At 63.7% G+C, this 115,343-nt stretch carries 94 protein-coding genes, 1 tRNA gene and 1 riboswitch (2 of these 96 running past the window's edge); of the genes, 52 read left to right on the forward strand and 43 right to left on the reverse strand.

Annotated features, from left to right (window positions below):
- From dnaN to BJN45_RS00335, 3 genes are all read left to right on the forward strand, one after another.
- On the forward strand, positions 1 to 785 hold the 3' portion of the coding sequence (dnaN, locus tag BJN45_RS00325; protein ID WP_076090966.1) for a DNA polymerase III subunit beta. 322 nt of this gene lie to the left of the window's left edge; 785 of the gene's 1,107 nt are visible here — the last part of the coding sequence; its start codon lies beyond the left edge, outside the window; its stop codon occupies positions 783 to 785.
- An 86-nt stretch (positions 786 to 871) separates the two neighbouring features.
- On the forward strand, positions 872 to 3,361 hold the full coding sequence (gyrB, locus tag BJN45_RS00330; RefSeq protein ID WP_076090968.1) for a DNA topoisomerase (ATP-hydrolyzing) subunit B: 2,490 nt from the start codon (positions 872 to 874) through the stop codon (positions 3,359 to 3,361).
- Between the two features lie 196 nt (positions 3,362 to 3,557).
- Positions 3,558 to 3,941, forward strand: coding sequence for a hypothetical protein (locus BJN45_RS00335; protein WP_076090970.1), 384 nt, complete (start codon positions 3,558 to 3,560; stop codon positions 3,939 to 3,941).
- Between the two features lie 268 nt (positions 3,942 to 4,209).
- On the opposite strand, the gene BJN45_RS00340 is transcribed toward BJN45_RS00335, so the two are convergent.
- A complete protein-coding gene (locus BJN45_RS00340) occupies positions 4,210 to 5,211 on the reverse strand; it encodes a type I asparaginase (RefSeq protein ID WP_076090972.1) in 1,002 nt (333 codons plus the stop codon).
- A gap of 101 nt (positions 5,212 to 5,312) precedes the next feature.
- Between BJN45_RS00340 and BJN45_RS00345 the strand changes: the two genes are divergently transcribed.
- Together BJN45_RS00345 and dtd are read left to right on the forward strand one after the other, a co-directional pair.
- A complete protein-coding gene (locus BJN45_RS00345) occupies positions 5,313 to 5,759 on the forward strand; it encodes an HIT family protein (protein WP_076092429.1) in 447 nt (148 codons plus the stop codon).
- Positions 5,760 to 5,767: 8 nt separating this feature from the next.
- A complete protein-coding gene (dtd, locus tag BJN45_RS00350) occupies positions 5,768 to 6,220 on the forward strand; it encodes a D-aminoacyl-tRNA deacylase (protein WP_076090974.1) in 453 nt (150 codons plus the stop codon).
- Positions 6,221 to 6,235: 15 nt separating this feature from the next.
- On the opposite strand, the gene BJN45_RS00355 is transcribed toward dtd, so the two are convergent.
- The 5 genes from BJN45_RS00355 to gshA form a co-directional block, all read right to left on the reverse strand.
- Positions 6,236 to 7,372: an HD-GYP domain-containing protein gene (locus BJN45_RS00355; protein WP_076090976.1), complete on the reverse strand. Its 1,137-nt coding sequence runs from the start codon at positions 7,370 to 7,372 to the stop codon at positions 6,236 to 6,238.
- Positions 7,369 to 11,691 carry a response regulator gene (locus tag BJN45_RS00360; RefSeq protein ID WP_076090978.1) on the reverse strand — a complete coding sequence of 1,441 codons (4,323 nt, stop codon included), beginning with the start codon at positions 11,689 to 11,691 and terminating at the stop codon, positions 7,369 to 7,371. The genes BJN45_RS00355 and BJN45_RS00360 overlap by 4 nt, the downstream gene beginning before the upstream one ends.
- A gap of 104 nt (positions 11,692 to 11,795) precedes the next feature.
- The gene (locus tag BJN45_RS00365) at positions 11,796 to 12,824 is read right to left on the reverse strand and encodes an FAD:protein FMN transferase (RefSeq protein ID WP_076090980.1); all 1,029 of its coding nucleotides are present in this window, start codon (positions 12,822 to 12,824) and stop codon (positions 11,796 to 11,798) included.
- Entirely contained in the window at positions 12,809 to 13,828 is a 1,020-nt protein-coding gene (gene gshB, locus BJN45_RS00370) for a glutathione synthase (protein ID WP_083650683.1), read from the reverse strand. Before gshB ends, BJN45_RS00365 begins: the two co-directional genes overlap by 16 nt.
- A 3-nt stretch (positions 13,829 to 13,831) precedes the next feature.
- Complete coding sequence (gshA, locus tag BJN45_RS00375; RefSeq protein ID WP_076090982.1) at positions 13,832 to 15,124, reverse strand: glutamate--cysteine ligase; 1,293 nt, start codon at positions 15,122 to 15,124, stop codon at positions 13,832 to 13,834.
- A 147-nt stretch (positions 15,125 to 15,271) separates the two neighbouring features.
- Between gshA and BJN45_RS00380 the strand changes: the two genes are divergently transcribed.
- Positions 15,272 to 16,894: an ABC-F family ATPase gene (locus tag BJN45_RS00380; protein WP_076090984.1), complete on the forward strand. Its 1,623-nt coding sequence runs from the start codon at positions 15,272 to 15,274 to the stop codon at positions 16,892 to 16,894.
- Here BJN45_RS00380 and BJN45_RS00385 read toward each other — a convergent pair.
- The 5 genes from BJN45_RS00385 to BJN45_RS00405 form a co-directional block, all read right to left on the reverse strand.
- Positions 16,867 to 19,317: a putative bifunctional diguanylate cyclase/phosphodiesterase gene (locus tag BJN45_RS00385; protein WP_076090986.1), complete on the reverse strand. Its 2,451-nt coding sequence runs from the start codon at positions 19,315 to 19,317 to the stop codon at positions 16,867 to 16,869. The two genes, BJN45_RS00380 and BJN45_RS00385, sit on opposite strands and share 28 nt — an antisense overlap.
- A gap of 324 nt (positions 19,318 to 19,641) precedes the next feature.
- A complete protein-coding gene (locus BJN45_RS00390) occupies positions 19,642 to 23,103 on the reverse strand; it encodes an ATP-binding protein (RefSeq protein WP_076090988.1) in 3,462 nt (1,153 codons plus the stop codon).
- On the reverse strand, positions 23,100 to 23,462 hold the full coding sequence (locus BJN45_RS00395; protein ID WP_076090990.1) for a hypothetical protein: 363 nt from the start codon (positions 23,460 to 23,462) through the stop codon (positions 23,100 to 23,102). Before BJN45_RS00395 ends, BJN45_RS00390 begins: the two co-directional genes overlap by 4 nt.
- Before the next feature lie 61 nt (positions 23,463 to 23,523).
- Positions 23,524 to 26,223 (reverse strand): cation-transporting P-type ATPase, encoded by a 2,700-nt coding sequence (locus BJN45_RS00400; protein ID WP_076090992.1) that lies wholly within the window; start codon positions 26,221 to 26,223, stop codon positions 23,524 to 23,526.
- Positions 26,224 to 26,242: 19 nt separating this feature from the next.
- Positions 26,243 to 26,713, reverse strand: a complete 471-nt coding sequence (locus BJN45_RS00405) for an SRPBCC family protein (protein WP_076090994.1) — start codon at positions 26,711 to 26,713, stop codon at positions 26,243 to 26,245.
- 23 nt (positions 26,714 to 26,736) lie between these two features.
- Between BJN45_RS00405 and BJN45_RS00410 the strand changes: the two genes are divergently transcribed.
- Positions 26,737 to 27,444, forward strand: coding sequence for a 16S rRNA pseudouridine(516) synthase (locus BJN45_RS00410; RefSeq protein ID WP_076090996.1), 708 nt, complete (start codon positions 26,737 to 26,739; stop codon positions 27,442 to 27,444).
- On the forward strand, positions 27,441 to 28,355 hold the full coding sequence (locus tag BJN45_RS00415) for a hydrogen peroxide-inducible genes activator (protein WP_076090998.1): 915 nt from the start codon (positions 27,441 to 27,443) through the stop codon (positions 28,353 to 28,355). Before BJN45_RS00410 ends, BJN45_RS00415 begins: the two co-directional genes overlap by 4 nt.
- Before the next feature lie 64 nt (positions 28,356 to 28,419).
- Here BJN45_RS00415 and BJN45_RS00420 read toward each other — a convergent pair whose 3' ends face one another.
- The 3 genes from BJN45_RS00420 to BJN45_RS00430 all read right to left on the reverse strand — a co-directional run bounded on the left by BJN45_RS00420 (position 28,420) and on the right by BJN45_RS00430 (position 33,110).
- On the reverse strand, positions 28,420 to 30,942 hold the full coding sequence (locus BJN45_RS00420) for a DNA topoisomerase III (RefSeq protein WP_076091000.1): 2,523 nt from the start codon (positions 30,940 to 30,942) through the stop codon (positions 28,420 to 28,422).
- A gap of 78 nt (positions 30,943 to 31,020) precedes the next feature.
- Positions 31,021 to 32,091, reverse strand: a complete 1,071-nt coding sequence (gene dprA, locus BJN45_RS00425; RefSeq protein ID WP_076091002.1) for a DNA-processing protein DprA — start codon at positions 32,089 to 32,091, stop codon at positions 31,021 to 31,023.
- Positions 32,088 to 33,110 carry a LysM peptidoglycan-binding domain-containing protein gene (locus BJN45_RS00430; protein ID WP_076091004.1) on the reverse strand — a complete coding sequence of 341 codons (1,023 nt, stop codon included), beginning with the start codon at positions 33,108 to 33,110 and terminating at the stop codon, positions 32,088 to 32,090. The genes dprA and BJN45_RS00430 overlap by 4 nt, the downstream gene beginning before the upstream one ends.
- A 142-nt stretch (positions 33,111 to 33,252) precedes the next feature.
- Between BJN45_RS00430 and def the strand changes: the two genes are divergently transcribed.
- Positions 33,253 to 33,756, forward strand: coding sequence for a peptide deformylase (gene def, locus BJN45_RS00435; protein ID WP_076091006.1), 504 nt, complete (start codon positions 33,253 to 33,255; stop codon positions 33,754 to 33,756).
- A complete protein-coding gene (gene fmt / locus BJN45_RS00440; RefSeq protein ID WP_076091008.1) occupies positions 33,753 to 34,676 on the forward strand; it encodes a methionyl-tRNA formyltransferase in 924 nt (307 codons plus the stop codon). Before def ends, fmt begins: the two co-directional genes overlap by 4 nt.
- Here the strand turns inward: fmt and BJN45_RS00445 are convergent.
- Complete coding sequence (locus tag BJN45_RS00445) at positions 34,660 to 35,574, reverse strand: S1/P1 nuclease (protein ID WP_083650685.1); 915 nt, start codon at positions 35,572 to 35,574, stop codon at positions 34,660 to 34,662. The two genes, fmt and BJN45_RS00445, sit on opposite strands and share 17 nt — an antisense overlap.
- A 34-nt stretch (positions 35,575 to 35,608) precedes the next feature.
- Between BJN45_RS00445 and rsmB the strand changes: the two genes are divergently transcribed.
- The 9 genes from rsmB (at position 35,609) to BJN45_RS00490 (ending at position 48,218) form a co-directional block, all read left to right on the forward strand.
- Positions 35,609 to 36,868, forward strand: a complete 1,260-nt coding sequence (rsmB, locus tag BJN45_RS00450; protein WP_076091012.1) for a 16S rRNA (cytosine(967)-C(5))-methyltransferase RsmB — start codon at positions 35,609 to 35,611, stop codon at positions 36,866 to 36,868.
- Positions 36,831 to 37,451 (forward strand): DUF4390 domain-containing protein, encoded by a 621-nt coding sequence (locus tag BJN45_RS00455; protein ID WP_088179024.1) that lies wholly within the window; start codon positions 36,831 to 36,833, stop codon positions 37,449 to 37,451. Before rsmB ends, BJN45_RS00455 begins: the two co-directional genes overlap by 38 nt.
- Complete coding sequence (locus BJN45_RS00460) at positions 37,448 to 39,604, forward strand: sensor histidine kinase (RefSeq protein ID WP_076091014.1); 2,157 nt, start codon at positions 37,448 to 37,450, stop codon at positions 39,602 to 39,604. The genes BJN45_RS00455 and BJN45_RS00460 overlap by 4 nt, the downstream gene beginning before the upstream one ends.
- Positions 39,582 to 40,847: a sigma-54-dependent transcriptional regulator gene (locus tag BJN45_RS00465; protein WP_076091016.1), complete on the forward strand. Its 1,266-nt coding sequence runs from the start codon at positions 39,582 to 39,584 to the stop codon at positions 40,845 to 40,847. Before BJN45_RS00460 ends, BJN45_RS00465 begins: the two co-directional genes overlap by 23 nt.
- A 20-nt stretch (positions 40,848 to 40,867) precedes the next feature.
- Entirely contained in the window at positions 40,868 to 42,301 is a 1,434-nt protein-coding gene (gene trkA / locus BJN45_RS00470; protein ID WP_076091018.1) for a Trk system potassium transporter TrkA, read from the forward strand.
- A 10-nt stretch (positions 42,302 to 42,311) separates the two neighbouring features.
- Positions 42,312 to 43,766, forward strand: coding sequence for a TrkH family potassium uptake protein (locus BJN45_RS00475; protein ID WP_076091020.1), 1,455 nt, complete (start codon positions 42,312 to 42,314; stop codon positions 43,764 to 43,766).
- Positions 43,767 to 43,822: 56 nt separating this feature from the next.
- A complete protein-coding gene (gene hemE / locus BJN45_RS00480) occupies positions 43,823 to 44,890 on the forward strand; it encodes a uroporphyrinogen decarboxylase (protein ID WP_076091022.1) in 1,068 nt (355 codons plus the stop codon).
- 301 nt (positions 44,891 to 45,191) lie between these two features.
- On the forward strand, positions 45,192 to 47,174 hold the full coding sequence (locus tag BJN45_RS00485) for a primosomal protein N' (RefSeq protein WP_076091024.1): 1,983 nt from the start codon (positions 45,192 to 45,194) through the stop codon (positions 47,172 to 47,174).
- Positions 47,175 to 47,225: 51 nt separating this feature from the next.
- The gene (locus BJN45_RS00490; protein WP_076091026.1) at positions 47,226 to 48,218 is read left to right on the forward strand and encodes a hypothetical protein; all 993 of its coding nucleotides are present in this window, start codon (positions 47,226 to 47,228) and stop codon (positions 48,216 to 48,218) included.
- On the opposite strand, the gene BJN45_RS00495 is transcribed toward BJN45_RS00490, so the two are convergent.
- The 4 genes from BJN45_RS00495 to BJN45_RS00510 are packed head-to-tail and all read right to left on the reverse strand — an operon-like array spanning position 48,162 to position 51,639.
- Positions 48,162 to 49,379 carry an MFS transporter gene (locus BJN45_RS00495; protein WP_076091028.1) on the reverse strand — a complete coding sequence of 406 codons (1,218 nt, stop codon included), beginning with the start codon at positions 49,377 to 49,379 and terminating at the stop codon, positions 48,162 to 48,164. The two genes, BJN45_RS00490 and BJN45_RS00495, sit on opposite strands and share 57 nt — an antisense overlap.
- Positions 49,376 to 50,077: an MOSC domain-containing protein gene (locus BJN45_RS00500; RefSeq protein ID WP_076091030.1), complete on the reverse strand. Its 702-nt coding sequence runs from the start codon at positions 50,075 to 50,077 to the stop codon at positions 49,376 to 49,378. The genes BJN45_RS00495 and BJN45_RS00500 overlap by 4 nt, the downstream gene beginning before the upstream one ends.
- Before the next feature lie 18 nt (positions 50,078 to 50,095).
- Positions 50,096 to 50,989, reverse strand: a complete 894-nt coding sequence (locus BJN45_RS00505; RefSeq protein ID WP_076091032.1) for an ROK family protein — start codon at positions 50,987 to 50,989, stop codon at positions 50,096 to 50,098.
- The gene (locus BJN45_RS00510; RefSeq protein ID WP_076091034.1) at positions 50,989 to 51,639 is read right to left on the reverse strand and encodes a hypothetical protein; all 651 of its coding nucleotides are present in this window, start codon (positions 51,637 to 51,639) and stop codon (positions 50,989 to 50,991) included. The genes BJN45_RS00505 and BJN45_RS00510 overlap by 1 nt, the downstream gene beginning before the upstream one ends.
- Before the next feature lie 329 nt (positions 51,640 to 51,968).
- Here BJN45_RS00510 and BJN45_RS00515 point away from each other — a divergent pair, with 329 nt between their 5' ends.
- From BJN45_RS00515 to BJN45_RS00560, 10 genes are all read left to right on the forward strand, one after another.
- Positions 51,969 to 52,868, forward strand: coding sequence for a glutamate/aspartate ABC transporter substrate-binding protein (locus BJN45_RS00515; protein WP_076091036.1), 900 nt, complete (start codon positions 51,969 to 51,971; stop codon positions 52,866 to 52,868).
- A gap of 92 nt (positions 52,869 to 52,960) precedes the next feature.
- Positions 52,961 to 54,025, forward strand: a complete 1,065-nt coding sequence (locus tag BJN45_RS00520; RefSeq protein ID WP_083650687.1) for an asparaginase — start codon at positions 52,961 to 52,963, stop codon at positions 54,023 to 54,025.
- Positions 54,026 to 54,098: 73 nt separating this feature from the next.
- Positions 54,099 to 54,836 (forward strand): amino acid ABC transporter permease, encoded by a 738-nt coding sequence (locus BJN45_RS00525; RefSeq protein ID WP_076091038.1) that lies wholly within the window; start codon positions 54,099 to 54,101, stop codon positions 54,834 to 54,836.
- A 1-nt stretch (position 54,837) separates the two neighbouring features.
- Positions 54,838 to 55,518 (forward strand): glutamate/aspartate ABC transporter permease GltK, encoded by a 681-nt coding sequence (gltK, locus tag BJN45_RS00530; protein ID WP_076091040.1) that lies wholly within the window; start codon positions 54,838 to 54,840, stop codon positions 55,516 to 55,518.
- 24 nt (positions 55,519 to 55,542) lie between these two features.
- On the forward strand, positions 55,543 to 56,271 hold the full coding sequence (locus BJN45_RS00535; protein ID WP_076091043.1) for an amino acid ABC transporter ATP-binding protein: 729 nt from the start codon (positions 55,543 to 55,545) through the stop codon (positions 56,269 to 56,271).
- A gap of 22 nt (positions 56,272 to 56,293) precedes the next feature.
- Positions 56,294 to 57,595, forward strand: a complete 1,302-nt coding sequence (locus BJN45_RS00540) for a Glu/Leu/Phe/Val family dehydrogenase (protein ID WP_076091045.1) — start codon at positions 56,294 to 56,296, stop codon at positions 57,593 to 57,595.
- A 56-nt stretch (positions 57,596 to 57,651) separates the two neighbouring features.
- Positions 57,652 to 59,295 carry a methyl-accepting chemotaxis protein gene (locus BJN45_RS00545; RefSeq protein WP_076091047.1) on the forward strand — a complete coding sequence of 548 codons (1,644 nt, stop codon included), beginning with the start codon at positions 57,652 to 57,654 and terminating at the stop codon, positions 59,293 to 59,295.
- Between the two features lie 46 nt (positions 59,296 to 59,341).
- Positions 59,342 to 61,258 carry a sensor histidine kinase gene (locus BJN45_RS00550; protein ID WP_083650688.1) on the forward strand — a complete coding sequence of 639 codons (1,917 nt, stop codon included), beginning with the start codon at positions 59,342 to 59,344 and terminating at the stop codon, positions 61,256 to 61,258.
- Entirely contained in the window at positions 61,255 to 62,574 is a 1,320-nt protein-coding gene (locus BJN45_RS00555; protein WP_076091049.1) for a sigma-54-dependent transcriptional regulator, read from the forward strand. The genes BJN45_RS00550 and BJN45_RS00555 overlap by 4 nt, the downstream gene beginning before the upstream one ends.
- A 35-nt stretch (positions 62,575 to 62,609) precedes the next feature.
- Entirely contained in the window at positions 62,610 to 62,945 is a 336-nt protein-coding gene (locus BJN45_RS00560; RefSeq protein WP_076091051.1) for a DUF1840 domain-containing protein, read from the forward strand.
- A 15-nt stretch (positions 62,946 to 62,960) separates the two neighbouring features.
- Here BJN45_RS00560 and BJN45_RS00565 read toward each other — a convergent pair whose 3' ends face one another.
- Positions 62,961 to 63,530 (reverse strand): hypothetical protein, encoded by a 570-nt coding sequence (locus tag BJN45_RS00565; RefSeq protein WP_076091053.1) that lies wholly within the window; start codon positions 63,528 to 63,530, stop codon positions 62,961 to 62,963.
- Positions 63,531 to 63,641: 111 nt separating this feature from the next.
- Here BJN45_RS00565 and BJN45_RS00570 point away from each other — a divergent pair, with 111 nt between their 5' ends.
- Positions 63,642 to 64,403 (forward strand): N-acetylmuramoyl-L-alanine amidase family protein, encoded by a 762-nt coding sequence (locus BJN45_RS00570; RefSeq protein WP_240494465.1) that lies wholly within the window; start codon positions 63,642 to 63,644, stop codon positions 64,401 to 64,403.
- Here BJN45_RS00570 and murB read toward each other — a convergent pair.
- From murB to BJN45_RS00615, 9 genes are all read right to left on the reverse strand, one after another.
- Positions 64,378 to 65,391: a UDP-N-acetylmuramate dehydrogenase gene (murB, locus tag BJN45_RS00575; RefSeq protein ID WP_076091055.1), complete on the reverse strand. Its 1,014-nt coding sequence runs from the start codon at positions 65,389 to 65,391 to the stop codon at positions 64,378 to 64,380. The genes BJN45_RS00570 and murB overlap by 26 nt on opposite strands.
- A gap of 42 nt (positions 65,392 to 65,433) precedes the next feature.
- Entirely contained in the window at positions 65,434 to 66,762 is a 1,329-nt protein-coding gene (locus BJN45_RS00580) for a sigma-54-dependent transcriptional regulator (protein WP_076091057.1), read from the reverse strand.
- A complete protein-coding gene (locus BJN45_RS00585; RefSeq protein WP_076091059.1) occupies positions 66,755 to 67,117 on the reverse strand; it encodes a 5-carboxymethyl-2-hydroxymuconate Delta-isomerase in 363 nt (120 codons plus the stop codon). The genes BJN45_RS00580 and BJN45_RS00585 overlap by 8 nt, the downstream gene beginning before the upstream one ends.
- Positions 67,098 to 68,921 (reverse strand): sensor histidine kinase, encoded by a 1,824-nt coding sequence (locus BJN45_RS00590; RefSeq protein ID WP_083650689.1) that lies wholly within the window; start codon positions 68,919 to 68,921, stop codon positions 67,098 to 67,100. Before BJN45_RS00590 ends, BJN45_RS00585 begins: the two co-directional genes overlap by 20 nt.
- Complete coding sequence (locus BJN45_RS00595) at positions 68,918 to 69,331, reverse strand: DUF1850 domain-containing protein (protein WP_076091063.1); 414 nt, start codon at positions 69,329 to 69,331, stop codon at positions 68,918 to 68,920. The genes BJN45_RS00590 and BJN45_RS00595 overlap by 4 nt, the downstream gene beginning before the upstream one ends.
- On the reverse strand, positions 69,328 to 71,397 hold the full coding sequence (locus tag BJN45_RS00600) for a TRAP transporter permease (protein ID WP_083650693.1): 2,070 nt from the start codon (positions 71,395 to 71,397) through the stop codon (positions 69,328 to 69,330). Before BJN45_RS00600 ends, BJN45_RS00595 begins: the two co-directional genes overlap by 4 nt.
- 6 nt (positions 71,398 to 71,403) lie before the next feature.
- Positions 71,404 to 72,348 carry a TAXI family TRAP transporter solute-binding subunit gene (locus BJN45_RS00605; protein WP_240494466.1) on the reverse strand — a complete coding sequence of 315 codons (945 nt, stop codon included), beginning with the start codon at positions 72,346 to 72,348 and terminating at the stop codon, positions 71,404 to 71,406.
- A 208-nt stretch (positions 72,349 to 72,556) separates the two neighbouring features.
- Positions 72,557 to 73,822: a lipase family alpha/beta hydrolase gene (locus tag BJN45_RS00610; RefSeq protein WP_076091065.1), complete on the reverse strand. Its 1,266-nt coding sequence runs from the start codon at positions 73,820 to 73,822 to the stop codon at positions 72,557 to 72,559.
- A gap of 30 nt (positions 73,823 to 73,852) precedes the next feature.
- On the reverse strand, positions 73,853 to 74,503 hold the full coding sequence (locus BJN45_RS00615) for an HAD family hydrolase (protein ID WP_076091067.1): 651 nt from the start codon (positions 74,501 to 74,503) through the stop codon (positions 73,853 to 73,855).
- 171 nt (positions 74,504 to 74,674) lie between these two features.
- On the opposite strand from BJN45_RS00615, the gene BJN45_RS00620 reads away from it, so the two are divergent.
- Positions 74,675 to 74,902: a hypothetical protein gene (locus BJN45_RS00620; protein ID WP_076091069.1), complete on the forward strand. Its 228-nt coding sequence runs from the start codon at positions 74,675 to 74,677 to the stop codon at positions 74,900 to 74,902.
- A 119-nt stretch (positions 74,903 to 75,021) separates the two neighbouring features.
- Here BJN45_RS00620 and metH read toward each other — a convergent pair whose 3' ends face one another.
- The 3 genes from metH to BJN45_RS00635 form a co-directional block, all read right to left on the reverse strand.
- Positions 75,022 to 78,681 (reverse strand): methionine synthase, encoded by a 3,660-nt coding sequence (gene metH, locus BJN45_RS00625; RefSeq protein WP_076092444.1) that lies wholly within the window; start codon positions 78,679 to 78,681, stop codon positions 75,022 to 75,024.
- Between the two features lie 80 nt (positions 78,682 to 78,761).
- Positions 78,762 to 78,836, reverse strand: a riboswitch (S-adenosyl-L-homocysteine riboswitch).
- A gap of 58 nt (positions 78,837 to 78,894) precedes the next feature.
- Positions 78,895 to 80,916, reverse strand: a complete 2,022-nt coding sequence (locus BJN45_RS00630) for a cache domain-containing protein (RefSeq protein ID WP_076092446.1) — start codon at positions 80,914 to 80,916, stop codon at positions 78,895 to 78,897.
- Entirely contained in the window at positions 80,913 to 82,280 is a 1,368-nt protein-coding gene (locus tag BJN45_RS00635) for a sigma-54-dependent transcriptional regulator (protein ID WP_076091071.1), read from the reverse strand. The genes BJN45_RS00630 and BJN45_RS00635 overlap by 4 nt, the downstream gene beginning before the upstream one ends.
- Before the next feature lie 65 nt (positions 82,281 to 82,345).
- Between BJN45_RS00635 and BJN45_RS00640 the strand changes: the two genes are divergently transcribed.
- From BJN45_RS00640 to BJN45_RS00700, 12 genes are all read left to right on the forward strand, one after another.
- A complete protein-coding gene (locus BJN45_RS00640; RefSeq protein ID WP_076091073.1) occupies positions 82,346 to 82,699 on the forward strand; it encodes a DsrE/DsrF/TusD sulfur relay family protein in 354 nt (117 codons plus the stop codon).
- Between the two features lie 52 nt (positions 82,700 to 82,751).
- A complete protein-coding gene (locus BJN45_RS00645; protein ID WP_076091075.1) occupies positions 82,752 to 84,098 on the forward strand; it encodes a DEAD/DEAH box helicase in 1,347 nt (448 codons plus the stop codon).
- A 180-nt stretch (positions 84,099 to 84,278) separates the two neighbouring features.
- Positions 84,279 to 87,344, forward strand: coding sequence for a formate dehydrogenase-N subunit alpha (gene fdnG / locus BJN45_RS00655; protein ID WP_139326262.1), 3,066 nt, complete (start codon positions 84,279 to 84,281; stop codon positions 87,342 to 87,344).
- Between the two features lie 12 nt (positions 87,345 to 87,356).
- A complete protein-coding gene (gene fdxH / locus BJN45_RS00660) occupies positions 87,357 to 88,253 on the forward strand; it encodes a formate dehydrogenase subunit beta (protein ID WP_076091081.1) in 897 nt (298 codons plus the stop codon).
- On the forward strand, positions 88,250 to 88,870 hold the full coding sequence (locus BJN45_RS00665) for a formate dehydrogenase subunit gamma (protein ID WP_076091083.1): 621 nt from the start codon (positions 88,250 to 88,252) through the stop codon (positions 88,868 to 88,870). The genes fdxH and BJN45_RS00665 overlap by 4 nt, the downstream gene beginning before the upstream one ends.
- Before the next feature lie 88 nt (positions 88,871 to 88,958).
- On the forward strand, positions 88,959 to 89,864 hold the full coding sequence (fdhE, locus tag BJN45_RS00670) for a formate dehydrogenase accessory protein FdhE (protein ID WP_076091085.1): 906 nt from the start codon (positions 88,959 to 88,961) through the stop codon (positions 89,862 to 89,864).
- Positions 89,865 to 89,908: 44 nt separating this feature from the next.
- Positions 89,909 to 91,318, forward strand: a complete 1,410-nt coding sequence (selA, locus tag BJN45_RS00675) for an L-seryl-tRNA(Sec) selenium transferase (protein WP_076091087.1) — start codon at positions 89,909 to 89,911, stop codon at positions 91,316 to 91,318.
- A gap of 132 nt (positions 91,319 to 91,450) precedes the next feature.
- Entirely contained in the window at positions 91,451 to 92,785 is a 1,335-nt protein-coding gene (locus tag BJN45_RS00680; protein ID WP_076091088.1) for an FAD-dependent oxidoreductase, read from the forward strand.
- Between the two features lie 95 nt (positions 92,786 to 92,880).
- Positions 92,881 to 93,432: a flavodoxin family protein gene (locus BJN45_RS00685; RefSeq protein WP_076092448.1), complete on the forward strand. Its 552-nt coding sequence runs from the start codon at positions 92,881 to 92,883 to the stop codon at positions 93,430 to 93,432.
- Positions 93,433 to 93,442: 10 nt separating this feature from the next.
- On the forward strand, positions 93,443 to 93,997 hold the full coding sequence (locus BJN45_RS00690; protein WP_076091090.1) for a dihydrofolate reductase family protein: 555 nt from the start codon (positions 93,443 to 93,445) through the stop codon (positions 93,995 to 93,997).
- A complete protein-coding gene (selB, locus tag BJN45_RS00695) occupies positions 93,994 to 95,871 on the forward strand; it encodes a selenocysteine-specific translation elongation factor (protein WP_076091092.1) in 1,878 nt (625 codons plus the stop codon). Before BJN45_RS00690 ends, selB begins: the two co-directional genes overlap by 4 nt.
- A 5-nt stretch (positions 95,872 to 95,876) precedes the next feature.
- Positions 95,877 to 95,972: transfer RNA gene (locus tag BJN45_RS00700), tRNA-Sec, on the forward strand.
- Here the strand turns inward: BJN45_RS00700 and BJN45_RS00705 are convergent.
- Entirely contained in the window at positions 95,930 to 98,383 is a 2,454-nt protein-coding gene (locus tag BJN45_RS00705; RefSeq protein ID WP_083650699.1) for a diguanylate cyclase, read from the reverse strand. The two genes, BJN45_RS00700 and BJN45_RS00705, sit on opposite strands and share 43 nt — an antisense overlap.
- A gap of 54 nt (positions 98,384 to 98,437) precedes the next feature.
- On the opposite strand from BJN45_RS00705, the gene BJN45_RS17915 reads away from it, so the two are divergent.
- From BJN45_RS17915 to mobA, 4 genes are all read left to right on the forward strand, one after another.
- Positions 98,438 to 99,244 carry a LuxR C-terminal-related transcriptional regulator gene (locus tag BJN45_RS17915; protein WP_076091096.1) on the forward strand — a complete coding sequence of 269 codons (807 nt, stop codon included), beginning with the start codon at positions 98,438 to 98,440 and terminating at the stop codon, positions 99,242 to 99,244.
- An 82-nt stretch (positions 99,245 to 99,326) separates the two neighbouring features.
- On the forward strand, positions 99,327 to 99,761 hold the full coding sequence (locus BJN45_RS00715; RefSeq protein WP_076091098.1) for a glycine cleavage system protein H: 435 nt from the start codon (positions 99,327 to 99,329) through the stop codon (positions 99,759 to 99,761).
- Positions 99,754 to 100,128: a DsrE family protein gene (locus BJN45_RS00720; RefSeq protein WP_076091100.1), complete on the forward strand. Its 375-nt coding sequence runs from the start codon at positions 99,754 to 99,756 to the stop codon at positions 100,126 to 100,128. Before BJN45_RS00715 ends, BJN45_RS00720 begins: the two co-directional genes overlap by 8 nt.
- Positions 100,128 to 100,718 carry a molybdenum cofactor guanylyltransferase MobA gene (gene mobA / locus BJN45_RS00725; RefSeq protein WP_076091102.1) on the forward strand — a complete coding sequence of 197 codons (591 nt, stop codon included), beginning with the start codon at positions 100,128 to 100,130 and terminating at the stop codon, positions 100,716 to 100,718. The genes BJN45_RS00720 and mobA overlap by 1 nt, the downstream gene beginning before the upstream one ends.
- Here mobA and BJN45_RS00730 read toward each other — a convergent pair.
- The gene (locus BJN45_RS00730; RefSeq protein ID WP_076091104.1) at positions 100,715 to 101,209 is read right to left on the reverse strand and encodes a hypothetical protein; all 495 of its coding nucleotides are present in this window, start codon (positions 101,207 to 101,209) and stop codon (positions 100,715 to 100,717) included. The two genes, mobA and BJN45_RS00730, sit on opposite strands and share 4 nt — an antisense overlap.
- Positions 101,210 to 101,300: 91 nt before the next feature.
- On the opposite strand from BJN45_RS00730, the gene BJN45_RS00735 reads away from it, so the two are divergent.
- Complete coding sequence (locus BJN45_RS00735) at positions 101,301 to 101,693, forward strand: rhodanese-like domain-containing protein (protein WP_076091106.1); 393 nt, start codon at positions 101,301 to 101,303, stop codon at positions 101,691 to 101,693.
- Here the strand turns inward: BJN45_RS00735 and BJN45_RS00740 are convergent.
- The 3 genes from BJN45_RS00740 to BJN45_RS00750 are packed head-to-tail and all read right to left on the reverse strand — an operon-like array spanning position 101,673 to position 104,613.
- On the reverse strand, positions 101,673 to 102,872 hold the full coding sequence (locus tag BJN45_RS00740) for a multidrug effflux MFS transporter (protein WP_076091108.1): 1,200 nt from the start codon (positions 102,870 to 102,872) through the stop codon (positions 101,673 to 101,675). The two genes, BJN45_RS00735 and BJN45_RS00740, sit on opposite strands and share 21 nt — an antisense overlap.
- A 4-nt stretch (positions 102,873 to 102,876) precedes the next feature.
- A complete protein-coding gene (locus BJN45_RS00745; protein ID WP_076091110.1) occupies positions 102,877 to 104,364 on the reverse strand; it encodes a YifB family Mg chelatase-like AAA ATPase in 1,488 nt (495 codons plus the stop codon).
- A gap of 6 nt (positions 104,365 to 104,370) precedes the next feature.
- Complete coding sequence (locus tag BJN45_RS00750) at positions 104,371 to 104,613, reverse strand: accessory factor UbiK family protein (protein WP_076091112.1); 243 nt, start codon at positions 104,611 to 104,613, stop codon at positions 104,371 to 104,373.
- A 246-nt stretch (positions 104,614 to 104,859) separates the two neighbouring features.
- Between BJN45_RS00750 and BJN45_RS00755 the strand changes: the two genes are divergently transcribed.
- From BJN45_RS00755 to BJN45_RS00765, 3 genes are all read left to right on the forward strand, one after another.
- The gene (locus tag BJN45_RS00755) at positions 104,860 to 105,705 is read left to right on the forward strand and encodes a TorF family putative porin (protein ID WP_076091114.1); all 846 of its coding nucleotides are present in this window, start codon (positions 104,860 to 104,862) and stop codon (positions 105,703 to 105,705) included.
- 81 nt (positions 105,706 to 105,786) lie between these two features.
- Complete coding sequence (glnK, locus tag BJN45_RS00760) at positions 105,787 to 106,125, forward strand: P-II family nitrogen regulator (RefSeq protein ID WP_076091116.1); 339 nt, start codon at positions 105,787 to 105,789, stop codon at positions 106,123 to 106,125.
- 11 nt (positions 106,126 to 106,136) lie between these two features.
- On the forward strand, positions 106,137 to 107,528 hold the full coding sequence (locus BJN45_RS00765; RefSeq protein WP_083650703.1) for an ammonium transporter: 1,392 nt from the start codon (positions 106,137 to 106,139) through the stop codon (positions 107,526 to 107,528).
- Positions 107,529 to 107,629: 101 nt separating this feature from the next.
- On the opposite strand, the gene BJN45_RS00770 is transcribed toward BJN45_RS00765, so the two are convergent.
- The 6 genes from BJN45_RS00770 to BJN45_RS00795 are packed head-to-tail and all read right to left on the reverse strand — an operon-like array spanning position 107,630 to position 114,542.
- The gene (locus tag BJN45_RS00770) at positions 107,630 to 108,172 is read right to left on the reverse strand and encodes a hydrolase (RefSeq protein WP_076091118.1); all 543 of its coding nucleotides are present in this window, start codon (positions 108,170 to 108,172) and stop codon (positions 107,630 to 107,632) included.
- Positions 108,172 to 109,035 carry a formyltetrahydrofolate deformylase gene (gene purU / locus BJN45_RS00775; protein WP_076091120.1) on the reverse strand — a complete coding sequence of 288 codons (864 nt, stop codon included), beginning with the start codon at positions 109,033 to 109,035 and terminating at the stop codon, positions 108,172 to 108,174. The genes BJN45_RS00770 and purU overlap by 1 nt, the downstream gene beginning before the upstream one ends.
- A gap of 5 nt (positions 109,036 to 109,040) precedes the next feature.
- Complete coding sequence (gene thrH, locus BJN45_RS00780; protein ID WP_076091122.1) at positions 109,041 to 109,652, reverse strand: bifunctional phosphoserine phosphatase/homoserine phosphotransferase ThrH; 612 nt, start codon at positions 109,650 to 109,652, stop codon at positions 109,041 to 109,043.
- 42 nt (positions 109,653 to 109,694) lie between these two features.
- The gene (locus BJN45_RS00785) at positions 109,695 to 111,713 is read right to left on the reverse strand and encodes a putative bifunctional diguanylate cyclase/phosphodiesterase (protein WP_076091124.1); all 2,019 of its coding nucleotides are present in this window, start codon (positions 111,711 to 111,713) and stop codon (positions 109,695 to 109,697) included.
- Complete coding sequence (locus BJN45_RS00790) at positions 111,710 to 112,576, reverse strand: phosphate/phosphite/phosphonate ABC transporter substrate-binding protein (protein WP_076091126.1); 867 nt, start codon at positions 112,574 to 112,576, stop codon at positions 111,710 to 111,712. Before BJN45_RS00790 ends, BJN45_RS00785 begins: the two co-directional genes overlap by 4 nt.
- Positions 112,577 to 112,628: 52 nt before the next feature.
- Entirely contained in the window at positions 112,629 to 114,542 is a 1,914-nt protein-coding gene (locus BJN45_RS00795) for an ATP-binding cassette domain-containing protein (protein ID WP_076091128.1), read from the reverse strand.
- 40 nt (positions 114,543 to 114,582) lie between these two features.
- On the opposite strand from BJN45_RS00795, the gene BJN45_RS00800 reads away from it, so the two are divergent.
- Positions 114,583 to 115,343 carry the 5' portion of an HD-GYP domain-containing protein gene (locus BJN45_RS00800; protein WP_076091130.1) on the forward strand. It continues 448 nt past the right edge of the window, so 761 of the gene's 1,209 nt are visible here — the first part of the coding sequence; its start codon is at positions 114,583 to 114,585; its stop codon lies beyond the right edge, outside the window.

The raw sequence follows: 115,343 nt of genomic DNA on the forward strand, positions 1-115,343 counted from the left end.
ATCTGCAGACCCTGCCGGCCGACGACTTTCCGCGGATGACGCTGAGCGAAGGCGACACCAAGCAGTTCTCGATCACCCAGCGTGACTTCCGCCAGCTGATCGCCAAGACCCAGTACGGCATGGCCGCACAGGACGTGCGCTACTACCTGAACGGCCTGCTGCTGCTGGTCGATGGCAAGGAACTGCGTGCCGTCGCCACCGACGGCCATCGCCTGGCCTATGCCAGCGTCGCCATCGAAACCGAACTGCCGCGCCAGGAAATGATCCTGCCGCGCAAGACCGTGCTCGAACTGAACCGCCTGCTGGTCGATAACGACGAGCCGCTGAACATCACGCTGGCCTCCAACCAGGTGCGTTTCGCCTTTGGTTCGATCGTGCTGGTGTCGAAGCTGATCGACGGCAAGTTCCCGGATTACGAACGTGTCATTCCGCCGACGCTGAAGAATCACATGACCGTCGGCCGCCAGATGCTGATGCAGGCCATGCAGCGCGCTGCCATTCTGACCAACGAGAAATTCCGCGGTGTCCGCGTCGTTCTCGGCGAAAACAGCCTGCGCCTGATCGCCGCCAATGCCGAACAGGAAGAAGCCCAGGAAGAAATCGAGGTACAGTACACGGGTGACGCCATCGATGTCGGCTTCAACGTGGGTTATCTGCTCGACGTGCTCAACAACGTGCACTCCGACGAAATCCAGTGGAGCTTCAACGACGCCAATTCAAGTGCACTGATCACCGTACCGGGCAACGACCGCTTCAAGTACGTCGTCATGCCGATGCGCATTTGATCAGCCCGCATTTCTCCGGCTGTTTCTGAAAAGCAGTAAAAGGCCCGTCCGCACGGATGGGCCCGTTTCACGTGGAACCAAGAACAATGAGTGAAGAGAACGTCCCGCAAGGCACTGTCGCACCGGCATACGGTGAAGCCAGCATCCAGATCCTCGAAGGCCTGGAGGCCGTGCGCAAGCGCCCGGGCATGTACATCGGCGACACCTCCGATGGTACCGGCCTGCATCACCTGGTCTTCGAAGTCGTCGACAACTCGATCGACGAAGCGCTGGCCGGGCATTGCAACGACATCATCGTCACCATTCACACCGACAACTCGATCTCCGTCATCGACAACGGCCGCGGCATCCCGACCGGCGTCAAGATGGACGACAAGCACGAGCCGAAGCGTTCCGCCGCCGAAATCGCGCTGACCGAACTGCACGCCGGCGGCAAGTTCAACCAGAACTCGTACAAGGTCTCCGGCGGTCTGCACGGCGTTGGCGTCTCCTGCGTCAATGCGCTGTCGAAGTTCCTGCGCCTGACCATCCGCCGCGATGGCAAGAAGCACTTCATGGAATTTTGCCGTGGCGTGCCGGTCGACCGCAGCATCGAGGTCCGCGACGGTTTTGAAGTCTCGCCGCTGAAAGTCCTTGGCGACACCGAAAAGCGCGGCACCGAAGTGCATTTCCTCGCCGACGACGAAATCTTCGGCCACGTCGAATTCCACTACGAAATCCTCGCCAAGCGCCTGCGCGAGCTGTCCTTCCTCAACAACGGCGTCAGCATCAAGCTGATCGACCAGCGTTCGGGCAAGGAAGAGCTGTTCGCCTTCGCCGGCGGCGTGCAGAGCTTTGTCGAATACATCAACCGCACCAAGTCGGTCCTGCATCCGAACATCTTCTACTCGGCCGGCGAAGCCAAGGTCGGGCAGGGCGCTGCCGATACCGGCATCACCATCGGCGTCGAAGTCGCCATGCAGTGGAACGATTCCTACCAGGAACAGGTGCTCTGCTTCACCAACAACATTCCGCAGTCCGACGGTGGCACTCACCTGACCGGCCTGCGTGCCGCGATGACCCGCGTCATCAACAAGTACATTGACGAAAACGAAATCGCCAAGAAGGCCAAGGTCGATATCGCCGGTGACGACATGCGCGAAGGCCTGGCCTGCGTGCTGTCGGTGAAGATGCCGGACCCGAAGTTCGCATCGCAGACCAAGATGAAGCTGGTTTCCAGCGAAGCCCGTGGCGCCGTTGAAGAAGTCGTCGCCCAGAAACTCGCCGATTTCCTGCTGGAACGCCCGGTCGACGCCAAAATGATCTGCGGCAAGATCGTCGAAGCCTCACGCGCCCGCGAAGCTGCCCGCCGTGCCCGCGAAATGACGCGGCGCAAGGGCGTGCTCGACGGTGTTGGCCTGCCCGGCAAACTCGCCGATTGCCAGGAAAAAGACCCGGCGTTGTGCGAAATCTACATCGTCGAGGGTGACTCCGCAGGCGGCTCCGCCAAGCAGGGCCGCGACCGCAAGTTCCAGGCGATCCTGCCGCTGCGCGGCAAGGTGCTCAACGTCGAAAAGGCCCGTTTCGACAAGCTGATCTCGTCCGAGCAGATCGTCACGCTGATCACCGCGCTTGGCACCGGCATCGGCAAGGACGACTTCAACGTCGAAAAGCTGCGCTACCACCGCATCATCATCATGACTGACGCGGACGTCGACGGCGCCCACATCCGTACGCTGCTGCTGACGCTGCTCTACCGCCAGATGCCCGAACTGATCGACCGCGGCTACGTCTACATCGCCCAGCCGCCGCTGTACAAGGTCAAGCACGGCAAGACCGAGCGCTACCTCAAGGACGACCAGGAATACCACCAGTTCCTGCTCAACATGGCGCTCGACGAAGCCGTGCTGACGCCGACCGCCGGCGCACCGATCACCGGCCCGGCGCTGGAAGGCCTGGCCCGCTCGTGGCTGGCCACCGAAGCGATCATCGAACGCCTGGCCCACCTGGTCAATCCGGAAGTCCTGCAGGCCATCGTCCGCCACAATATTGCGGTCGACCTGTCCAGCGAGGAAAAAACCCGCGCCAGCGCCGAACTTATCGCCGCCCACATCCCCGCCAGCACGCGCATGGTGCCCAAGTTCGACGACATCCAGGAACGCTGGATCCTGCGCGTCGAGCGTATGCACCATGGCAACCTCAAGGTCGGCCTGATCGACGAAGACCTGCTGCTCTCCGGCGACTTCATGCAACTCAAGCGCACCGCCGAAACCCTCGCCGACCTGTTCGGCAACGGCGGCGTCATGGCCCGCGGCGAAAAGAAGCAAGTCTCCGCCAACTTCGGCGAAGCCATGAAGTGGCTGCTCAACGAAGTCGAACGCGGCATCGCCAAGCAGCGCTACAAAGGCCTCGGCGAAATGAACCCGGAACAGCTGTGGGAAACCACCATGGACCCGAAAGTCCGCCGCCTGCTGCGCGTACAGATCGACGATGCGATTGCCGCCGATGAGATCTTCACGACGCTGATGGGTGAGCTGGTTGAACCGAGACGGGCGTTCATCGAGACGAATGCACTGAATGCAAGGATCGACATATAAAGGGGTTTTTTTCCGCTGATGATGTCCTGATTCCTGTTAACTGCTCAGATCAAGAAGGCCGCTCGAAAGAGCGGCCTTCTTGATTTCAGGGGCCATGTATCTGGTTTTTCCGAAAGGATATGCGCTGCTTTCCCTCTATCCTGAGCGGCAAAAAAATTGATCCATTTCCCCGTCGTCTAGAAAAGGAAAACCCAATATGAGAATGATCCTATGGTCCCTGTTTGCCCTGGCTATGCTTCTTTGGACGGGCACGGCGTTGATTGCTGTGCATTTTGTCGATTGGACGGTCCTGACTTTCGGCAACACGCTGCCGACCGGTCAGGAGCTTGGCGCAGTCGCCGAAGCCATTCCTTTGCCCGCCTGGTTGGCTGTTTGGGTTGATCCTGCCTGGGCGCAGATTTTCCAGGCCGGGTTCGGCGATTTTATCGAGATTGTTTCGCAAAGTACGCCTTTCCTTGCTTCCGCGATCAGCTGGCTCAGTCCGTTGATCTGGGCCATCTGGGGCCTGGGTGCGCTGGTGCTGCTGATCGTCGCAATACTGGGCCACTGGTTTCTTGGGACGCTGAAAAAACCAGCCTGACGAGGTATTCGCCGAGCAACAATCGATAGGTTTGTAAGTCGTTAGCGGGTGGTGCCCAGACGGGCGATTTCGTTCCCCAACCCAGCCATGGTTCAGGACAGTGTGGGCTGGCTGAAGCCTGTCAGTTCAATGTGCTGGCGCGCAGTCCTGGTCCCGCTGGCAAGCTGCATGCGAACGGCATCGGCGCAGGTGGGCATGGTTATGAATTGAATCGTGAATAGATAGTTGAATGGCTATCCTGTGCAATTGCTTCTTCAACGTGAAACCCTCAGCTCTTTTCTCCGCACCAGCTCTGCTGTAGCCCCTCGCGCACGCTGTCGGTGTCGTTTGCGCTTGCGAGCAGGAAATGCAGTTTGGCGAAGGCGGCTTCCAGCGTGATGTCGCCGGCGGAGATGACGCCGATACGGGCGAGAGCAGCGCCGGTGGCGTAGGTTTCCTGGCTGACGCCGCCGATCAGGCACTGGGTGGTGTTGAGCAGGGTGATGCCGCGGGCGGTGGCGCGTTCGAGGGCGGCGATCAGTTCGCGGTCGCCTTGCGGGGCGTTGCCGACGCCGTAGGTTTGCAGGATCAAGCCGCGGACGCGCGGGTTGGCGGTCAGCGCGTCGACGGTGGCGCCGGAAATGCCGGGATGGAGGGTGAGGATGGCGACGGCCTGATCGTTGAATTCGGGGATGACGAATTGTTTTTCGCCGGGGCTGACGATGCGTTCGCGGTGCAGCGTGATGGTGTTGCCGGTTTCTGCAAGCGGGGGGTAGTTGGGCGAGTCGAAGGCGTCGAAGCGGGTGGTGGCGAGTTTGCGGCTGCGGTTGCCGCGCAGCAGGCGCTGGCCGAAGTAGAGGCCGACTTCGCGGACGGGCTCGTTGGCAGCGAAGTGCAGGGCGCCTTCGACGTTGTCGAGGGCGTCGCTGTCGGTTTCGATGAGCGGGATCTGGGCGCCGGTAAAGATCACCGGCTTGTCCGTGCCGCGGAGCATGAAGGACAGCGCCGAGGCGCTCCAGGCCATGGTGTCGGTGCCGTGCAGGATGACGAAGCCGGTGTAGTCGTGCCAGTGCTCGAGCAGCGTGCTGGCGATCACCGGCCAGTGGCCGGGGCGCAGGTCGGCGCTGTCGATGGGTGGCAGTTCGACGATATCGTAGTTGGGCTGGCTGGTGCTGGCACGGGTTTCCAGTTGCTGGCGCAGGCGTTCCGGGAAACCGGGCATGGGCCGGTAGCCGTCGGCTGCGGCGGCCATGCCGATGGTGCCGCCGGTGTGCAGGATGAGCGTCTTCATGTGTTGGCGATGAGTTTTCCAGTAAGCCGCGAAGGTAGTCCGAATCAGCTGCCACCGCCAGTAGCTCGCATACAATGCGGCTTTTCGGTCAGGAGATTGCCATGCCCATGTTCGTTGATACGTCCCCGCCGGGACAGTGCATTTTCTGCAAGCTGGTCGCCGGCGAGATTCCCGCCTCGAAGGTGTTCGAGGATGAGGAGACGATTGCCTTCATGGATCTCGGTCAGTTGAACCCGGGGCATACGCTGATCGCCATCAAGCGCCACGCCGACAATCTGCTCGACCTGACGCCGGACGAGGCGGCGGCGGCGATGCGTACGGCGCACCGGGTGGCACATGCGGTGAAGAAGGCTTTCAACCCGCCGGGGCTGACGCTGTTGCAATGCAATGGCAAGGAGGGTGACCAGACGGTATTCCATTTCCACATGCACGTGGTGCCGCGCTGGGGTGATGACGGTATCGGCCTGTCGTGGCCGCGCAAGGACCCGACGCGCGAGTTGCTGGAACAGTACGCGGCGCAGTTGCGTGCGGCGATCGAGCCGGCCTGAGGCGAGCGATGCGTGTTGTCGTGCAGCGGGTAAAAGCGGCCGATGTTGCGGTCGACCGTGAAATTACCGGAAAAATCGGCCCCGGCCTGCTGGTGCTGGCCGGTTTCGAGGCGGATGACAGTGCCGCCGATCTCGACTGGATGGCCGGCAAACTTGTGCGTCTGCGCCTGTTTTCCGATGAAACCGGGGTGATGAACCGCAGTGTCCAGGAGATCGGCGGGGAGATTCTTGCGGTGTCGCAATTCACGCTCTATGCGTCGGTGAAGAAGGGTAACCGGCCGTCGTGGAGCCGGGCGGCGCGCGGCGATGTGTCCGGACCGCTGTTTGCGGATTTCGTCGACAGGTTGTCGGCGGCGCTGGGCAAACCGGTGCCGACGGGGGTGTTCGGCGCCGACATGCAGGTGTCGCTGGTCAATGACGGACCGGTGACGCTGGTGATCGATTCGCGCCAGCCGGAGTAGCCAGGTGCGAGCTGGCTAGTCGCCTTCCTTTTCGCTGGTGAGCACGCCGGGATAGCCGTCGGGATCGTGCCGGTGGTCGTAGATTTCCTTGATGTGGAATTCCAGGTCGGTCAGCGCACCGTTTTCGTCGGCGTAGATTTCCTTGATGCGCAGGATTTCCGGCAGGGCTTTCCTGAAGGCCTGCATCAGCACCGGGTCGAAATGGCTGCCGGTCTGGCTTTCCATCAGGCGCAGGGCTTCTTCAAGCGGGAAGGCGGCCTTGTAGGGACGGATCGAAACCAGTGCGTCAAAGACATCGGCGATGGCGACGATGCGGCCTTCCAGCGGGATGTCCTCACCCTTGAGGCCGCGCGGATAACCGCTGCCGTCCCATTTTTCGTGATGGCACAGGGCGATGATGCGGGCGGTTTCGAGCAGCTCGTTCTCGTGTTTGCCGATGATTTCGGCGCCCATGATCGGGTGCTGGTGCATGACCTTCCATTCCTCGGCGTCGAGCTTGCCCGGCTTGAGCAGGATGGAGTCGGGAATGCCGATCTTGCCGATGTCGTGCATTGGCGCGGTGTTGAAGATGATGCTGGCGGCTTCGTCGCCGAGACCGTGGGCTTCGGCGATCAGGCGGGCGTAGTGGCTCATGCGCAAGACGTGGTTGCCGGTTTCGTTGTCCTTGAATTCGGCGGCGCGGCCAAGCCGGCGGATGATCTGCTGGCGGGTCGTCATCAGCTCGCTGGTGCGCTGGCGGACCATGCGTTCGAGTTCGCGCGACTGGTCGTAGAGGGCGAGATGGGTACGCACCCGCGCCTTGACGATGGGCGGACTGATCGGTTTGGTGATGTAGTCGACCGCGCCGAGGGCGAGGCCGCGTTCCTCGTCCTCGATGCTGCTCATGGCGGTGACGAAGATCACCGGAATGCGCCGGCGGTCCGGGTTGGCCTTGAGCCGTCGGCAGATTTCCAGGCCGGACAGGCCGGGCATCATGATGTCGAGCAGGATCAGGTCGGGCGGTTCATCGGAATAGATGATCTTCAGCGCCTTCTCGCCCGAGGTGGCGACCCGGATGCGATAGTCGTTGCACAGCACTTCACTGAGGATGGTGATGTTTTCCGGGGTGTCATCGACGACCAGGATGCTTTGCTTGGGGAGCAGGGGACTCATGGCTGTTTCGCTCGGGAATTGGGTATGTCGCCGAGCCGCTTCAGTATCCCGGAAGCGGCTTCGAATTCGTAGTGACCGATCAACCGGGTCAGTTCTTCGACAAGCAGGGGATCGACATGCTGGCGCAGCGTGTCGGCGATGTTTTCGAATTCCCGGACGGCGGTTGCATCGTCATTATCCAGAAGTTGTTGCAGACGGGATAGCGCTTCCGGCAGGGCCTGCTGCTGCGCCAGTGTGGCTGCCGTCTTCGCTTGCGCGGTTGGCGCCTTCTTCGCGATGAGGGCAAAAACGCTGGTCAGGACGGTATCCAGCTGGGCGATCAGGGTGTCGATCTCGCGGATGGCGTCAGGCTGCTGCTTCAGGCATTTTTCCAGATCGGCCGAAAGGCTGGCGAGACGGCTGGCGCCGATGTTGCCGGCAAGCCCGCGCAGGGTATGGGCGAGCAGGATCATTTCGTCGAGTTCGCCATGCGCCTGGGCGTTGCGCAGGCGTGCGAGGAAATCGCCCTGATCCTCGGCAAAGCGGACAAGCAGCCGGTCGTGCAACTGCCGGTTGCCGCCGAGCCGGGCAATTGCGCTGGCGCTGTCGATGATCTCGCTGTCGTCGGCAGTTTTGTCGGTCGGGGGGGTGGCCGGGGCTTCGGCCGTATCTGCCGTCAGGCCGCCCAGCCAGATGGCCAGCGTTGATTGCAGGACGGCAACGTCGATCGGCTTGGCGATGTGTTCGTTCATGCCGGCGGCCAGGCAGCGCTCGCGGTCGGCGGCCAGCGCGTTGGCGGTCATCGCCACGATCGGCAGTTCGCGCCGGCCGAGGTCCTGGCGAATGCGCCGGGTGGCTTCGTAGCCATCCATGACCGGCATCTGGCAGTCCATCAGGACCAGGTCGAATTCTTCCCGTTCCACCCGGTCGACCGCAATCGCGCCGTTGGCCGCGGTTTGGACCTGCAAGCCGAAGGCAGCGAGCATTTCTTCCGCCAGTTCGCGATTGACTTCGTTGTCCTCGACCAGCAGCACCCGGTGGCCGGCCAGGCTGATGTTGCCGGGGACGGCCTTCGACGATTCGGGCAGGCCGGGGGCGCGGTGCAGGGCGAGCATGACGCTGTCGAACAGCGAGGATGGCGTTGCCGGCTTGCCGAGAATGGCGCTGACGGCGTGCGGGTGCAGGGCGTCGCGCAGTTCGTCGTGATCGTGCGCGGTGGTCATGATGATGGCCGGCTCGTCGCTGGCGAAGGGTTCGCGGCGGATCGATGCGAGCAGTTCGACGCCGTCCATGCCCGGCATCTTCCAGTCGAGCAGCAGCAGCTTGTAGGGATGGCCGGCCTGGCGGGCGGCGGCCAGTTCGACCAGGGCTTCGTGGCCGCTGGCCGCAACACGGCAGTCAATGCCGAGTGCCGCCAGCATGTGGGCGAAGACTTCGCGCGCGCCGGGGCTGTCGTCGATGACCAGGGTCCGCAGGTTTTCCGGAATGCCGAGACGGCGTGGCGTTTCCGGCTCGTTGCCGGGCAGGTCGAACGGCAGTTCGAAGGTGAAACGGCTGCCGACGCCGGGTTCGCTGCTGACCGAAATCCGGCCGCCGAGCAGGTCGACGATGCGCTTGCAGATCGACAGCCCGAGACCGGTGCCGCCGTACTTGCGGGTGGTCGAACTGTCGGCCTGGGTGAAGGCGTTGAACAGGCTGGCCTGTTGTTCGGCATTCATGCCGATGCCCGTATCACGGACTTCGAAGCGCAGCAGGACGCTGGTTTCCCGGCGTTCGAGCAGGTCGACCGTAACCGTGACCTCGCCCTTCTCGGTGAACTTGATGGCGTTGCCGACCAGGTTGAGCAGCACCTGGCCGAGCCGCAGCGGATCGCCGACGAGATGTTCGGGGACATCGTGGGCCGGGTCGAAAAGCAGTTCCAGGCCGCGTTCGCGGGCCTTGATCGTACTCAGGTCGCCGAGGTGCTGCAGCGTTGCATCGAGGCTGAACACGGTGCGCTCGAAGCGCATCATGCCGGCCTCGATCTTGGACAGGTCGAGGATGTCGTTGATGATGCCGAGCAAGCCCTTGGCCGCGGCATCGACCTTGTTCAGGTAATTGCGCTGCTTGGCATCGAGCCCGGTTTGCAGCGCCAGGTGGGTCATGCCGATGATCGCGTTCATCGGTGTGCGGATTTCGTGACTCATGTTGGCCAGGAAATCGGATTTGGCTGCCGCCGCCGATTCGGCTGCCGCGCGGGCCTTGTCGGCTTCGCGTTCGGCGTCCTTCTGCGGCGTGATGTCGACGATGACGCCGATCAGGCCGCCCGGCGTTCCGTCCGGCGACCGGAAGCCGCTGACGGCGTAAAGCGTGTCGCGCAGGCTGCCGTCGGCACGGCACATGGTGACGACGCGGCTGATCCGGCCGGATTCGGCGATGACCCGCTCGTCTTCGGCCTGGAAGGTACGGCGTTCTTCTTCCGGCAGATATTCGAGGTCCAGTACCCGCTTGCCGATGAACTGGCCGCGGTCGATGCCGAAAAATTCCTCGTAGGCCCGGTTGCAGCCAAGAAAGCGGGTGTGTTCGCCCTTGTAGAAAATGGGATTTGGGATGGTGTCGAGCAGCGCCCGCAGGAAGGCAAACTGGCGGATCAGCTCGACTTCGATCTCGCGCCGGTCGGAGATGTCGAGCACGGTTACCAGCAGGGAAGCGATCTCGCCGGCCTCGTCGCGCACGGCGGTTACCTGGACATCACCCCAGCGGCTGGCACCATACGCATCGATGAATTCGAATTCGCTGCGCAGCCCGTCTTTGTTGCCGTCGACGATCCCGCTCAGGGCCTGGTGCATGCGTTCTTCCTCGGCAGGGGAGAGACACAGGTTGCGGGTATTGCGCAAGCTTTGCAGCGGGCGGTCGACGAAGCTGGCGAATGCCCGGTTGAATTCGGCAGGGCGCTGGTCGGTGTCGAGGCTGACGATGCCGACCGCCGCATTGTCGAAGACGGCGCGGAAGAAGGCTTCACGTTGCTGCAGGTGTTCCTGGCTCTGGCGCAATGCGCTGGTGCGCATGGCAACGGTCATTTCAAGGTCGGCATTGATGTTCTGCAATGCCTGTCGGCCGTACTGCAGTTGCTGGCGCATGTTTTCCAGTGCATCGGCCAGCTGGCTGACTTCCCGCCAGGGCGCCTCGGTCAGTACCGGGCTGTCCAGTTCCTGGCGACCGATGCGTTCGCTTTCTGCGGTCAGTTCATTGAGCGGTTCGCCGAAGCGCTCGGCAATGCGGATGGCGACGACGATGCCGAGGCCGAGGGCGCTGATCAGGATGATCCCGAGGACCACCAGGTCGGCGCTGGAAACCGGTACGAAATCGCGTTGCGGGGCAACCACGCCGAGCCAGACGCCGGTACGGTCCTCGTCGAGACGGGAAAACAGGCTGAGCCAGCGACCATCTGGCCGCGCGAAGGCATGCAACTCGCCGTCCGGGTCCGGATCTTCGCGCCACAGACGGTGGGCCTGGGCCAGTTCGCCGAGACCGAGCTCGTCGGGCATCTTGAGCAGGGTCTGATTGATCGATCCGGCATCGGTAAAGCGGGCATCGCGCGGCGGGGCAATCAACCGGCCGTCGCCGAGCAGCAGGGCGGCCTGACCTTCGCTGCCCAGGGTCAGGCGGGTCGTGAATTCGGCGACTTCGCCGAGCCGGACATCGTGCGCGATGACATAGCGGGAACCGTCGGCATCCCGCCAGCGCATCGCTGCAGTCATCCCCGGTTCCTTGGTGGTGAAGAAAATGTAGGGTTGCGTCCAGTGCACCGCGGCATCCGATGAGAGCGCCATGGCGCCCTGAAACCAGGGGCGCTGGCGGGGATCGTAGTCGCTTTCGTGGATTTCCACTTTTTCGATCTGCCGTTGCGCGTTCCAGGTGATCCAGTAGCTTTGCCGGCCCCATTCGCCCGGGTTGCTGATGCGATTGATCCAGCCACCATCCTTGCCGAGCAGCAGGAACAGTTCGCGTCCGGACTCGTGGGCAAGGAGGATGGAGTTGATCTCGTCGTGATTGGCGAGGATGGGGAAGAAAAGTTCGTTGAAACGGCTGAGTTCGCGATGGTCGACGACGCCGCTGGCGCCCCAGCCATGACTGCTGCGCAGCGTGATCTCGACCGAATGGAGCAGGCGGTTGTAACGGGACTCGACCTGTTCGGATGCCAGGCGCAGCTGCGTTTCAGCCAGACGGTTGACCGTTGGCTGGCCGATCAGATGGATGAGGCCGATGGTGAAGGCGGCGAGCGCGAGCAGGATCAGCAAGCCGATCCGTAGCACCAGGCTGTTGGCGAATCCCGGTTTTCTGAACGAAATGCCGCGCAAGTCGCTTCTCCCCCTGGTTACTGCGCTCCGATGGCTGGCCTGCTGTCCTTGTTCCGGCAGCTTTAGCCAGCATAACCAAGCGCTGCCGGGCGATCAAGGAAAGATCACGGAACGACGCTGATTTCCGGTGGTTTGCCGATGTATTCGAGACGTTTGTTCAGGGCTTCGGTGACGAAGATGCGATTTTCGCGGTCGACGCGCAAAACGAGGCCGGTTTGCATCTTGCGGGCCAACTCGCGCCAGCCGTCCGGGCCGGCGATGAAGATCGGCTTGGAGGCCGCGTCCGACAGCGTGCCGGCTTTGGCGCTGGCCGGGATGAGCACGGTCACTGCCTGCGTGTGGTCGACCGGCCAGCCGGTGCGCGGGTCGATCAGGTGGGCGTAGCGCTTGCCGTCGAGTTCGAAGTAGCGCTGGTAATCGCCGGAGGTGCCGATGGCTTCACCGTCGTCGAGCATCACCGTGGCCAGCGGGCCGGGCTGGCGCGGGTGCTGGATGCCGACCCGCCACTTGCGTCCGTCCTTGCTGCCCAGGGCCATGACGTTGCCGCCGATGTTGATCAGCGCATTGTTGATGCCCTGCGCGCGCAGGATGGCGGCGGCGCGGTCGAGTGCGACGCCCTTCAGGTAGCCGCCGAAATCGAGCGCCAGCGATCGGTTCCTGCTGGTGACGGTGGTCCCGGCGATGACCAGGTCGGCGACCGAGGGTTTCTGCTTGAGCCAGTCGGCGATGGCCTGCGGGTCGGGCAGGCGGGCTTCGAATTCGTCGGCATGGAAGCCCCACAGCTTGATCAGTGCGCCGACGCCGGGATCGAACAGGTGATCGCCCTGCGCCGACAGGGCTTGCGCCTCGCGCATGAATTCGGCCAGCTCGGGCGTGACTTGCTGCGGTCGACCGGCGGCAATGGCCGAATTCACTTCGGTCAGTTCGGACGGCTGCCAGGCGTGATAGGCGCGGTGCATGCGGTCGAATTCGCGCAATACCGCGGCAATCGCCTGCCGGCCCTGTTCCGGCGCGTCGCTGACGACGATGACTTCGACCCGGGTGCCGAAAACGAAGGCCTGTTGTTCCTGCAGCGGCGCCTTGGTGCAGGCGGTGAGACAGACAGCGAGGAGGGCGATCAGGAAAGTCCGCATGCGTGCTCGATGGCGGTGATGAAGGCACCGGCCGCATCGAAGCCGCTTTGCTGGCGGATCTCGACCATGCAGGTCGGGCTGGTGACGTTGATTTCGGTGAGATGGCTGCCGATGACGTCGAGGCCGACCAGCATCAGGCCGCGCTTGAACAGCACCGGGCCGATGGCTTCGGCGATCTCGCGGTCGCGTGGCGACAGTTCCTGGGCGACGCCGGTGCCGCCGGCTGACAGGTTGCCGCGGGTTTCGCCGGCCTTGGGAATGCGTGCCAGGCAGAAGGGAACGACCTTGCCGCCGATGAGCAGGATGCGTTTGTCGCCCTGGCTGATTTCCGGCAGGTAGCGCTGCGCCATGATTGTCCGCTGACCTTCGTGGGTCAGCGTTTCGACGATGACGTTGCGGTTCGGGTCGTTGCGATGGACGCGGAAGATCTGGCTGCCGCCCATGCCGTCGAGCGGCTTGAGGATGACGTCGCGGGTTTCGTCGATGAAGTGGTGGATTTGCTGCAAGTCGCGGCTTATTACGGTCGACGGGGCAAAACGGGCAAATTCGGTGATCGCGATCTTTTCCGAATGTTCGCGCAGCGCGCGCGGTCGGTTGAAGACGCGCACTCCGTCGGCCTCGGCGCGTTCGAGCAGCCAGGTGGCGGTGAGGAATTCGAAATCGAAGGGCGGGTCCTTGCGCATGATGACGGCGTCGAAGGCTTTCAGCGGCGTCCATTCACGCCCGGTTTCGCGATACCAGTCGTGGTCGTCCGGGCGCAGGTGCAGGTGGACGGCCTCGGCGAAGGCGCCGCCCGGGTGACCGGTTTCGGTGGTCCGCCAGCCCAGGGTCCTGGCCTCGATGGCAAAGACGTCGTGACCGTGGTTTTCGGCGGCCCGCATCATCGCAATGGTGGAATCTTTCCAGGCCTTCAACCCGTCGACCGGATCGATGACGAAGGCCAGCTTCAGCGAGCGGGCGCTACCGCCGAGCAGGTGTTTCTCGAAATGAAGTTGCTGGGCCACCGGTCAGGCCTGGCCGTCGTCCGGCGCCGTCCGTTCCAGTTCGACGGCGGCTGCCAGGCAGGCCAGCCGGCCGACGACGCCGTAGGCGTAGAAGCGGTTGGGCGGCGAGTCGGGATTGCCGCAGCGGTAGTCGGGCAGGTTGCAGCCGGTTTCGAAGGCCAGCGGCTCGAAGTGCATGCCCGGCGCGTTCAGGTTCTCGTCCTTGCCCCGCCCGGTATGGACGCGGTAGAAACCGCCGGTGACGTAGCGGTCGATCATGTAGATGACCGGTTCGGCGACGGCGTCATTGACTGTCTCGAACGAATGCACGCCTTCCTGGATCAGCACCTCGGACACTTCCAGGCCTTCCTTGACGACGCTCATCTTGTTGCGTTGCTTGCGGTTGAGCGCGATCACCTCGTCCACGTTGCGCACCGTCATCACGCCCATGCCGTAGGTGCCGGCGTCGGCCTTGACGACGACGTAGGGGGTCTCGGTGATGCCGTATTCCTGGTACTTCTCGCGGACGATGTCGAGCACCGCTTCGACATTGGCGGCCAGGCATTCCTCGCCCTGGCGTTCGTGGAAATTGACCGCGCGGCAGACCGAGAAGGCCGGATTGATGCGCCACGGGTCGATGCCGATGGCCTTGGCGAAATCGTTGGCGACCTGGTCGTAGGCAGCGAAGTGGTTGGACTTGCGGCGTACCGCCCAGCCGGCGTGTAGTGGCGGCAGCACGAACTGCTCGTCGAGATTGCCGAGAATCTCCGGGATACCGGCCGACAGATCGTTGTTGAGCAGGATGGCGCAGGGTTCGAAACCGGCGACGCCGAGCCGGTTGCCATTGCGGACCAGGGGTTCGAGCAGCAGCTGCTGGCCGTTCGGCAGGTCGATCGGGGTCGGTCCGGCGAGATCGGGAATCAGCGAACCGATGCGCACTTCCAGCCCGGTCTGCTTGAGAATGGCGGCGATCTGCGCGACGTTCTGCAGGTAGAACTGGTTGCGCGTGTGGTTCTCGGGAATCAGCAGCAGGCTGCGCGCTTCCGGGCAGAATTTCTCGATCGCGCTCATTGCCGCCTGCACGCACAGCGGCAGGAAGGCCGGATTGAGGTTGTTGAAACCACCCGGATACAGGTTGGTATCGACAGGTGCCAGCTTGAAACCGGAATTGCGCAGATCGACCGACGAGTAGAAGGGCGGCGTGTGTTCCTGCCACTGGGCGCGCAGCCAGTGCTCGATCTGCGCGCTGCTTTCGAGGAAGCGGCGCTCCAGTTCGAGCAACGGGCCTTTCAGGGCCGTCGTGAGATGAGGGACCATGGTGCTGTCTCCTGGCGTTCTTAGCCGTTATTGTCGGTCGCGATGTTACACCGCGGTGCACAAAAATGGGGTCGGCTGCCGCGGTCGACCGCGCAAAAAGGGTAAAATCCGGCCCTCACTGAAATACTTGCCGGATCGGAAATCGTCGTGCTCGTCGCTGCCAACATCACCATGCAATTCGGGGCCAAGCCCCTGTTTGAAAACGTCAACGTCAAATTCGGCGAAGGCTATCGCTACGGCCTGATCGGTGCCAACGGCGCCGGCAAGTCGACCTTCATGAAGATCCTGTGCGGCGCGCTGGAGCCATCGGCCGGCAATGTCTCCAAGGATGTCCATGAGCGCATGGCCTACCTGAAGCAGGACCAGTTTGCCTACGAGGACATGCGCGTCCTTGACGTGGTGATGATGGGCCACGAGGAACTGTGGGGCGCGATCCAGGAGCGCGATGCGATCTACGCCAACCCGGAGGCGACCGAGGACGACTACATGCGCGCCGCCGAACTCGAAGGCAAGGTTGGCGAATACGACGGCTACACCGCCGAATCGCGCGCCGGCGAACTGCTGCTCGGCGTCGGCATCCCGACCAGCCAGCACAACGGTCCGATGCGCGAAGTGGCGCCGGGCTGGAAGCTGCGCGTGCTGCTCTGCCAGGCGCTGTTCGCCAACCCGGACATCCTGCTGCTCGACGAACCGACCAACAACCTCGACATCAACACCATCCGCTGGCTGGAAGACGTGCTCAACAACCGCGATTCGACGATGATCATCATCTCGCACGATCGCCACTTCCTGAACCAGGTGTGTACCCACATGGCCGACCTGGACTACGGCAAGATCACCACCTACGCCGGCAACTACGACGACTTCATGGAAGCCGCGCAGCAGGCTCGCGAACGCCAGTCGAACGCCAACGCCAAGGCCAAGGAGCGGATCGCCGAACTGCAGACCTTCGTCCGCCGCTTCTCGGCCAACGCTTCCAAGGCCAAGCAGGCGACTTCCCGGATGAAGCTGATCGACAAGCTGAAGCCGGAAGACGTCAAGCCGTCGTCGCGCCAGTACCCGTGGATTCGCTTCGATTACGACGAGAAGCAGAAGCTGCATCGCCAGGCGGTCGAGATCGAGAACCTGACCTTCGCCTACCCGGGCAGCGAACAGAAGATCTTCAACAACCTGACGCTGACCATCAATGCTGGCGAAAAGATTGCCATCATCGGTGAGAACGGCGTCGGCAAGACGACCCTGCTGAAGCTCCTGATGGGCGAGCTGCAACCCGGTTACGGCACGATCAAGTGGGCGGAAAAGGCGCAGCTCGGCTACTACGCGCAGGACCACTCGGCCGAATTCCAGAGCGACACCAACCTGACCGACTGGATTGCTCCGTTCGCCCGCGATTCCGCCGGCGAAGGCGGCGATGTCGAAACCCTGATGCGCGGCACGCTCGGTCGTCTGCTGTTTTCCGGCGACGACGTCCGGAAGGCGGTCAAGGTTCTCTCCGGCGGCGAGCAGGGCCGCATGCTGTTCGGCAAGCTGATGCTGTCAAGGCCGAACGTGTTGCTGATGGACGAACCGACCAACCACCTCGACATGGAATCGATCGAAGCCCTGAATTCTGGCCTGGAAAAATTCCCCGGTACGCTGGTCTTCGTCTCGCACGACCGTGAATTCGTCTCCTCGCTGTCGACCCGCGTGCTCGAAGTCAAGGGCGACGGCAAGATCGTCGATTACCTCGGTGGTTACGAGGATTATCTGGCATCGCAAGGCGTCGAATAAGCCGCAAACTCCAGTCCCTTGTCCCCCAGCCAGCTATCCGCGGGTTGGGGGCGGCCGTAGAAATAGCCTTGCAGCAACCGGCACCCCATCTGTTGCAGCAGTTCCAGCTGCTCAGCGGTTTCCACGCCTTCGGTGACGACGCTCAGTTCCAGGTCCGCTGCCATTGAGGCAATGGCGCGCACGATCTTCTGGTCGGAGGAACTGGTTGTCAGGTTGCGCACGAAGGACTGGTCGATCTTGATGATGTTTACCATGAAGCTGGAGAGGTAGCTCATGGATGAATAGCCGGTTCCGAAATCGTCAATGGCGACGCGCAGCCCCAGTTCCCGCAGGCGGCCCAGCACCTGGGTCACGTTGCCCACATCCCCCAGCAGCATGTCTTCGGTGACTTCCAGGACCAGTCGCTCGGCCGGAATACCCTCCTCTGCCAGGATGGCCGCTACCCGTACGGGGAATTCCTCGGCATTGATGTCGCTGACCGATACATTCACGCCCAGGTAGGGGCGGGAGGGTTTTTCCAGGTAGGGCTTGAAGGCTTTGCTGGCTGAACGCAGCATGCCCAGTGTCAAATCGCGGATACAGCCGCTCTCGATGGCGGCGCGGATGAATTCGGGCGGCGGTACCCAGCCGAGTTCCGGGTGCTGCCAGCGGGCCAGGGCTTCGAACCCGGCGATCCCGCCGCTGTTCGCATCCACGATGGGCTGAAAGTAGACCTGGATTTCGCTGTTTGCCACCGCATTTGGCAGCCAGGCCTCCAGGCGGAACTGGCGCAGAGCCCGCTCGTGGATATCCCGGTCGAACACCACCACATGGTTGCCCCGCTCCTGCTTGGCTTCGTGCATGGCGGTATCAGCCTCGCGCAGCAGCCGGTCCCGGTCGATTTCGCCTGGCGCCGCCAGGGTTGCCCCGAAGGCAGCTGATATGGACAAGCGATGACCACTCACATGAAACGGCTCCACCATGATGTGTGCGCACTGATCGCACAGATCTGCGAGATACATGGGATCGTCCAGGCGGCGCAGGATGACGAAGGAGTCACCGCTGAAACGTATCAACTGGGTCCGCCCCTCCTGGATGCCAGCCAGGCGTTCTGCCACGGCGGATACCACCTCATCGCCGAAGGAGTGCCCATAGGTATCGTTGATCAACTTGAAGCGGTTGACGTCCATCATCACCAGAGCCATGGCCTGGCCGCCACCCCATTTTCCCCGCACCAGTTGCTCATTGAGCCAGGCCCGGTTCGGCAGCCCGGTCAGATCGTCGTGGGTGGCCTGATGATGCAGGGCTGCATGGCGTGAGGCCAGGATGCGTCCCCGGATCAGTACTCCCGCCAGCAGCAGGAGCAGCAAGGTGACGATGGCGCTGAAGCTCAGCAGGGTATTGCGGTATTCGGGGTCGAAGATGGAGGGCGGTCGGTTCAGCAGCTGGCTACCTTGAGGCAGATCGTTTCCGGTGATTCCGAAACGTTGCAGTTCGCGGTAATCGAACACCAGGGCCTGGGGGGGTTCGTACACGATCGGTATCTCTTCCGGGCGCTGCCCGGCCAGCACGTACTGGGCCATGCGTGCCATCAGGCGGCCGTTTTCCAGGCCGCTGTTCATGTAGCCACCGAGGGCGCCGCGCCCTACGGTGGCATCCAGGTCGGAATAGACCGGGCGGCTGGTGCGGGCATGCACATAGGCAACCAGTTCCTCCGGGCTGAAGGGTCGGCCACCTTCCTTCTGGGGCTGGGAGCCCAGGGCAAACAACAGGGTGTCGTTCCCCAGGTCGGGCAAGCGCCCATCAACCTCCGCCAGATACCGTGTCACCCAGTGCTCCACCTGGATACCGGGGTCCAGGCGCTCCATGGCACCGGCAACGTGCTCCCGAATACCAGCGCCTGACTCGTCGGCTGTGGTCAGGAATACCAGTCGCTTTACCTCGGGGTGCAGCACCAGCGCCAGCCGAAGGGTACGGACCAGATCGAAGCGCTCCGCCACGCCAGTGACGCCGGGGCGTCCTGCGGTGATCTGGTTCGGGTCGCCATTGATGCCACCAAAGATGATGGGCGTGCCAGCGAACATGTCTCGCTGCTGCACGGCAAACTCCAGGGCATTGTCATCGACTGTCACCACCAGGTCGAAACGCCGGCCGGCATGTTTTTCGGTCAGGTAGCGGGCAAAGCGCAAACGTGATTCCTGTTCCCGGTGTCGCTTGGTGTCCATCCACTCCACGTGCAGCACGGGGCGGCTGGCCGTGACACCCCCCCATTCCTCGAAACCGTCGAGTATCCGGTCTTCCCAGCTGTAGCCGTGGTGGTAGGACATGAGTACCAGGACTTGCGGCGACTCCTGGGATGCCGGCAGCCCGGCGACGAGCGTCAGCTGCAGAAGGAAAGCCAGCAGGCAGTGTCGCCAGGCGACAGATATTCCCTTCGCAGTCATGTATTGCTCCTTCGCGGGGTCCCGTGCCAGGCGGCAGGGCCGTCGCCCACGCCGCTCGCGGTAATGCCACAATCAATAATTCATTTCTCTGAGTATATGAAATTCTAATTTCAGCAATATCTTATAAATATTAAAAAATCGCCACAAGACATATTGCTGCTGAAACAATGCGTAAAAAAGAATGTGTGGCGTAATTCTCCAAGCTCCTCCGAGGGGGAAGAACGATGGAGTGATGCCATGCGAATCGATGCTTCGGGAAATACGTTCCCTGCCTGCGATTTATGCTGATGTATTTTAGTCTGCTGGGGAGGTTTGAGCCAAAGCTCAGTCTTCGGCTTTTTTTCCGGCTTCCAGCCAGCGCAGCAAGCTGACGAATAGCTGTTCCGGGATGACCGGTTTGCCGATGTGGTCATTCATGCCGGCGGCGATGCATTGCTGGCGATCTTCGGCAAAGGCGTTGGCGGTCATCGCCAGGATCGGTGTGTCCCGGTTGACGCCGGTGGTGCGGATTGCCTGCGTTGCCTCCAGACCGTTCATCACCGGCATCTGCATGTCCATCAGGATCACGGCGTAGCGCCGCTCGCTGGCCATGCTGACGGCCTGCGCACCATTTTCCGCCAGATCCACCTGGATGCCTGTTTCTGCCAGCAGATCGCGGGTGACTTCCTGGTTGATCGGTTCGTCTTCGACCAGCAGGACGCTGGCGCCGGCAAACTGCTGGCGCAGCCGGGTTTCCGCGCTGGCTTCGCTGCTGCTGGCGGCAGGTGTCGGCGCGCTGGTGGCTGCCTTGCCGAGACGGACGGTGAACCAGAAGGTACTGCCCTGGCCGGGTTGGCTGTCGACGCCGATTTCACCGTGCATCATGGTCACCAGCTTCTTGCTGATCGCGAGTCCGAGACCGGTGCCGCCGTACTTCCGGGTCATCGAGCTGTCGGCCTGCTCGAAGGCCGCGAACAGTCGCTTCTGTTCGTCGGTGGCGATGCCGATGCCGGTGTCGTGGACGGCAAAGCGGAGCTGCATGTCCTGCGCTGTTTCGTCGAGGATGGTGACGCGAATCCCGACTTCGCCCTGTTCGGTGAATTTGACTGCATTGCCGGCAAGATTGGTCAGGATCTGGCCCAGCCGCAGCGAGTCGCCGGTGAAGGCGCGGTCACACCCGGCCGGTAGAGGTTCGATGTGCAGCCGCAGTTGTTTTTCCTTCGCTTTCAGCGCCAGCAGGCCGGTAACATTGTCGAGCACGTGCCCCAGCCGGAATTCCGCTTGCTCCAGCGACAAGCGGTCGGCTTCGATCTTGGACAGGTCGAGAATGTCGTTGAGGATCAGCAGCAGGCGATTGGCCGCTTCCATGGCCCGGTCGAGCTGGCGTTCCATCCGGTTGTCGGCGACCCGGCTGCGGACCAGCGAAATCATGCCCATGATGCCGTGCATCGGCGTCCGCAGTTCGTGGCTCATGTTGGCGAGGAAGGCCGACTTGGCCTTGTTTGCCGACTCGGCGGCTTCCTTGGCCAGCAGCAGTGTCTGATTGGCGATTTCCAGGTCGACGTTGAGGGCCTGGATGCGGGCCTCCGACTTCATCCGCTCGGCGACTTCAGCCTGCAGTCGTTCGTTGCCGGTACGCAGGTCGTTGGCCTGGCGCTCCAGGTTTTCGTTGTGTCGCTGCAGTTGTCGGGCCATGTCGTCGATGGTCGCATACAGGCTGGCGACTTCGCGTACCGGGCTGCTGTCGCCGCCGGTGGTGCGCCAGTTGCCCCCGGCGATGCCAGCCGCTGCACGCGACAGCCGGATCAGCGGGCGCGAGATCCAGTCGCTGGCCAGCAGCCCGATGAAAATGCCGAATCCGGTGATCAGCAGGCCGAGATAGATGACGTTCTGCAGCATGCTGCTGGCCAGCGTATCGAAATGTGCTTGCGGCAGGATCAGCCCGATGCTCAATGTCTGTCCCTGTTCCAGCGGGTGCCGGCGCCAGTCGACGAGATAGCGCATGTCATCGACGACGATGAATGCACTGCCCTCAGGGCTCCTGCCATCGTCCATGGCGCTGCCGGCAGCGCGTAGCAGGGGATCGGCGCTGTCGCCGAGCTTGATTCGTGTCGCCTCGCCGGTCGTGCGGTAAATCGGATGTGTGCCCGAACTGGCGAGCAGTTTGCCGTCGCTTTCGGCAATGAAGGCAAGCCCGCCGGTGTCCTCGCTCAACTCGCCGAGCAGGGTCGACAGCTGGGACAGGGCGACATCGGCGGTGGTGACGCCGATGAAGCGGCCGGCCGGATCGTGCATCGGGGAGGACATGCCGATGCCCATGGTGTCGTAGGCTCCCAGGGCATCATTGATGACGTAGCGGTAGGCCGGGTACCAGGCCATGCGACCGTTTTCGCGGGCGGCGATGAACCAGGGGCGGGTCCGGGCATCGAAGGCACTACTGGCTGGGGAAACCAGGGTTGTCGGCCGGGCCGCATCGTCGACGCGATAGATGTGCATTGCCCGGTTGTCGGCAATACGGGCATGCAGCAGGCGCAGGCCACGATCAGCGCCCAGCGGCGGGCGGCTGCCGGCATAGTATTCGCCATCGCTCATGCCGGCTGAGATGAAGGTGAGCAGCGGTTGCTGGCGGATCTGCAGCAGGAAATCCTGCATCATCCGGTCGCGCTGCGCGGGATCGAGCAGTCCGGCGCGCGCCTGTTCGACATTGAAGGCGACGACCCGTTTTGGCACCTCGAAAAAGGCGGCGACCCGGTCGTGGATGCGCTCGCCGAGCGCATTGGCCATATTCTCGGCAAAACGGTCGGCTGCCTGACGGGCATTGACGTAGGAAATCCAGCCACTGATGGCAACGATGGGCAACAGCACTAGCAGTAGCGAGCCGATCAGGAAGCTGCGCAGTCCGATCCGGCCGTTGCTGGCAGTCGGTACGGCATCGTTGCTGCTTTCGTTATCGCGCCGGAACAACTGGCGCAGGATCAGGGCCAGGGTCAGTAGCCCGATGACGCCCCGGGTCAGCCACTGGCGCAGGGTGTTGTACGGATTGCCGGCGATCGGTGCGGCTGCCAGGCGCCACTGACCACCGGGCAGGTCGACGTCGATGGCAACGTGGTCTTGCTTGAACAGGGCCGGCTCACCATAGAAAGGCTCGCCTTCGGCGCCGCTGCCATCTCGGCCGCGGATGGCGAGGGTGAATCCGCTATTTCTGCCGATCAGCCCGGCGTCGCTGAGTACGCCTTCGAGGTCGATGGCCGAGGAGACGACGCCCTTGAATTCTTCCGCCTGTCCCTCGCCTGCCGGAAAATAGATCGGTGTGCGGCTGACCAGCCCGGGCCGGCCACTCTGAACCAGATCGACCGGCCCGGTCAGGACCGTGTCGCGCACGGCCAGCATTCGTTCGATGCCGGTCATGATGTAGGGGCGATTGGCGTAGTTCATCCCCTGGACGGCTTCGTTGCCGGCGAAGGGATGGACGAAAACGACTTCGTAATGGCGCGACAGGGTCAGGTTGATGACGTTCCTGTATTCGCTGATCAATTTATCCGAGATGCTTCGCAGGCGCGCTTCGTCGAATTCGAGATCGGCTGTCAGGGTAGCGGCGAAATCGTAGTGGATCTGCCTGTGATGTTTCAGATCGCGCTCTAGCCTCAGGGCAGCGGCGCGCAACTGGATCTCGGTCTGTTGCAGCGCGACCGCCTCGACCTGTTGCCGATCGACATGGGTCGCAACAATTGCCAGCAACCAGCCACCGATGGCAATGAGCAGCAGTTGCAGCCAGGCGCCTGCGGCGAGGCCACGGAAGGGATTCATGGCTGCTTGCCCAGCCTGATGCGCAAGCGGTCGAGTAGCCAGGCTGCACCCAGCAGCATGCCAAGGCGCAGCACCGTATTGAACAGCAACGGGCCACGTTCGAGGCCGCCACCGGTCAACTGGCGTTCGGCCAGATACCAGAGCACGACGGCCAGTACAGCCAGCATGCTGGCGCGTGACAGATTGATGAACCAAGCGACGGCGAGCACCGGTAGCAGGAAGAGCAGATGAAACTCGTAGGCTGCGGGGCTGATCATGCGCAGGTAGCCGACCAGGCCGGTGGTGACCATGGCGGCCGCCCAGATGCCGATCTGGGTCAGAGGTGTGGGACGTTGGCAGAGCAGGGTGGGCAGGTTCATGGTGCGATGTTCAGGTATTCCCGCTTGCCAATCAAGCCGCCTGAACACGTGCTGCGGCAAATTATGTTTTTTTTGCCAGCCAGCACTTCTCCGTTTCCATGATCAGGAAGACGGCGAAACCGATGGCCAGCGATATCAGCCAGTGACGCAGTTCGAGTGGTGTGGCAGCGAAAGCGCTGTTCATGAAGGGCAGGTAGACGAAGCCCAGTTGCAGCAGGAGCAGCACGCCGACGGCCAGCCAGACGGCCGGGTTGGTGAACATCAGATCGAGGCGCAGGCTTGAGGTGGTCAGGAAACGGGCATTGAAAAGGTAGAAGGCCTGCGCGACGACCAGCGTGTTGACGGCCATCGTGCGGGCCAGATCAAGTGGCATGCCGAGCGCCAGTTCGACCTCGAACATGGCGATGGTGGCACCGCCGATCAGCACCGAAACGATGGCCAGTCGCCACAGGAAAACGTAGCCGAGGATCGGTGCCCCCGGCTTGCGCGGCGGTCGCTGCATGATGCCCGGTTCGGCCGGCTCGAAAGCCAGGGCCATGGCCAGCGTGATGGCGACGACCATGTTCACCCAGAGGATCTGTACTGCGGTCAACGGCAGGGTCAGGCCAAAAACCACGGCGGTCAGCATGACCAGGCCCTGGGCGCCGTTGGTCGGGAGGATGAACAGGATGGCCTTGCGCAGGTTGTCGTAGATGGTCCGGCCTTCCTCGACGGCGTGGGCGATCGACGAGAAATTGTCGTCGGCAAGCACGATCTCGGCAGCCTCCTTGGTCGCCTCGGTGCCCTTGATGCCCATCGCCACGCCGACGTCGGCGCGTTTCAGCGCCGGTGCGTCGTTGACGCCGTCGCCGGTCATCGCCACGACCTCGCCGCGCGCCTGCAATGCCTTGACCAGGCGCAGCTTGTGCTCGGGGCTGGTGCGGGCAAAGATGTCGCAATCCTGGGCGATCTGCTGCAGTGCCTCGTCGCTGGCGTTTTCCAGTTCCTCGCCGCTGACCACGCGCAGGCTGCCGGCCGTGCCCAGGCCCATCTCGATGCCGATGGCGCGGGCGGTGCCGGCGTGGTCGCCGGTGATCATCTTGACCCGGATGCCGGCGCCGTGGCAGGTCTTGATCGCGGCGACGGCTTCCGGTCGCGGCGGGTCGATGATGCCGATCAGGCCGAGGAAGATCATGCCTTCGTCGAGATCCTCGACATCCAGGTGTTCCTTGCCGTCATCGACCTGGCGGGCGGCGGCGGCGAGCACGCGCAGGCCGTCGGCGCTCAGGCGGTCGATGGCGCTTTCCCAGAATGGGCGATCCAGCGCCTGCGGTGTACCGTCCGGCCCGAGTTCTTCGGCGCAGCGATCGAGCAGGCGGTCCGGGGCGCCCTTGAGCATGATGCGGCGCAGGCCTTGCGGCGTGCTGTTGAGCGTCGCCATGAACTTGTTGGCCGACTCGAAGGGGATGGTGGCAAAGCGCTCATGGCCACCGGCATCGAAGCCGGCCTTGTCGGCCAGCGTGCGCAGGGCGCCTTCGGTTGGCTCGCCGGTGACTTTCCATTGCCCGTCTTCCTCGGCGATGTGCGTATCGTTGGCGACGGCGACGACTTCGATCAGCGCATGCAGGTGGGCATGTTCGGCCAGTTTGACGAGTTCGCCGTCGAGAGTGATCTCGCCCTCCGGCCGGTAGCCGGTGCCGCTGACGTCGTAATGGCCGGCGCGGGTGATGACGTGGCGGGCGGTCATTTCGTTCTTGGTCAGCGTGCCGGTCTTGTCCGAGCAGATGACGGTGACCGCGCCCAGCGTTTCGACAGCGGTGAGCTTGCGTGTGATGGCGTTGCGGCCGGCCATGCGCTGCACGCCAAGTGCCAGCGTGATGGTCAGGATGGCCGGCAGGCCTTCGGGAATGGCGGCCACGGCAAAACCGATGGCAGCGAGAAAGACGTCGCCGAGCGGCAACTCATGCAGGCCGATGCCGATGGCCAGCATCAACAGCGCCAGCGCCACGATGACGCCGGACAGAATCTTGCTGAAGCGGGCCATTTCGCGGGTCAGCGGTGTCTGCAGGGTTTCCACCTCAGCGATCATGCGGTTGATGCGGCCGATCTCGGTATTCGGGCCGGTGGCGGTGACCACGCCGAAACCCTGGCCGGCGGCGACCAGCGTGCCGGAATAGGCCATGCCGAAGCGGTCGCCGACGCCGGCCGCGCGGTCAACGGCAGCGGTATTTTTGTCGCTGGGAACCGATTCGCCGGTCAGCGCCGATTCCTCGATGCGCAGGTTGGTCGTTTCGAGCAGGCGCAGGTCGGCCGGGACCCGGTTGCCGGAGCGCAGGCGGACGATGTCGCCGGGGACCAGCCCGTCGGCTTCGATCTGCGTCCATTCGCCGTCGCGCCGGGCCTGGGCATGTACCGACAGCATCTTGCGGATGCCTTCCAGCGCCTCTTCGGCCTTGCCTTCCTGGATGAAGCCGATGATCGCGTTGATGACGACGACGCCAAGGATGACGCCGGTGTCGATCCAGTGACCGAGCAGGGCAGTGATGCCGGCGGCAGCGATCAGGATGTAGATGAGGATGTCGTGGAAGTGCTTGAAGAAGCGTTTGAGCAGCCCTTCCTTCGCGGCCGTCGGCAGGCGGTTGGGGCCGCTCGCCGCCAGACGTTCGGCGGCTTCTGCGGTCGACAGCCCTTTTTCATCGGTTTTCAGGGCCTGCAATGCGGCATCGGTTGCCAGAGCGTGTGCATGTTCGATCGACAGGCCGCTATCTTCGCGGGCGCTCATGGCAATCCTCCTGAACGGTTTATTGGCAGTTGCCCTCGGCGGCAAGCGTACGGATGATGCGGACACAGTCGATATCCGACTGCTGGTAAGCGGACTTGATGTATTCGGCGTAGGCCCGGTCTTCTTCGCTGGCACTGGCGGCGAAGGTGGTGCCGTAGGTGAAACGCAGGAACAGGCGCTCGGGTTCCGGTTCCTCGATGCGGATGGTCAGGCTGCCGCCGGCATGGTGGGCGCTGGGCTCGATATCGAAACGTACCCATTCGAGTACGCTCATGGTGACGCGGTCGCGAATCCGCGCCGCGCCGAAATCGAGTTCGCGCAGCAGGCATTCGTCATCGCGTCCGAGCAGCGTACAGGACTCGAGGCCGGGCAGGAAGGGCAGGGGATTATCGACCCGGTGCTGCAGCCCATCCCAGACCTGTTGTCGGGTGAGCGATACGAGCAGCGGATTGCCGGGGTCGTTGATGGCGATCAGGTGTTCGAAGTTCATGCCCCGGATGGTAGCATCGCGGGATGCAACTTGAACGAATCCTCCAAATGCATGGCTTCGGTACGCGCAAGGCGTGCCGCGCCATGATCCGCCGCGAACGCGTGGCCCTCGCCGGTGAAATCTGCGTCGATCCTTTTGTCGAAGTGCCGACCGACGGGCTGATTTTTACGGTCGACGGTGTCGATTGGCCGTTTTGCGAATTTGCCACCATCGTCCTCAACAAACCGGCCGGCTACGAATGCTCGCGCAAGCCCAAGCATCACACCGGCGTCCTTGAACTGCTGCCGGTGCAACTGCGCGAACGCGACGTGCAGCCGATCGGCCGGCTCGACGAAGACACCACCGGCCTGCTGCTGATCACCGATGACGGCCAGCTCAATCACCAGTTGTCGTCGGGCAAGCGCAAGGTGCCCAAGGTCTATCTGGCGCAGACGAAACACCCGCTCGACGCCGCCCAGATCGAGCAACTGCTGGCCGGCGTGCTGCTGGCCGACGAACCGGCGCCGATTGCCGCCGCCGGTGCCGAAATTGTCGATGATCACCAGTTGCGCCTGACGCTGACCGAAGGCAAGTACCATCAGGTCAAGCGCATGGTGGCGGCGGTTGGCAACCGCGTCGAGGCGCTGCATCGCGAAGCGGTGGGCGAGATGCAATTGCCGGCCGACCTGAAGCCCGGCGAATGGCGCTGGCTGACGGCTGCCGATTACGAAAAACTGGGCGTGCTGCGATGACCCTGACCGAAATGCGCTACATCGTCGCGCTGGCCCGCGAACGTCATTTCGGCCGGGCCGCCGAGGCTTGTCACGTCAGTCAGCCGACGCTGTCGGTGGCGCTGAAGAAGGTCGAGGGCCAGATCGGCACCGCGCTGTTCGAGCGCACCGCCAACGATGTGCGCATCACGTCGCTGGGCGAACGTATCGTCGAGCAGGCAACGCGTGTGCTGGCCGAGGCAGTCAAGCTGGAAGAGATCGCCGAGGCTACCGGTGACCCGATGAGCGGCCAGTTGCGCGTCGGCATCATCTACACCATCGCGCCCTACCTGCTGCCGCAACTGATCCCGGCGTTGAGCCGGGAAGCACCGAAGATGCCCTTGTTCCTCAAGGAAGATTTCACGGCCAACCTGATTCCGGCGCTGAAGTCGGGCGAACTCGACGTCATCGTCATTGCCTTGCCGTTCGCCGAGCCCGGGCTGGTGGCGCAGCCGGTCTATGACGAGCCGTTCCGCGTCGTCGTGCCGGCCAATCATGCCTGGATCGATCGCCGGGAAATTCCCGCCGATGAACTCGATGGCCAGCATCTGCTGCTGCTCGGTCAGGGCAACTGCTTCCGCGATCAGGTGCTGGAATCCTGTCCGCGTCTGACCGGCCAGGATGCGCTGGAACATTCGCTTGAAGGCAGTTCGCTGGAAACCATCCGCTACATGGTGGCGAGCGGTGCCGGCGTGGCGGTGATGCCGAGCACGGCGGCCGATCCGCTGATCGACAAGGAGCCGATGGTGCGCGTGTTGCCGTTTGCCGGCGTTTCGCCATCACGTACCGTCGGACTGGTCTGGCGCGTGACCTATCCGCGTCCGCAGGCGATCGACGTACTGCGCGCGGCCGTGCTGTCCTGCCAGTTGCCGGGGGCGACCGCCCGGCGTTGAGGTTTCACGTGAAACGCGACCACCGCGAAATCGTGGTGGTCGGCTTTCCTGCCGGACCGTTGGCTCAGGCTTCCGCTTTTTTCTTTGCTGCCGGCTTTTTCGCCGCCGGCGCCTTCTTCTCGAACTCGAAACCCACCTTGCCTTCGGCGACGACCAGGTAGGCCGAGAACTTGCGCTTGGTGCGGTTGGAGATGAATTCGCGCAGCAGGTCGGTCTTGCCGGTTTCCAGCATCTTCTTCATCTGGGCGCTGTCGACCGGCTGTTGCAGGATGATCTTGCCCGAACGGAAGTCGCAGGACTTCTCCGGGCCGACCGATTTTTCGCAGACGTAGGACGTGCCGTGGTCGTACACATTGGCCGCGCATTTCGGGCATTTGCCCAGGCTTTCGTGGCCGGAAAAGTCGACCGGCTCGGCATTGGCTTCATCAGCCCGATCCTGGCCGAAATCGAATTCCGGCAGATGTTCGTCATTGAGCTTGATGGCGGCGGAAAAACTGCGACCCATCTTGTTGCGGAAGCCGATCAGCGGGCCGACATGGCGTTCGCTCAACAGCGTCTCTATTTCTGCCGGCTCGTACTGGCGGCCGGCGACGATCTTCCACAGCGAGTAGTCGCAGTCGCTGCACTGGAATTTCTTGTAGGTCTCGCGGATCAGGCCGCCGCACTTCGGGCAGGGTGTCTGCAGGATGCCGAAGTCGCCGGGGATGGTGTCGCTGTCGTAGGTCTTGGCGCGCTCGACCATGTGCCGGGTCATTTCGGCGATTTCACGCATGAATTCGTCGCGGGTGAATTCGCCCTTCTCGATGCGGCCGAGCTTCCATTCCCAGTCGCCGGTCAGTTCCGGCTGCGTCAGTTCCTTGATGCCGAGGCCGTTGAGCAGCGTCATCAGGTTGAAGGCCTTGGCCGTCGGAATCAGTTCGCGGCCTTCGCGCAGCATGTACTGCTCGCCGATCAGGTTTTCGATGATCTGGGCGCGCGTCGCCGGCGTGCCGAGGCCGCGGCCGGCCATCGCCGCCTTCAGCTCCTCGTCGTCGACCATCTTGCCGGCGCCTTCCATGGCGGAAAGCAGTGTCGCTTCCGAGTAGCGCGGTGGCGGCTTGGTGACGTTGGCCTTGACCGTGACTTCCTCGGTTTTTACCTTTTCATCCTGGTCGACCGCAATCAGGTTGCCTTCGTCGCCGGTCTGGCCTTCCTTGCCATGGACGGCGAGCCAGCCCGGATTGACCAGCACCTTGCCTTCGGTCTTGAACGGGTAACCCTCGACGCGGGTGATGCGGGTGGTCACCATGTATTCGGCGGCCGGGAAGAACACCGACAGGAAGCGGCGGACGACGAAGTCGTACAGTTTCTGTTCGGCTTCGTTGAGGTTCTTCGGCGCCTGCGGTGTCGGGATGATCGCGAAGTGATCGCTCACTTTTGCGTTATTGAAGATGCGCTTGTTCGGCAGCACCCAGTTGCGCGCCAGGATCTGGTGGGCGAACGGTGAATAGCGGGCGAGCAGCACTTCGTCGTGGCCCTTGCCGGCGCCTTCGCCGGTGAGCACGCGCATCGTTTCCTTGACCGTGGCGATGTAGTCTTCCGGCAGGCAGCGTGAATCGGTTCGCGGATAGGTCAGGACCTTGTGCTTTTCATACAGCGCCTGGGCCAGGCCGAGTGTGGTCTTGGCCGAGAAACCGAAGCGGCTGTTGGCTTCGCGCTGCAGGCTGGTCAGGTCGAACAGCAGCGGCGACAGCCGGGTTTCCGGTTTGGCTTCCTCGCTGACGATGCCGGGCTTGCCCGAAGTCGCGGCCTTGATCGCTTCGGCGCGGGCGGCTTCCCACAGGCGGTCGGCGCGGGCGTGCTCGTCATCCTGCTTGCCCTTGAAGCTCTCGTCGAACCATTTGCCGGTGTAATTGCCGGCCTTGGCGCCGAAATCGGCTTCGACTTCCCAGTAATCACGCGACTTGAAGTCGCGGATCTTGCGTTCGCGCTCGACGACGATGGCCAGCGTCGGCGTCTGTACGCGGCCGACCGTGGTCAGGTGGAAACCGCCGGTCTTCGAATTGAAGGCGGTCATCGCCCGGGTGCCGTTGATGCCGACCAGCCAGTCCGATTCGGAGCGGCAGACGGCGGCGTCGGCCAGGCCCTGCATTTCGCTGCCCGGACGCAGGCGGGCGAAGCCGTCGCGGATCGCCTGCGGCGTCATCGATTGCAGCCACAGCCGCTGTACCGGTTTCTTGTTGGCGGCGTGCTGGACGATGTAGTTGAAGATCAACTCACCTTCACGCCCCGCGTCACAGGCATTGACCAGGGCGTCGACATCCTTGCGCTTGAGCAGCTTGAGCAGGACCTTGAGGCGGCTGGCGCTCTTTTCGATCGGGTTCAGCGCGAAGTGCGGGGGGATCACCGGCAGGTGGGCAAACGACCATTTTCCGCGCTTGACCTCGAATTCTTCGGGACAGGACAGTTCGAGCAAATGGCCGACGGCCGACGAAATAACGAGGTCGTCGCTCTCGAAATAGTCGTCGTGCTTGGTGAACCCGCCCAGTGCCTTGGCGATGTCGCTGGCGACGGAGGGTTTTTCGGCGATGATCAGTTTTTTGCTCATGGGTTCTGCCTGTTAGGTGCCGGGCATGATAAGTGGCCGCCCGACGGATTGGCAAGGGCGGACACAATTCATTTTGCTTCAGTGGATGCGCTGGTAGCGATTGCCGGGAAGGACTGCAATCTGGCCGGCAAGTTCCAGGGTCAATAGTTCGGGCAGGAGTTTTTCGGCGGCGAGTTCGCTGCGTTCGACCAGCTCGTCGAGGCTGCAGGGATCGTGGCCGATGGCTGCCAGCAGCGGATGTGCATCGTCTGGTGCCGGAAGCATTGTGGTGGCTGTCGGCAGCTCGCCCAGTTCTTCCAGGACGTCGGCGGCGGTTTCGACCAGCTTGGCACCTTGCCGGATCAGCTTGTGGCAACCACGGGCCACCGGTGAATGGATCGAACCGGGAATGGCGAAAACCTCCCGGCCCTGTTCGCCGGCCAGTCTGGCGGTGATCAGCGAGCCGCTTTCGGTGGCTGCCTCGACGACCAGGACGCCGCGCGACAGGCCGGCGATGATGCGGTTGCGCCGGGGGAAATTGGCGGCGATGCCGGGGGTGCCGAGCGGAAATTCCGAGACGATGGCGCCGTGTTCGGCAATGGCCAGCGCCAGTTCGTGATTGCGCGCCGGATAGACGCGGTCGGCGCCGGTGCCGATGACGGCGACGGTCGCGCCGCCAGCGGCCAGGGCGCCGCGATGGGCGGCGGCATCGATGCCGAGCGCCAGCCCGCTGATGATGCACAGGCCCTCGCCGGCGAGCGTCCGGGCGAATTGTTCGGCAGTGCGCAGCCCCTGTGGCGTGGCGTTGCGGCTACCGACCACGCCCAGTCCGCGCTGTTTCAGCAATGCCGGCTTGCCGCGGACATAGAGGACGTTCGGGGGATCAGAAATTTCGAGCAGGGCCGGCGGATAAGCGTCGTCGGCCAGGGTCAGGATGCATTGCCCCGGCTGGCTGGCCCATTCGATGCTGCGGTCGACGGCATCGCCGGAACAAAAATCGAAGAGCAGATCGGCCTTGCTGCCGATGACGCTGCGGACGGCGGAAAGGCCGGCAGCAAAAATCGACTCGGGTAAACCGAAAGCGGCGAGAAGCTTTCTTTGCGTCTCGCCGCCGATGCCGGGAATCAGGGTCAGGCGCAGCCAGGCGGCCAGACCCCGGGAGTCACTCACGGATTGCGTACGAGGTCGCCGATCAGCACCGATTTCGAGGCATCGATCACCAGTGCGTAGGCAACGTTTTCGAAAGTGCGGAAAACAAAGGCCAGTCCGTAGCGCTCGTCCGGAATGACCGTCGTCTCGCGTTTGATGTCGTCGTCCAGATGCACGGCAGTACGCTTGCGATACAGGGCCAGCACGTGGCCGACTTCAACATTGTTGGCGGCGCCCCGGTTGAGGGTGATCACCGAACTGGCCCCGCCTTCGCTGACGGCACCGTAGATCGACATGATCCGGGCGTTGATTTCCTGTTCCGGCTGGCGCGGGACATAGGCCATGATGGTCGGCGGTGGTGCCGGCCGCAGCCAGTCACCACGGGCGATTTCCTCCTTGGCCAGCGTGATGCGCAGCGAGGCGGGTTCGCCCGGACGGACTAGCTGGGCATTGCCGAGGAAGAATGCCTCGTAGGCGACGATGGCATCGGTTTCCGGGTCCTTCAGCGGTTTGCCCGGGCGGAAGACATGCCATTTTTCGACCGAGGCATCGGTAATGCCGCTGACGTAGGCGGTGTCCCCGCTACCCAGCAGGACCCGGTCTTCCTGAGTGGCGACGATACGGGCCGCCGATTTTTCGGCGCCGTCTTCGACGATCAGTGGTTGCGAGATGAAGGGTTCGATGACATTCGGCGGAATGCTCGGAATGACCTGCTGGATTGCTGTGGCATAGGCCTGAGGCTGGATGCGGTTGTTGACCGGCTTGCCCAGGCGCAGGCGCGGGCTGCCGTCGGACATGTCGAGCCAGACGATGTCACCGGGGTAGATCAGGTGCGGATTCTTGATCTGGTCCTTGTTCATGCGCCAGATTTCCGGCCAGCGCCAGGGCTTCTTGAGGAATTTTCCCGAGATGTCCCAGAGCGTGTCGCCCTTGACAACAATATGCCGGTCCGGTGGATTGCTGACCAGCTCAAGCGGCTCGGCAGCCGTTGCGCAAGCCGCTGTCACGGCCAGGATGAGCGCGGATATAATGCGAACCATGGGTAATCCCTCACGTACCGGTGGAACGCGCAGCAGCTTGTGTGGTCTTACCGGCGTCTGCAGTTCGCGTTCATATCTCAAAAATTGCTTTAGATTCTGCATGTAATCATCTAAGCAAGCAAGCCTTTATTCCCTATTTGCCATGGCCCTATTACCCATTTTGCGTTTCCCCGATCCCCGTCTGAAAAAGATTGCCGTGCCGGTCACGAAAATTGACGCTGGCATTCGCCGGCTGGCTGCCGACATGGCGGAAACCATGTACGAGGCACCCGGTATCGGGCTGGCTGCGACTCAGGTCGATGTGCATAAGCGGGTGGTCGTCATCGACGTTTCCGAAGACAAGAACGACCTGCGTGTTTTCATCAATCCGGAGTTGAACAGCTGCCAGGGCAGTACGCTTGGCGAGGAGGGCTGCCTGTCGGTGCCCGGCGTTTATGACAAGGTCGAACGGGCAGAGCGCGTTACCGTGCGCTACCTTGATCTAGAAGGCAAGCCGCAGGTGCTGGAGGCCGATGGCTTGCTCGCCGTATGTATACAGCACGAGATCGATCACCTGAACGGCAAGGTCTTTGTCGATCACCTGTCGCAACTGAAGCAGACGCGGATCCGCAACAAGTTGGCCAAGCAGGCGCGGGTTACCGCATGAAGGTGATTTTCGCAGGTACGCCGGAATTTGCGGCACAGGCGCTGGCGGCCATCATCGCCGCCGGGCACGAGGTGGCGCTGGTGCTGACCCAGCCGGACCGGCCGGCCGGGCGCGGCATGGCCTTGCAGCCGTCGGCGGTGAAGCAGGTGGCGCTGGCAAACGGCATTGAGGTTTTCCAGCCGGCGACGCTGAAGGCTGCCGAGGCGCAGGCAAAAGTCGCCGCCGTCGGTGCCGAAGTGATGGTGGTGGCGGCCTACGGCTTGATCCTGCCGCAGGCGGTGCTCGACCTGCCGCGTTTCGGTTGCCTCAACATCCACGCTTCGCTGCTGCCGCGCTGGCGCGGTGCGGCGCCGATCCAGCGGGCACTGCTCGCCGGCGATTCCGAAACCGGCGTCTGCATCATGCAGATGGAAGCCGGGCTTGATACCGGCCCGGTGCTGCTGCGCGAGGCTTTTCCGATAGCCGCCGACGACACCACGGCGACTTTGCACGACAAGCTCGCCGCCTGCGGCGCCCGGCTGATCGTCGATGCGCTCGGACGTCTGCCGTTGCCAGCCGAAATCCAGCCGGCCGATGGTGTGACTTACGCGCACAAGATCGAGAAGGCGGAGGCGGCGATCGACTGGTCGAAGAGCGCCGACGAGCTCGATCGCCATATCCGCGCCTTCAATCCCTTTCCCGGTGCGCAGGCGACATTCGCCGGCCAGACGGTCAAGTTGTGGGCAGCGCAGCCGGTGGCCGGCAGCGGCGAGCCGGGCAGCATCCTGACGGTCGATCGGCGCAGTGTCGTCATCGCCTGCGGTGCCGGGGCGCTGGCCGTCAGCGAATTGCAGAAGGCCGGGGGCAAGCGTTTGCCGGTACAGCAATTCCTGGCCGGACATCCGCTGCAGCCGGGCGAGCGTTTCAGCGCGCCGGACTGATGCTTGCCGGCGCTGGCCGCGTTTCACGTGAAACGCGGTGGCGCTGGATGTCTTCGAGTAGTTTGCCCAGCCGCTGGCCGGCTTCGGCGATGCGCCGGTCGGCAATGGCGCGGGCTTGGTCCCGCCAGGCTTCGTCGATCAGCAGCGTCACGCTGCCGCGAGTTGCCGGATACGCGGCAGGCAGCAGTTGCCGGCTCTCCTGCAGCCAGCGCGCGACATTGCCCTGAACCGGCCGCGCCTGTCCGGCAAGCAGTGCCTCGGCCCGCAGGCGCAGGCGTTTGCCGCGCAATCCGCTGGGGCCGGGCAGGTCATCCCAGTAAGTGTGCAGTTTGACGAAGGGCTGGCGGGCGGCGAAAGGGTTTTCGACCAGCACTTCGTTGCCGCCGCGATCTTCGCTGTAACCGACATGCAGCGGTTGGTGAATGTCGGCGACCAGGTGGGCCAGCCAGGGAATGGCCCAGGCAATTTCGCTGATTTCTGCGGTCGACCGCAGGATTTTCGCTAATTCCGCGATCTGGCGATCAATCTGGCCACGGCCGCGTTTTCCCCGGTGGTCGAAATCGGCGTAATGCCAGTCGCTGTGCCGGTCCATGTCGGGAAAGCCGGGCAGCGTCGCGGTTGCGCCATCAAAGCGTGTGTCGCGGCGGATGCTGTCCGGCCAGGTCGTCGCTTCGGCAAAGACCAGCATGGCGTCACCGTCGCCCGATTTTTCCAGCCAGCGCGCGTGGTCCGGGTGTTCGCGCAGGGCCTGGCTGACGAAACTGCGGCTGGCCGGGCTCATGCCTTGCCAGGCAATGACGGCGCTCAGGCGATGGCCGGCGGCATTCCAGGCCTGTGCCGCCGGACTGGCGAAAAGGATGAAGGCGAGGGCGAATGAACGGATGAACAAAGGAGGCATGACGGAATTATGCCCCGTGCGATAATCGCGGCCTATGTCCCGTTTGCCTTTCAATTCCCTTGCCTACGCGCTGCTCCAGGCAGCGCGCATCGACGCCGCCGTGTTTGCTGGCCAGAGCCTTGCCGACAACCTGCTTGGCCGGGTCGATGTCGTTGCCCGGCCGGCTGTCCAAGACCTTGTTTATGGCAGCCTGCGCGCCTTTGGCCGCGGCGATTTCTTTCTTTTCCGACTGCTCGAACGGCCGCTGCCGATGGATGAAATCCGGGCCTTGCTGCTGGTCGCCATCTACCGCCTGGAAACCCGGCCGGAGGCGACACATACGGTCGTCGATCAGGCGGTTTCGGCCGCCGCCGAGATTGCCCATGGCAAGTTCCGTGGTCTGGTGAATGGCGTGCTGCGCAGCTTTTTGCGCCAGCAGGAGGTGTTGACCGCAGCACTTGCCAACGATCCGGTCGCCGTCGCCCAGCACCCGGACTGGTGGCTGGCGCAGTTGCAGAAGGCCTGGCCGGATGACTGGCAGCAGATCGTCGCCGCCGGCAACCAGCCGCCGCCGATGGCTTTGCGCGTCAATCGCCGGCGCGTCGGGCGTGACGATTATCTGGCCCGGCTGGCGGCAGTCGATATCGCCGCCCGCCCGGTCGGCGAGGATGGATTGGTGCTGGAACGACCGCAACCGGTGGATCGCCTGCCCGGATTTTTCGATGGTCTGGTATCGGTGCAGGACCCGGGCGCCCAGCGCGCTGCGGAAATTCTCGCGCCGGCAGCCGGCAGCCGGGTGCTCGACGCCTGTGCGGCTCCGGGCGGCAAGACCGCCCACCTGCTGGAACGTGCCGATCTCGATCTGCTCGCCCTCGATCTCAAGCCGGCGCGCTGCCGGCGGGTGGAAGAGGGACTCGGGCGCCTGCACCTGTCGGCAACGGTGCGCGCTGCCGATTGCGTGAAACTCGACAGCTGGTGGGACGGCGCGCCTTTCGCCGCGGTTCTCGCCGATGTGCCCTGTACCGCCAGCGGCGTCGTCCGCCGCAACCCGGACGCCAAATGGCTGCGGCGCGAGGCCGACATCGCCAGTTTTGCCCAGACCCAGGCGCGTATTCTCGAAGCCTTGTGGCACGTGCTTGAACCCGGCGGTAAACTGCTTTACGCGACCTGTTCGGTTTTCCCCGCGGAAAACACCGGCCAGATTCGGCGTTTCCTGGCCCGCCATGATGCGGCCAGGGTTTGTCATGAGGAACAGCTTCTTCCCGATGCGGAGCGCGATGGCTTTTTCTACTGCCTGCTCGAAAAGCGTGCTTGAACGCCTGCGCAGCTGCTTGCTGCTGCTGGTTTTCCTGCCGGCGCTGGCGTGGACCGCAGAAATCGAAGTCCGCGAGCCGCAGATCACGCTGTCGGAGGATGGTTATGCGCTGGCTGCCGATTTTCGCTTCGATCTGAATTCGCGCCTTGAAGAAGCCGTCAACCGCGGCGTTGTCCTGTATTTCGTTGCCGATTTCGAGCTGACCCGCGAGCGCTGGTACTGGCTCGATGAAAAGCTGGTCAGCCGCAGCCTGACCTATCGTCTTTCCTACCACGCGCTGACCCGCCAGTACCGTCTGAGCACGGGCGGGCTGCACCAGAGCTTCGAAACGCTGAACGAGGCCTTGCGCGTGTTGCGTCGCCTGCGTAACTGGCAGGTGATCGACAAGGACGAAAAGATTGTCGTGCCAGGCGGCACCTATCAGGCTGCCGTGCGCCTGCGCCTCGATTTCAACCAGTTGCCGCGGCCCTTCCAGATCAGCGCGCTGGGCAACAAGGACTGGAGCCTGGCTTCCGACTGGAAAACCTGGCTGGCGACCCTGCCCCTGCCGCAACCGCTACCCCAGCCGCCGGAGGACAAGTGAAGCGTTTCGTCGCTGCCGCCGGTGCGCTGGCTGTCGCCGTCGGCGGCATCCTCTGGTTCCTGCTGCTGATGGCGACGGCTGCCGATACCGTCGTCTTCTCGCGCAACTATCCCTTGCTGATCGGCCTCAACATCGTGCTCGCACTGGGCATGGTGACGCTGGTTGGCTGGCAGTTGCGGTCGCTGTGGCGCGACTACCGGGCACAGGTTTTCGGTGCCCGCCTGAAGTTGCGCCTGATGCTGATGTTCGGCGTCATTGCCGTGTTGCCCGGGGCGCTGGTCTATGGCGTGTCGGTGCAGTTCGTCACCCGTTCGATCGAAAGCTGGTTCGACGTGCGTGTCGAAAAAGCGCTGGAATCGGGGCTGCATCTGGGCCGTTCGGCGCTCGATTCGCTGCTCGCCGACCTGACGTTGAAGGGGCGCGACATGGCCGATGAACTGTCCGTCGTGCCCGAGCAGTCGCGTCGTTCAGTCCTGTTCCGCTTGCGCGAGGACAAGGGAATGCAGACGGCCGCGCTGTTTTCGGTCGGCGGCCAGTTGCTGGCCAGTGCCACCGGCGATCTCGGCATCCAGTTGCCGGAACTGCCGAGCCAGGCCCAGCTGAAACAGGCGCGCAACTCGCAGGGGCTGAGTGGCGTCGAGGGCGAAGGCGAAGCGCTGTTCCTGCGCGTGCTGATGCCGGTGACGCCGCGCGAAATGTTCGAGGAACCGCGCATCCTGCAACTGACCCAGGTCGTACCGGCGTCGCTGGCGCTGGATGCCGAGGCCGTCCAGGCCGTGTATCGCGACTACCAGGAACTGCAGCTGGCGCGGCAGGGACTGACCCGGATCTACGCGCTGACGCTGACGCTGACCGTGCTGGTTGCCCTGTTCAGTGCCTTTGCGCTGGCTTACTGGATGGCCCGCCGGCTGGTGGCGCCGCTGTACATTCTCGCCGAAGGCACGCAGGCGGTCGCCCAGGGCGACTTCTCGCAACGCCAGGCGGTCTATAGCGGCGACGAACTGGGCGTGCTGACCCAGTCGTTCAACCGGATGACCCGCCAGCTCGACGATGCCCGCCGCGAAACCGACCGCCACCGCAGCGAGCTGGAATCGGCGCGTGCCTACCTGGAATCGATCCTTGCCAACCTGTCGGCCGGGGTTCTGGTTTTCGACCGGAACTTCCTGTTGCGTACGGTCAACGAGGGTGCATTGACGATTCTCGAGGATGATTTCGCCGGGATGATCGGCATTGCGCCGGAAAACTGGCCGCGTCACCAGATGCTGGGCGAGTTCGTCCGGCACAATTTTGCTGCCACCGAGGAGCCGGAGTGGCAGGCCCAGCTGGAACTGGAGCGTCCGAACGGCATGCCGCAGGTGCTGCTGCTGCGCGCCTCGCGCCTGCCCGAGACCAGCGGCGGTGGCGACGTCGTGGTCTTTGACGATGTCACCCGGCTGATCGCTGCCCAGCGCAGTGCTGCCTGGGGCGAGGTGGCACGACGGCTGGCGCACGAGATCAAGAATCCGCTGACACCCATCCAGCTGTCGGCGGAACGCCTGCAGCACAAGCTGGCGAGCAAGCTGGCCAACGGCGATGCCGACATGCTGGCGCGCGGTACGCAGACGATCATCAATCAGGTCCAGGCGATGAAGCGGATGGTCGACGATTTCCGCGATTACGCCCGGATGCCGGCGCCGGAAGTGGCGCCGCTCGATCTCAACGCGCTGCTCGGTGAAGTGCTCGGGCTGTACGAAAGCTCGTCGGTGCGTTTCGATGTCAGCCTGGGCGAGGAACTGCCGCCGGTGCTCGGTGACCAGACGCAGTTGCGCCAGATCATCCACAACCTGCTGCGCAATGCCGAAGATGCCCTGGAAGGCAATGCGGACGGCTTGGTCGTGATCGCTACCGAACTCGCCGGACGCTGCGCCCGGCTGCGCATCACCGACAACGGACCGGGTTTTCCGGTCGAACTGCTGCCACGGATATTTGAACCATATGTCACGACCAAGGCCCGGGGGACAGGGCTGGGATTGCCCATCGTCAAGAAGATCGTCGATGAGCATCAGGGTAGTATAGAAATCAGCAATGCACCGAACGGCGGGGCGCGGATCGACATCCGTCTGCCGCTGGTTCGGGACAAGGAGGCCAAGCATGGCAATCATTCTGGTCGTTGATGACGAAGTCGGCATCCGCGAACTGCTTTCCGAGATCCTCATCGACGAGGGCTACGACGTACGCCTCGCCGAAAATGCGGGTGCCGCCCGCCGGGTACGCAACGATCTGCGCCCGGATCTGGTCCTGCTCGACATCTGGATGCCCGACACCGATGGCATCTCGCTGCTCAAGGAGTGGCATGCCGGCGGTCATCTGAACATGCCGGTGGTGATGATGTCCGGTCACGGCACCATCGATACCGCCGTCGAGGCAACGCGTTTCGGCGCCTTCGATTTCCTGGAAAAGCCGATCGCCCTGCAGAAGCTGCTGGGCACGGTGCAGAAGGCGCTCAAGCACGATGCCCCGCCGCCACGTCCGCCGCTGACGCTGGAAGCCTTCTCGCGCCTGTCCTTCGTCAAGGAATTCCGGCGCCGGCTGGAGCAGGCGGCGGCCAAGGCTTCGGTCGTCCTGATCAAGGGCGCGACCGCCGGCATGGCGGAAATTGCCGCGCGTACGCTGCTGGCGCCGCGAGCGCCATGGCTCGACCTGTCGGCGACGAGCAGTGCCCTCAGTCAGGAGGCGCTGGAAAAGACCAGCGGTGGCATCCTGTTTGTTCCCGATCTCGCCGCATTGGGCAAGATGCAGCAGATGAACCTGGCTTTTGCGGTCGACCGGGCGGAAAAGCTGAATTTGCAACTGGTGGTCGCCTGCGCCACGCCGCTGTCGGTGCTCGCCGAAAACGGCTGGGATGCCAAGCTGCTCGCCCGTCTCGGCGAAATCTGGGTGGCCCTGCCAGCATTGGCCGGGCATGCCGACGATCTGCCGGAAATTGCCAGCCTGTTGCTGAGCAACTTTGTCGAGCGTGGCGAGGTACCGGTACGGCGTTTTTCCACGGCAGCGCTCAATGCCTTGCGTACGCTGCCCTGGAAAAAGCACGCCGAAGCCAGCTGGAACGTGCTTTACGGACTGGTGCGCAATCTCGCGCTGACGTCGCTTGACGAGGAAATCGACGGCGACGACGTGACCCGCGTGATGCCGCCGGAGGCCGAGCCGGAAGCGCCGGCCCAGTCCTTCCTGCCGCTGTTCGAACAACCCTTGCGCGATGCCCGCGATGCCTTCGAGAAACTGTATTTCGAGCACCATCTGCGTCAGGAGGGGGGCAACATGACGCGACTGGCCGAGCGTTCGGGGCTGGAGCGCACGCACCTGTACCGCAAGCTGAAGCAACTCGACATCCGTCTCGGCAAACGCAGCGAAGAATAATCCGGGGCGCAGGGGGAAGCATGAAAATCATCATTCTGGGTGCCGGCCAGGTCGGGGCCAGCGTTGCCGAGGGCCTGGTGTCGGAGGAGAACGACATCACCATCGTCGACCAGGACCCGGTCAGGCTGGGCCTGCTGCAGGACCGGCTCGACCTGCGCACGGTGGTTGGCGATGCGGCGACGCCGTCGGTCCTGCGCAGCGCCGGCGCCGAAGATGCCGACATGGTCATCGCGGTGACCCAGAGCGATCAGGCCAACCTGGTGGCCTGCAAGCTGGCGCAATCCGTATTCAACATCCCGACCCGCATCGCCCGCCTGCGTTCGCGTGATTTCCTCGAAGACGAGGTGCTGTTGTCCACCGACAACTTTGCCGTCGATTTCGCGCTGTGTCCGGAGCAGGTGATCACCGACTACATCCGGCGCCTGATCGAGTTTCCGCGGGCGCTGCAGGTCCTCAATTTTGCCCGTGGCCGCGTCTGTCTGGTGGCTGTGCGCGCCTACGAGGGCGGCATGCTGGTCGGCAAACAGATCAAGGCCATGCGCGATCTGCTGCCGCCCGAGATCGACGCCCGCATCGCCGCCATCTTCCGCGACAACCAGCCGGTCTTCCCGGAAGGCGATACCGTGGTCAAGGCCGGCGACGAGGTTTTCCTGCTGGCGGCGGCCGAGAACATCCATCCGGTGCTGAACCAGTTGCGCCGGATGATGAGCCGGGTCGAACGCATCATGATCGCCGGCGGCGGCAATATCGGCCTGCGTCTGGCGAAGACGCTGGAGAGCCGCTACGAGGTGAAGCTGATCGAAGGCCGCCGGCCGCGTGCCGAACTGCTGGCCAACGAGCTGAACGACACGCTGGTCCTCTACGGCGATGCCACCGACGAGGATTTGCTGGAGCAGGAAAACATCGCCGAGATGGACTTGTTCCTGGCAATGACCAACGACGACGAAGACAACATCATGGCCGGCAGCCTGGCCAAGCGGCTTGGCTGCAAGCGCGTCGTCGCGCTGATCAATCGTCGGGCCTATGCCGAGATGATCGAGGGCGGGCCGATCGACATCGGCATCTCGCCGGCCCAGGTCTCGATCGGCACGCTGCTCGCCTATGTCCGCCAGGGCGATGTCGCCGAGGTGCATTCGCTGCGCCGTGGCGCCGCCGAAGCGCTGGAAATCGTCGCCCATGGCGACCGCAACACATCCAAGGTCGTCGGCCGGCGGATCGACGAGGTGGAATGGCCCAAGGGCGTCACCGTCGGCGCACTGGTGCGCAATTTCGACGAGCCCATCGTCGTCGGCCAGACCGACGACTGGACGGCGATCACCCGTTACGGCGAAGTCCTGATCGCCCACCACGATACGGTGATCGAGCCGGGCGACCATGTAATCATCTTCTGCACACGCAAGAAGCTGGTGAAGAAGGTCGAAAAGCTCTTCCAGGTCGGTTTCCATTTCCTGTGAGCGACCGGACATGACACGTTTCGCCCCGGTCTATCGCGCCCTCGGCATGATCCTGATGCTGTTCGGTCTGGCCATGCTGGCGCCGCTGCTGCTTTCGCACCTGACCAACGATGGTGCCCAGACGGCGTACAACGAGGTTTTCCTGCTGACCGTGCTGTGCGGTACCTTTCTCTGGTACCGCTACCGGAACACCCAGCGCGATCTCAACGTGCGCGACGGCTTCCTGCTGGTCGTGCTGGTGTGGACGGTGTTGCCGGCGTTCTCGGCCCTGCCGTTCATGATCCATCTCGGCATGTCGCACACCGACGCCTATTTCGAGGCGACATCGGCGTTGACCGCAACAGGCGCCACGCTGATGTCAGGACTGGACAGTCTGCCGCAATCGATCAATCTGTGGCGGCACCTGATGCAGTGGCTGGGCGGCATGGGGCTGATCGTGCTGGTCGTCGCCATCCTGCCGATGCTCGGCATCGGTGGCCGGCAGATGCTGGCCGCCGAGATTCCCGGTCCGATGAAGGACAACCGGATGACGCCGCGGGTGACCGAGACGGCCAAGGGCCTGTGGCTGATCTATGTCGTCATCACCATTGCCTGCGCACTGGCCTATCGCTGGGCCGGCATGAGCTGGTTCGATGCCGTCTGCCACAGCTTTTCGACGGTATCGCTGGGCGGCTTCTCGACCCACGACGCCAGCCTGGGGTATTTCAACTCGCCGGCGATCGAATGGATCTGCGTTGCCTTCATGCTCTTTTCCGGGATCAACTACGCCACCCACTTCCTGGCCTTGAGCGGCCGCTCGATCTTTCTCTACGGCCGTGACCCGGAAGCCGGCTGGTTTGTCGGCGTGCTGCTGGTCAGCGTCTTCGTGCTGGCCAATTACATGTGGAAGGAGGGTACCTTCCACGACATGGACAGCGCCTTCCGTTACGCGCTGTTCAACGTCATCTCGGTGGCGACGACGACCGGATATTCGACCACCGACTACGGCCAGTGGCCGATGTTCGTCGGCCTGTGGATGCTCTTCCTGTGCAGCTTCTCGACCAGTGCCGGATCGACCGGCGGTGGCATCAAGATGATGCGGGCGCTGTTGCTGTACAAGCAGGTTTACCGCGAGCTGGTGCGTGCGATGCACCCGGCGGCGGTGTACAACGTGCGTCTGGGTGGCGCGACGGCGCCGCAATCGGTGCTGTTCGCGGTGCTCGCCTTCGCTTTCGTCTACATGGTCAGCATCGTCACGATGACGCTGTTGCTCGCTTTCACCGGGCTCGACATCGTCACCGCCTTCAGTGCCGTTGTCGCCAGCGTCAACAACACCGGCCCCGGCCTGGGGCTGGTCGGGCCGGCGACGACCTATGCCGTGCTCGAGGATTTCCAGACCTGGATCTGCACTTTTGCGATGCTGCTCGGCCGGCTGGAAATCTTCACGTTGCTCGTCGTACTGACGCCAGCCTTCTGGCGGAAGTGACCGCGGGCCCGGAAAGGCGGATAATCCCGCTTTTCCGATTTCTGGCGGAGTAGACCGTGAGCCGACCCAAGAACGATACCTTCCTGCGTGCACTGCTGAAGGAACCGACCGAATACACCCCGCTCTGGCTGATGCGCCAGGCTGGCCGCTACCTGCCCGAGTACTGCGAGACGCGCAAGCGTGCCGGCAACTTCCTGAACCTGTGCAAGTCGCCGGCGATGGCCTGCGAAGTGACGCTGCAGCCGCTGGCCCGCTACGATCTCGACGCCGCGATCCTGTTTTCCGACATCCTGACCGTGCCGGATGCAATGGGTCTCGGCCTGTACTTCGCCGAAGGCGAAGGCCCGAAATTCGAACGGCCGTTGCGCGAGGAATGGGCGATCAACAACCTGACCGCGCCGGACCCCTACGAGCACCTCGGCTACGTCATGGACGCCGTGTCGGAAATCCGTCGCGCGCTCGACAATTCGGTACCGCTGATCGGCTTCTCCGGCAGCCCGTACACGCTTGCCTGCTACATGGTCGAAGGCCAGGGCTCGTCCGACTTCCGCCATATCAAGGGTATGATGTACAGCCGTCCGGACCTGCTGCACAAGATCCTGTCGGTGACTGCCGATTCGGTGACCAGCTACCTGAACGCCCAGATCGACTCCGGCGCCCAGGCGGTGATGATTTTCGACACCTGGGGTGGCTCGCTGTCGGCCGCGGCTTACCAGGAATTCTCGCTGGCCTACATGCAGCGTATCGTCGCCGGCCTGAAGAAGGACAAGGACGGCCAGCGCATTCCGTGCATCGTGTTCACCAAGAATGGTGGCCTGTGGCTGGAGAAGATCGCCGACATCGGTTGCGATGCGGTTGGCCTCGACTGGACCATCGACATCGGCGAAGCCCGTCGACGCGTTGGCGACAAGGTGGCACTGCAGGGCAACATCGATCCGAACGTGCTGTTCGGCACGCCGGAAATCATTGCCGCGGAAACGAAGAAGGTGCTCGACAGCTTCGGTCCGGGCAATACCGGCCATGTCTTCAATCTGGGCCACGGCATTTCCCAGTACACGCCGCCGGAAAACGTCACGGCGCTGGTCGAAACGGTGCATGCGCACAGCCGTCTGCTACGTAAGTAAGGACTCAGCAACCGGGGAATGGAAGCGACTTATGCACAGAATTCCATTCCCCGCAGGAAAAAAATCCTGAAACCGGCTTGACACAGTGTGCATTATTCAAGTTGTTGATTTAAAAAGAATTAATGTTTTGCCCAATATTTCGGCAAGATAACAAAACCCTTACAAAACGCCGACTTAGCATTTCTTTACCTCGGCAATCCACAAAGTTATCCACAGCTTTTGTGGACAAGTGAAAACTGTGGCCCGATGCTGTTTTTCCGGGCCGGCAGCGGGATAAAAGCCCCGACTTTCCGGATCATTCATGCCCGTCCTGCGCGTCGCCCTCGATCTGCCCCTGCATCGCCTGTTCGAATATCGGGCTGAAGCGGCGTCGACCGCAGATGTCGGCTTGCGCGTGCGCGTGCCGTTCGGGCGTGGTGAGCGCATCGGCGTCATTGTCGCGGTCGTCGACCAGGGCGACTGGCCGGATGCCCAACTGAAACCGGCTGGGGAAATCCTGCGCGACCATGCGCCCCTGCCGGACGACTTCTTCGCGCTGTGCGAATTCGCCAGCAACTACTATCAGGCGCCTTTTGGCGAAGTCGTGCTGCAGGCCCTGCCGGCCGGCATGAAACGCGTCGATCCGCCGACGCGGCGGGCGGGCAGGGCGGTCAAGGTCCGCCCCGCGGGTGTGTTGCCCGAGCTGACAGCGGAGCAGACTGTGGCCATCGACAGTGTTGCGGTCGACGGTGGTTTTTCGGCGCAATTGCTGTTCGGTGTCACCGGCAGTGGCAAGACCGAGGTCTATCTGCGGCTGGTCGAGCGGACGCTGGCGCTGGGCGGCCAGGTGCTGTTGCTGGTGCCGGAAATCAATCTGACGCCGCAACTGGAAGAGCGCGTGCGCAGCCGTTTTCCCGAACGCACCGTCGTTTCGCTGCACAGCGAATTGGCCGAAGCGGCGCGCGAGCGCAACTGGCGCAGCGCCTTTGCCGGCGAGGCCGAGATCATTCTCGGCACCCGCCTGTCGATCTTCACGCCCTTGCCGCGTCTCGGCCTGATCATCGTCGACGAGGAACACGATGCCTCGTTCAAGCAGCAGGACGGCATGCGCTACTCGGCACGCGACGTTGCCGTGGTGCGCGCCCGTCAGCTATCGATCCCGATCCTGCTCGGTTCGGCGACGCCATCGCTGGAAAGCTGGGCCAATGCCCAGGGCGGGCGCTACGGGCTGCAGACGCTGAAGGAACGCGCCAATCCGGAAGCGCAACTGCCGACCGTGCACATCATCGATACTCGCCGCGCAACCCTGCGCGAGGGCGTCAGTCCGCCGCTGGTGGCGGCGATCCGGGAGCGCCTGGCGCGCGAGGAACAGAGCCTGGTCTTCCTCAACCGTCGTGGCTACGCGCCGGTGCTGGCCTGTCCGGCCTGCGGCTGGGTCTCGCAGTGCCAGCGTTGCGCCGCCAACCTGGTGCTGCATCTGGCCGACCGGCGGTTGCGCTGTCACCACTGCGGTTTCGAGAACGGCATCCCGAAAGCCTGCCCGACCTGCGGCAACCAGGACATCCATCCCTACGGCCGGGGCACGCAACGTGTCGAGGAATGGTTGCAGGCGGAATTCCCCGAGGCCCGCATCCTGCGCGTCGACCGCGATTCGGTGAAGAGCCGCAAGCAGTGGGAAAGCATGCTCGAACGCATCCACGGCGGCGAGGCCGATATCCTCGTCGGTACCCAGATGCTGGCCAAGGGCCACGATTTTCCCAAGCTGACACTGGTCGGCGTGCTCGGCGCCGACGCCGCGCTCTATGCCGCCGACTGGCGTGCCCCGGAGCGCTTGTTCGCGCAGTTGATGCAGGTCGCCGGTCGCGCCGGTCGGGCCGAACTGAAGGGCGAGGTGCTGGTGCAGACGCAGTATCCCGACCATCCGCTGTTCGCCGCGCTGGCCAGCCACGACTACACCGGTTTCGCCGCCGCCCAGTTGAAGGAGCGTGAGCAGGCCGGTTTCCCGCCGTATGCCTTTCAGGCGATCTTGCGCGCCGAGGCGCCGGCGATGGCCGAAGCCGTCGCCTTCCTCGATCAGGCGCTGGCCTTGCCGGCCGTGAAGGAACACGAGCAGGTCATGCTCTACGATCCGGTGCCGATGAAAATGGCCCGCCTGGCCAACCTCGAACGTGCCCAACTGCTCGCCGAATCCTATTCACGACCGGCCTTGCAGGCCTTCCTGCCGCGCTGGCGGGAAGCCATCGCCGGCCTCAAGGCTTCGTCTAAGCTGCGCTGGCACATCGAGGTCGATCCGCTCGAGTTGTGACAGGCATGCCCCTTGCAGAGTAGTGATCCCAATCACTGCGAGGAGGGCATCATGAGAATTCAGGAATCGACCGTCAATCTGTCGGCAACGCACGAAGCCAGTAGCAGCCGGAGTATGGTCGTCGAGTCGGAAACCAGCTTCAAGGGGCTTTTCGAGACGCTGGCGGCATCCGGTAACGACAAGGAAGCGGCCTTGCGCGAACGGGTCCAGAAAATGCTCGATTCGCTGGTCGAGGCAATCATGGCGGCAATCGACGGCCGGCAATGCCGGAAGGAAATTGCCGCTTGCGATGCGCTCGAGCCCTTGCCCGAGGACAGCCCGGAGGCCGGCAATACCCGGCAGATGTCCTGGCGGCGCCAGATTACCGAGACGATCAGCGAATCCGAGGCGACCAGCGTTTGCGGCAAGGGTCAGGTCAAGACCTGCGATGGCCGGGAAATTGCCTTCGATTTCAAGGTGGCGATGCAGCGCGACTACCACCGCGAGCGCAGCAGCGAGGAGAGCGGCACGGTCGAATTGCGCGATCCGCTGGTCCTGAGTTTTGACGGAAAATACTGCGAACTGACCGAGCAGCGCTTTTCCTTCGACATCGACGCCGATGGCGCGGCCGAATGGCTGCCGGGGCTGGCCGACGGCAGCTGTTTCCTGGTCTTCGACCGCAACGCCAATGGCCGGGCCGATGATGGCAGCGAGTTGTTCGGTACCCGCAGCGGCAACGGTTTTGCCGATCTGGCGCAGCTCGACGACGATGGCAACGGCTGGATTGACGAGGCGGATGCCGCATTTTCCAGCCTGGCGCTATGGTCGGGCGACAGTTACCGCGCCTTGCTCGACGCCGGGGTCGGTGCCTTGTATACCGGTGCGGTCGACGCGCCGTTTTCATTGAAAAATGCCGACAACGAACTGCTGGGACAGATTCGTGCGGCCGGCGTTTACCTGATGGAAAGCGGTCAGGCCGGTTTCATGCAGCAGGTTGACCTGGCCAGTTCAGCGCTGCCGTCCGGACAGCAGGAACCAGATCAGGGACAACAATTGGCTGCCTAGCAAGCCGTAGAAGGCCGCCTGATAGGCGGTCGTCACACCCCAGCCGCCGGCCTGCAGGGCATCGACCAGTCCGCCGATGCCCCATTGCAGGCCGAAGGCACCGAGGAAGACCAGCAGGTTCAGGGCGGTATTGGCGCGGCCTGAAAGTTGTGCCGGAAAGGCCTGGGAAACCAGCGAATAGGCAATGTTGGACAGCGAGAAACAGGCGCCAAGCAGCGGCCACAGCCAGTCGCCGGCGGTCTGCGGATAGAGGCAGATCAGCGAGAAGGCGACAAAAGCGGAGAACATGGCCGTCCGGAACAGTTTTTCCAGCGAAACGCCGCGGTGCACCAGTGCCGTGGCGAAAAATCCCATGAACAGGAAGCCGCCGAGCATGGCCACGCCCATCCAGGTCAGGCGGGCGGCAACGGCGGCGCCGTCGAGGCTTTCCATGACGTTCATCCAGCGCGACGCCCACAGGCCCTGAACAGCCATGAAACCGCCGGTGAAGAAGAAGCCCATCGGGGCGAAGCGCCAGAAATGCCGGCTGGCGAAAATCTGCCGGACGCCCGCCAGTTGTTCGGCGAAGCCGGCGCCACCGGCGGCGCCTGGCTTGTCCGGGACGAAGCGCCAGAGCGCAGTGGCAACGAGCAGCGTGATCACGGCCAGACCAAGAACGATTTCGCGCCAGCCGGTAAAGCCCAGCGCGATTTCCAGTGGTTTGGCCGCTGCCAGCGCACCCAGTCCGCCGGACGCCATGATCCAGCCGGTCAGCGAGGCCTGCCGCTCCGGCGGAAACCATTGCGTGAAGGCCTTGAAAGCCGCCATCAGACAGGCTGACACGCCGAGTCCGATGAGCGCCCGGCCGAGGGTCAGTCCGGTCAGGCTGCTGGCCAGGGCGAAGATGGCGGCGCCGCTGGCGGCGATCACCAGCAGCCCGGCTTCGACGCGACGCGGCCCGAAGCGGTCGAGCAGCATGCCGAGCGGCAACTGGGCGGCACCAAAGGCGAGGAAATAGGTGCTGGTGAGCAGACCCAGCGCGTTGTCAGGCAGGGCCAGTTCGCCGGCGATGACCGGGCCGAGGACGGCATTCACCGTCCGGTACAGGTAGGAGAGGAAGTAACCCGCGGCAAAGGGCAGGAACAGGCGCAGCATCAGGCTGCGCGGATTGATGGTGCTCATGCCTGCTCCGGTTTCACGTGGAACGTTTTTGGCGCACTCGCCGGTGCATCGGGGTTGGCGCGCAGCCAGCCCAGGCGTTGCTCGATCTTTTCCCGCCAGTGTGTGGCGATGCCCGGCGTCGCGGCCAGGGCTTCCAGATCGGCGATGGCCGGTCGGTGGCTCTGCCAGAGTTGCATGGCCGCGGCCAGCGTCGATGCCGTGGCCGCCGTTTCGCAGATCAGCGCATCGCCGGGACGGACCGTGCCCGGGGTCAGGACGCGCCAGTACCAGCCGGTCAGTCGCTGTTCGGCGATAAAGGCGGCCATGCCGTCGGTGGCGAAGCGCTCGTCGATTTTCCAGCAGGGATTGCGCGGCTGGCAGACCTGTAGCCGCGCTTCGCCCAGACGCCAGATGTCGCCGAGACGCACGCTGGTTTCGTCGAGGTCCGGGGTGGACAGGTTTTCACCCAGGCTGCCGGGAATCAGCTGATCGGCGATTTCCGGGAAACGCCGGGCGAGGACTGCGTAGTGCCCGGCCGGGTAAAGATGGACGGCTTTTTCCGGGCCGCCATGGACGCGCCGGTCGGCCTGCTGGTCGCCGACGAAGCCTTCCCCGGTCAGTTCAAGCGGACCGCTGGCGGCTTGTTTATAGATGCCGGTTGGACGACCGGACTCGGGAAGCGGGCGGATGCCGCCGATGAATAGGGATATCTGGGCCATGGTCGGGCGATTTTGCCATCAATTCCACAGCCATGCAGCGCCGCGTACCCCCGAGGAATCCCCATGGACGGGCGGCAGGATTTTCGTGCAGAAATTGTCCGAAAAGACATGTGGACCGCAACATTCGGGCAATCGCTCGTACAGCCGCTGGATTTTCGACAGGCCGCCACCGAGGACGATGACGTCCGGGTCGAGAATGTTGATGATCCCGGCGAGGGCCCGCCCGAGCCGGCTTTCATAGCGCGCCAGCGTTGCCGCGCAGGCCGCGTCGCCGGTTTCGGCGCGGCTGGCGATGGCTTCTGCGCTCAGCGTCTGACCGCTGGTGCGCAAGTGGTCGGCGGCCATGCCGGGGCCGGAGAGCCAGGTTTCGATGCAACTGCTGCGACCGCAGTAGCAGGGCAGGGGGCGCAACGGATCGGTTTCGGTCGCGACCAGCGGGTTGTGACCCCATTCGCCGGCGATGGCGTTGGCGCCGGCCAATACCCGACCGTCAATGACGATGCCGCCGCCGACACCGGTGCCGAGGATGACGCCAAAGACGCAGCGGACGCCACGGGCGCTGCCGTCGACGGCCTCGGACAGGGTGAAGCAGTTGGCATCGTTGGCCAGGCGGACTTCCCGCTGCAGCAGGGTTTGCAGGTCGTGACGCAGTGGCTGGCCAATCAGACAGATTGAATTGGCGTTCTTGATCAGTCCGTCAGCCTGTGATTCGGCGCCCGGAATGCCGACGCCGACAGTGCCCCGGCTGCCGAGTTCGTTTTCCACGCCGACTACCAACCCGGCAATGGCCTGCAGCGTGCCGGTATAATCCCCCTGCGGGGTGGCCACGCGCCGCCGTAGCAGTTCGTTGCCATCGTCTGCCAGTGCGACGATCTCGATCTTGCTGCCGCCGAGATCGATGCCCAGGCGCATCAGACGCGGACGGCGACGCCCTTGACGTTGCCCCAGGTGGTGGTCATCGTGCGCAGCACGCTGGCGCCGGATTCGAGCAGCAACAGGAAGAGGTCGCGTTCGGAATACAGGCAGACTTCGCCCCGGATGTCGTACTTGCGCGCCATGGCTGGGGCGAGTTTGCAATAGCGCTCGTAGATCGACTGCTCGCGGCCGGGATAGCCTTCGCCCAGTTCGGAATGCAGGCCAAGGATGGAAATGAACAGCTTGCCGCCGATTTTCAGTTTCTTCATCAACTGGCGGATGAGCAGCTTGCCCTGCGCATAGGGCAGGCTGCACAGGCCGCGGCGCAGGACGATGATGTCGTAGGGGGCGCCGCTGTCGGTTTCCGGCGGGGCGGGAAGTTCGGTTGCGGTGAAATGGATGGTTTCGGCGTAACCTGCGGCGAGAATGCGGCCATCAATCTCGGCCTTGCGCTCGCCGCTGTCGGCGACGGTGACGTGGGCATCCAGCTGGGCGAAACGGGTCGCCAGCTTGCACTGGCCAGCGGGCAGGATCAGCACCGAGACACTATGGTCGATGCGCTGGCGCTTGACGCATTCTTCCAGCGCCAGTTGCTGGATGGCGTCGTTTTCCGTAGCCCACGGATTGGCAACCGCATTCTTGTTCATGGTGTCTCCCCCTTTTGGCCCATTGTGCATGAGCGATGATGCTCCTGACAACCTGCAGGCTTGACCACCGGGTAATCCCCCAGTAGCGCGGTAAACCGTACTTGACGGCTGGCGCAGGCTTCGGCGAAGCTCACCCTGCCGTCGAAAATCCGATGGCGGGACCGGTTCGGGTATCGGAATTCCGTTGCCCAGTGGCTGTTTCTGGATGGTCGAATGCTAAATAATCAATGACTTGCGATTTTCCGGGGACGGTGCTGCGGCTGGCATGTCGCTTGCGATAAGTGTGTTGCCGAAGCCCCATCGTGGCTTCCTCACTTTCAGGAGAAAACATGAAACGTATTGCCCTCGCCGCCGCCCTCGCCGCCGTGTTTTCCGCCGCTGCCGTTCAGCCGGCGGTCGCCCAGGAGGCCTCGACGCTGAAGAAGATCAAGGATACCGGCAGCATCACGCTCGGTCATCGCGAATCCTCGATTCCCTTCTCGTACTACGATGACAAGCAGCAGGTCATCGGTTACTCGCAGGAACTGATGCTCAAGGTGGTCGATGCCATCAAGGCCGACCTGAAGCTGGCCAAGCTCGATACCAAGCTGATGCCGGTGACCTCGGCCAACCGCATCACGCTGATCCAGAACGGCACCGTCGATATCGAATGCGGCTCGACGACCAACAACCTGGAGCGCCAGAAGCAAGTCGGCTTCTCGACCACGATCTTCGTCATCGGCACCCGCCTGATGACCAAGAAGACCTCGGGCATCAACGACTTCGCCGACCTCGCCGGCAAGAACGTCGTCACCACCGCCGGCACGACGTCCGAGCGCCTGATCCGCAAGATGAACGAAGAGAAGAAGCTGGGCATGAACGTCATCTCGGCCAAGGATCACGGCGAAAGCTTCCTGACGCTGGAAACCGGCCGTGCCGTCGCCTTCATGATGGACGATGCGCTGCTCTACGGTGAAATGGCCAAGGCCAAGAAGCCGGGCGACTGGACCGTGGTCGGCACTGCCCAATCCAAGGAAGCCTACGGCTGCATGCTGCGCAAGGATGACGCTGCATTCAAGAAGGTCGTTGATGCCGCGCTGACCAAGGCAATGACTTCCGGCGACGCCGAGAAGATCTACAACAAGTGGTTCATGAACCCGATTCCGCCCAAGGGCCTGAACCTGAACATGCCGCTGTCGACGGAAATGAAGGCCCTGTACAAGGCGCCGAACGACAAGGCTTTCGAATAAGCCCCGGCTAGTTCCCCCTGCAGTTGTTGTGTACCAGGCGGCCCGTCCGGGTCGTCGGGGTGCGCTCATGCCCAAATTCGAGGAGTCTTCCCATGCTCAAGCGTTTCTTCTCCCGTTGCACGCTGCTTGTCGTCAGCTGCATCACCTCACTGTCGGCCTTCGCCGCCCAGCCCAACGTCGTCATCCTGGCCACTGGCGGCACCATCGCCGGGGCCGGTGCCGAAGCCACCAACAGTGCCACCTACCAGGCGGCCAAGGTACCGGTCGACAAACTGATCGCCGGCGTGCCGGAACTGGCCAAGGTCGCCAATGTGCGCGGCGAACAGGTCTTCCAGATCGCCTCCGAGAGCTTCACCAACGAGCACTTGCTGACACTCGGCAAGCGTGTCTCGGCGCTGGTCAAGCAGTCTGACGTCGACGGCATCGTCATCACCCACGGTACCGATACGCTAGAAGAGACAGCCTACTTCCTCAACCTGGTGATCAAGAGCGACAAGCCGATCGTGCTGGTCGGGTCGATGCGTCCGGGCACCGCCATGTCGGCTGATGGCATGCTCAACCTGTACAACGCCGTCGCCGCTGCTGCGGCCACGGATGCCCGCGGCAAGGGTGTGCTGGTGGCGATGAACGACGAGTTGAACAGCGGTCGCGACGTTTCCAAGATGATCAACATCCAGACCGGTGCCTTCAAGAGCCCGTGGGGTCCGCTGGGCATGATCGTCGAAGGGAAGAACTACTGGTTCCGCCTGCCGGCCAAGCGCCATACCGTCAATTCCGAGTTCGACATCGACAAGATCAGCAGCCTGCCGCTGGTCGGTGTCGCCTACGGTCATGGCAACGTTGCCGATACCGCCTACAAGGCGCTGGCCGCCAAGGGGGCGAAGGCCATCATCCACGCCGGTACCGGCAACGGCTCGGTCGCTGCGCCAGTCGTCCCGGCGCTGCGCGAACTGCGTGGCCAGGGCGTGCACATCATCCGTTCCTCGCACGTCAATGCCGGCGGTTTCGTGCTGCGCAACGCCGAGCAGCCGGATGACAAGTATGACTGGCTGGTTGCCCACGACCTCAACCCGCAGAAGGCCCGCATCCTGGCGACCGTGGCGCTGACTGCGACCAACGACAGCAAGGAACTGCAGCGCATCTTCTGGGAATACTGAGCGCGGCAGGAAAGGGGAAAGGGGCGGCTGTCCCCGGTCGCCCCGGACAGATCAAACATAGGAGGGATTCAACATGGGTTACCAATGGAACTGGGGCGTCTTTTTCCAGCCGTCCGCCACCGGTGACGACAGCTATTTCGGCTGGATGCTGGCCGGCTTCAAGATGACCATCGGCCTGTCGCTGAGCGCCTGGGTCATCGCGCTGCTGCTCGGTGCCCTGGTCGGCGTCCTGCGCACGGTGCCGAACAAGCTTCTGGCCGGTATCGCCACGGCTTACGTCGAGCTGTTCCGCAACATTCCGCTGCTGGTGCAGTTGTTCATCTGGTATTTCGTGCTGCCTGAGCTGCTGCCGGTCAGCATCGGCGACGCCTACAAGCAGTCGAATCCGGTATTGCAGCAATTCCTCGCTTCGATGGTCTGTCTCGGCTTGTTTACCAGTGCCCGCGTTGCCGAGCAGGTACGTTCCGGCATCAACTCGTTGCCGCGTGGCCAGAAGAACGCCGGCCTGGCGCTTGGCTTCACGCTGCCGCAGACCTACCGTTTCGTCATGCTGCCGATGGCCTTCCGCCTGGTTGTGCCGCCGCTGACCTCGGAGTTCCTCAACATCTTCAAGAACTCCGCCGTCTGCTCGACCATCGGTTTGCTCGAGCTGGCCGCTCAGGGTCGCCAGCTGGTCGATTACACGGCGCAGCCCTATGAATCCTTCATCGCTGTGACGCTGGCCTATATCACGATCAACGTCGTGGTGATGACCCTGATGCACAAGTTCGAGCGGCGTATCGCTGTTCCTGGCTATATGGGAGGCAAATAACATGCACGATTTCGACTGGTCTTCGATTCCCGGATCGCTGCCATTCCTGTGGGATGGCATGAAGATCTCGCTGGTCATCACCGCCCAGGCGGTACTGATCGGCATCGTCTGGGGCACCCTGCTGGCCATGATGCGACTGTCGTCGATCAAGCCGCTGTCCTGGTTTGCCGCCGGCTACGTCAACCTGTTCCGCGCCGTGCCGCTGGTCATGGTGCTGCTCTGGTTCTTCCTGATCGTGCCGGAATTTGTCGGGCAGCTGTTCAACATCCCGAAGGGAACGGACATGCGCTTGTCGTCGGCCATGGCCGGTTTCGCCCTGTTCGAGGCGGCCTATTACTCGGAAATCATCCGCGCCGGCATCCAGAGTGTGCCGAAAGGCCAGATGGCTGCTGCCTCGGCACTGGGCATGACCTACGGCCAGAGCATGCGCCTGGTGGTGCTGCCGCAGGCCTTCCGCAACATGGTGCCGCTGCTGCTGACGCAAGGGATCATCCTCTTTCAGGACACCTCGCTGGTCTATGTCTCGGCGCTCGCCGACTTCTTCGGCGCCGCCTACAAGGTCGGCGACCGCGATGGTCGCCTGGTCGAAATGCTGCTGTTTGCCGGCGCCGTCTATTTCGTCATCTGCTTCTCCGCCTCCCAGCTGGTGAAGCACCTTCAGAAAAAATACCAAACGGCCTGATCGCCGACTGTCAGGAGAATTCCCATGATCAAGATTGCCAACGTCAGCAAACATTACGGCGACTTCAAGGTCCTTACCGATTGCAGTACCAGCGTCAGCAAGGGCGAGGTCATCGTCGTCTGCGGCCCGTCCGGTTCCGGTAAGTCGACGCTGATCAAGTGCGTCAATGGCCTGGAGCCTTTCCAGTCCGGTGAGATCACCGTCAACGGCATTTCCGTCGGCGATCCGAAGACCAATCTGTCGAAGCTGCGCGCCCAGGTCGGCATGGTCTTCCAGAACTTCGAGCTGTTCCCGCACATGAGCATCACCCAGAACCTGGCCATCGCCCAGGTCAAGGTGCTGGGACGCAAACAGGACGAGGCGATGGACAAGGGCTTGAAGCTGCTCGACCGGGTTGGCCTCAAGGCCCAGGCCGACAAGTTCCCCGGCCAGCTGTCCGGCGGCCAGCAACAGCGTGTGGCGATCGCCCGGGCGCTGGCGATGGACCCGATCTGCATGCTGTTCGACGAGCCGACCTCGGCACTCGACCCGGAAATGGTCAACGAAGTGCTCGATGTGATGACCGAACTGGCCCAGGAAGGCATGACCATGATGTGTGTCACGCACGAAATGGGCTTTGCCCGGCGCGTCGCCAACCGGGTCATCTTCATGGACCACGGCCGCATCGTCGAGGACGACGCCAAGGAAGCCTTCTTCGCCAATCCGCGTTCCGAGCGGGCGCAGCAGTTCCTGGCCAAGATCCTGCACCACTGAAAAAACATAAAAGGAGACAACAATGAGCAACACCGAAACCACCACCAGACAGCCGGCCGGGCTTTCCTTCCTCAACCCGGCGGCGCCCGAGCCGTGGGCCAGCTTCCTCGAGCAGATCGATCGCGTGGCGCCGCACATGGGCGGCCTGGCCAAGTGGGTCGAGACCCTGAAGCACCCGAAGCGGATCATGATCGTCGATGTGCCGATCCACCGCGACGATGGCACGGTCGCTCACTACGAGGGCTACCGTGTCCAGCACAACCTGTCGCGCGGGCCGGGCAAGGGGGGGGTGCGTTTCCATCCGGCGGTCACCCTCAACGAGGTGATGGCGCTGTCGGGCTGGATGACGATCAAGAACGCCGCGCTCAATCTGCCGTACGGCGGCGCCAAGGGCGGCATCCGGCTCGATCCGCGGGCGCATTCGCGCGACGAACTGGAACGCATCACCCGCCGCTACACGTCGGAAATCGGCGTTGTCATCGGCCCGGGCAAGGACATTCCGGCGCCCGATGTCGGCACCAACGAGCAGACCATGGCCTGGATGATGGACACCTACTCGATGAACGTCGGTTCGACCTCGACCGGCGTCGTCACCGGCAAGCCGATTTCGCTCGGTGGCTCGCTCGGCCGTCACGAAGCGACCGGCCGCGGCGTCTTCATCGCCGCCCGTGAAGCCGGCCGGCGCAGCAATGTGCCGATCGAGGGGGCGCATGTTGTCGTCCAGGGCTTCGGCAACGTCGGTGGCATCGCTGCCCGCATGTTCCACGCGGCGGGCGCCAGGGTTGTCGCCTTGCAGGATCATTCGGCGACCATCGCCAACGAACGGGGCATCGATATTCCTGCTGCGCTTGCCCATGTCGAGCAGAACGGCGGGCTGGAAGGCTTTCCCGGTGCGACGCCGATCTCGGTCGACGACTTCTGGGCGGTGCCATCGCACTACCTGGTGCCGGCAGCGCTGGAAGGGCAGATCCTGCCCGAGCGGGCACGCAGCATCCAGACGCGTATCGTCGTCGAAGGTGCCAACGGCCCGACCACGCCGGCGGCCGACGACATCCTGCGCGATCGCGGCATCCTGGTCGTGCCCGACGTCCTGGCCAATGCTGGCGGGGTTACCGTGTCGTATTTCGAGTGGGTGCAGGATTTTTCCAGCTTCTTCTGGAGCGAGGATGAAATCAACAGCCGCCTGGAACGCATCATGATCGGTGCTTTCGATGCCATCTGGAAACTGGCCGACGAGCGCAAGGTCTCGCTGCGCACGGCGACTTTCATCATTGCCTGTCAGCGGGTGCTGGCGGCACGCGAGCAGCGTGGCCTTTATCCCTGATTGATCTGCCCGGGCGCGGCAGCGCCCGGGCACCCAGAGTGGTTGGAGTTTCTGTCATGAAAGCCTTATTCCGTCTCGGCATCGGCCGGCAACTGGCCTTGGCCTTTACCGTCATCGTCGGTTTGTTCGTCGTCGTCGCCGGCTGGACGACGTTCAGCCTTGGTCGCGTCGATGCGGCAGCAGAGCGTATCGCCACGGTGTCGCTGACCAAGGACAGCCAGATCGCAGAGCTGGGCTATGCCTACGCTGGCATGCGCGAAAGCGTGCGCAACAACATCATCTTCACCGACGGTGAAGTGATGAAGACGGAAGCGGCCCGCTACGACCGCGAGAAGGCCCGTTTTTTCGCCGCCCTCGGGGCCCTGGAGAATATTGCGGTCGACCATGCTGCAGCGGGCGAAACCGAATTGCTGCAACGCATCCGCCAGCAGGCGACAGCGGCCATCCAGACCCAGGACAAGGCGATGGCCGAGGCCATGCAGTTCCTCTCGGCGGTGGCCATGGGCATCCTGCAACAGGAAGCTTCGCCGCGCATGCAGGTACTCGAAGCCAGCATCGGCGAAGCGCGCCAGCTGGTGCAGGCGCAGAGCCGCGAACGCGCCGGCGACATCGTTGCCGAATCGGCGCATACCCGCCGATTGACGTTGATCCTGGTAGTCGTCGCGGCCTTGATCGCCGGCATCCTCGGCTTTCTGCTCACCGGCGGCATTCGTCGCCCGCTCGAAACCACTGCCCGCTTGATGGAAAGCATTGCTGCCGGCGACCTGACCCAAGGCATCGAGCCGAACGGCTTTGCCGAAATTCGGCGCGTCCAGGCGGCGGCGATGAAGACGACCCGGTCGCTGGCCGGGATTCTCGGCGCCATCCGCGAGGAAGCCGCGCAGCTGAAAAATGCCGTCACCGCACTTTCCGGCTCGGCTGACGAAATGCGCGGCGGTTCCGAGGAACAGGCGCTGGCCAGCGCCGCAATGGCCGAGACCTTGCAGGCGATGTCGACCTGCATCAGCCATATCGCCAAGCTCGGCCAGGAGGCCCAGGGTCTGTCCGGCAAGGCCGGGCAGCAGGCGGCCGGCGGTTGCCGGACGATTCAGACCATGGTCGACGAGATTCGCCAGATCGCCGGCCTGGTTACCGATTCGGCGGCGACGGCAACGACGCTGGGGCAGGAGTCGGAACGCATCTCGGCGATCACTTCGGTGATCCACGATCTGGCCGACCAGACCAACCTGCTGGCGCTGAACGCGGCCATCGAGGCCGCAAGGGCCGGCGACAGTGGCCGGGGTTTCGCCGTGGTCGCCGACGAAGTGCGCAAACTGGCCGAAAAGACGACCGCCTCGGCCAGCCAGATTGCCGCCATGGTCAGCGCCATCCAGGGCGGTGCCCGCTCGATGGCGGAGCACATGCAGCGTTCGGTCAGCCGCGTCGATGAGGGGCTGCGCATGGCTTGCGCGGCAGGCGAATCGATGAGCGCCATCGAAAGCAGCAACCGCCATGTCGCCCGGGTCATCGACGATGTGTCGGCCAGCCTGCGCCAGCAGTCGTCGGGTGGCGAGGAAATCGCCGCCCGGGTCGAACGCATCGTCCAGATGATCCACGAGAACAACCGGGCCACCGCCAGCATGGCGACCACGGCACGGCAACTGGACAGTCTGGCGAGCAGCCTCGAAACGGGTATTGCCCGCTTCCGGACGGCTGCCTGACCAACCGGCGTTCGGCCGTACAATGAGCATTCCCTGAGCCCCTGCCATGCCGGAACCCGACGCCATTTCACCTTCCTCGCTGCCCCGTCCGCACCGTGTCCTGGGCCTGGTCGGGCTGATGGTCGCGTTCCTGCTGCTCGGCCTGCTTTCCTACCGGGTGTCCGAGCATTACGGCATCGAGGACATGCGCGAGAAGGCCTCGCACCAGCTGGACATCCTCGGCGCGGCGATCGACAGCGAAGTGACCCGGCACGCGTCGATTCCCAGCGCGGTCGAGCTGAATCCCGATGTCGTCTCGCTGTTGCGGGCGCCGAGCGAAGAGCAGGACATCCGCCAGGTCGAGGCCAACCGCTTCCTGCAGAAGCTCAACGATCACCTCGGTGGTCCGGCCATCTTCGTTCTCGACACCAGCGGTACGGTCGTCGCTTCCAGCGACTGGATATTTTCCGACAACCTGCTCGGCTCGGATCTGTCCTATATGCCGTTCTTCCGCGATGCGGTGCGCGGCACGCCGGCGCGTCATTACGCGGTCGATCATGTGCGCCACGAGCCGGGTTACTACTTCGCCCTGCCGATCCGTGACGAAGCGCGGGAGTGGGCAATCATCGGCGTTGCCGTCGTCAAGTCGGGCATCCGCGAAGTCGAGCGGCGCTGGCTGGCGCAGGAAGCGCCGGCCCTGATCGTCGACCGCAACGGCGTGGTGCTGCTGGCTTCGCCGCCGGAGTGGCGTTACGCCACGCTCGGGCCGCAGCCACTGGACGCGCTTGAACGCCTGGGGCGGCAGCAGTTTGCCGGGCAGCCGCTGGGGGCGATCAGCCTCGACATCAATCTCGATGGCGCGGATGAAGGCCGGATCGTGCGCCTGCCGAAACACCTGCGCGACGATGTGGCGCCATCGCAGGGCGCCCGTCCGTACCTGGCGATGGCCCGGCATCTGTCCGGCGCGGCCTGGCGCATCGTGGTCTTTTCCGATTTGCGTCCGGTCGGCATCCAGGCGGCCACGCATGCGGCGCTGAGCATTGCCGCGCTGGGCTGCCTGTTGCTCGGCGTTCTCTATACCCGCCAGCGCCGCCGGCTGGCGCGGGGGCGCGAAGAAGCGCGGGCGATGCTGGAACGGGCCAACCAGGAACTCGAGCTCAAGGTCGAGGCACGCACGGCCGACCTGTCCGACGCGGTGGCCGGCCTGCAACGCGAGGTACAGGAGCGCCAGCGTGCCGAGCAGACCCTGCGTGCCGCCCAGGCTGAACTGGTGCAGGCGGCCAAGCTGGCCGTGCTGGGCCAGATGGTCACCGGCATCACCCACGAACTGAGCCAGCCGCTGGGGGCCATTCGCACACTGGCGGCCAATGCCGCCGAGTTCATGCGGCGCGCCGACCTGGTGACGGCGGAAAAGAATTTGGCCATCGTCGAGCAGTTGACCGAACAAATGGGGCACATCATCGGGCCGCTGAAGACCTTTGCCCGCAAGTCGCCGGCGGTGTCGACGGCGGTCGATGTCGCGCAGGCGGTGGATAGCGCGCTGTTCCTGTTCGAATCGCGGCTGAAGAAGGAGTCGGTCGTGCTCGAACGGCGGATTGCTGCCGACGCCTGCATCGCGTGGTGCGACCGCAACCGGCTGCAGCAGGTGCTGGTCAACCTGATCGGCAATGCGCTCGATGCCATGCACGACGAGCCGGTGCGCCGGCTGAGCTTTTCCAGCGAGCGCGCCAGTTCCGGCAAGGTGGCGCTGGCCGTCGTCGATTCCGGCTGCGGTTTTTCCGAGGAAGCGGTCGCCCACCTGTTCGAGCCGTTTTTCACGACCAAGCAGCCGGGCGAAGGGCTGGGCCTGGGGCTCACCATTTCGCGCGATATACTGCGCGACTTTGGCGGCGACCTGATGGCCGGGCCGGCGCCCGGCGGCGGTGCCCGCTTTGTCGTGCTGCTGCCGCCACTGCCGTCAGACCACCGGGAAACGCTGCCATGAAGACGCTGCTTCAAGTCCTGCTCGTCGAAGACGATCCGAATGTCCGTCTCGGTTGCGAGCAGGCCATGCAACTGGCCGGCATTCCGGTCATCGTGACCGCTTCCGCCGAGGAGGCGGAAAAATACCTGCAGGACGATTTTCCCGGCATTGTCGTCACCGACATGCGCTTGCCCGGTATCAGCGGCATGGATCTGCTGCGCAAGGTACGCGCGCGCGATGCCGACCTGCCGGTGATCATCATCACCGGCCACGGCGACGTGACGCTGGCGGTCGAGGCGATGCGCAACGGCGCCTATGATTTCATGCAGAAACCGTTCTCCACCGACGATCTGATCGAGGTCGTCCGGCGGGCACTGGAAAAACGCGCGCTGGTGCTGGAAGTCGAAGCGCTGCGCCGCCGGCTCGATCAGCGCGACGATCTGGAAGCCCGCCTGATCGGGCGTTCGCCGCAGATGCAGAAGGTCCGCCGGCTGATCCTGGATGTCGCCGATGCCGGGGTCGACATCCTGATTTTCGGCGAAACCGGGACCGGCAAGGAAATGGTCGCCCGCTGCCTGCACGACCTGTCCCGGGCCGGCCAGGAAAACTACGTCGCGATCAATTGCGGCGGCATGGCCGACAATCTGCTCGACAGCGAACTGTTCGGGCACGAGCCGGGCGCCTTCACCGGTGCCCAGAAGCGGCGCATCGGCAAGATCGAATACGCCAGCGGCGGCACGCTGTTCCTCGACGAGCTGGAAAGCATGCCGATGAACATGCAGATCAAGCTGCTGCGCGTGCTGCAGGAGCGGGTCATCGAGCGTCTTGGCTCGAACCAGCTGATCCCGGTCAATTGCCGGGTCGTCGCGGCGAGCAAGGAAGACCTGAAGCTGTGGTCGGAGCAGGGCAAGTTCCGCGCCGATCTCTATTACCGGCTGAATGTCGTGCGCATCGAGCTGCCGCCGCTGCGCGAGCGTCGCGAGGACATCCCGGCGCTGTACGACGCCTTCCTGCTGCAGGCGGCCAAGCGCTACAACCGCGCGCTGCCGGCGGTTTCACCGGAAACGATGCAGCGTCTGATGGCCCAGGACTGGCCGGGCAATATCCGCGAACTGAAGAACGTCGCCGACTGCCACGTGCTCGGCATCGGTGGCGGCACGGCGCCGGTCGGGCAGGTCGGTACGCCGTCGCTGACCGAGGCGGTGGAAAACTACGAACGGCAGCTGATAAACGACGAGTTTTCCCGCCAGGGCGGCAACATCCAGCGCACCGCCGATGCCTTCAGGATCGCCCGGACGACGATGCATGACAAACTGAAGAAATACGGTCTGCTATAGTGGTCTTCCCAGAGCAACCCGAGCAGGCGAATGCAATGATCGTGACCTTCAATTCCAGTGAGACCGGTGAAGTGCTGATGCACGCCGAAACGGCGCGGACGCTGCTGCAGATCGTCGGCAAGGAAACGACGGCGCGCGGCGTGTTCACGCAAGCCGAGATGCTGCCGGCAGCTGCCCGTCTGCAGGCCGCGGTGGACGAAGCGCGCCGGCTGGCCGCTGGCGAGCCGGCCGCCGACGATGAAGAGGACAAGCACAAGCCGCCGCCGGTAGGACTGCCGCAGCGTGCCTGGCCACTGATCGACATGCTGCAGCGTACGGCCGGATCAGGGCCGGAAGCACATATCCTCTGGGAAGCCCGCACCGATTTCTGATCGCCGGCGCCGGCGTCAGAACAACTCGATATCGTCGTTCTTTTCCTTCATTTCGGCCATGAAGCGGTCGACGGCTTCCTGCACCGGGACGCCCTGAAGGACGGCGTCGAACATCGCGATTTCCTCGCGCGTCGAATATTTGGCCTTGATCCGTTGCTGCAGGCCGACCCATTCGCCCGGGTTGTACAAGCGTCCCGGTTCGGCGACCAGGTCGCTCAGGTCGCCCAGGCTGAGGCCGACGTGGGCCAGGCGCTGGACCAGCTTGTCGTAGAACTGGAAGGCGATGATCGCCTGGTGCACCATGCCGGACACGTTTCCGGCAGCGCCGAGCAATTCGGCGCGGGTGGTCCCGACCGGGCCTTCTTCCGGCAGGCCTTCGACCTTGCCGACGATTTCCTGCATGCAGCCGGCCATCGCCGTGAACGAGCGGGTCAGCACATCGACCGAGGTATTGCTGTCCTTCATCGCCGCCTCGATCTGGACGGCAGCAAGTTCGAGCATCAACACGGTTTCGCGGACCTGGCTCCAGTTGAGGTCGGGGCTGTGGGCGGTGGTACCGCGCGGCGGAATGATCTTGGTGGTCATGGGTTTTTCCTGTCGGCAGGCGGAGGACTATAGCGCACTTCAGCAGCCTCGTTCCAGCCCGACGTAATACTTGCGCATGGCTTGCAGCAGCGCAGCTTCAGGCCACATGCGGTGGCCGCGGAAATCGGTGCAGTGCGCCTGCGGATTTCCCGCGATAATCGGCGCATGCGCCTGTTCTCCCTTTTTTGTCTTTTCCTGTGGTCGACCGCAACATTTGCCGAACTTCCATTGGTTGCCGTCGATGTCGGGCACGGTGGCCGCGATGGCGGGGCGGTCAGTGCGCGCGGACGCAATGAATTCGATTTCAACCTGGATTTCGCCGGCGTCCTGGCGGCAACGCTGGAACAGCGGTCACTGGCGGTGCGCCGGGTCAATTTCGACGGTGCCATCGGCAGCTTGACGGCACGTCCGGAAGCCGCCATCGGCAGCGATTTTTTCATCTCGGTCCACCACGATTCGATCGGCGAGGCCTGGCTGCGGCCGTGGACCTGGGAAGGCGTCGAACGCACGCATACCGAGGTCAAGCGCGGCTACGGCATCTTCGTTTCGGCCAACAATCCGGATCTTGCCACCAGCCTCGTCTGCGCTTCGGCGATGGGCGCCATGCTGCGCCGCGCCGGTTTCGTGCCGAGCGACTGGCATGGCCGCAAGCATCTGCCGGCCGATGCGGCCAACGGCGTCTGGTATTACGACAACCTCGTCGTCCTCTACCGGACGACGCTGCCGGCCGTGCTGTTCGAAGCCGGCGTGATCAAACACCGGGACGAGGAACTGGAGCTGCGCGACCCGGCGCGCCAGGCGCGCATGGCCGATGCGCTGGCGACCGGTCTGGCCGCCTGCCTGCAGGTCACAGGAAAACCGGCTCGGGACTGAGGTCGACCGCAAACTTTTCGCGCACGGCGGCCTGTACCGCTGCCATCGTCCGGCGCACGTCGGTCCCGCTGGCGCCGCCGCGATTGACCAGCACCAGCGCCTGTTTCTCGTACATGCCGACCGGGCCGAGATCCTTGCCCTTCCAGCCGGCCTGTTCGATCAGCCAGCCGGCGGCCAGCTTGATCCGCCCGTCCGGCTGCGGATAGCAGGGCAGCGCCGGATGCTGCGCTTTCAGCGCGTCGGCAATGTTGCGGTCGACCACCGGATTATGGAAAAAACTGCCGGCGTTCGGTGTCAGCGCCGGATCGGGCAGCTTGCGCCGGCGCACGGCGATGACCGCATCGGCGACATCGCGGGCGCCGGGTTCGGCAATGCCGCACGCGGCCAGTTCCTGGCGCAGGTCGGCATAGCCGATGTTCGCCCGCCAGGCCTTGGGTAGCCGGAAAATCACCGAAACGATGGCGATCCGCCCGTTCAGATGCCAGCCTTGCTGCTTGAACACGCTGTCGCGGTAGGAAAAATGGCAATTTTTACGGTCGACCGTGAAAAAAACCTGTTTTTCAAAATCCCAGGCTTGCACCGAATGCAGCCGTTCGCCGACTTCCAGCCCGTAGGCGCCGATGTTCTGGATCGGCGCGGCGCCGACCGTGCCGGGAATCAGCGACAGGTTCTCCAGCCCCGGCCAGCCCTGCGCCAGCGTCCACTGGACGAAATCGTGCCAGTTCTCGCCCGCGCCGGCCTCGATGTAGCAGGCCTCGGCATCCTCGTGCAGCAGGCGCTTGCCCGGAATCGCCATGTGCAGCACCAGCCCGTCGAAGTCGCCGCCGAGCACCAGGTTGCTGCCGCCGCCGAGAACGAAGCGTCGCCCGTCACCAGGCGATATTGCGGTCAACTGCGTGGCATCGGTGATTTTCAGGTAACGCGCGGCCTTGCCGGGCAGCGCGAGGGTGTTGAACGGGGTCAGGTCGATGGCGGTTTGTTCGGTCATGGCGCCATTGTCGCCGATCCCCCGGCGGCGGGAAACCCGCGTTCAGTGCGTGCGGAAGCTGTCGGCGCTGATGCCGTGGCGGGTCAGTTTGTCGTACAGCGTCTTCTTCGGCACCTGCAGCAGTTCCGCCGCCTGGGCGACGTTGCCGGCGCAGTGTTGCAGGGCGGTTTCGATGGCGCGGCGTTCGGCGGCGTCGACCTGGGCGCCGAGCGCGGTGGCCGGGATGTCCGGCGTGCCGGCGAGCGCGTCGGGCAGGCCGAGTGCCCAGCGGTTGGCGACGTTCTTCAGTTCGCGCACGTTGCCCGGCCAGTCGTGCGCCTGCCAGCGGGCGAGGTCGGCCGGCGTCCAGGCCGCCGGCGGGCGGTCGTAGCGCTGGGCAGCTTCCTGCAGGAAGGCGGCCATCAGCAGCGGGATGTCTTCGCGGCGCTGGCGCAGCGGCGGCAGGTCGATGCTGACGACGTTGAGCCGGTAGTAGATGTCGGCGCGGAACTGGCCGGCGTCGGCCAGCGCTTTCAGGTCGGCCTTGCTGGCGGCGACGACGCGGCAATCGACGGCAATGCTGTGGTTGCTGCCCAGGCGCTCGATGCTGCGTTCCTGCAGCACGCGCAGCAGCTTGACCTGCAGGTTCAGCGGCATCGATTCGATTTCGTCGAGGAACAGCGTGCCGCCGCCGGCATGTTCGATGCGCCCGATGCGCCGCTTGCCGGCGCCGGTGAAGGCGCCGGCTTCGTGGCCGAAAAGTTCGCTTTCGAACACGGTTTCCGGCAGCGCCGAGCAGTTGACCGCAACAAATGGCCCGCGCCGGCCGCTGGCCTCGTGGATGGCGCGGGCGACGACTTCCTTGCCGCAGCCGGTTTCGCCATTGATCAGGATGTCGACGCTGGTCGGCGCCAGCGCGCCGATCAGCCGGCGGATGTCCTGCATCGCTGCGGTCTGGCCGATCAGCGCGCTCAGGCCGGCGGCGTGCAGTTGCTCCTTGAGCTGGCGGTTTTCCAGCAGCAGCGCGCGTTTGTCGAGGGCGCTGCGTACCGCGGCGATCAGGCGCTCGGACGGGAAGGGTTTCTCGATGAAATCGTAGGCGCCGTCGCGCATCGCTTCCACCGCCATGGCCACGTCGCCATGCCCGGTCATCAGCAGCACCGGCAGTTCGCGGTCGAACTGGCGCAGTTCGCGCAGCAGCGACAGGCCGTCGCGGCCGGGCAGGCGGATGTCGCTGATGACCAGCGCCGGCCGCGTGGTGGCCAGCGCGGCGAGCATGCTTTCGCCGTCGGCGAAGCCGCGCACGGCGATGTCGGCGAGCGCCAGCGCCTGCTCGCAGCCCTTGCGTACGGCGCTGTCGTCTTCGACCAGGAAGACCGGGGTGTCAGCCATGGACGATGGTCTTGGCGTAGCTGTCGCGGTCGAGTTCGCTGGTTTCGACGCTGAGCTGGATTTCCATGCCGCGGGGGGCGAGGATCAGTTCGCCCAGCGCCGCCAGCGCGGCGTCCGCCAGTTCCTTGCGTTCGGCGCTGCTGCGGCCGGAAAGCAGAGCGATGCGCAGATGCACGAAGGCGCGGGGATTTTGCAGGATGCCGACCTGGAAATTGCCGACGGCAATCGCCCGGCTCTTGATGTCCGGTTCGCTGAACTGACCGGAATCGAACATCGCGGCGTTGATCGCGGCGAGAGCGCGGGTCGGGTCGAAGCTGGCAAGGTTGGCGGTGTATTCAAGCGTCAGGTGCGGCATGGGGTTCTCCGGCAGCCGGCAGCGTCAGGACGAAAACCGCGCCGCCGTCCGCTGCATTGTGAGTGCGTAGTGTGCCACCGTAGCTTTCGACGATGGTCAGTGAAATGGCCAGACCGAGGCCGAGGCCTTCACTGGCTGACTTGGTTGTGTAAAAGGGTTCGAACAGGTGACTGCGCACCTCGTCCGCAATGCCGGTGCCATGGTCGCGGATGCTGATGCGGACGTTGCGCCCGTCGCGGCCGGCAAGGATTTCGAGTTGTGGCGCTGGCTGGCCGTGCATGGCGTCGAGACCGTTGAGCAGCAGATTGACCAGCACCTGCTCCAGCCGTCCGGCTTCGGCGACGACCAGCAAGGCCGGATCGTCCTGGCTGACGCTGATCCGCGCGCCGGTGTCGCGCCGGCGCGGCTCGACCAGCATCAGCGCGTGCTCGATCGCGGTGGCGATGGTCACCGCCTGCGGCGTCGCCGCTTCCTTGCGGGCAAAGGTCTTCAACTGGCGGACGATGCGCCCGGTGCGCTCGATCAACGCGCTGATCATTTCCAGGTTTTCCGCGACTTCGCCATGTCGACCGCGCGCAAGCAGGGCTGTGGCGTTGTCGGCGAAGGTCTGCAAGGCGGCCAGCGGCTGGTTCAGTTCATGGCTGATGCCGGCCGACAACTGCCCGAGCACCGCCAGCTTGCCGGCCTGTACTGCGGCGTCGCGGGTTTCGTGGAGGATCGCCTCGGTGCGCTGCAAGGCGGCAATCTTGTCGGTCAGGTCGGCGGTGCGCTCGGCGATGCGCTGCTCCAGCTCGCTGTAAATCCGTTTCAGCTCGTCGCGCCGGCGTCGCCGGTGGCGCAGATGCGCCGCCACACCGACGGCGAAGGCGGCAGCAAAGGCCAGCGCCATCGCCCCGGAAAACGCCGCCGCCCGCGCTTCGTCGGGTCGTCCCAACTGCACCACCTGCCAGCCGAGATTGCCCACCGGCCGCGTCACCAGCAGATGTTCGCGCGGCTGTTCGTCGGGCAGCGCCAGGCGTAACGGCGTCGTCGCGTCGAGTGGCACGGCACGATCAGCCAGCGGCACGATGGACTGGTTGCCGTACTGGCGGGTTTCCGCCAGCCGGGCGGTAATCGCCGCCGGCAGCGGCGCCAGCGTCCGGTAACGCAGCCGGCGTTCCGACGACAGGAAAACGATGCCGTCGGCGTCGGCCAGCAGCAAGGTGTCGCCAGAACCGGCCATGGCCTGCTCCATCGATTCCAGGCCAACCTTGAGAACGACGACGCCGAGTATCCGTTCCTGCTCGCGTACCGGTGCGGCGAGAAAATAACCGGGTTCGCCGGTGGTCACGCCAACCCCGTAGAAACGCCCCAGGCCATGCGCGATGGCATCGCTGAAATAGGGGCGGAAGGCGTAGTTGTGGCCGACGAAACTGCGCGGCTGGCGCCAGTTGCTGGCGGCCAGCGTGTTGCCGTCGGCGTCGATGAGATAGGTCGCCGCCACTGCCGCACCCTGCTGGGCGGCTTCGAGATAGGCGTTGGCGGCAGCGACCCGCTGCTGGTTGCCGGGATCGCGCAGCAACGCGGCCAGCGAGGGTTCGAGCGCGAGCAGGCCGGGCAGCGATTCGTGCCGGTTCAGCGTCGCATCCAGCGACAGCGCGAAGGCGTCGAGACGCTGCGTCGCCAGCCGGCGCTCGTGCGCCAGGTTGTTGTCGAGCAGCAGTCGGTAGCCGAGCAGGCCGATCAGCAGGCAGGCCGCTGCCGCGACTGCGGTCAGCAGCCACGTGCGGGAAGGGCGCATGGATGGGGTGGCGAGACGGCTCATGGCCGCATCGTAACCAGTTTTTTCCGGTCAGGCTCGGCTGCCGGGCAGGGTTGCAGGCCAACCACCGTATCTTCCGGCAGGGTCGGCAGCCAGGCCGGCAGCGGCCGGCAGTCGCCGGCCACGCAGACGACGTAGGGCGCAACATGCGGTGAATGCCGCAACTGGACGCCCGGCAGCGGCGGCAGGGCCGGTGTGTAATGCCAGGCGCCGTCGCGCAGCACGGCATCCGGCGGCGGCTCCATGCCGGCACCGGTGCCCTGGATGCGCGCCGACGTCAGCTTCAGGGCATCGCTCTGCAGGCGGTAATCTTCCTCCCACAGGGTTTTCTGGATCGAATGTGTCCATTGCAGCGTGACCGCCTCGCCGAGCGGCGCCACCAGCAGGCCGGCGACGAGGCAGATCACGTTCATGCTGCCAGCAGGCGACGGCTGCGCAGCAGGTGCCAGCCAATGAAGCTGGCGCAGGCAGCAAAGCCGATTTCGTCGGTCAGCGGCAACGCGGCGACCAGCATGAAGGCGGCAGCAGCGGCCCAGATGCGTTCCCAGACCGACAGCGGTGCGCGCAGGTAGCCGATGCTCGCGGCGCCCCACAGCGTGATCGCCAGCAAGGCCTTGCCGACGATGTACACCACCGCCAGCACCGACGGATCGCCCTGCAGCATCAGCGCATTGTCGTACACCGCCATGAACGGCACGACGAAACCGGCAATGGCGATCTGCACCGCCTTGATGCCGATCTTCATCGCCGGTTCCTTGGCCACCGAGCTGGCGGCGAAGGCAGCCAGCGCCACCGGCGGCGTCAGGTCGGCCATGATGCCGAAGTAGAAGACGAACATGTGGCTGACGATCAGCGGTACGCCGAGTTCAAGCAGCGCCGGGGCGGCGATCGAGCTGGTGATGATGTAGTTCGGGATGGTCGGGATGCCCATGCCGAGCAGCAGGCAGATCAGCATGGTCAGCAGCAGCGAGATGAACAGGCTGTCTTCGCCGACCTTGAGGATGAAGCCGGCAAAGTTCGAGGCGGCGCCGGTCAGCGTCAGGATGCCGATGATGACGCCGACGATGGCGCAGGCCACACCGACCGGCAGCGCCTGCTTGGCGCCGTCGACCAGGCTGTTGCGCATCACCGTCAGCGTCTGCCGGCCGCCCTGGACGAACAGGCACAGCACAACCAGCGCGGCAATCACCATCAGCACCGGATAGACGCCCCACTTGATCAGCAGCGAAGCACCGAGACCGACGGCCAGCCAGAAGACGAAGCGGAAGGCGGTACCGGAAATGCGTGCGGCGACGGCGGCGCCGAGGATCAGGATGGCACACAGCGCGAGGCCGACCATGCCCGAATACATCGGTGTGAAGCCGTTGAACAGCATACCGACCAGCCCGGCCAGCGGCAGGATCAGGTACCACTGTTCGCGCATCGCCCGCCACGGGTTCGGGCAGTCTGCCTTGGCCAGACCGTCGAGATTCTTGCGCCCGGCTTCCAGATGCACCATCCAGAACACCGTCGCGTAATACAGGATGGCCGGCACCAGCGCCGCCTTGACGATCTCGATGTACGGCACGTTGAGGTTTTCCGCCATGATGAAGGCGACGGCGCCCATTACCGGCGGCATGATCTGGCCGCCCATCGAGGCTGTTGCCTCGACTGCGCCGGCAAACACGCCGGAATAGCCGAAACGTTTCATCAGCGGGATGGTGAACTGGCCGGTGGTCAGCACGTTGGCGACGCCGGAACCGGAAATCGAACCCATCAGGCCGGACGAAACGACCGCCACCTTGGCTGCGCCACCCTTGGTGTGACCGACGAAGCCGAGCGCCACCGAGTTGAACAGGTTGATCATGCCGGCATGTTCGAGGAAGGCGCCGAACAGTACGAAGAGGAAGATGTACATGGCCGAAACCATGGTCGGGATGCCGAAAAGTCCTTCCGTTCCGAAGGCCAGCTGGTCGACCACCTGGGCAAAATCGTAGCCACGGTGCGCCAGATCGCCAGGCAGATACTGGCCGAACAGGCCGTAGAGCAGGAACACCGCGCAGATGGTCGGCAGTGCCAGGCCGAGAATGCGGCGGGCGGCTTCAAAGACCAGCAGCACCATGGCGGTACCGACGCACAGGTCGAGCGTGCTCGGGTCGCCGGCACGCTGGATCAATTCGACTTCATACACCCACTGGTAGCAGGCGAGCAGGAAGGCGGCGCCGGCCAGCAGCCAGTCGCCGGGCGCCACGCGGTCGAGACGGCCGCCCTTGCGCATGGGAAAGAGAATGAAGGTCAGGGTCAGCAAGAAGCCGACATGCAGCGCCCGCATGACCAGGCTGGACAGCGGATGGAAGGCCGCCACGCTCAACTGGTAAATGGAAAAGGCCAGCGCGATACCGGTCAGGATCAGGAGTGCGACGCCTCCGGGCCGGCGCTGGGCGCCGTGCTCGGAGAACGTCTCCTGTTCGATGTTCATCGGGGAGACGTTGTTCGTCATGATGGATTACTTCAGCAGGCCGGCTTCACGGTAATACTTCTCGGCACCCGGATGCAGCGGCACCGGCGAACCGACAGCCATCTTCTCCTTCTTGATCGCCTTGGCGGCAGCGTGAGCGGTGGCCATGGCGTCGAGGTTCTCGGTCATCGACTTGGTCATCTTGTAGACCATGTCATCGGAGACACCGCTGTGGGTGATCAGGTAGTTCGGCACCAGCACCGTCTGCACATCGGTCGTCTGACCGTTGTAGGTGTTGGCCGGAATCGTCCCGGACTGGTAGGCGGCATCGCTGATCTTGGCAACCACCTCGGCCGGGATCGGGATGACGACGATTTTCAGCGCCGTTGCCAGGTCACGCACGGCGGCAACGCCCAGGCCGGACGACAGCAGCGTGGCGTCGAGCTGGCGGTTTTTCATCAGTTCCACCGACTCGGCATAGCCCAGGTATTCCACCTTGGCCATGTCCTGATAGCCCATGCCGACGGCCTTCAGGATGTCGCGGCTGTTCAGTTCGGTACCGCTCTTCGGCGCACCGACTGAAACCCGCTTGCCCTTCAGGTCAGCCAGCGACTTGATGCCGGAATCGGCAGCGGCGAGGAAATGAATGTAGTTTGGATAGATCGCAGCGACGGTGCGCAGCTTGTTCAGCGGTGCCTTGAAGCCGACATCCGGATTGCCCTTCCAGGCTTCGGACAGCGTATCGCCGAGGGTGAAGGCGATCTCGCCCTTGCCGGCCTGCAGCAGGTTGAGGTTCTCGGCCGAGGCCTTGGTTGCCTGCACCGACATCTTCGCGTCCGGCAGCACCTTGCCGTAGATTTGTGTCAGCGACACGCCGAGCGGGTAATAGACGCCGCTGGTACCACCGGTCAGCACGTTGATGAAATCGGCAGCATGGCCGGCAGTGGTGCCGACGGCCAGCGTGGCGGCAACGATCAGGGAACGCAATTTCATGCGCATTTTCATGGTATCTCCTCCAGAAATGAAGCTAACCGCGGAGCGGCTGCGGAGATAACCATTGCAGGACACGTGCCAGTGCAGGATTCTGCGGTCAACCGGCTGATTTCAAAGATTTTTGCTGATCCCGAAATCCGGTGCCTGTGGCTGGTGTGTGCGGAAATCCGGAATTGGCAGGTCTGGCAGTGCGAAATTCCGCACTGACCTAACGCGTCAGCACCATGCTCACGTAGTGCCGCAGTTCTTCGCTGTCCAGCACGCTGACGTGGTCTTCGTGGAAGCCGCGCATCGATGTTGCCTCATGCTGGGCCTCGATACGCAATTGCGTCTTCAGGCTGACCACCCCGTCGCCCGGTTTGCCGGTTGGCGAACGGTCGCTGAGATAGGCGAAGGCGATGTGCAGCGATGCCCCCGGTGGTAGGGGAGCCTTGAACAGATTGCCGAGAAACGGCCCGTCGGGCAGCAGGTTGCGCCACACCGGCATGACGACGGTGGCCAGGTCGAGATACAGGCTCATGTTCTCGATGCCGGCATACGGCGTGGCCACGCTGACGACCTTGTCGACGTAGTCGCAGGCCCCGGCGCGGCTGCACTCGGCCAGGTACTCGCGGATCAGCAAGCCGCCCATGCTGTGGGCGACGATATGCATGCGCTGGAAGTCATGACGCAAGCGCAGCTCGGCCAGCAGCCCGAGCAGACCATCGCCAAGCGCTCGCAGATCGAAGCCGGAAGGGTAGTTGATCACCCAGGCCTGAAAGCGGCTGCGATCGAGACTGTCGATCAAGCGCCTGAAGTTCTGCGGCGTGCCGTTGATGCCATGGACGAAGAGGACGGGAATGCGCGCCGGATCGTAAGGTTCCAGGAAGAAGATGCCGGCGTGGCCGGTCTTCATGTAGCCGAGCGGCTCCCACATGCCCATTTCGGCGGCTTCCTGGTTGAAGCGCTGGTCGTCGATGGTGGTGACCTTGCCGAGCAGGACATCGATATGCCCGAGGCCGGTGCCGCGCAATTCGAACAGCCCGGCCACCCGGGGTCCCGGGCGCACCAGTGGCGCGCCGATCGCGAGCACGACGTCGGTCACCGAATCCCTGTCGATACCGCGCCCGGCCAGGTCGAACCAGACCCCCGGCTCATTCGCCTGGTGGGTGAAATCGCGATTGAGGTCCTGGAAGGCGAAAAGGTAGCGCGAGGTGTTCAGTGCGGCAATCCGGAAATCGCCAGGACGCTCGAACACCCGGTAATTGTGGATGGCGTCGCCACGTTCATCACCCAGCACCACGATGATCAGTTCGCAACGCTCGCAGGCCGGCGCCTGCAAGCTGCCGGAGACCACCCGCAGCGTGCCGCCGCTTTCCATGATGTCGGCCGCCAGCCGGCTGAAGTTGCCGCAACCGGCGAGCAGCAACGCAGCGATCAGGCCAAGCAGCCGGAGCGTGATGCGCTGAGTTGACGGGGGCAGCAGGAAGTTCATGGGGCCCATGTTACCCCGAGGGGGCGGTGATTACAGAAGCAGTTCAGCCAGTGCTTCCGGCTGTGCCGCTGCCTGCCATCCATTGCGCATTTCGTCAGCGTTCAGGCTGCCATAACCCCAGGTCACGGCGATGAAGGGCAGGCTATTGGCGTCGGCCGATTCGCCGTCCTCGCTGCGGTCGCCGATGTAGATGGCCTGATCCTTAGGGATGGCCTGATCGGCCAGCAGGCGGCCGATCATCGCCGCCTTGTCCGGCAGGCGCGGCGTGAACAGGTCAAGCGCGTAAACGTGGCTGAAGAAATCGCTCCAGCCCAGATGCGCCAGGATCAACCGGGTCGGGTGAATGCGCTTGTTGGTCGCAATCGACAGGCGCAGCCCGGCGCCAGCCAGCTTGGCGAGCAGGGCGCCGACACCGGCGTAAGCCGCCGTCGCCTTGTAGCCCGCGCTGTCGTAACTGGCCTTGAAAGCCTCGGCCAGCCGCGCCACCAGCGCCGGATCGGCACTGCCCGACAGAAGTTGCAGGGTTTCGGTCAGCGGCGGGCCGATGACGCTCGCGTCGATGGCGCGGACCGGCGTGATGCCCGTCTGCGCGAAAGCCTCGCGGAAACTCGCCAGGATGGCCGGGGCCGAATCGATCAGGGTGCCGTCGAGGTCGAAGAGGATATGCGGATAGCGGGGCATGCTGGCGATGGAGGGATTGCGGAGCCGCGATTATCGCCTGTATCGATGGCCGATTATCGCCAACGATGCGCGCATCCTCCCGGCGCCTTGGTGCGTTGTCGCACAGACGGCGGCAGCTTGTCAGCGCAGACTGTAGCCGAACACATTCTCACCGGCACGGAGCAAGGAATCATGAAGGCCACTTTCATTATCGGTATCGCGCTGGTTTTCCTGGGCGCTGCAGTGATCGTCTATCAGCAGTTCAGCTACACGACGACGGAAACGGTTCTCCAGGTCGGGCCGGTCACGGCGACGGCCGAGCGTACGCATGATGTCGCGTTACCCGCGCTTCTTGGCTGGATACTGATCGGTGGCGGTGCTGTCGTGCTTGCCTTTGCCGCGCTGTCGAAGAAGAACTGAATAGACGAGGCGTCACTCACAGTACTGCAGCAATTCGGAATCGCCGGGTTTTACTGAACCCAGGAAAAACGGGACATCCCTTCGCCGGCATGTCCCGTTTGATTTGTCCCCACTGAGTCTTACAACAACGGCGCCAGCCAGTATTCCGCGTCCTTGATTGCCATGCCTTTGCGCTGCGCCCAGTCTTCGAGCTGGTCGCGGGCGATCTTGGGGATGGCGAAGTACTTGGCGCCGGGGTGGCCGATGTAGAAGCCGGAGACGGCTGCCGCCGGGGTCATCGCGCAGGATTCGGTCAGGGCCATGCCGATGGCCGGGGCGTCGAGCAGGGCGAACAGTTCGCGCTTGGCGGTGTGGTCCGGGCAGGCGGGGTAGCCGGGGGCGGGGCGGATGCCCTGGTATTGCTCGGCGATCAGCGCGTCGTTGTCGAGCTTTTCGTCTTTCGCGTAACCCCAGTAGTGCGTGCGAACTTGCTTGTGCAGCCATTCGGCAGCGGCTTCGGCGAAACGGTCGGCGAGCGATTTGAGCATGATCGCCGAGTAGTCGTCGTTGGCTTTTTCGAAGGCGGCGACGCGCTCATCGATGCCGAGGCCGGCGGTGACGGCGAAGGCGCCGACGTAATCCTGCTCACCGACGAAATCGGCGAGCGCGGTGTTGAAACGTCCTTGCGGTTGCTTGATCTGCTGGCGCAGGCCGACCCAGCGGGTCAGTTCCTGGGTGCGGGATTCATCGCTGTACAGCACGATGTCTTCGTTCTCGCCCCTGGCCGGATACAGGCCGAACACGGCTTTTGCGGTCAACCAGTCTTCGGCGACGATTTTTGCCAGCATCGCCTGCGCATCGTGGAACAACTGGCGGGCGGTTTCGCCGACGACGTCGTTGTTGAGGATGGCCGGGTAGCGGCCGGCCAGGTCCCAGCTCTGGAAGAACGGCGACCAGTCGATGACCGGGACCAGTTCGGCGAGCGGGATGCTCAGTTCGTGGCGGCCAGGTTGCGCCGGTTTTACCGGCGTGTGCGCTTCGTTCCACGTGAAACGATTGGCGCGGGCTTCGGCCAGCGTGACCAGCGTCGCACCTTTGCGGCCGGCGTGTTCGGCGCGCACGGTTTCGTATTCGGCGACGATTTCGGCCATGTAGCCGTCGCGCTGGTCGGCGGAGAGCAGCTTGGTGGCGACGCCGACGGCGCGCGACGCGTCCGGCACGTAAACCACGGCGCCGTCGGTGTTGGGGGCGATCTTGATCGCGGTGTGGGCGCGACTGGTGGTGGCGCCGCCGATCAGCAGCGGCTGCTTCATCTTCAGGCGCTGCATCTCGCTGGCGACGTGGGCCATTTCTTCCAGCGACGGTGTGATCAGGCCGGACAGGCCGATGATGTCGACGCGGTGCTCCAGCGCCGCCTTGAGGATGTTGTCGCAACTGACCATGACGCCGAGGTCGACGACGTCGTAACCGTTGCAGCCAAGCACGACGCCGACGATGTTCTTGCCGATGTCGTGCACATCGCCCTTGACCGTGGCCATCAGGATCTTGCCCTTGCTGCCCAGGCCGGTGCGGGTCTTTTCCGCTTCGATGTAGGGCAGCAGGTGGGCGACCGCCTGTTTCATGACGCGCGCCGATTTGACCACTTGCGGCAGGAACATCTTGCCGGCGCCGAACAGGTCGCCGACGACATTCATGCCGTTCATCAGCGGGCCTTCGATGACGGCGAGCGGCGGTTTGCCTTCACTTTCGAGCTTGGCGCGCACTTCCTCGGTATCGGCGACGACGAAATCGGTGATGCCCTTGATCAGCGCGTGTTCCAGGCGCTTTTCCACGGAATGCTCACGCCAGGAAAGGTCGGGGCCGCTGTCCTTGGCCTTGCCTTCCTTCACCGTCTGGGCGAAATCGACCAGCGCTTCGCCGGCGCCGGGGTTCCTGTTCAGGACAACGTCCTCGACCTTCTCGCGCAGCACCGGCTCCAGATCGTCGTATACGCCGAGCATGCCGGCGTTGACGATGCCCATGGTCATGCCGGCCTGGATCGCGTGGTAGAGGAAAACGGTGTGGATCGCTTCGCGCACGGCATCGTTGCCGCGGAAGCTAAAGGAAACGTTAGATACGCCGCCGGAAATGTGTGCGTGCGGCAGGTTCTGCTTGATCCAGCGCACCGATTCGATGAAATCGACGGCGTAGTTGTCATGCTCGGGAATGCCGGTAGCGATGGCGAAGATGTTCGGGTCGAAGATGATGTCTTCGGCCGGGAAGCCAATGCTCAGCAGCAGTTCGTAAGCGCGTTTGCAGATTTCCGTCTTGCGCGCAAAGGTGTCGGCCTGGCCCTTTTCATCGAAGGCCATGACGATGACGGCGGCGCCGTAACGGCGGGCGAGCTTGGCCTGCTCGATGAACTTGGCTTCGCCTTCCTTCATCGAGATCGAATTGACGATGCCTTTGCCCTGGATGCACTTGAGGCCGGCTTCGATGACTTCCCACTTCGACGAGTCGATCATGATCGGCACGCGCGAAATGTCCGGTTCCGAGGCGATCAGCTTGAGGAACTTGTCCATCGCGGCGAGCGAGTCGAGCATCGCCTCGTCCATGTTGATGTCGATCACCTGGGCGCCGTTCTCGACCTGCTGGCGGGCGACGGCCAGTGCGTCGTCGAAACGGCCTTCGAGGATCATCCGCGCGAAAGCCTTGGAGCCGGTGACGTTGGTCCGCTCGCCGACATTGACGTAGAGGGAATCGGCGCCGACGTTGAACGGCTCCAGCCCGGACAGGCGCAGCTTCTTCTCGATTTCCGGCACTTTGCGCGGGTTGACCGCAGCAACGCGCTCGGCGATGACGCGGATGTGGTCGGGCGAGGTGCCGCAGCAACCACCGACGATATTGACGATGCCGTTCTTCGCCCAGCTTTCGATCTCGTCGGCGAGCATTTCCGGCGTTTCGTCGTAGCCGCCGAAGGCATTCGGCAGGCCGGCGTTCGGGTGGGCGGAAACGTAGCAGTCGCAGACGCGCGACAGTTCCTCGACGTACTGGCGCAGTTCATTGGCGCCGAGCGCGCAGTTGAGGCCGAACGACAATGGCTTGATGTGGCTCAGCGAATTCCAGAAAGCCTCGGCGGTCTGGCCGGACAGCGTGCGCCCGGAGGCATCGGTGATGGTGCCGGAAATCATCACCGGCCAGCGCCGGCCGACGCGATCGAAGAAGGTTTCGATGGCGAACAGCGCGGCCTTGGCGTTGAGCGTGTCGAACACCGTTTCAACCAGCAGGATGTCGGCGCCGCCTTCGACCAGGCCGGTGATCGCCTCGATGTAGTTGGCCACCAGTTCGTCGAAGGTGACGTTGCGGTAGCCGGGGTCGTTGACGTCCGGCGAGATCGACGCGGTGCGGCTGGTCGGGCCGAGCACGCCGGCAACGAAGCGCGGCTTGGCCGGGTTGGCGGCGGTGAATTCGTCGCACAGTTCGCGGGCCAGGCGGGCGCCCTCGAAGTTCAGCTCGTAGACGATCTCGGTCAGGTTGTAGTCGGCCTGCGAGACGGAGGTGGAGTTGAAGGTGCAGGTTTCGAGGATGTCGGCACCGGCTTCCAGGTACTCGCGGTGGATGCCGCCGATGATCTCGGGCCGGGTCAGTACCAGCAGGTCGTTGTTGCCCTTGAGATCGTGTGGGTGATCGGCGAAACGCTCGCCCCGGTAATCCTTCTCCTGCAGCCCGTGGCGCTGGATCATCGTGCCCATGGCGCCGTCGAGGACGAGCAGGCGTTGCTGGAGCAGGGCGGAAAGTTCGGTGCTACGGTCGGCTTGAATCATGATCACCTCGGCAAAACGAAAACGCACCGGGCACGCCGCAAAAACGAACGGCGTCGCAAACCGGGCGGGAAAATTCGGGTTTGCGAGCGCCGTTGATCATTGCCGAGCCTGGCCCCATTTTATTCAAAGTGGTCGCAGCGCTCCTCGGCAGGGGGTGAAGTGTAGCGGTCGACGGCCCGAAAGCCAAGTTTTCCCTGCAAAAACAGTCGCTCAGCCCAGCGGTTCGCAGCGCAGCCAGAGGGTGAACACGGCTCCGCCGCCGGCCGGACAGTCCACGGTGATCCTTCCGTCGTAGCGTTCGACCAGCGATTTGCTGACCCACAGGCCGAGCCCGTGGCCGCCGGGTTTGTGGGCGGTGTAGAACGGCTCGAACAGATGTTCGCGGTCGGCGGCGGGAATGCCGGGGCCGCTGTCGGTAACCAGCAGGCGCAGGCCGATCGGCATGTCGGCCTCATCCCAGTCCTCGACCTTCAGCCCCAGCGTGCCGCCGTCCGGCATGGCCTGAATGGCGTTGGCCATCAGGTTGATGACGACCTGCTGCAGTTCGTTCTTGTTGCAGGTGACCAGGCGGTTCGATTCGATTGTCTGCTCGATGGCGATGTTGCCCTGGCGCAGCAGGTGGCCGATCAGCAACAGGCAGTCGTGCACCAGTTGGGTGGCGCCGACCGGTTCGAGATAGCCGACGTATTCCTGCGGTCGCGCGAACTGCAGCAGTTTGGCGACGATCAGCCGGATGCGATGGACCTGGTCGAGGATCAGGCGCAGTTCGGGTTCGACCGGTTTGGCGTGCTCACCGAGCACTTCGCGAGCCATTTCGAGATTGCCCTGGATGACGGCGATGGGGTTGTTGATCTCGTGCGCGACGCCTGCGGTCAACTGGCCGATGGCGGCCATTTTCTCGTTGATGATCAGCTTGCCCTGGGTCGCGCGCAAGTTGGCCAGTGCATCCTGCAGTTCGGCGGTGCGCTGGGCGACCATGCCGTCGAGCGATTCACCCCAGCGTTGCAGCGCCAGTGCCTGGGCCTGCTGGCGTTCGAGCAGGCGGTCGAAATGGCGGGCCAGTTCGCCGATCTCGTCGGCATTGTCCACCGGGCCAACGCGACTGTCGGTTTGCCCGGCTTCGATGGCGTTCATCGTCGTGTGCATGCGTTCGATCGGCCGGAACACCCGGCGCGCCCAGAGCACGGCAAACACCGCCGCCAGCAGCATGGCCAGCGCAAACAGCGCGATGATGCCGAACAGCGCGGATCTGCGGGCATCGGCGAAGGGTTTTTCCAGGAAGCCGACATAGAGCATGCCGACCCGCTCGCCGCGGCTGTCAACCAGCGGCCGGTAGCCGGAGAAATACCAGTCCTGGACGACGAAGGCCCGGTCCAGCCAGGTTTTGCCCTCGCCGAGCACGGTATCGCGTACCGCTTGCGAGACGCGCGTGCCGATCGCCCGGCTGCCTTCGAACAGGCGGACATTGGTGGCAACCCGTACATCGCCGAGGAACAGCGTGGCGGTGCCGACGCTGTCGAGCATCAGTTCGCCGTCGGGATAGACGATTTCGTTCAGCCGGTCGATGAATTCCAGATTGCCGTTGAGCAATACACCGCCGGCCAGCACACCGACGATGCGGCCGTTGCCGTCGCGCACCGGCGCCGCGCCATGGACCACCAGGCCACGCTCCTCGGCGTGGCGCGGGTCGGGCGCGGCGTTGCGGGTTGGCAGCAGCGGCGTGTGGGCACGCTGGGCCAGGCGCGGGTCGAGGGCGAACAGGTCGGCCGAGGAAAAGATGTCGCTCTCGGTGCGCGACTGCCCCTGCAACGCGCTGTCGACCACCGGCCAGCCCTTGAAGCAGGGGGCCTCGCGGTAGCCACGGGCGCAGCCGCTGGTGTCGAGCAGATGCAGGAAATCCAGTTTCAGGCGGGCTTTTTCGCCGAGCAGCCACTGATGGAGATCGGCGGGCGGCTTGCCTGGTTTAGCAGACAACTGCCCGGCCAGGCGTGACGACGCGGCCAGGCTGTCCACGGCGGTGCCGATGCCGGCACTGACCCGTTCGTAGTAGCTGTTGGCGATGCCCAGATCGGCGCCGACCTTGGCCACCAGCAGCCGGTCAAGGTAGCCGCTGCCCCAGTTGGCCAGCGTGATCAGCAGCAGCGGCAGGACGACGCCGAGCGGCAGCAACGCCAGGCCCAGCAGTCGCCGGCGGATCGACTCGGTCTTGCCGGTGGGCGGGGATGCGTTCAATCGCAGCCCCAGGCGGTGCACTTGCGCTCCAGCGTCTTGCGCGAAATGCCGAGTTGGCGGGCGGCTTCCGATTTGTTGCCGTGGCACGCCTGCAGCGTCGCCAGGATGTGGCGCTTCTCGACGGCTTCCAGCGTTTCGGCCGAGCCGGCACTGTCGCTGCCCGGGCTGTCGTCATCGGGGCCGAGATCGAACCAGCCGAGGATCAGCGAGCGCTCGATGAAGTTGCGCAGTTCGCGCACGTTGCCCGGCCAATCGTAGGCGGCCATGCGGGCGAGGGCGCGCGGCGTCAGGTCGAGCGGCGGCACGTTCAGCGCCTGGGCCATCGCGACGATGAAATGGCGGGCCAGCAGTTCGATGTCGTCGGGCCGCTCGCGTAGCGGCGGCAGGCTGAGTTCGACGACCTGCAGCCGGTAATAGAGATCCTGGCGGAAACGCTGGTGGGCGACATCGTCCTTGAGGTCGCGGTTGGTGGCGGCGATGACGCGCACGTCGACGGGGATTTCCTGCTCCGAGCCGACCGGCCGAATGCGTCTTTCCTCAAGCACGCGCAGCAGTTTGGCCTGGGCGGCGGCGGGCATTTCCGCCACTTCGTCGAGGAAGATCGTGCCGCCCTGGGCGTAGTAGAACAGGCCCTCACGCGCGCTCTGGGCGCCGGTGAAGGCACCCTTGACGTGGCCGAACAGTTCGGACTCGATCAACTCGGCAGCGATCGCCGCACAGTTGATCGGCACGAAGGGGCCGTCGTGACGCGGGCTCATCCGGTGCAGCGCGCGCGCGGCGATTTCCTTGCCGGTGCCGGATTCGCCGGTCAGCAGCACGGTGGCGTTGGTCGGCGCGATGCGTTTCAGGCGTTCGCAAACGCCTTGCATGGCGTCGGACTGGCAAATCACGCCGTCGACCGCGGTTGAGCGTTCCTCGATTTCGCGGCGCAGCACGAAGTTTTCCCGGCGCAGGCGCGAGCGTTCGAAGCAGCGGGCGACGCCGTTGAGCATCTGGGCGACCGAGAAGGGCTTGAGCAGGAAGTCGGAGGCACCGGCGCGCAGTGCGTCGATGGCGGTGTCGAGGTCGGCATAGGCGGTGATCAGGATGACGTCGCCGGCAAAGCCGTCGTCGCGCAGGTCGTGCAGCCATTCGATGCCCGAGCGGCCGGGCAGCGAGATGTCGAGGACGATCAGGTCGTACAGCCGGCGGCGCAGCAGGGGCACCGCCTGCTCGACGCTGCCGGCGGTATCGACCCGGCCATAGCGCTGGGCCAGCGCCCGCTGCAGGAAGCTGATCATGCCCGGTTCGTCGTCGACGACGAGCACCGAGAACTGCTGTTGTGGCGACGATGCATTGCCGTCGGCCAATGATTTTTCTTCCATGAATTTCTCCGCGTATCCTGCATCATCGCAAACCTGTGCCTTTTGAAGCAATTGGAGAAAACCGCATGCAGAAAATCCTCATCATCATTCACGCCCCGCCCTACGGTAGCGAACGCTGCCTGTCCGCACTGCGTCTGGCCACCGCGCTGGCCGGGCACGACGACAAACCGGCGGTCAGCATTTTCCTGATGTCCGACGCGACGGTACTGGGTCTGCCCGGGCAGATCGATGGCGCGGGCAACGGCCTGCAGGGCATGGTCGAGACGCTGCTCGGCCTCGGCGTCGATTTCCGCCTGTGCCGGACCTGTGCGCTGGCGCGCGGCCTGGGCGATTTGCCGCTGATTCCGGGAACGAGCATCGGCACGCTGGTTGAACTGGCGGAAGCCACGCTGGCAGCGGACAAGGTGATCACTTTCTGAGGTCTTGCGGTCAACGGGGTAAAATCGCGGTTTTTCAAGAGATTGCGATTCCATGACCTTTGCCGAACTGGGCCTTGCCGCCCCGCTGTTGCAGGCGCTCGAAACCCTCGGTTACAAGACGCCGACGCCGGTCCAGCACCAGGCCATTCCGCCGGTGCTGGCCGGCCGCGACCTGATGGCGGCGGCGCAGACCGGCACCGGCAAGACCGCCGCCTTCGCGCTGCCGCTGCTGCACAAACTGGCTGCTGACGGCAAGAAGGTCGGCAGCAACTCCATCCGGGCGCTGGTGCTGGTGCCGACGCGCGAACTTGCCGAGCAGGTCAACGCCAGTTTCCGCGAATACGGTCAGGGGCTGTCGGTCAGTTCCTATGCGGCCTACGGCGGCGTCAGCATCAATCCGCAGATGATGCGCCTGCGTCGTGGCGTCGATGTGCTGGTGGCGACACCCGGCCGCCTGCTCGACCTGTTCCGGCAGAACGCGCTGAAGTTCCGCGACCTGCAGATCCTGGTGCTCGACGAAGCCGACCGCATGCTCGACCTCGGCTTCTCCGCCGAACTGGATACGCTGTTCATGGCGCTGCCGAAGAAGCGGCAGACGCTGCTGTTCTCGGCGACCTTTTCCGAGGAAATCCGCAACATGGCGCGCTCCCGCCTGCGCGATCCGCAGACGGTCGAGGCCGGCCCGCGCAGCGTCACGGTCAAGGCGGTGAAGCAGTGGGTGGTGCCGGTCGACAAGAAGCGCAAGACCGAGCTGTTCCTGTTCATGCTCAAGGACCGCAAGTGGGGTCAGGTGCTGGCCTTCGTCAAGACCAAGAAGAGCGCCGACGACCTGGTCGCCCGGCTGTTGGCGAAGAAGATTGCCGCCGATGCGATTCACGGCGACCGGCCGCAGGCCTCGCGCCAGCGCGCACTGGAAAGCTTCAAGGCGGGCGAGGTGCAGATTCTCGTCGCCACCGACGTGGCCGCACGCGGGCTGGATATCGACGACCTGCCGCAGGTGGTCAATATCGACCTGCCGATCGTCGCCGAGGATTACGTACACCGCATCGGCCGGACCGGCCGGGCCGGCGCTACCGGCGAGGCGATCTCGCTGGTCTGTGCCGACGAGGCACCGCTGCTGGCCGCCATCGAGGTGCTGATCAAGCAGGTGCTGAGCCGCGAGGAAGAGCCGGGTTTCGAACCGGATCACCGCGTGCCGGCGACCAATGGCGTGATCGCGGCGCCGAAGCGCCCGAAGAAGCCCAAGCTTGGTCGGGCCAGCGGCGCCCCGGGCAACTGGGTGGGCTACGACGATTACACGCTGGGCGACAAACCGGTACGGCGCGGTACTGGTCAGCCGATCGTGCGGTCGACCCCGCTCGCCGGCAAAAAACCACCGATCAAGCCGCGCGGGCGCTGAGGGCAGTAAACCGGGCTGGGACATTTTGTCCATTGGTTGTTTGCCGCGGACAAAATGTCCCACTTTCCACCAAGGGCGGGATGGTCGATTACTGATCGTTCAATGACTTGGCTGTAATGGCATGGTCGTTGCAGTGGTTTTCCCTTGCGACATGGCGTCGCATTCAGGAGGAAAAACACAATGAACATGAACAGGCGGCAGTTCTTCAAGGTCTGCTCCGCCGGGCTAGGGGGGTCGTCCATCGCGCTGATGGGATTCTCACCGACCGCAGCCCTCGCGGAAGTACGCACCTTCAAGCTGGCCCGCGCCACCGAAACACGGAACATCTGTCCGTACTGCTCGGTGTCCTGCGGTGTCCTTATCTACTCGACCGGGGATAAATCCAAGAATTCCCAGTCCGAGATCATCCATATCGAAGGCGACCCGGATAATCCGGTCAATCGCGGAACGCTGTGCCCGAAGGGTGCCGGTCTGCGCGACATGATCCAGAGCGAAAACCGGCTGAAGTGGCCGGAAGTCCGCGAAGCCGGTGCCAGCGAATGGAAGCGCATTTCCTGGAACGAAGCGTTCGACCGTATCGCCAAGCACATGAAGGCGGACCGCGATGCCAACTTCGTTGCCCAGAACGCCGACGGCCTGACTGTCAATCGCTGGCCGACCACCGGTTTCCTGGTTTCATCCGCCTCGCAGAACGAAGCGGGCTATCTGACCGTCAAGACGCTTCGCGCGCTCGGCATTACCAGCCTCGACACCCAGGCTCGCATTTGACACTCCCCTACGGTGGCCAGTCTGGCTCCGAGTTTCGGGCGTGGTGCGATGACCAACCATTGGGTGGACATCAAGAACGCTGATCTGGTTTTTGTCATGGGCGGCAACCCCGCTGAAGCGCATCCATGCGGCTTCAAGTGGGCGATCGAAGCCAAGAAAAACCGCAAGGCCAAGCTCGTGGTTGTTGACCCGCGCTTCAACCGTACCGCGTCGGTGGCCGATTACTACGCGCCGATCCGTTCCGGCTCCGACATCGCCTTCCTCGGCGGCGTCATCAACTACCTGTTGTCCAACGACAAGATCCATCACGAGTACGTGAAGGCGTATACCAACGCGTCCTTCCTGATCGATGGCGGCTTTGGTTTCGAGGACGGCATCTTCACCGGCTACAACGAGGAAAAGCGCAGCTACGACAAGTCCACCTGGAAATACCAGATGGGCGACGACGGCTTCGCCAAAGTCGACGAGACCCTGCAGGACCCGCGCTGTGCTTTCCAGATGATGAAAGCGCACTATTCCCGCTACACGCCGGAAATGGTGAGCCAGGTCTGCGGCACACCGAAGGATGCGTTCCTGAAAGTGTGCGAATACATCGCGTCGACCGCAGCAGCGGACAAGACGATGACCAGCCTGTACGCGCTGGGCTGGACCGAGCATTCGGTCGGTTCGCAGAACATCCGCTGCATGGCCATCATCCAGCAACTGCTCGGCAACATGGGTATGGCCGGTGGCGGCATCGGGGCATTGCGCGGTCACGCCAACGTCCAGGGCATCACCGACATGTGCGCCTACGCGCAGAACCTGCCGGGTTACCTGAAGGCACCGACCGACGCCGACAAGGATCGGGCGAGCTACCTGGCTTCGCGTACGCCGAAGGCGCTGCGGCCGAACCAGATGAACTTCCCGCAGAACTTCCCCAAGTGGTTCACCAGCCTGTGCAAGGCCTGGTGGGGAGATGCGGCAACGGCCGAGAACGACTTCGCCTACGACTACCTGCCCAAGCTGGGCGGTGCGTCGGACACGCTGTCGATCTTCAATGCGATGTACGAAGGCAAGATCAACGGCTTCTTCTGTCAGGGCTTCAACCCGCTGGCCTCGGTGCCGAACAAGCGCAAGGTCGGTGATGGTCTGGCCAAGCTGAAGTATCTGGTCATCATCGATCCGCTGGCGACCGACACGTCCGAGTTCTGGAAGCCGCACGGCGAGTTCAATGACGTCAAGCCGGCCGAAATTCAGACCGAGGTTTTCCGTCTGCCGACGTCGCTGTTCGCCGAAACTTCCGGCACCTTCACCAACTCCGGACGCGTCATCCAGTGGCGCTGGAAGGCGGCGGAAGCACCGGGCGATTCGAAGGACGACACCGAGATCATCGCCAACCTGTTCCTGCGCCTCAAGGCCATGTACGCCAAGGAAGGCGGCGCCTTTGCCGATCCCATCCTGAAGCTGACCTGGAACTACACGCAGCCACTGAAGCCGTCTTCGGAAGAGTTGCTGCGCGAGATCAACGGCAAGGCGATCAGCGATGTGCTCGATCCCAAGGATCCGACCAAGGTGCTGGTCAAGGCCGGCGAGCAGTTGCCGAGCTTTGCCTTCCTCCGCGATGACGGTTCGACGGCGTGCGGCAACTGGATCTACTCCGGTGTCTGGCCGCAGGCTGGCAACCTTTCGGCACGGCGCGACAACAGCGATCCGTCCGGCCTCGGCCAGACGCTGAACTGGGGCTTCGCCTGGCCAGTCAACCGGCGCATCCTGTACAACCGTGCTTCGGCGGATCCGTCCGGCAAGCCGTGGGATGCCAAGCGGACGGTGCTGAAATGGACCGGTTCGGCCTGGGCTGGCAACGACATTCCCGATATGCGTCCGAACGCGGCACCGGAAGAAATGGTGATGCCGTTCATCATGAATCCGGAAGGTGTAGCCCGTCTGTTCGCCCGCGACATGCTGGCCGAAGGTCCGTTCCCGGAGCACTACGAGCCGTTCGAAAGCCCGCTGGACAACAACCCGATGCACCCGAACAACCCCAAGGCCAAGTCGAATCCGGCCGCGCGGGTGTACAAGGGCGACATGGAAGCGTTCGGCACGGCCAAGGACTTCCCGTACGTGGCGACTACCTACCGCCTGACCGAGCATTTCCACTACTGGACCAAGCAGAGTCGCATCAACGCGATCATGCAGCCGGAACAGTTCGTTGAAATTGGTGAGGAACTGGCGAAGGAGAAGGGCATCGTTGCCGGCGACCGGATCAAGATCCGCTCCAACCGCGGTTTCATCAAGGCGGTGGCGGTGGTGACCAAGCGCATCAAGGCACTGGATGTGGACGGCAAGAAGGTGCACACCGTCGGCATTCCGATTCACTTCGGTTTCAAGGGGGCGACGAAGCCTGGCTTCATCACCAACACCCTGACCCCGTTCGTGGGTGACGCCAATGTGCAGACGCCGGAGTTCAAGGCGTTCCTGGTCAACATCGAGAAAGCGTAAGGGAGAGCTGATATGGCACTGCAATCGCTAGACATCAAACAGCGCTCCGCGACGACGACGCCCTCCACGCAAGTGCGGGAAACGATCGAAATCGCCAAGCTCATCGACGTTTCCGCCTGCATCGGCTGCAAGGCGTGTCAGGTGGCCTGCTCGGAGTGGAACGACATCCGCGACGAAGTCGGCAACTGCCACGGCGTCTACGACAACCCGATGGATCTGTCGGCGAAGTCGTGGACGGTGATGCGCTATACCGAGGTCGAGCAGGACAACAAGCTGGAGTGGCTGATCCGCAAGGACGGCTGCATGCACTGCGCTGATCCAGGTTGTTTGAAGGCTTGTCCGGCCCCGGGCGCGATCATCCAGTACAGCAACGGCATCGTCGATTTCCACCAGGAAAACTGCATCGGCTGCGGCTACTGCGTCACCGGCTGTCCGTTCAATGTCCCGCGCATCTCCAAGGAAGACAGCAAGGCCTACAAGTGCTCGCTGTGTTCCGACCGGGTCGCGGTCAACCAGGCCCCGGCCTGCGTCAAGGCGTGCCCGACCGGTGCGATCCAGTTCGGTTCGAAGGAGGACATGAAGGATTACGCCGCCAAGCGCGTCGAGGATCTCAAGGAACGTGGCTACGACCAGGCGGGGCTGTACGACCCGCAGGGTGTCGGTGGTACGCACGTGATGTACGTGCTGCATCACGCCGACAAGCCTGACCTGTATGCCGGCCTGCCGGCCAATCCGTCGATCAGCCCGCTGGTCGCGCTGTGGAAGGGCTTTGCCAAGCCTCTCGCCACCCTGGCCCTGGCCGGTGTTGCGCTGGGCAGCCTGTTCCACTACGTGACCAAGGGTCCGAACGAGGTCTCCAAGGAGATCGAGGACGAGATTGAGCGTGAAGACAAGGAGGAAGCAAAATGATCCGCGATCCCAAGGACCTCAAGCGCTACACGGCGTCGGAACGGGCCAATCACTGGGTGGTGGGCATCAGCTTCATCCTGCTCGCCCTCTCTGGACTGGCCTTCTTTCACCCGGCGTTCTTCCCGCTGACGCAACTGTTCGGCGGCCCGGTGTGGACCCGTATCCTGCACCCCTACCTGGGGGTGATCATGGCCATCGGGTTCATCGTCATGTTCTTCCGCTTCAAGCACCTGAACAAGATGACGCCGGCGGACAAGGAGTGGCTGAGCAAGGTCGACCAGATGGTCGACGGCGACGACCACAACATGCCGGAGCAGGGCAAGTACAACGGCGGCCAGAAGGTGATGTTCTGGGCACTGGCCATCAGCATGCTGCTGATGATCCTGTCCGGCATCGTCATCTGGCGGGCCTGGTTCGACCTGCCGGTGGACATCGTCCGTCTCGGCGCCGTCGTCCATGCCGCTGCCGGTGCCGTGATGATCGGTCTGATCATGGTGCACGTCTATGCCGCCATCTGGGTCAAGGGCACCATCCGCGCCATGTGGTACGGCACGGTCACCCGCGCCTGGGCCAAGCAGCATCACCGTGGCTGGTACCGTCAGATGACCGGCAAGTAAGCCCGCCCGGTTTGTATTGATTTGCTTTTCCTTGCGTTACAGGGGCTCTGCAGGGAACATCCTGCATCCCCTCTTTTTTCGAGTCCTCATGCAAAGCCAACCGATCGATTTTCATCCGCCGGCGGAAGAAGCCGCGGCTTTCCTGTTGCCGGTGACGGCCAGCCTGTTTGCCGACCGTGCCGACCGTTTCGACGCGCTCGCCGTCGGCCACAGCCTGGGTGACTGGCTGGTTTTCCTCGGTCAGTTGAGCCGGGCCCAGCAGTCAGCCCTGAATGCCTTGCCCGAACTGCCGCTGCCCGATGTCGCATCGCTGGAACAGGCGCGTGTGCACGGCATGCCGCCGCTGAATGTGGCCAACTGTCCGGCAGCCTGGCGCGATGCGCTGCGCCGGATTGCCGGCGAACTCGCCGCACAGGCCCCCGACACCGCCGCCAGCGTGCTGGCGACCCTGGCGGCCGCCGACGATGCCCGCCTCGACCAGCTGGCCGATGCGCTGTTGAGCGGCGAACCGGCCGCCGGCGATGTCGCCGAGTTGCCCTTCGTCGCGGCGGCGCTGCAGGTCGTCTTCACCCGCCTGGCCAGCCAGTTCGACGCCAGCCAGCTGCAGCCGCTCGACGCCCACGGCGTCTGCCCGTGCTGCGGCAGCCCGGCGGTCGCCAGCGTCGTCCGTCTGGGCGCGGCGATCAACAACCTGCGTTATCTGCACTGCAGCCTGTGCAACAGCGAGTGGAACGTCGCCCGCGCCACTTGCACGACCTGCGATACCGACCAGCAGGTCGCGCTGCAGGAACTGGAAGGCAGCAAGGGAGCGGTCCGTGCCGAGACCTGCGATGCCTGCAAGAGCTATCTGAAGATCGTCTACCAGGACAAGGACCCGAACGTCGATCCGGTGGCCGACGACCTCGCCACGCTGGCGCTCGACATGCTCGTCAACGAAGCCGGCTACGAGCGTAGCGGTCCCAATCTGCTGCTCATTGGCGCCTATAGCGGCTGATCCAGCCTTTTTCTCAACCTTTCTGCCCGGTCCGGGTGAAGGCCATGAACGAAAATTCCAGCGAAGTTTCCCGTCTGCCCGCGGTCGACCGCGTCCTCAAGCAACTCCCGGATCTGATCGAGGCGCACGGTCGCCAGCCGGTGACCGCCTGCGTCCGCGCCGAGCTGGCCGCTGCCCGCGAAGGCGCGAAGCACGGACTGCCCTTGCCCGATGAGGCGACGCTGCTTGTCGCCATCCACCGCCGTGCCGAAGCCGCCGCCCGCGCCAATCTGCGGCCGGTGTTCAACCTGACCGGTACCGTGCTGCACACCAACCTCGGCCGCGCGCTGTTGTCCGAAGAGGCCATCGCGCTGATGGTCGAGGCGGCGCGTTCGCCGTGTGCGCTTGAATACGACCTTGCTTCGGGCGGGCGCGGTGACCGCGACGATCTGGTGTCCGGCCTGCTTGCCGAACTGGTCGCCGGTGGTTCGCCAGAGATTGCGGCAACCATCGTCAACAACAACGCCGCCGCCGTGCTGCTGACGCTGAACGCGCTGGCCCAGGGCAAGGAGGCGGTGGTCTCGCGCGGTGAACTGGTCGAGATCGGCGGCGCCTTCCGCGTCCCCGACGTGATGCGTCGGGCGCAGGTGAAGCTGGTCGAAATCGGCACCACCAACCGCACGCACGCCAGGGACTATGCCGAGGCCATCGGCGCGAAGACGGCGCTGCTGATGAAGGTGCATACCAGCAATTACGTGGTCACCGGCTTCACTGCTGCGGTCGACGAGAAGGAAGTGGCAAAAATCGCCCACGATGCCGGGCTGCCGTTCGTTGTCGATCTCGGCAGCGGCACGCTGACCGATTTCGCCGCCCTCGGCCTGCCACCCGAGCCGACGCCGCAGCAGGCGCTGGCGGCCGGTGCCGACATCGTCACCTTCTCCGGCGACAAGCTGCTCGGCGGTCCACAGGCCGGGCTGATCGTCGGCCGCAAGGACCTGATCGCGAAGATCAAGAAAAACCCGCTGAAGCGCGCGCTGCGCGTCGGCAAGACGACGCTCGCCGCGCTGGAAGCAACGCTGCGCCTGTACCGTGACCCCGACCGCCTTACCGAACGCCTGCCGACCTTGCGCCTGCTGACCCGGCCGCTGACCGACATCGCCGCCCTCGGCGAGCGCCTGCTGCCGGCAGTGCAGGCCGCCGTCGGCGTATCATTCGCCGTCTCGGTCGAGGACTGCAGCAGCCAGATCGGCAGCGGTGCGTTGCCGGTCGAACGCCTGGCGTCGCAGGCGCTGGTCTTGCGGTCGACGGCCAAAAAACCGGGAAAAATGCTGTCGACCGTAGAATCCGCGTTCCGCGCGCTGCCGCAGCCGGTGATCGGCCATATCCGTGACGATGCCTTCCGGCTCGACCTGCGCTGTCTGGAAACGAAGGATGAAGCGCGCTTCGTCGCGCAACTGCATGCATTGAAGCTTTGATTTTTCCGGAAATGACCTGGTGTGGCGGTCCGCGTACCGCCCGTCATTCCCGACCCCCGGCGCCGTCAGGCGCCACCCTGTAAATCCGGGCATCTCCGTGCCTGGATGGTTCATTCCAATGGAGACGACAACATGAGTTTCAACCGCCGACAATTCCTCGCCGCCGGCGCGGCACTCGGGGCGACGGGCGCCATCGCCGCACCGATCAGCCCGCTGCCTTTCCTGATCCAGATGCAGTCCGACCCGCTGCTGCCGAAAGCAACGGGCAAGCGTGTCGTCATCTGCGGTGGCGGCTGGGGCGGCGTTTCTGCCGCCAAGCACCTGAAACTGCTCGATCCGACGCTCGATGTCGTGCTGCTCGAACGCAATCCGGTGTTCTTCTCGTGCCCGATGAGCAACAAGTGGCTGGTCGACGTCGTCGACACCCAATTCCTGACGCACAGTTATCTCGATGTTGCGCAGAAATACGGCTACACCTTTGTCCAGACCGAAGTCACTGCCTTCGAGCGTGACAAGAAGCGCATCATCACCGCCCAGGGCTGGATCGACTACGACTACCTGATCGTCGGCGCCGGCATCCGCTACAACTACGAAGCCTGGTTCGGCAACGACCGCAAGGCGGCCGACTACACCAAGGCGATGTTCCCGGCAGCCTACATTCCGAATGCCGAGCATTTCCGCCTGAAGCAGAGCATCCAGAACTTCAAGGGCGGCGATCTGGTGATGACGCTGCCGCCGCCGCCGCACCGCTGCCCGCCGTCGCCGTACGAGCGCGCCTGCCTGATCGCCGGCCTGTTCAAGGAGCGCAAGATCAAGGGCAAGATCATCATCCTCGACCCGAAGCCGAGTCCGGCGCCGATCACCGGCGGTTTCCAGGAAGCCTTCAGCGAGCTGTACAAGGACCAGATCGTCTATGTGCCGAAGGCGGTGATCAGCGAGGTCGATCCGTTCAACAAGAAGATCAAGACTGCCGCCGGCGATTTCAGCTTCGACCATTCGATCCTGATGGCCCCGCACCAGGCCGGCGACATGGCCTGGAAGGCCGGCGTCATCGGCAAGAACGACGAAGGCAAGCCGACCGGCTGGGCCGGTGTCGATCCCTTCTTCCTGAACCTGAAGGACGATCCCGACACCTACGTCATCGGCGATGCGGTCGGCGTCGTCTCGCCGCTGTTCCGCTTCTATCCGAAGGCCGGGCACGTCGCCAACGCGCACGCGAAGATCGTCGCCAGGTACATCACCGAGCGGGTCAAGGGGCGCGAACCGAAGTACGCGCTGCCGGACAACCTCTGTTTCATGATGGTCAACACCGCGCCGCGCGAGGACATTGCCGTGCGTTTCAAGTACTGGGTCAACGACAAGGGCCTGATCGTCCAGGATCAGGACGACGACAACCTGCGCCGTGCCGAACTGGTGACCGAGGACTTTGCCTGGGCCGGCCGGATGTACGAGGACATGTTCGGCTGAGCGCCGGACGGCGGTTTCACGTGAAACCGCTGGGCATGGCGGGCGCGAATGGGCGCCCGCCATGCCAGAATGAGATTTTTGAATTGAAAACCACGATGTCCCGCTTCCTCTTCCTCGACGCCACCACCCGCGAACCCGGCCACACCAGCAACAGCGAAACGCTCGCCCGCCATGCCGCTGCCGCTTTGCCGGCAGATGCCGGGCAGCACTGGCTGCGCCTCGCCGACCTCGACTTGCCGCCCTTCGTCGACCTGCGCCACACCGCCGGCAGCTATCCGCCGCCGACCGGCGACCTGAAGACGCTGCTCGACGAGACCCTGGCCGCCACCGACCTCGTTTTCGTCTCGCCGGTCTACTGGTTCTCGGTGCCGTCGCCGCTGAAGACCTACCTCGACCACTGGAGCGCCTGGCTGCGCGTGCCCGGTGTCGATTTCAAGGCAGCCATGGCCGGCAAGCGGCTGTGGGTGATCGCCACCAGCGGCAACCGCGACAAGGCGCAGCCGATGTTCGACAGCTACCGGCTGTGCGCCGAATTCCTCGCCATGGAATTCCGGCCGCCGCTGTGGGGCAAGGGCGGGGCGCCCGGCGCAGTGCTCGCCGATGGCGAGGCGCTGGCCGCCGCAGCATCCTATTTCCAGCCGGTTTGAGTCGTTGGCGATGCGCGTCTCCGTCTTCATCGCTACCAGTCTCGACGGCTACATCGCCCGAGCGGACGGTTCGCTGGATTGGCTGGAGGTTCAGAATGCCCGTATCCCGCCCGGGGAAGACTGCGGCTACGGTGATTTCATGGCCGATATCGATGTGCTGCTGATGGGGCGCGCGACTTTCGACCAAGTCAGCACCTTTCCCGAATGGCCCTACACCCGGAAGCGAGTGATCGTCCTGTCGCACCGTCCGTTGTCGGGGCCTTATGCGAGTCACGTCGCTCGTCAGGCGGGCGAGCCGAAGGAAATACTGGCCGCGCTGCAGAGCGTGGGCGCTCGCCATATTTACCTGGACGGCGGGCAGACCATTCAGGCCTTTCTGCGCGCCGGTCTGGTGGACGATATGGTCATTACTTGTGTCCCGGTGCTGCTCGGTGGCGGGCGTCGCCTGTTCGGCCAGCTTGCTGCGGATCTGCCGCTGGAAACCCTGTCCAGCCGCAGTTACCCGTTTGGTTTCGTGCAGACCGCCTATCGCGTAGGGCGAGCGAATCCCGGAGGCGAGTCATGATCATCGGCACCGCCGGTCACATCGACCACGGCAAGACGACGCTGGTCAAGGCGCTGACCGGCGTCGACTGTGACCGCCTGAAGGAAGAGAAGGCGCGCGGCATCACCGTCGATCTCGGCTACGCCTACACGCCTACGCTCGGCTTCATCGACGTGCCGGGGCACGAGAAGCTGGTGCACAACATGCTCGCCGGCGCCACCGGCATCGACTTCGCGCTGCTGGTGATCGCCGCCGACGACGGGCCGATGCCGCAGACCCGCGAGCACCTGGAGATCGTCGAACTGCTCGGCATCCGCCAGGGGGCGGTGGCGCTGACCAAGACCGACTGTGTCACGGTCGACCGCGTAGAAACGGCAAAAAGCGAAATCGAAGCCTTGCTCGCGGATACCGCGTTCGCCGGTGCGCCGGTGTTTCCGGTCGCCGCAGTCAGCGGCGAGGGCATTGGCGAACTGCGCACCCATCTGGAAAACGCCGCCGCCGCCAGCGGCGCACACGAGTCGGCCGGGGGGTTCCGGCTGGCCGTGGACCGTTGTTTCACTCTGTCCGGTGCCGGCACCGTCGTCACCGGCACGGCGTTTGCCGGCAGCGTTCGTGTCGGCGATCAGCTGCTGCTGTCGCCCAGCGGCAAGCCGGTGCGCGTACGCAGCCTGCGCGTTCAGGATGCGCAGGCCGAATCCGGCCAGGCCGGGCAGCGCATCGCGCTGGCGCTGGCCGGTATCGAGAAAGGCGAAGTCGAGCGCGGCCAGTGGCTGCTGGCACCGGCACTGCACCGGCCGCTGCGCCGTTTCGATGCGAAGCTGCGGGTGCTCGCTGGGCAGCCGGCGCTGAAGCACTGGACACAGGTGCACCTGCACCTCGGCGCCATTGACGTGCCGGCACGGGTGGCGTTGCTTGGCGCCGACGAAATCCCCCCGGGCGGCGAAAATTGGGCGCAAATCCAGGTTGACCGCGATATCGGCACACTGGCCGGCGACCGCTTCATCCTGCGCGATGCCGCCGCCCGTCACACCATCGCTGGCGGCACGGTGCTCGACATCACGCCGCCGACGCGGCGCAAGTCCAGCCCGGAACGCCTGGCGATGCTGGCGGCGCTGGCTGACTCCGATCCGGCGGTGGCATTGGCACTGGCCGCGCAACAGCAGCCGGCCGGCGTCGACCTGGCGGCGTATGCGCTCAACCGCAATCTCGATGCGGCGGTGATGAGCGCGCTGTGCGCACGGCTGGCACTGCGCGTCGTCGGCGATACGGCCTTCGCGCCGGCTGGCTGGCAGGCGCTGGGTGAGCGCTTGCTCGCTGCGCTGGCAGCGGAACACGAGCGGGCGCCCGACCTCACCGGCGTCGAGCGCGACCGCCTGCGCCGGCTGACGCTGCCGACGCTGGCCCGTCCTGCCTTCGACGCGCTGCTCGGCGAACGCCTGGCCAGCGGCGAGGTAGCCCAGAGCAATGCCTGGCTGCACCTGCCCGGCCATCGCGTCGAACTCGCCGCCGCCGACCGCGACCTGTGGCAGACGCTGCTGCCGCTGCTCGCCGCCGAGCCGTACAACCCGCCGCGTGTACGCGACGTGGCCAGGGCCACCGGCATCGCCGAGGACACCGTGCGTGCGCTGTTCAAGCGCATCGCCCGCCACGGCGAAGCCTGGCCGGTGGCGCAGGATCATTATTTCACCGCTGCCGCCATTGCCGACCTGGCCCAGCGCGTTGCCCTGTTGAATGCGCGCGATGGCTGTGCCCGCGCTGCCCCGTTGCGCGACGAGATCGGCGGCGGGCGAAAAGTCGCCATCCACATCCTCGAATTCTTCGACCGCATCGGCTACACTCGCCGGGTGCGCGACACCCATGTGTTGCGCGGCACCCCGGAGCAATTCGGATCATGAACAACGGAAGGAATCGTTCCCCGGTGGGGCGGCCGGTCTTCAAAACCGGCAGGGCCTGTCAGACAGGCTTGGGTAGGTTCGACTCCTGCTTCCTTCCGCCAGCCACGTCCGCGATCCGGATGCGGTTCCGGCCGTCACGCTTGGCTGCATAAAGCGCATCGTCGGCACGGGACAGTGCCGTTTCCGAATTTGCGTCATCGACCTGTAGCACCGTGATGCCGATGCTGACCGTGATGTTTACCGTGTGTCCGTCGTATTCGATCGGAGAGTTCGCGATTTTTGCGCGCAGACGTTCGGCGAATATTTCTGCGGTAATCAGATCGGCATCCAGCAACAGGATCGCAAATTCCTCGCCACCCAGACGTCCGGCCGTGTCGATCTTGCGTAACTCGCCTTGCAGCGTGCCGGCAGCGTGTTTCAGTACAGCATCGCCGGCAGCGTGACCGAGGCGGTCGTTGACGCGCTTGAAATGATCCAGGTCGAGCATCAGTACGGCAGCACGGGTGATATCGACGCGTTTCAGGCGAGCCAGTTCGCTGTCCATTTGTTTCATGAAATAGCGACGGTTGAACAGCCCGGTCAGGAAATCCGTGGTGGCCATGGCGACCAGTTCGGCCTCGAGCCGTTTGCTTTCAGCGAAATCCCAGGCCAGATCGGCAAGCAGGGAAACCACCTGCACGTCGTCGTCGGTATACGGTGTTGGTTTGTTGCCGACTCCCAGAATCGCCACGATGAGGCCCTTGCGGAAAACCGGGACGACCATTTCACGCAGAAGTGCGGCATGGCCTGGCGGTAGTCCGCGTTTGTTTTCCTGAGTCGCGTAGTCGTTGTGGATGACCGGGCGACGCAGATGAACGGCTTCGACCCAGATTCCGGCATCGTCTACGTTGTAATGACGACCGGCCCCCTCGGCCTTGCAATATTCGCGCTGGGTCCGCGTTGACCAGGTTTGCAAGGTGAGTGTTTTCTGGTCGGCTTCAAGAAAATGGTAAAAGCCGATGGTGCTTTCCGTGAGGCTGCCAACTTCATCGAGCGTTGCCGTGAGCAACTCATTCATGCTGTGTTCGGCTGCGAATTCCATCAGTCGCATCCGTGCCGCCCGGATATCGCGCGTCCGTTTCTGCTCGGTGATGTCTTCCCCGATGGCCTGCAGGTGAGTCAGTTTGCCGGTGCTGTCGAAAAAGGCACGGTCAGTCCATTGCGTCCAGCGCATTTGTCCATTTTTCCCCTTCGCACGATGTTGACCGTGCACGGCGACGGGGTTTTCCGACGTCAGGGCCGCAATACGTGTCTTTATCTGTTCCTTGTCCGATTCGTTCGGGATGAAGTCCAGGCGTTGCTTACCGGTGATTTCACTAGCCGGAACCCCAAGAAAGGCGGCATACGCGGTGTTGCCGAAGATGATGCGCGTGTCTGGCAAATAACGCACAACCAGCATCGGGGTGTCTTCAACCAGTTCATGGTAAAGCGCTTCCTGATGGGCAATGTGTTCGCTGGTCTTCTGCTGGTTCAACCAGGCACGGTACTGAACATGGGTTGCGTAAATGGAGGCCAGGAGAAACAACAACGCGATACCGGCCAGTTTCAGTGAATCGTCGCGCCAGGGTTGCAGATAGTCGGAAGGAGACAGACCAACAGAAATGTAGAGGGGCAGGTCTTGCAGCTTGTGGAAGGTGACGGTGCGTTCCAGGTGGTCCGGGTCCTTGTCGCGAAAGGTCGCCTGGGTTTTTCCGCTGGTGAAAAGTGCCAGCTTCTCGGGCCCGACGTCCTTGTTGCCGATGGTGCGGTGCATGGTGTCAGGTTCGGGATACCGGGCAATCAAGCCCAGGCCCTCTTCCCGCAGGGTGACCTTGCCTCCGGGGCCAAGATTGAGGGAAGAGAACTGCTCGGAGATGAAATCCAGCGTGAGTGCCGCAAAAATCATTCCGTCGAAGCCACCCTCGGGGTGGTTGACGCGACGCGCCAGAACGATCACCCATTTGTTGTTGATGCGGCTGATTTGCGGTTTGGAAATCAGCAATTCTGCTGTCGGATCGTTCTTCAAGCGAATGAAGTGCGGGCGGTCAGACAAGTTCGTGCTGGCGCTATTGAGCACATCGTGCCCGGCGAGTAGCAAGCCGTTCTTGTCGGTCAACCGGATGGCGTCAACTTCGGGTAGCCGGGCCCGAATCTGCTCGATATGCCCGTTCATCAGCGTTGGATTCTTGCGGTGCTCCGAATAATGGATTCTGTCGATGTCGAGCAGTGCCAGCAAGGAAACGTCAATGCGCCGGATACTGTTGATCAGATTGTTTTCGAGGGCCTGAGCGAGATTCTGCGTGGTGATTTCTGCTCGTTCCTGGTGCTGACGGTAACCGAGATAGGCTGATGTTGCGGTCAGTAGGATGACGAACAGATTGATCAGTAGAACAGTACTTGCCAGTCGTAATTTGTAGTTCATCGAGGTTCTGGCAAGTTTGCCGTTTCGGGCACCAGATTTTATTGACCAGCGATTGAAATGTCTGTCAGTCATGTCCTACGTAGGCCAAAAGGAGTAGGATTTTCAATAAGGAGGCGAACGAAAAACATGGGAAAACATGAAGCCGATGTCGGATGTTCGTTGTCCAGGGCAAATGAACGCGCCGCCCGGGCGCTGGATGAGATTGACGCGAATGTTGCGGTTCTCAACCGGGAAGGGGTAATTATTGCGACCAACCGAACATGGCGTGAATTTGCTGCAGCCAATCGACTGGCTGATGGTTCGTTACCGAAAAATGCCGATATTGGCAGCAATTATCTCGATATTTGCCTGTCTGCGACGGGGCCGGTTACGGAGTGCGCACGAGCAGTCCATGCGGGCATAAGGGCTGTCCTGAATGGGCGGCGCAGCAGTTATTGCCAAGAGTATCCATGCCATGCCCCAACCAGGCAGCGTTGGTTCTCGATGACTGTAAAACCTGTCCGGCGCTCCAGTCCCAGAGAAGTCGTCGTGATCCATGTTGATGTCACGGATCGCTACCAGGCTGAAATTGCGGCGCAGGCCAAGCAGGCTGCACTCTCTGCCGCGCTCGCGGAATTGCATGCGATGGCCGGAAAGATTCGGCACTCGGTGGTGAAGGCGTCAATGCGCCAGCATGAGCCGCTCATTCCGCATCTAGATAAAACCAGTCGTGAGCACCTCAGTCAGCGCCTCGCTTCGCTATCAAAGCGGGAAATGGAGGTCTTCATGGCACTGGCGCACGGCGAACGCAACACTGAAATTGCCGGGCGATTGCAACTCAGCAACAAGAGCATCTCCACCTATCGAGCACGGGTTCTGGAAAAGCTGTGTGTCGACAACAATGCTCAGTTGGTGAGGCTTTCTTCCGAAGCTGGTCTGATTGCTGCAGAGTAATTAAACTCTTCGCTTGTACGGGCAAAGCCGGTTCTGACTGACCGGCCGAAATTGCTCCTTGTCGTTATGTGAAGTCTTGCCCATGCCCCACACCCCATTCTCCGGCTCTATCCCCGACGACCTGCTGTACTACCCGGACCACGACATGTGGGTGCGTGAGTTGCCGGGCGGCGAGGTGCTGATCGGGGCGACGGCGTTCGGGATTTTTCTGGCTGGCGAGATCATTGCCTTCACCAGCAAGCCGAAGGGCGCCGAGGTGGCGCGGGGGCGGGGGATGGGGACGGTTGAGTGCCGCAAGACGGTGCTCGCGCTGCATGCGCCGGTTTCCTTCACGCTGCTTGAAGGTAACGAGGCGGCCGAGGAGCGGCCGAAACGGGTCAATCTCGATCCGTACGGAGAGGGCTGGATGGCGCGTGGACGGCCGACGGACTGGGCGGCCGAGCGCGGTCTGCTGATTGATGCTGCGGCCTACCGGGCGCATGTGCTGAAGATCGAACCGGAGGCGAATTTTGTCTGAGCGGCTGGCGATCCTGATCCTGAACCCGACGCCGGCCTATCCGGAATGCGTGGTGACACCGCTGGTGCATGCGCTGGCGGCGCGGGCGCTGGATGCCGAGGTGGAGATCCATTTCGCCGGTCCGGCCGTGCGCTGGCTGGTCGAGGGTGTGGCGGCAGCGGCCTGGCCGACCGCGACCCGGGAAAAGTCGGTGGCGGCGTTCCTAGGTGAGGTGCTGGCGGCCGGCGTGCCGCTGTTCGCCTGCGGCATGGCGCGGGCGGCCTGGGTGGCGGCGGATGAAACCTTGCTGGCGCAGGCCGGCGCGGCCGGGGCGACAGCCTTTGTCGCGCGCACGCTCGATCCGGCGTGGCGGACGCTGGTCTACTGATGGCGCGCGAACAGATCACCGGTGTCGTGCTCGCCGGCGGCCTGGGCCGGCGCATGGGCGGCGTGGACAAGGGCCTGCAGGAACTGCGCGGGCGACCGCTGGCGGCCTGGGTGATCGAGCGTCTGGCGCCGCAGGTCGGGCTGCTGCTGGTCAATGCCAACCAGAATGCCGATGCCTATGCCGCTTTCGGTCATCCGGTCGTGGCCGATGCCATTCCCGATTTTGCCGGGCCGCTGGCCGGGCTGCACGCGGCGCTGTCGGCGGCGCGGACGCCGTATGTCGCGACGGCTCCCTGCGATTCGCCTTTTCTTCCGGTCGACCTGGTTTTTCGCCTGTTTTCGGCGTTGACCGCAGCCAACGCCGAGATTGCCGTGGCGCGTACCGGCGATCAGCCGCATCCGGTGTTCTGCCTGTGCCGGCACGAGGTCCTGCCGCACCTGACGGCTTACCTGGCGGCCGGCGAGCGCAAGTTCGAGCGCTGGTATTCGACGCTGGCCAGCGTCGAGGTGGCTTTCGATGATCAGCCCGAGGCTTTCGAGAACATCAATACCCGCGAGGAACTCGCGCGGTTTTCCGGACGCTCCGGCTAAGCCTTTGGTTCGATGCGCTTGGAGCTTTTCTTGACCGCCCCGTGACCGGTATCGAAATGCACCATGAAGTAGGTTTCGTCGAAGGGCATTTCGCCTTCGATGTGCCACTCCCAGATTTCCTCGCGGAGATTGGCGAAAACCCGTTTTCTGGCCGGTTGACCGTAGAGTCGACGGACCTCGTCCTTGCTCATGCCGGGACGGAGCAGGCCGTAGCTGGCTTCGTTGAGCACCTGGTCGAGGCGGCTGACGATTTCCTGGCGGTCGAAGCTGATCATGTAGCAGTGCACACCGGCCGGCTGGCGACTGTATTCCCAGGTGGCGGTGCCGTCGTCGTTCCAGTGGATGAACCCCGGTTCGCCCATGCGGCTGCGGACTTCGGCCTGGGTCGTGATGCCCGGCTTTATTTCCGGCAGATTGACGATGTCGCAGGCCGGCAGCAGCGTGGCAGCGAAGGCGGAGAGGGCGGCGGCGATCCAGGCGGGCAGTTTCATGCGGGCTCCGTGGGCGGTTCGGCTGGCAAGTTTACGCTTTTCGCCGGCTTGCTTTCATAATATCGATCCATTCAAATTTTCCCATACACCGATGCAGCATCTCGATCCCCTTGCCGCCCATGCCTTCCTGCAACAGACGCCGGCAGCCGTCCTGGTCGATTGCCGGACGGAGATCGAGCACATGTACGTCGGTCATCCGGTCGGGGCCGAGCATGTCGCCTGGCAGGAGGCGCCGGACTGGGAGATCGACCCGCATTTCGCCGTCAACGTGAAACGCTTGGTCAAGGGCGACCTGACGCGGCCGGTGGTGCTCATCTGCCGCAGCGGTAGCCGTTCCATTTTTGCCGGCGAGGCGCTGGAGAATGCCGGCTTCCAGACGGTGATCAATGTCGTCGAAGGTTTCGAGGGCGCGCTCGACGACAACTTCCACCGTGGCACGCTGGGTGGCTGGCGCTTTCGCGGTCTACCCTGGCAGCAATCGTAATTTGCGGTGGGCGAGGGCGGCCAGTCCGCCGGTCGCCATCAGGCAGGCCATGCCAAAGGCCAGGCTGAGGGTCGAGCCCCACAGCGCCGGCGCGATCAATGCCGCCGCGATGCCGTTGAATCCGGACTGGAAGAAGGTCTGGCACGAGGCGGCGAGGCCGCGTTGTTCAGGAAATGGATCGAGTGCGAACAGCGTCAGGTTGGGCATCGCCAGCGACATGCCGACGGTGTAGACAAACAGCGGTGCAACGCTCCACGGCAGTCCCGGCGGCAAGCTCAGGTTGAGCGCCAGATTGAGCATGGCGGCGCTGGCCATGACGCCATAGCCGAGGGCAATGGCCTGCCCGGGTGTACGTTTGCCGGCCAGCCGGCCCGATAGCCAGGAGCCGCTCATCAGCCCCAGCATCGCCGGGCCGAACAGCCACAGGAAAGCGGTTTCCGGCAGGCCGAGATGGCGCATCAGGAACACCGGCGCCGACAGCACGTAGATGAAGAAGCCGCCGAAATTCAGCGCCAGTGCGGCGCAGGCGAGAAGGAAGCGGGGCGAACTGAAGACCTTGCGGTAGGCGGCGACCAGGTAGCCGGGGCGCAGCGACTGGCGTTTTTCCGGCGGCAGCGTCTCCGGCAGCAGTTTCAGGCAGGCCAGCCACAATGCCGCGGTCAACAGCACCAGAAATGCAAAAATCGAACGCCAGCCGAACCAGGTCTGCAGCCAGCCGCCGATCACCGGGGCAATGGCCGGTGCCAGCGCGAACATCATCGTGATCTGTGCTATCAGGCGCTGGGCGTCGGCGCCGTCGTACAGGTCGCGGACGATGGCCCGGCTGATGACGATGCCGGCACCGGCGGTGACGCCCTGCATCGCCCGCCAGAACCACAATTGCCCGATGCTGGTGGCGAACAGGCAGCCGGCCGAGGCGACGCCGAACAGGATCAGTGCGCCGAGAATGACTCGGCGCCGGCCGAAACGGTCGGCAATGGCACCGTGCCACAAGGTCATCGCGGCAAAGGAAAAGAGGTAGGCGGAGAGTGTCTGCTGGACTTCCAGAGGCGTCGCGCCAAGGCTGTGCGCAATGTCCGGGAAGGACGGCAGATAGGTGTCAATGGAGAATGGCCCAAGCGCCGAGAGGCAGGCGAGCAGCAACGCAATGCCGCGGGTACTGCGAGTGGAATGGGTCATGGTTTCAATCGCGGGCGAAACGGCGGTACTGGATGGCTTCGGCAATGTGCGGGGCGCCGATGTCGGTGCTGCCGGCCAGGTCGGCAATGCTGCGCGCAACCTTGAGCACGCGGTGCCAGGCCCGTGCCGACAGGCCGAGGCGGCTGGCTGCCTGTTGCAACAACGCTGCGCCGGGGGCATCCGGCTGGCAGCCGGCGTCGATTTCACGCGTCGTCAGGCGGGCGTTGGCCTTGCCCTGGCGGCCGCGCTGCCGTTGCCAGGCGGCGGCAACCCGTTCGCGGACGACGGCCGAAGTCTCGCCATCAGCCTTGCCGGCCAGTGCTTCACTGGGCAGCGCCGGGACTTCGATCACCAGATCGATGCGGTCGACGAAGGGACCGGACAGTTTTCCGCGATAGCGGGCGACCTGCTCCGGTGAACAGTGGCAGCGGGATTCGCCGTGGTAGCCGCAGGGGCAGGGGTTCATCGCGGCGATCAACTGGAATTCAGCCGGGAATTCGGCCTGGCGGGCGGCGCGGGCAATATGGATGCGGCCACTTTCGAGCGGTTCGCGCAGGGTTTCCAGCACCTTGCGATCGAACTCGGGCAGTTCGTCGAGAAACAGGATGCCATGGTGCGCCAGGCTGATCTCGCCGGGACGCGGCGGATTGCCGCCACCGACCAGTGCCACCGCCGATGCGGTGTGGTGCGGGCTGCGAAAGACGCGCTGTCCGTAGCGTAGTGGATCGAACTGGCCGACCAGCGACAGCACCGCTGCCGAACTGCGGGCTGCGTCGTCGTCGAGCATCGGCATCAGGCCGGGCAGGCGGGCGGCGAGCATCGACTTTCCGGCCCCGGGTGGGCCGAGCATCAGTAGCGAATGCTGGCCTGCTGCGGCGATTTCCAGCGCCCGCCGGGCCTGGCTCTGACCCCGTACATCCGCCAGGTCGGGGAAAATTGCCGGATTGTCGCGGTCGACCGCAGGCGGCGGCGACAATTCCGTTTGCCCGGCGAGATGGGCGCAAACGGCAAGCAGCGAGTCGGCGGCGAGAATGTTGTCCTGTCCGGTCAGCGCTGCTTCGCGGGCGCTGAGTGCAGGCAGGATGAAGGTCTTGCCATCGCCGGCGGCCTCCAGCGCCATCGCCAGTGCGCCGCGCACCGGGCGCAGTTCACCGGACAGCGACAGTTCGCCGGCAAATTCGTGGGCGGCCAGCCGGGCAGCAGGAATCTGGCCGCTGGCGGCGAGGATGCCGAGCGCAATCGGCAGGTCGAAGCGCCCGGATTCCTTGGGCAGGTCGGCCGGTGCCAGATTGACGGTAATGCGCTTGCCCGGATACTCGAATCCGGAGTTGACGATGGCCGCACGCACCCGGTCACGCGCCTCGCGCACCTCTGTATCCGGCAGGCCGACCAGCGTCAGTCCGGGTAGTCCGTTGGCCAGGTGCACCTCGACGGTGACCGGTGGCGCGTTCAGGCCATCGAGTCCCCGGCTCAGCGCGATGGCCAGTGCCATGGTCGCTTACTGGCCGCTGCGGGTCTTTTCCAGTGCTTCGACGCGGGCTTCCAGGGCTTGCAGGCGTTCGCGGGTACGCGCCAGCAACTGGGCCTGAATATCGAATTCCTCGCGGGTGACCAGATCGAGTTTGCCGAACAGACCACCAAGCATGGCCTTGGCATTTTTCTCGATATCCTTGGTCGGTGAGTTGGCCAGCAGGGCGCTCATTTTGGCGCCGAATTCTTCCAGGGTCTTGGGGTCGAGCATGGTATTCCTCCGTAAGTGGGAAAGTTTAGCACAGCGGTATTTCAGCCAATTTTCCGCTTTGCTCGCCGCTGGTGCGTGACACTCTGTAACTGCACCGCCTTGGTGCCCTCAATCGGTGCGCGATTGGTGCGAAATGTACCAACTTATTGAATTTAATAATTAAATCAATGTTGGCACGCCTCCTGCTCTGTGTGCTGCACAAAAATTGTTTTTCCTTTACTCACTTTTCCTCACAGGAGAGAAACCATGAAGAAGTCACTGATCGCTCTGGCACTCGTTGGCGCATTTGCCGCTCCGGGCGCTGTTCAGGTTGCCGCTGCTGCCGACGAAGCCAGCCCGCACACCATCACCGGCAACATGACGCTGGCCACGAGCTATCGTTTCCGTGGTATCGACCAGACTTACGGCAAGCCGACCCTGCAGGGCGGCATCGACTATTCGCACGCCAGCGGCCTCTACGTGGGCAACTGGAACTCCAACGTCTCGTCCGGTGCCGGCTTCCCTGACGGCAACCTGGAAATGGACTTCTACGGTGGCTGGCGTGGTGCCTTCGGTGATTTCGGTGTCGACGTCGGCGCGATCTACTACTACTACCCGGGTTCTGACGGTGGCGTTCTCGACACGCGTGCCGATGATGGTCCGGTGACGAACAAGGAAATCTACCTCGGTGCTTCCTGGAAGTTCGTTTCGGTCAAGTACTCCTACTCGATCGACGATTACTTCTCCCTGCGCGGCACCAGCACCAACGCCGGCAAGAGCACCTCGGGTACCAGCTACCTCGAAACCAACCTGAGCTATGACTTGGGCAATGGCTGGGGCGTCAACGGTCACGTGGGCCGTCTGTACACCAAGAACATCAAGAACGGCGACTACACCGACTGGAAGGTCGGCGTGACCAAGGATGTCAGCGGCTGGATCGTCGGCCTGTCCTACGTCGACACCAATGCTGACGGCAACTGCAAGAAGGCATTCCAGCCGTATTGCTTCAGCAGCAGCAATTCCGACGTGAGTGGGGCTCTGGTGACCAACACCAGCAAGACCAAGGATGCTGGTCGTGGTATCGCCATCCTGTCGGTCAGCAAGTCGTTCTAATCCAGCCTGAAAACATCCTCTCCGTTAGGCCAACCGGTTGCGGAGAGGAGGTTCCAGTCGCAAACAGATAGGGGAACACTCATGAAATTCGTTACTGCCATCATCAAGCCATTCAAGCTTGACGAAGTGCGTGAGGCGCTGTCCGCCATTGGCGTGCAGGGCATCACGGTGACCGAGGTCAAGGGCTTCGGTCGTCAGAAAGGCCACACAGAACTGTATCGCGGTGCCGAGTACGTCGTCGATTTCCTGCCCAAGGTGAAGCTCGAAGCTGCCGTCAAGGCCGAGCAGATCGACCAGGTTATCGAAGCCATCGAGAAGTCCGCCAGTACTGGCAAGATCGGTGACGGCAAGATCTTCGTCTTCGACCTCGAACAAGTCGTTCGTATCCGCACCGGTGAAACCGGTGGCGATGCCCTGTAAGGAGCCCTGACATGAAACACGTTCTCTCCATGCTGGCCCTGCTGGGTGCGGTGTCCTTCGGGGCACCGGCCTGGGCCGAAGAGCCGGCTGCTGCCACGGCTGCTGTCGAAGCTGTCGCTGCGGTGGCGGATGTAGCCGTTGCTGCGGTTGCCGAAGCTGCCGCTCCGGCGCCGGTCGTTGAAAAGGGCGACGTTGCCTGGATCATGACTGCCACGCTGCTCGTCCTGTTCATGGCCCTGCCGGGCCTGGCACTGTTCTACGGCGGCCTGGTCCGCGCCAAGAACATGCTGTCGGTGCTGATGCAGGTGATGGTTGTCTTCTCGCTGATCTCCATCCTGTGGGTCGCTTACGGCTACAGCCTGGCCTTCACCGAAGGTTCGCCGTACATCGGTTCGCTGTCCAAGCTGTTCCTGTCCGGCGTGACGACCGATTCGCTGGCCGATACCTTCACCGATACCGTGAAGCTGCCGGAATACGCTTTCATCGCCTTCCAATGCACCTTTGCGGGCATTACCTGTGCGCTGATCGTCGGTTCCTTCGCCGAACGCATGAAGTTCTCCGCAGTCCTGATCTTCTCGGTCATCTGGTTCACGCTGTGCTACCTGCCGATCGCCCACATGGTCTGGGGTCCGGGCGGCATGCTGCTGGGTGACGGTGCGCTGGACTTTGCCGGTGGTACCGTGGTCCATATCAACGCCGGTGTTGCCGGTCTGGTTGGTGCCTACATGGTCGGCAAGCGTATCGGTTACGGTCGCGAATCGATGGCTCCGCACTCGCTGACGCTGACCATGGTCGGTGCCTCGATGCTGTGGGTGGGCTGGTTCGGCTTCAACGCCGGTTCCAACCTGGAAGCCACCTCGGGTGCGACGCTGGCCTTCATCAACACGCTGGTTGCCACGGCTGCAGCCGTGCTGGCCTGGAGTGCCGGTGAAGCGGTGTTCAAGGGCAAGGCCTCGATGCTGGGTGCTGCTTCCGGCGCGGTTGCTGGTCTGGTTGCCATCACCCCGGCTTGCGGCTCGGTTGGTCCGATGGGTGCCATCGTCATCGGCGGCCTGTCCGGTCTGGTCTGTCTGTGGGGTGTCAGCGGCCTGAAGAAGATGCTCGGTGCGGATGACTCGCTCGACGTGTTCGGCGTCCATGGCGTCGGCGGCATCCTCGGTGCCATCCTGACCGGTGTCTTTACCGCACCGTCGCTGGGCGGTACCGGTGCCGAAGACTTCTCGATCGCCAGCCAGGTCTGGATCCAGACCTACAGCGTGATCATCACCATCGTCTGGTCTGCCGTGGTTGCCTTCATCGCCTACAAGATCGCCGATATCGTGGTCGGTCTGCGGGTGCCGGAAGAAGAAGAGCGCGAAGGTCTCGACCTCACCGCTCACGGCGAAAGCGCTTACCACCACTAAGCCGGTTCAAAGTCTCTCTCCCTTTGGGCACCTGCGGGTGCCCATTTTTTTGCCCGAAAAAAAACCGCCGGTCCGGCGGTTTTGTCTTTTGCTGCGAATTTCTACTTGATCAGCGGCAGGGCAGCGCGGAATTCGTCGGTGCCGCCACGCTCAAGCCATTCGAAAAGGACCATTTCGGTGGTGGCGACATGGACACCGGCGGCGCGCATGCGTTCGATGGCAGCCTGGCGGTTGGCCGGGGTGCGGGACGAGGCGGCGTCAGCCACGAGGAATACGGTGAAGCCGGCCGCCAGCAAACCGAGCGCGGTCTGCAGCACGCAGACGTGGGTTTCGCTGCCGGTGAGCAAGACTTGCTTCCGGCCACTGGCGCGCAGCAGGTCGAGGACACCGGGCTCGGCGGCACAGGAAAAATGGATTTTCTCGAAAATCCGGGCGTCGACCGCAGCAGTGCGAATGGCCGGCAGGCTGTGGCCCAGGCCCTTGACGTAGTGTTCGGAAACGAAGGCCGGGACGCCGAGCTGGCGGGCACCTTCAAGCAGGCGCACGCTGTTGCGGGTGATTTCGTCGGCTTCGAAGATCGCCGGGGCGAGCTTTTCCTGGATGTCGACGACGAGCAGCAGGGAGTCTTTACGGGAAATCAGCATCAGCGGAACACCACCGTCTTGTTGCCGTGCACCAGTACACGGTCTTCAAGATGGTAGCGCAGGCCGCGGGCGAGCACTGTCTTTTCGATGTCCTTGCCGTAGCGCACCATGTCTTCCGGCGAATCGGAATGGTCGATGCGGATGACGTCCTGCTCGATGATCGGGCCGGCATCGAGTTCGCTGGTGACGTAATGGCAGGTGGCACCGATCAGCTTGACGCCGCGCGTGTAGGCCTGGTGATAGGGCTTGGCGCCGGCGAAGCTGGGCAGGAAACTGTGGTGGATGTTGATGATCCGGCCGGCCAGCGCGTCGCAAAGCTCTGGCGACAGGATCTGCATGTAGCGGGCGAGGACCATGGTGTCGCCACGCACGTCGTCAAAAATGCGCTGCATCTCGGCGTAGGCCGCCTGCTTGTTGTCGGCGGTGACCGGCACGTGATGGAAGGGGATGCCGTGCCATTCGACGAAACCACGGAAAGTGTCGTGGTTGGAGATGACGCACGGAATCTCGATGTCGAGTTCCTTGGCCTGCCAGCGCGCCAGCAGGTCGTAGAGGCAGTGTTCCTGCTTCGACACCAGCACGACAACGCGCTTCTTGATCGCGCTGTCGTTGATGGTCCAGTTCATCTGCAGTGGTTCGGCGATTTCACTGCGAAAGCGTTCGCGGAACTCGGCCAGCAGGAAAGGCAGGGAGCTGGCCTTGATTTCGATGCGCATGAAATAGCGACCGGTCAGATCGTCCGCATGGAAGCTCGATTCGAGGATCCAGCCACCGTGTTCGGCGATGAAGCCGGAAACACGGGCGATGATCCCGACCTGGTCGGGGCAGGAAGCGGAGAGGGTGTAGAACCGGTCGCGATGCATGGTGGTCAGGCGGCCTTGGCGAAGGCTTTGTCGATTTCGGCGCGCAGTGCGTCGTAGTCGCGCACCACCGGGTACTGCGGGAATTCGCGGATGACGTTTTCCGGCGGGTGGAACAGGATGCCGCCGTGGGCTTCACCGAGCATCGCCGTGTCGTTGTACGAATCGCCGGCGGCGACGGTGGTGAAATTCAGTTCCTTGAAGCGTTTGACCGCTTCCTGCTTCTGGTTCGGCATGCGCAGGTGGTAGGCGACCAGCATGCCGGATGCGTCGGCTTCCAGCGAATGGCAGAACAGCGTCGGCCAGCCGAGCTGGCGCATCAGCGGATGGGCGAATTCGTAGAAGGTGTCGGACAGGATGATGACCTGGTAATCCTCGCGCAGCTTGTCGAGGAAGGCGCGGGCACCCGGCATCGGGTCCATTTCGCCGATTACTTTCTGGATATCCGGCAGGCCGAGCTTGTGCTCGCGCAGGATGTTCAGGCGGTAGGTCATCAGCGTGTCGTAGTTCGGCTCGTCGCGCGTCGTGCGCTTGAGTTCGGGAATGCCGGTGCGCTCGGCGAATTCGATCCAGATTTCGGGGACGAGTACCCCTTCGAGGTCAAGACAGACGATTTGCACGGCAAGCTCCCTGAGACGGCGAAAAAGCGCGATTTTACCCGATTACAACGGGCTTATTTCGGGCTCGGGGCGGGAAAGATGGTAGCCCTGCGCATAATCGACGCCAAGATCGCGCAGGATGCTCAGCGTTGCGGCATCGCCGACGAATTCGGCAACCGTTTTCTTGCCCAGGCCGCGGGCGACCTCGACGATCGCGCGGACGAAAACCTGGTCGTTCGGATCGTTCGGCAGGTTGCGGATGAACATGCCGTCGATTTTCAGGATATCGGCCGAGAGCTGCTTCAGGTAGGCAAATGACGAGAAGCCGACACCGAAATCGTCGAGGCAGACGGTGCAGCCCAGCGCCCGGATCTCGTGGATGAACTGTTCCGAATCCCGGATGTTGGCCAGCGCGGCGGTTTCGGTCAGTTCGATGAGCAGGCGCCGCGGTTCCACGTGAAACGCTGCCAGCGTGGCGCTGATCAGCGCTGCCAGTCCCGGTTCGTCGAAGGAGCGGGCGGAAACGTTGATGGCCAGCGCGCGCGGGGCGTTGGCACTGGCCAGAGTGCGAATGGCGTCACGAATGACCCAGCGGTCGATGTCGATGATGCGCCCGCTTTTCTCGGCTGCCGGGATGAAACTGCCCGGCATCAACAGCTGATCGGGGTTTTCGGGATCGATCATGCGCACCAGGGCTTCGTAATGCGCGATCGTGCCTGTTGTCGTCGAATGCACGCCCTGGAAATGCAGGACCAGACGTTGTTCGTCGAGGGCGCGCTGGATGCGGTCGTTCCAGCCGAGCTGGTGCAGCATCTGTTCCGAGTCGTCGAGTTCCGGACGGTAGATACGCCAGCAGTTCTTGCCGCCGGCCTTGGCCTGGTACATCGCGGCGTCAGCATGCGAAACGACGTTTTCCCCGCGCTCGCCATGCTCGGGGAAAAGCGCGATACCCAGGCTGATCGTCAGCCCCAGGCGGCGCCCGGAAAAGTCAAAAGTCAGCCCGCGTACGGCGTTTACTATGCGTTCGGCCAGCGTCTGGGCTGCTGCACGATCGGCGCCGGGGGCCAGGATGACGAATTCGTCACCGCCAAGACGGGCCAGCAATTCGTCGGAACGTACCAGCTTGCTGATGGCGCTCGCCGCATGCAACAGGACATTGTCGCCAGCCCGGTGGCCAAAGGTGTCGTTGATGGTCTTGAATTCGTCGATGTCGAAATAGAGCAGGGCGCCATAGTGCTCGGGGCCGCGCTGGATATGGCCGATGACCCGCTCCAGCTCGGCTTCGAAACGGGCGCGGTTGGCCAGTCCGGTCAAGGGGTCGCGCTCGGCCATGTAAAGCAGTCGTTCGGCCAGTTCGCGCTGGGTCAGTTCGGCGGCTTCCAGTTCTTCCATGCGGGCATGCAGGGCCGCCGCCATGCTGTTGAACGCCCCGACCAGACGGCCGATGTCATCGTTGCCGGCGCCGGGCAGGGGCTTGAGGCGGCTGCCGCTGGCCAGCAACTGGCTGGCGCCCGACAGTGCGGTAAGGTGGCGGGTCAGCCACAGCGCGATGGCGGCGAGGACTGCAGTCGTCAGCAGGATGCCGAGCAGGGCGAGAACGATGTTCTGGGTCAGGATTTCGCTGCGGGCCTTGTTGAGAAAGTGCAGGTCGAGTCCGATCAGCAGTTCGCCGTACTGACGTTCATCGATCTGCATGGCGATATGGAAATCCATGCGGTTTTCATCGGCAGGCAGCGCCTGCAGGAAGGCCAGCGTGCTCTCGCCCGGTAATTCCATGGCCGAGGCCGAAGCGATGCGCCGATCTTCCTCGTCGAACATCACCAGATAGGTCATGCCCTGTAATTGCTGGGCGTCGCGCAGTATTTCGGCGACAGCAGCAAAATCATGTTGGGCCATTGCCGGGGCCAGCGCGGCGCGCATCAGGCGGCTGGCTTCACCGCGGCGCAGTTCGAATTGGTGCAGCAGGTGGGTTTCGGCCAGGCGCTGGCTGTTCCAGAGGATGGCCGAAATCATCACGATTTCGACGATTACCGTCAGGACGATCAGGCGCCCGCGTAGCGACCCGAACAGGCGGGAAATCATTGTGCCAGGGCTTCGCGCAGCAGACGGCGGGTTTCCGGCAGGGAGCGGTCGAGCTGGGCGCGGTCATCGGCGCTGAGTGCGCGATAGCCACCTTGCCTGGTATTCGTGAAGAACTCCCTGCCTGCCGCGCTTTGTTCGAAGCCGAGCAGTGCCGAGCGGATGGCATTCAGTTGATCCTGCTGCATCCGGGGATGGGCGATGTAAAACTGTCCGGGGAAGACGGCAAGTTCGCGCCAGATCACCGCCTTGTCGCGGATTTCCGGCGGCGACAGCAGCAGGCCAGTGCTGTTGACCAGGGCTGCCCGGGTCTTGCCGATGACCGCGTTCTGGATGGCGCTGGAGTGCGATACGGCACTGACGAAGCGGTAGTCGCGTCCTTCGATCAAGCCTTCATCGGCCAGCGACAGGGCGCCAAGGATGGCCATCAGCGCACTGCGGTCAGTGACGGCGATCGTGCCGCCACGTAGTTCCTCGGTCCGGGTCAGCGGTTGTTCTACGGCGGTAACCAGTACGCCGCGGATCGGTTCCTTGTGGACCAGAATCGGCTGGTAGCCGTAGTCCTTGATCGCCAGCCAGCCGTAGTGCGGCGCGCTGATCACGATATCGTAAGCGCCATCGCGCAAGCGTCTGAAAAAAGTTGGATAGTCAGGCGCGGTGCGTAACTGGACGGGTCTCTCCAACTGCTGCTCCAGGCTGCGGACCAGCGGTTCGTGGGTGCGCAGCAGGGTGCGTGTGCTCAGGTAGGGCATCAGCCCCACGGTTAAGGGCGCGCCGGCGGCCTTCTGGGCGGCAGTGGCAGGTACGGGCAGGGCAAGACCCAGAATGAGGCACAGGCAGCCAATGAACGCGGTCAGATGGTGCACTCGATACCTCATGAATTTGGTGTCAGGAATTATAGCCCTATCAATATCAGGGTTATGACGGATCTGCTGTGGGCAGTGCCTCCAGCGCCTCGTGCAGTTCCAGCCAGCGCAGCTCGGCTGCGTCGATCTGTTCGCCAAGCGTACTGGCCTGGCGATGCATTTCTTCGCTTTTTGCCCGGTCGACCGTGACATAGAAGTCGGGGTCGGCGAATTGCGCGTCGAGCGCTGCCTTTTCTGCCTGCCACTTGGCCAGCTTGCGGTCGAGCTGCTCGATTTCCTTGCTCAGCGTGCGCCGCTGGGCGAGCAGGGCCTGCCGGCTGGCCTTGGCGTCGGCGCGTTGCTGCAGGCGCTCGCTCTTCTCGGCAGCGACCTCCGGTGCTGCGGTCTTTTCGGCACTGCGCTGCGCCGCCAGCCAGGCGGCGTAGTCGTCGAGGTCGCCGTCGAAGGGCGTCGCCCGGCCGTTGTCGACGAGCAGCAGTTCGTCGGCGCAGGTGCGCAGCAGGTGGCGGTCGTGCGAGACGATGACCATGCCGCCCTCGAATTCCTGCATGGCGAAGGTCAGCGCCTCGCGCATTTCGAGATCGAGGTGGTTGGTCGGCTCATCCAGAAGCAGCAAGTTGGGCTTGGTGCGGATCAGCAGGGCCAGCGCCAGCCGCGATTTCTCGCCGCCGGAGAAGGGTTCGACGGCGCGTGTCGCCATCTCGCCGCGGAAGTCGAAGCCGCCCAGGTAATCGCGCAGTTCCTGCTCCGGCGTCAGCGGTTCGAGGCGCTGCAGGTGCTGCAGCGGCGATTCGTCGGGGCGCAGTTGTTCGAGCTGGTGCTGGGCGAAGTAGCCGATGTTCAGCGCCTTGGCTTCCTTGCGCTCGCCGCCTTGCTGGGCGACTGCGCCAGCGAGCAGCTTGATCAGCGTCGACTTGCCGGCGCCGTTGCGGCCGAGCAGGCCGATCCGGCAGCCGGGGCGCAGCGTTAGCGTGATGTTTTCCAGAATCTTGCGGTCGACGTAGCCGGCGGATGCATTTTCGATGACCAGCAATGGGTCAGGCAGGTTTTCCGGTTCGCGGAAGCTGAAATGGAAGGGCGAGTCGATGTGCGCGGCGGCGACGATCTCCATGCGTTCAAGCATCTTGACCCGGCTCTGCGCCTGGCGCGCCTTGGTCGCCTTGGCCTTGAAGCGCTCGACGAAACGGGTCAGCTTGGCGATCTCGCGCTGCTGCGCGGCGAAGGCCGATTGCTGGACGGCCAGCCGGGCGGCCTTGGCGCGTTCGTAATCGGAATAGCCGCCGGTCGTCAGCGTCAGCTTCTGCTGGTCGATGGCGATGATCTGGCCGACCACGGCGTCGAGGAAGTCACGGTCGTGCGAGATCAGTAGCAGCGTCGCCGGTGTTGTCTTCAGCCACTGTTCGAGCCAGAGCACGGCGTCGAGGTCGAGGTGGTTGGTCGGCTCGTCGAGCAGCAGCAGGTCGGCGCGGCAGGAGAGGGCGCGGGCGAGGTTGAGGCGGACCCGCCAGCCGCCGGAGAAATCGGCGACCGGTCGGGCGAAATCGGCATCGGTGAAACCGAGCCCGTGCAGCACCTCGGCGGCGCGCGCCTTGGCCGAGTAACCATCGATGTCGGCGTAGCGGGTGTGCAGGTGACCAATGGCAACACCGTCGCCAGCGGCTTCGGCGGCGACCAGCTCACGTTCGACGCGGCGCAGTTCGGTGTCGCCGTCGAGGACGAAATCGAGCGCGGCGTCGGGCAGTGCCGGGGTTTCCTGGGTGACGCGGGCGATCTGCCAGCTGGCCGGGATTTCGCAGTCGCCGGCTTCGGCGTGCAGTTCGCCGGCGAGCAGCGCGAACAGGCTGGATTTGCCGCAGCCATTGGCGCCAACCACGCCGACCTTCCAGCCAGGATGGAGTTGCAGGTTGGCGTCGACCACCAGTGGGCGGGCGGCGCGGGCGAAAGTGAGTTGGCGCAGGGCGATCATCAGGGGCCGAATTATAGCGGCGGGCTGCTAGAATTCCTGCATGATCAAGCAGATTCGCGTCGACCAGCTCAAACCGGGCATGTTCATCCACGACCTCAATTGTGGCTGGCTCGACCATCCTTTCCTGACAAATGCCTTCCACGTGCGCGACATGGCGACCGTGGACAAGATCATCAAGATCGGCATACGCGAACTGTATATCGACACCATCAAGGGTGCCGATGTCTGGGCGGCGCCGACGCAAAGCGAGGTCAATGCCGATCTCGAGCGACGGCTGCAGGAGATTGCCGAAAGGAATACCGACAAGCCGATCATCGTCGATCTCAAGGATGAGGCGGCTCGTGCCCGTCGTCTGCAGGGCGAGGCGAACAAGTTGGTACGCAACATGATGGACGATGTCCGTCTCGGCCAGCAGGTTGAAATCGAGCGTGTCGAACCGCTGGTCGAAGGCATGGTTGATTCCATTTTCCGCAATCAGGATGCGTTGCTGCCGCTGGCCCGCCTCAAAAATCACGACGATTACACCTTCCAGCATTCGGTCAGTGTCTGTGCGCTGCTTGTTGCTTTTGGCCGTGGGATGAAACTCGATAAGGTGGTGATCCGCGAAATGGCGCTGGGTGGATTGCTGCACGATGTCGGCAAGGCCCGGATTCCGGATCGCATCCTGAACAAGCCGGGCAAGTTGAGCGAGGATGAGTTCGGTCACATGCAGCACCATGTCGACGAAGGTGTGCTGCTTTTGCAGCAATCACCCGGCATCAGCGAGATTGCCTTGAAAGTGACGGCCGAACATCACGAGCG

The organism is Azonexus hydrophilus (assembly GCF_001956855.1).
Classification (GTDB): Bacteria; Pseudomonadota; Gammaproteobacteria; order Burkholderiales; family Rhodocyclaceae; genus Azonexus; species Azonexus hydrophilus_A.

Coding starts and splice junctions, on each gene's coding strand:
- gyrB (WP_076090968.1), top strand. CDS start 872: ATGAGTGAAGAGAACGTCCCGCAAGGCACTGTCGCACCGGCATACGGT.
- BJN45_RS00455 (WP_088179024.1), top strand. CDS start 36,831: ATGGCTTTTTCTACTGCCTGCTCGAAAAGCGTGCTTGAACGCCTGCGC.
- BJN45_RS00680 (WP_076091088.1), top strand. CDS start 91,451: ATGAGTTTCAACCGCCGACAATTCCTCGCCGCCGGCGCGGCACTCGGG.
- BJN45_RS00735 (WP_076091106.1), top strand. CDS start 101,301: ATGCAGCATCTCGATCCCCTTGCCGCCCATGCCTTCCTGCAACAGACG.
- BJN45_RS00540 (WP_076091045.1), top strand. CDS start 56,294: ATGAGCAACACCGAAACCACCACCAGACAGCCGGCCGGGCTTTCCTTC.
- BJN45_RS00715 (WP_076091098.1), top strand. CDS start 99,327: ATGCCCCACACCCCATTCTCCGGCTCTATCCCCGACGACCTGCTGTAC.
- murB (WP_076091055.1), bottom strand. CDS start 65,391: ATGACCGAACAAACCGCCATCGACCTGACCCCGTTCAACACCCTCGCG.
- BJN45_RS00365 (WP_076090980.1), bottom strand. CDS start 12,824: ATGCGGACTTTCCTGATCGCCCTCCTCGCTGTCTGTCTCACCGCCTGC.
- trkA (WP_076091018.1), top strand. CDS start 40,868: ATGAAAATCATCATTCTGGGTGCCGGCCAGGTCGGGGCCAGCGTTGCC.
- fdxH (WP_076091081.1), top strand. CDS start 87,357: ATGGCACTGCAATCGCTAGACATCAAACAGCGCTCCGCGACGACGACG.
- BJN45_RS00445 (WP_083650685.1), bottom strand. CDS start 35,574: ATGCCTCCTTTGTTCATCCGTTCATTCGCCCTCGCCTTCATCCTTTTC.
- BJN45_RS00595 (WP_076091063.1), bottom strand. CDS start 69,331: ATGAACGTGATCTGCCTCGTCGCCGGCCTGCTGGTGGCGCCGCTCGGC.
- BJN45_RS00615 (WP_076091067.1), bottom strand. CDS start 74,503: ATGCCCCGCTATCCGCATATCCTCTTCGACCTCGACGGCACCCTGATC.
- BJN45_RS00770 (WP_076091118.1), bottom strand. CDS start 108,172: ATGCTGATTTCCCGTAAAGACTCCCTGCTGCTCGTCGTCGACATCCAG.
- BJN45_RS00405 (WP_076090994.1), bottom strand. CDS start 26,713: ATGAACTTCGAACACCTGATCGCCATCAACGACCCCGGCAATCCGCTG.
- BJN45_RS00705 (WP_083650699.1), bottom strand. CDS start 98,383: ATGACTGACAGACATTTCAATCGCTGGTCAATAAAATCTGGTGCCCGA.
- BJN45_RS00400 (WP_076090992.1), bottom strand. CDS start 26,223: ATGAGCGCCCGCGAAGATAGCGGCCTGTCGATCGAACATGCACACGCT.
- selA (WP_076091087.1), top strand. CDS start 89,909: ATGAACGAAAATTCCAGCGAAGTTTCCCGTCTGCCCGCGGTCGACCGC.
- BJN45_RS00385 (WP_076090986.1), bottom strand. CDS start 19,317: ATGACTGCGAAGGGAATATCTGTCGCCTGGCGACACTGCCTGCTGGCT.
- BJN45_RS00415 (WP_076090998.1), top strand. CDS start 27,441: ATGACCCTGACCGAAATGCGCTACATCGTCGCGCTGGCCCGCGAACGT.
- BJN45_RS00500 (WP_076091030.1), bottom strand. CDS start 50,077: ATGGCCCAGATATCCCTATTCATCGGCGGCATCCGCCCGCTTCCCGAG.
- BJN45_RS00510 (WP_076091034.1), bottom strand. CDS start 51,639: ATGAACAAGAATGCGGTTGCCAATCCGTGGGCTACGGAAAACGACGCC.
- BJN45_RS00335 (WP_076090970.1), top strand. CDS start 3,558: ATGAGAATGATCCTATGGTCCCTGTTTGCCCTGGCTATGCTTCTTTGG.
- BJN45_RS00475 (WP_076091020.1), top strand. CDS start 42,312: ATGACACGTTTCGCCCCGGTCTATCGCGCCCTCGGCATGATCCTGATG.
- BJN45_RS00495 (WP_076091028.1), bottom strand. CDS start 49,379: ATGAGCACCATCAATCCGCGCAGCCTGATGCTGCGCCTGTTCCTGCCC.
- BJN45_RS00535 (WP_076091043.1), top strand. CDS start 55,543: ATGATCAAGATTGCCAACGTCAGCAAACATTACGGCGACTTCAAGGTC.
- mobA (WP_076091102.1), top strand. CDS start 100,128: ATGGCGCGCGAACAGATCACCGGTGTCGTGCTCGCCGGCGGCCTGGGC.
- BJN45_RS00730 (WP_076091104.1), bottom strand. CDS start 101,209: ATGAAACTGCCCGCCTGGATCGCCGCCGCCCTCTCCGCCTTCGCTGCC.
- glnK (WP_076091116.1), top strand. CDS start 105,787: ATGAAATTCGTTACTGCCATCATCAAGCCATTCAAGCTTGACGAAGTG.
- BJN45_RS00765 (WP_083650703.1), top strand. CDS start 106,137: ATGAAACACGTTCTCTCCATGCTGGCCCTGCTGGGTGCGGTGTCCTTC.
- BJN45_RS00645 (WP_076091075.1), top strand. CDS start 82,752: ATGACCTTTGCCGAACTGGGCCTTGCCGCCCCGCTGTTGCAGGCGCTC.
- BJN45_RS00490 (WP_076091026.1), top strand. CDS start 47,226: ATGAGAATTCAGGAATCGACCGTCAATCTGTCGGCAACGCACGAAGCC.
- BJN45_RS00585 (WP_076091059.1), bottom strand. CDS start 67,117: ATGCCGCACCTGACGCTTGAATACACCGCCAACCTTGCCAGCTTCGAC.
- BJN45_RS00785 (WP_076091124.1), bottom strand. CDS start 111,713: ATGATTTCCCGCCTGTTCGGGTCGCTACGCGGGCGCCTGATCGTCCTG.
- BJN45_RS00750 (WP_076091112.1), bottom strand. CDS start 104,613: ATGCTCGACCCCAAGACCCTGGAAGAATTCGGCGCCAAAATGAGCGCC.
- BJN45_RS00580 (WP_076091057.1), bottom strand. CDS start 66,762: ATGGCTGACACCCCGGTCTTCCTGGTCGAAGACGACAGCGCCGTACGC.
- BJN45_RS00745 (WP_076091110.1), bottom strand. CDS start 104,364: ATGGCACTGGCCATCGCGCTGAGCCGGGGACTCGATGGCCTGAACGCG.
- dtd (WP_076090974.1), top strand. CDS start 5,768: ATGCGTGTTGTCGTGCAGCGGGTAAAAGCGGCCGATGTTGCGGTCGAC.
- BJN45_RS00430 (WP_076091004.1), bottom strand. CDS start 33,110: ATGGTTCGCATTATATCCGCGCTCATCCTGGCCGTGACAGCGGCTTGC.
- purU (WP_076091120.1), bottom strand. CDS start 109,035: ATGCATCGCGACCGGTTCTACACCCTCTCCGCTTCCTGCCCCGACCAG.
- BJN45_RS00410 (WP_076090996.1), top strand. CDS start 26,737: ATGCAACTTGAACGAATCCTCCAAATGCATGGCTTCGGTACGCGCAAG.
- BJN45_RS00550 (WP_083650688.1), top strand. CDS start 59,342: ATGCCGGAACCCGACGCCATTTCACCTTCCTCGCTGCCCCGTCCGCAC.
- BJN45_RS00390 (WP_076090988.1), bottom strand. CDS start 23,103: ATGAATCCCTTCCGTGGCCTCGCCGCAGGCGCCTGGCTGCAACTGCTG.
- BJN45_RS00590 (WP_083650689.1), bottom strand. CDS start 68,921: ATGAGCCGTCTCGCCACCCCATCCATGCGCCCTTCCCGCACGTGGCTG.
- BJN45_RS00525 (WP_076091038.1), top strand. CDS start 54,099: ATGGGTTACCAATGGAACTGGGGCGTCTTTTTCCAGCCGTCCGCCACC.
- BJN45_RS00505 (WP_076091032.1), bottom strand. CDS start 50,989: ATGCGCCTGGGCATCGATCTCGGCGGCAGCAAGATCGAGATCGTCGCA.
- BJN45_RS00635 (WP_076091071.1), bottom strand. CDS start 82,280: ATGGAAGAAAAATCATTGGCCGACGGCAATGCATCGTCGCCACAACAG.
- BJN45_RS00665 (WP_076091083.1), top strand. CDS start 88,250: ATGATCCGCGATCCCAAGGACCTCAAGCGCTACACGGCGTCGGAACGG.
- BJN45_RS00740 (WP_076091108.1), bottom strand. CDS start 102,872: ATGACCCATTCCACTCGCAGTACCCGCGGCATTGCGTTGCTGCTCGCC.
- gshA (WP_076090982.1), bottom strand. CDS start 15,124: ATGGTCCCTCATCTCACGACGGCCCTGAAAGGCCCGTTGCTCGAACTG.
- BJN45_RS00465 (WP_076091016.1), top strand. CDS start 39,582: ATGGCAATCATTCTGGTCGTTGATGACGAAGTCGGCATCCGCGAACTG.
- BJN45_RS00340 (WP_076090972.1), bottom strand. CDS start 5,211: ATGAAGACGCTCATCCTGCACACCGGCGGCACCATCGGCATGGCCGCC.
- BJN45_RS00795 (WP_076091128.1), bottom strand. CDS start 114,542: ATGATCGCCCTGCGCCAACTCACTTTCGCCCGCGCCGCCCGCCCACTG.
- BJN45_RS00485 (WP_076091024.1), top strand. CDS start 45,192: ATGCCCGTCCTGCGCGTCGCCCTCGATCTGCCCCTGCATCGCCTGTTC.
- BJN45_RS00520 (WP_083650687.1), top strand. CDS start 52,961: ATGCTCAAGCGTTTCTTCTCCCGTTGCACGCTGCTTGTCGTCAGCTGC.
- BJN45_RS00345 (WP_076092429.1), top strand. CDS start 5,313: ATGCCCATGTTCGTTGATACGTCCCCGCCGGGACAGTGCATTTTCTGC.
- gltK (WP_076091040.1), top strand. CDS start 54,838: ATGCACGATTTCGACTGGTCTTCGATTCCCGGATCGCTGCCATTCCTG.
- BJN45_RS00690 (WP_076091090.1), top strand. CDS start 93,443: ATGCGCGTCTCCGTCTTCATCGCTACCAGTCTCGACGGCTACATCGCC.
- BJN45_RS00640 (WP_076091073.1), top strand. CDS start 82,346: ATGCAGAAAATCCTCATCATCATTCACGCCCCGCCCTACGGTAGCGAA.
- BJN45_RS00515 (WP_076091036.1), top strand. CDS start 51,969: ATGAAACGTATTGCCCTCGCCGCCGCCCTCGCCGCCGTGTTTTCCGCC.
- BJN45_RS00610 (WP_076091065.1), bottom strand. CDS start 73,822: ATGAACTTCCTGCTGCCCCCGTCAACTCAGCGCATCACGCTCCGGCTG.
- fdhE (WP_076091085.1), top strand. CDS start 88,959: ATGCAAAGCCAACCGATCGATTTTCATCCGCCGGCGGAAGAAGCCGCG.
- BJN45_RS17915 (WP_076091096.1), top strand. CDS start 98,438: ATGGGAAAACATGAAGCCGATGTCGGATGTTCGTTGTCCAGGGCAAAT.
- BJN45_RS00395 (WP_076090990.1), bottom strand. CDS start 23,462: ATGAACCTGCCCACCCTGCTCTGCCAACGTCCCACACCTCTGACCCAG.
- selB (WP_076091092.1), top strand. CDS start 93,994: ATGATCATCGGCACCGCCGGTCACATCGACCACGGCAAGACGACGCTG.
- BJN45_RS00755 (WP_076091114.1), top strand. CDS start 104,860: ATGAAGAAGTCACTGATCGCTCTGGCACTCGTTGGCGCATTTGCCGCT.
- BJN45_RS00620 (WP_076091069.1), top strand. CDS start 74,675: ATGAAGGCCACTTTCATTATCGGTATCGCGCTGGTTTTCCTGGGCGCT.
- BJN45_RS00605 (WP_240494466.1), bottom strand. CDS start 72,348: ATGAAATTGCGTTCCCTGATCGTTGCCGCCACGCTGGCCGTCGGCACC.
- BJN45_RS00545 (WP_076091047.1), top strand. CDS start 57,652: ATGAAAGCCTTATTCCGTCTCGGCATCGGCCGGCAACTGGCCTTGGCC.
- BJN45_RS00600 (WP_083650693.1), bottom strand. CDS start 71,397: ATGACGAACAACGTCTCCCCGATGAACATCGAACAGGAGACGTTCTCC.
- def (WP_076091006.1), top strand. CDS start 33,253: ATGGCCCTATTACCCATTTTGCGTTTCCCCGATCCCCGTCTGAAAAAG.
- BJN45_RS00355 (WP_076090976.1), bottom strand. CDS start 7,372: ATGAGTCCCCTGCTCCCCAAGCAAAGCATCCTGGTCGTCGATGACACC.
- fmt (WP_076091008.1), top strand. CDS start 33,753: ATGAAGGTGATTTTCGCAGGTACGCCGGAATTTGCGGCACAGGCGCTG.
- BJN45_RS00555 (WP_076091049.1), top strand. CDS start 61,255: ATGAAGACGCTGCTTCAAGTCCTGCTCGTCGAAGACGATCCGAATGTC.
- BJN45_RS00565 (WP_076091053.1), bottom strand. CDS start 63,530: ATGACCACCAAGATCATTCCGCCGCGCGGTACCACCGCCCACAGCCCC.
- BJN45_RS00560 (WP_076091051.1), top strand. CDS start 62,610: ATGATCGTGACCTTCAATTCCAGTGAGACCGGTGAAGTGCTGATGCAC.
- rsmB (WP_076091012.1), top strand. CDS start 35,609: ATGTCCCGTTTGCCTTTCAATTCCCTTGCCTACGCGCTGCTCCAGGCA.
- BJN45_RS00685 (WP_076092448.1), top strand. CDS start 92,881: ATGTCCCGCTTCCTCTTCCTCGACGCCACCACCCGCGAACCCGGCCAC.
- BJN45_RS00420 (WP_076091000.1), bottom strand. CDS start 30,942: ATGAGCAAAAAACTGATCATCGCCGAAAAACCCTCCGTCGCCAGCGAC.